This window comes from Brachybacterium sp. SW0106-09 (assembly GCF_001293905.1).
Taxonomy (GTDB): domain Bacteria; phylum Actinomycetota; class Actinomycetes; order Actinomycetales; family Dermabacteraceae; genus Brachybacterium; species Brachybacterium conglomeratum.
This window is the reverse complement of sequence record NZ_BCAK01000016.1, coordinates 1-98,425: the sequence shown is the minus strand read 5'-3', so window position 1 is coordinate 98,425 and position 98,425 is coordinate 1. Positions and strand designations below refer to the sequence as shown.

Annotated in this window: 96 protein-coding genes, 1 tRNA gene and 1 pseudogene; 41 read left to right on the top strand and 57 right to left on the bottom strand. The window is 73.1% G+C overall.

Going from position 1 to position 98,425, the window contains the following annotated elements; genetic code table 11:
• From Y09_RS08705 to Y09_RS08695, 3 genes are all read right to left on the bottom strand, one after another.
• On the bottom strand, nucleotides 1-3,060 hold a 3,060-nt coding region (locus Y09_RS08705; protein ID WP_255351671.1), incomplete at its 3' end, for an FtsK/SpoIIIE domain-containing protein.
• Nucleotides 3,061-3,207: 147 nt separating this feature from the next.
• Nucleotides 3,208-5,319, bottom strand: a complete 2,112-nt coding sequence (locus tag Y09_RS08700) for a S9 family peptidase (protein WP_053917357.1) — start codon at nucleotides 5,317-5,319, stop codon at nucleotides 3,208-3,210.
• Between the two features lie 13 nt (nucleotides 5,320-5,332).
• Nucleotides 5,333-7,459 (bottom strand): prolyl oligopeptidase family serine peptidase, encoded by a 2,127-nt coding sequence (locus Y09_RS08695; protein WP_053917356.1) that lies wholly within the window; start codon nucleotides 7,457-7,459, stop codon nucleotides 5,333-5,335.
• Between the two features lie 427 nt (nucleotides 7,460-7,886).
• Between Y09_RS08695 and Y09_RS08690 the strand changes: the two genes are divergently transcribed.
• The 3 genes from Y09_RS08690 (at nucleotide 7,887) to Y09_RS08680 (ending at nucleotide 9,907) form a co-directional block, all read left to right on the top strand.
• Nucleotides 7,887-8,816 (top strand): helix-turn-helix domain-containing protein, encoded by a 930-nt coding sequence (locus Y09_RS08690; protein ID WP_053917355.1) that lies wholly within the window; start codon nucleotides 7,887-7,889, stop codon nucleotides 8,814-8,816.
• Nucleotides 8,817-8,874: 58 nt separating this feature from the next.
• On the top strand, nucleotides 8,875-9,762 hold the full coding sequence (locus Y09_RS08685) for a universal stress protein (protein WP_053917354.1): 888 nt from the start codon (nucleotides 8,875-8,877) through the stop codon (nucleotides 9,760-9,762).
• A gap of 59 nt (nucleotides 9,763-9,821) precedes the next feature.
• A tRNA-Ser gene (locus Y09_RS08680) sits at nucleotides 9,822-9,907 on the top strand.
• A gap of 84 nt (nucleotides 9,908-9,991) precedes the next feature.
• On the opposite strand, the gene Y09_RS08675 is transcribed toward Y09_RS08680, so the two are convergent.
• Together Y09_RS08675 and Y09_RS08670 are read right to left on the bottom strand one after the other, a co-directional pair.
• A complete protein-coding gene (locus tag Y09_RS08675; RefSeq protein ID WP_029360494.1) occupies nucleotides 9,992-10,273 on the bottom strand; it encodes an HPr family phosphocarrier protein in 282 nt (93 codons plus the stop codon).
• Between the two features lie 227 nt (nucleotides 10,274-10,500).
• Nucleotides 10,501-11,388 (bottom strand): hypothetical protein, encoded by an 888-nt coding sequence (locus Y09_RS08670; RefSeq protein ID WP_053917353.1) that lies wholly within the window; start codon nucleotides 11,386-11,388, stop codon nucleotides 10,501-10,503.
• A gap of 76 nt (nucleotides 11,389-11,464) precedes the next feature.
• Here Y09_RS08670 and Y09_RS08665 point away from each other — a divergent pair, with 76 nt between their 5' ends.
• Nucleotides 11,465-12,157, top strand: coding sequence for a TetR/AcrR family transcriptional regulator (locus tag Y09_RS08665; protein WP_053917352.1), 693 nt, complete (start codon nucleotides 11,465-11,467; stop codon nucleotides 12,155-12,157).
• A gap of 19 nt (nucleotides 12,158-12,176) precedes the next feature.
• Here the strand turns inward: Y09_RS08665 and Y09_RS08660 are convergent, their stop codons facing one another.
• Both Y09_RS08660 and dps read right to left on the bottom strand, forming a co-directional pair.
• Nucleotides 12,177-13,535, bottom strand: coding sequence for a M20/M25/M40 family metallo-hydrolase (locus Y09_RS08660; RefSeq protein WP_053917351.1), 1,359 nt, complete (start codon nucleotides 13,533-13,535; stop codon nucleotides 12,177-12,179).
• 58 nt (nucleotides 13,536-13,593) lie between these two features.
• Nucleotides 13,594-14,085 carry a DNA starvation/stationary phase protection protein Dps gene (gene dps / locus Y09_RS08655; protein ID WP_010550777.1) on the bottom strand — a complete coding sequence of 164 codons (492 nt, stop codon included), beginning with the start codon at nucleotides 14,083-14,085 and terminating at the stop codon, nucleotides 13,594-13,596.
• 162 nt (nucleotides 14,086-14,247) lie between these two features.
• On the opposite strand from dps, the gene Y09_RS08650 reads away from it, so the two are divergent.
• Nucleotides 14,248-15,210 carry a hypothetical protein gene (locus tag Y09_RS08650; RefSeq protein WP_053917350.1) on the top strand — a complete coding sequence of 321 codons (963 nt, stop codon included), beginning with the start codon at nucleotides 14,248-14,250 and terminating at the stop codon, nucleotides 15,208-15,210.
• A 157-nt stretch (nucleotides 15,211-15,367) separates the two neighbouring features.
• On the opposite strand, the gene Y09_RS08645 is transcribed toward Y09_RS08650, so the two are convergent.
• Entirely contained in the window at nucleotides 15,368-15,841 is a 474-nt protein-coding gene (locus Y09_RS08645) for a SufE family protein (RefSeq protein WP_010550775.1), read from the bottom strand.
• The gene (locus Y09_RS08640; protein ID WP_053917349.1) at nucleotides 15,838-16,752 is read right to left on the bottom strand and encodes a sulfurtransferase; all 915 of its coding nucleotides are present in this window, start codon (nucleotides 16,750-16,752) and stop codon (nucleotides 15,838-15,840) included. Before Y09_RS08640 ends, Y09_RS08645 begins: the two co-directional genes overlap by 4 nt.
• Nucleotides 16,753-16,924: 172 nt before the next feature.
• Here Y09_RS08640 and Y09_RS08635 point away from each other — a divergent pair, with 172 nt between their 5' ends.
• From Y09_RS08635 to Y09_RS08625, 3 genes are all read left to right on the top strand, one after another.
• Complete coding sequence (locus Y09_RS08635) at nucleotides 16,925-17,347, top strand: VOC family protein (protein WP_010550773.1); 423 nt, start codon at nucleotides 16,925-16,927, stop codon at nucleotides 17,345-17,347.
• Between the two features lie 710 nt (nucleotides 17,348-18,057).
• On the top strand, nucleotides 18,058-19,839 hold the full coding sequence (locus Y09_RS08630) for an HNH endonuclease signature motif containing protein (RefSeq protein ID WP_234695676.1): 1,782 nt from the start codon (nucleotides 18,058-18,060) through the stop codon (nucleotides 19,837-19,839).
• 159 nt (nucleotides 19,840-19,998) lie between these two features.
• Complete coding sequence (locus tag Y09_RS08625; protein ID WP_053917348.1) at nucleotides 19,999-21,336, top strand: alkaline phosphatase family protein; 1,338 nt, start codon at nucleotides 19,999-20,001, stop codon at nucleotides 21,334-21,336.
• Here the strand turns inward: Y09_RS08625 and Y09_RS08620 are convergent.
• Genes Y09_RS08620 through rlmC form a run of 3 tightly spaced genes read right to left on the bottom strand, consistent with a single transcriptional unit; the run spans nucleotide 21,324 to nucleotide 24,156 of the window.
• Nucleotides 21,324-22,313, bottom strand: coding sequence for an asparaginase (locus tag Y09_RS08620; protein ID WP_053917347.1), 990 nt, complete (start codon nucleotides 22,311-22,313; stop codon nucleotides 21,324-21,326). The two genes, Y09_RS08625 and Y09_RS08620, sit on opposite strands and share 13 nt — an antisense overlap.
• Nucleotides 22,310-22,963, bottom strand: coding sequence for an SRPBCC domain-containing protein (locus Y09_RS08615; RefSeq protein WP_053917346.1), 654 nt, complete (start codon nucleotides 22,961-22,963; stop codon nucleotides 22,310-22,312). The genes Y09_RS08620 and Y09_RS08615 overlap by 4 nt, the downstream gene beginning before the upstream one ends.
• Nucleotides 22,960-24,156: a 23S rRNA (uracil(747)-C(5))-methyltransferase RlmC gene (rlmC, locus tag Y09_RS08610; RefSeq protein ID WP_053917345.1), complete on the bottom strand. Its 1,197-nt coding sequence runs from the start codon at nucleotides 24,154-24,156 to the stop codon at nucleotides 22,960-22,962. The genes Y09_RS08615 and rlmC overlap by 4 nt, the downstream gene beginning before the upstream one ends.
• Nucleotides 24,157-24,367: 211 nt before the next feature.
• On the opposite strand from rlmC, the gene Y09_RS17510 reads away from it, so the two are divergent.
• Nucleotides 24,368-25,369 carry a hypothetical protein gene (locus tag Y09_RS17510; protein WP_053917344.1) on the top strand — a complete coding sequence of 334 codons (1,002 nt, stop codon included), beginning with the start codon at nucleotides 24,368-24,370 and terminating at the stop codon, nucleotides 25,367-25,369.
• An 18-nt stretch (nucleotides 25,370-25,387) separates the two neighbouring features.
• Here Y09_RS17510 and Y09_RS08600 read toward each other — a convergent pair whose 3' ends face one another.
• A complete protein-coding gene (locus Y09_RS08600; RefSeq protein ID WP_053917343.1) occupies nucleotides 25,388-25,855 on the bottom strand; it encodes a DUF3817 domain-containing protein in 468 nt (155 codons plus the stop codon).
• 103 nt (nucleotides 25,856-25,958) lie between these two features.
• Here Y09_RS08600 and Y09_RS08595 point away from each other — a divergent pair, with 103 nt between their 5' ends.
• Nucleotides 25,959-26,612, top strand: a complete 654-nt coding sequence (locus tag Y09_RS08595) for a GPP34 family phosphoprotein (protein WP_053917342.1) — start codon at nucleotides 25,959-25,961, stop codon at nucleotides 26,610-26,612.
• On the opposite strand, the gene hrpB is transcribed toward Y09_RS08595, so the two are convergent.
• Together hrpB and Y09_RS08585 are read right to left on the bottom strand one after the other, a co-directional pair.
• Complete coding sequence (hrpB, locus tag Y09_RS08590) at nucleotides 26,599-29,097, bottom strand: ATP-dependent helicase HrpB (RefSeq protein ID WP_053917341.1); 2,499 nt, start codon at nucleotides 29,095-29,097, stop codon at nucleotides 26,599-26,601. The genes Y09_RS08595 and hrpB overlap by 14 nt on opposite strands.
• Before the next feature lie 32 nt (nucleotides 29,098-29,129).
• Complete coding sequence (locus Y09_RS08585) at nucleotides 29,130-29,675, bottom strand: hypothetical protein (protein ID WP_234695675.1); 546 nt, start codon at nucleotides 29,673-29,675, stop codon at nucleotides 29,130-29,132.
• Between the two features lie 106 nt (nucleotides 29,676-29,781).
• On the opposite strand from Y09_RS08585, the gene Y09_RS08580 reads away from it, so the two are divergent.
• Complete coding sequence (locus Y09_RS08580) at nucleotides 29,782-30,546, top strand: hypothetical protein (RefSeq protein ID WP_053917339.1); 765 nt, start codon at nucleotides 29,782-29,784, stop codon at nucleotides 30,544-30,546.
• 203 nt (nucleotides 30,547-30,749) lie between these two features.
• On the opposite strand, the gene Y09_RS08575 is transcribed toward Y09_RS08580, so the two are convergent.
• Complete coding sequence (locus Y09_RS08575) at nucleotides 30,750-31,490, bottom strand: MerR family transcriptional regulator (protein WP_053917338.1); 741 nt, start codon at nucleotides 31,488-31,490, stop codon at nucleotides 30,750-30,752.
• 83 nt (nucleotides 31,491-31,573) lie between these two features.
• Between Y09_RS08575 and Y09_RS08570 the strand changes: the two genes are divergently transcribed.
• Nucleotides 31,574-32,074 carry a DUF2306 domain-containing protein gene (locus tag Y09_RS08570; protein WP_053917337.1) on the top strand — a complete coding sequence of 167 codons (501 nt, stop codon included), beginning with the start codon at nucleotides 31,574-31,576 and terminating at the stop codon, nucleotides 32,072-32,074.
• Here Y09_RS08570 and Y09_RS08565 read toward each other — a convergent pair.
• Complete coding sequence (locus Y09_RS08565; RefSeq protein ID WP_053917336.1) at nucleotides 32,017-32,727, bottom strand: DUF4352 domain-containing protein; 711 nt, start codon at nucleotides 32,725-32,727, stop codon at nucleotides 32,017-32,019. The two genes, Y09_RS08570 and Y09_RS08565, sit on opposite strands and share 58 nt — an antisense overlap.
• Nucleotides 32,728-32,962: 235 nt before the next feature.
• On the opposite strand from Y09_RS08565, the gene Y09_RS08560 reads away from it, so the two are divergent.
• Nucleotides 32,963-34,762 (top strand): BCCT family transporter, encoded by a 1,800-nt coding sequence (locus Y09_RS08560; protein ID WP_053917335.1) that lies wholly within the window; start codon nucleotides 32,963-32,965, stop codon nucleotides 34,760-34,762.
• 21 nt (nucleotides 34,763-34,783) lie between these two features.
• Here the strand turns inward: Y09_RS08560 and Y09_RS08555 are convergent, their stop codons facing one another.
• The gene (locus tag Y09_RS08555) at nucleotides 34,784-35,773 is read right to left on the bottom strand and encodes a bile acid:sodium symporter family protein (protein ID WP_053917334.1); all 990 of its coding nucleotides are present in this window, start codon (nucleotides 35,771-35,773) and stop codon (nucleotides 34,784-34,786) included.
• Nucleotides 35,774-35,839: 66 nt separating this feature from the next.
• Entirely contained in the window at nucleotides 35,840-37,336 is a 1,497-nt protein-coding gene (locus tag Y09_RS08550) for a hypothetical protein (protein ID WP_053917333.1), read from the bottom strand.
• 163 nt (nucleotides 37,337-37,499) lie between these two features.
• On the opposite strand from Y09_RS08550, the gene Y09_RS16840 reads away from it, so the two are divergent.
• The 6 genes from Y09_RS16840 to Y09_RS08525 all read left to right on the top strand — a co-directional run bounded on the left by Y09_RS16840 (nucleotide 37,500) and on the right by Y09_RS08525 (nucleotide 42,570).
• Nucleotides 37,500-37,655 carry a hypothetical protein gene (locus tag Y09_RS16840; RefSeq protein ID WP_200716779.1) on the top strand — a complete coding sequence of 52 codons (156 nt, stop codon included), beginning with the start codon at nucleotides 37,500-37,502 and terminating at the stop codon, nucleotides 37,653-37,655.
• Between the two features lie 12 nt (nucleotides 37,656-37,667).
• The gene (locus Y09_RS08545; RefSeq protein ID WP_224765295.1) at nucleotides 37,668-38,444 is read left to right on the top strand and encodes a hypothetical protein; all 777 of its coding nucleotides are present in this window, start codon (nucleotides 37,668-37,670) and stop codon (nucleotides 38,442-38,444) included.
• A gap of 145 nt (nucleotides 38,445-38,589) precedes the next feature.
• The gene (locus tag Y09_RS08540; protein WP_053917332.1) at nucleotides 38,590-39,819 is read left to right on the top strand and encodes a DNA/RNA non-specific endonuclease; all 1,230 of its coding nucleotides are present in this window, start codon (nucleotides 38,590-38,592) and stop codon (nucleotides 39,817-39,819) included.
• Nucleotides 39,820-39,848: 29 nt separating this feature from the next.
• The gene (locus tag Y09_RS08535) at nucleotides 39,849-40,358 is read left to right on the top strand and encodes a hypothetical protein (protein WP_053917331.1); all 510 of its coding nucleotides are present in this window, start codon (nucleotides 39,849-39,851) and stop codon (nucleotides 40,356-40,358) included.
• Nucleotides 40,359-40,506: 148 nt separating this feature from the next.
• Entirely contained in the window at nucleotides 40,507-41,598 is a 1,092-nt protein-coding gene (locus tag Y09_RS08530; RefSeq protein ID WP_053917330.1) for a hypothetical protein, read from the top strand.
• 72 nt (nucleotides 41,599-41,670) lie between these two features.
• Entirely contained in the window at nucleotides 41,671-42,570 is a 900-nt protein-coding gene (locus Y09_RS08525; RefSeq protein WP_053917329.1) for an aminodeoxychorismate lyase, read from the top strand.
• On the opposite strand, the gene Y09_RS08520 is transcribed toward Y09_RS08525, so the two are convergent.
• Nucleotides 42,571-43,536 carry a sugar-binding transcriptional regulator gene (locus Y09_RS08520; RefSeq protein WP_053917328.1) on the bottom strand — a complete coding sequence of 322 codons (966 nt, stop codon included), beginning with the start codon at nucleotides 43,534-43,536 and terminating at the stop codon, nucleotides 42,571-42,573.
• 111 nt (nucleotides 43,537-43,647) lie between these two features.
• Between Y09_RS08520 and Y09_RS08515 the strand changes: the two genes are divergently transcribed.
• From Y09_RS08515 to Y09_RS08490, 6 genes are all read left to right on the top strand, one after another.
• A complete protein-coding gene (locus Y09_RS08515; RefSeq protein ID WP_053917327.1) occupies nucleotides 43,648-44,151 on the top strand; it encodes a PTS sugar transporter subunit IIA in 504 nt (167 codons plus the stop codon).
• Nucleotides 44,148-44,615, top strand: a complete 468-nt coding sequence (locus Y09_RS08510) for an NUDIX domain-containing protein (protein WP_053917326.1) — start codon at nucleotides 44,148-44,150, stop codon at nucleotides 44,613-44,615. Before Y09_RS08515 ends, Y09_RS08510 begins: the two co-directional genes overlap by 4 nt.
• Before the next feature lie 69 nt (nucleotides 44,616-44,684).
• On the top strand, nucleotides 44,685-45,533 hold the full coding sequence (locus tag Y09_RS08505; RefSeq protein WP_053917325.1) for an aldo/keto reductase: 849 nt from the start codon (nucleotides 44,685-44,687) through the stop codon (nucleotides 45,531-45,533).
• Nucleotides 45,534-45,825: 292 nt separating this feature from the next.
• Nucleotides 45,826-46,407, top strand: a complete 582-nt coding sequence (locus tag Y09_RS08500) for an RNA polymerase sigma factor (RefSeq protein WP_053917324.1) — start codon at nucleotides 45,826-45,828, stop codon at nucleotides 46,405-46,407.
• Nucleotides 46,404-47,240: a hypothetical protein gene (locus Y09_RS08495; protein ID WP_053917323.1), complete on the top strand. Its 837-nt coding sequence runs from the start codon at nucleotides 46,404-46,406 to the stop codon at nucleotides 47,238-47,240. The genes Y09_RS08500 and Y09_RS08495 overlap by 4 nt, the downstream gene beginning before the upstream one ends.
• 25 nt (nucleotides 47,241-47,265) lie before the next feature.
• Nucleotides 47,266-48,057 (top strand): serine hydrolase, encoded by a 792-nt coding sequence (locus Y09_RS08490; RefSeq protein ID WP_053917322.1) that lies wholly within the window; start codon nucleotides 47,266-47,268, stop codon nucleotides 48,055-48,057.
• 10 nt (nucleotides 48,058-48,067) lie between these two features.
• On the opposite strand, the gene Y09_RS08485 is transcribed toward Y09_RS08490, so the two are convergent.
• The 8 genes from Y09_RS08485 to Y09_RS08450 form a co-directional block, all read right to left on the bottom strand.
• Nucleotides 48,068-48,538 carry an SRPBCC family protein gene (locus Y09_RS08485; protein WP_053917321.1) on the bottom strand — a complete coding sequence of 157 codons (471 nt, stop codon included), beginning with the start codon at nucleotides 48,536-48,538 and terminating at the stop codon, nucleotides 48,068-48,070.
• 70 nt (nucleotides 48,539-48,608) lie between these two features.
• A complete protein-coding gene (locus tag Y09_RS08480) occupies nucleotides 48,609-49,697 on the bottom strand; it encodes a C40 family peptidase (protein WP_148639589.1) in 1,089 nt (362 codons plus the stop codon).
• 82 nt (nucleotides 49,698-49,779) lie between these two features.
• Nucleotides 49,780-50,922 (bottom strand): dipeptide epimerase, encoded by a 1,143-nt coding sequence (locus Y09_RS08475; RefSeq protein WP_082358715.1) that lies wholly within the window; start codon nucleotides 50,920-50,922, stop codon nucleotides 49,780-49,782.
• Nucleotides 50,919-52,070 carry a DUF819 domain-containing protein gene (locus Y09_RS08470; RefSeq protein ID WP_053917319.1) on the bottom strand — a complete coding sequence of 384 codons (1,152 nt, stop codon included), beginning with the start codon at nucleotides 52,068-52,070 and terminating at the stop codon, nucleotides 50,919-50,921. The genes Y09_RS08475 and Y09_RS08470 overlap by 4 nt, the downstream gene beginning before the upstream one ends.
• A gap of 167 nt (nucleotides 52,071-52,237) precedes the next feature.
• Nucleotides 52,238-52,564: a DUF3870 domain-containing protein gene (locus tag Y09_RS08465; protein ID WP_053917318.1), complete on the bottom strand. Its 327-nt coding sequence runs from the start codon at nucleotides 52,562-52,564 to the stop codon at nucleotides 52,238-52,240.
• Between the two features lie 104 nt (nucleotides 52,565-52,668).
• Nucleotides 52,669-53,652, bottom strand: coding sequence for a hypothetical protein (locus Y09_RS08460; RefSeq protein WP_053917317.1), 984 nt, complete (start codon nucleotides 53,650-53,652; stop codon nucleotides 52,669-52,671).
• Nucleotides 53,653-53,836: 184 nt separating this feature from the next.
• Complete coding sequence (locus tag Y09_RS08455; protein WP_200716778.1) at nucleotides 53,837-55,315, bottom strand: NAD-dependent succinate-semialdehyde dehydrogenase; 1,479 nt, start codon at nucleotides 55,313-55,315, stop codon at nucleotides 53,837-53,839.
• Nucleotides 55,316-55,400: 85 nt separating this feature from the next.
• Complete coding sequence (locus tag Y09_RS08450; protein WP_053917316.1) at nucleotides 55,401-57,236, bottom strand: glycoside hydrolase family 15 protein; 1,836 nt, start codon at nucleotides 57,234-57,236, stop codon at nucleotides 55,401-55,403.
• 92 nt (nucleotides 57,237-57,328) lie between these two features.
• Between Y09_RS08450 and Y09_RS08445 the strand changes: the two genes are divergently transcribed.
• Nucleotides 57,329-58,720: an FAD-dependent oxidoreductase gene (locus tag Y09_RS08445; RefSeq protein ID WP_200716777.1), complete on the top strand. Its 1,392-nt coding sequence runs from the start codon at nucleotides 57,329-57,331 to the stop codon at nucleotides 58,718-58,720.
• A 190-nt stretch (nucleotides 58,721-58,910) separates the two neighbouring features.
• A complete protein-coding gene (locus Y09_RS08440) occupies nucleotides 58,911-59,912 on the top strand; it encodes a hypothetical protein (RefSeq protein WP_053917315.1) in 1,002 nt (333 codons plus the stop codon).
• A 116-nt stretch (nucleotides 59,913-60,028) separates the two neighbouring features.
• Here the strand turns inward: Y09_RS08440 and Y09_RS08435 are convergent, their stop codons facing one another.
• The 3 genes from Y09_RS08435 to Y09_RS08425 form a co-directional block, all read right to left on the bottom strand.
• Entirely contained in the window at nucleotides 60,029-61,546 is a 1,518-nt protein-coding gene (locus tag Y09_RS08435) for a S10 family peptidase (protein ID WP_082358713.1), read from the bottom strand.
• 154 nt (nucleotides 61,547-61,700) lie between these two features.
• Nucleotides 61,701-62,024, bottom strand: coding sequence for a hypothetical protein (locus tag Y09_RS08430; protein ID WP_010550732.1), 324 nt, complete (start codon nucleotides 62,022-62,024; stop codon nucleotides 61,701-61,703).
• A 20-nt stretch (nucleotides 62,025-62,044) separates the two neighbouring features.
• Complete coding sequence (locus tag Y09_RS08425; RefSeq protein ID WP_053917313.1) at nucleotides 62,045-63,742, bottom strand: sodium:solute symporter family protein; 1,698 nt, start codon at nucleotides 63,740-63,742, stop codon at nucleotides 62,045-62,047.
• Between the two features lie 426 nt (nucleotides 63,743-64,168).
• Between Y09_RS08425 and Y09_RS08420 the strand changes: the two genes are divergently transcribed.
• The 8 genes and pseudogenes from Y09_RS08420 to Y09_RS08390 all read left to right on the top strand — a co-directional run bounded on the left by Y09_RS08420 (nucleotide 64,169) and on the right by Y09_RS08390 (nucleotide 71,155).
• Nucleotides 64,169-65,503, top strand: coding sequence for an ABC transporter substrate-binding protein (locus tag Y09_RS08420; RefSeq protein ID WP_053917312.1), 1,335 nt, complete (start codon nucleotides 64,169-64,171; stop codon nucleotides 65,501-65,503).
• Nucleotides 65,500-66,384 carry a carbohydrate ABC transporter permease gene (locus Y09_RS08415; protein WP_053917311.1) on the top strand — a complete coding sequence of 295 codons (885 nt, stop codon included), beginning with the start codon at nucleotides 65,500-65,502 and terminating at the stop codon, nucleotides 66,382-66,384. Before Y09_RS08420 ends, Y09_RS08415 begins: the two co-directional genes overlap by 4 nt.
• Nucleotides 66,381-67,322 (top strand): carbohydrate ABC transporter permease, encoded by a 942-nt coding sequence (locus Y09_RS08410; RefSeq protein ID WP_053917310.1) that lies wholly within the window; start codon nucleotides 66,381-66,383, stop codon nucleotides 67,320-67,322. The genes Y09_RS08415 and Y09_RS08410 overlap by 4 nt, the downstream gene beginning before the upstream one ends.
• 367 nt (nucleotides 67,323-67,689) lie before the next feature.
• Nucleotides 67,690-69,102 (top strand): serpin family protein, encoded by a 1,413-nt coding sequence (locus Y09_RS08405; RefSeq protein ID WP_053917309.1) that lies wholly within the window; start codon nucleotides 67,690-67,692, stop codon nucleotides 69,100-69,102.
• A gap of 43 nt (nucleotides 69,103-69,145) precedes the next feature.
• Nucleotides 69,146-69,541, top strand: a complete 396-nt coding sequence (locus tag Y09_RS08400; protein ID WP_053917308.1) for a hypothetical protein — start codon at nucleotides 69,146-69,148, stop codon at nucleotides 69,539-69,541.
• Nucleotides 69,542-69,603: 62 nt separating this feature from the next.
• Nucleotides 69,604-69,768 (top strand): annotated as a pseudogene (locus Y09_RS18220) (hypothetical protein); the annotation flags it as partial.
• Nucleotides 69,769-69,788: 20 nt separating this feature from the next.
• Entirely contained in the window at nucleotides 69,789-69,968 is a 180-nt protein-coding gene (locus Y09_RS17855; RefSeq protein ID WP_053917307.1) for a hypothetical protein, read from the top strand.
• Between the two features lie 5 nt (nucleotides 69,969-69,973).
• On the top strand, nucleotides 69,974-71,155 hold the full coding sequence (locus Y09_RS08390; RefSeq protein WP_082358710.1) for a Gfo/Idh/MocA family protein: 1,182 nt from the start codon (nucleotides 69,974-69,976) through the stop codon (nucleotides 71,153-71,155).
• A gap of 275 nt (nucleotides 71,156-71,430) precedes the next feature.
• Here the strand turns inward: Y09_RS08390 and ykgO are convergent, their stop codons facing one another.
• From ykgO to rpmB, 5 genes are read right to left on the bottom strand one after another with little or no spacing between them, the layout of a single operon-like run.
• The gene (ykgO, locus tag Y09_RS08385; RefSeq protein ID WP_053917306.1) at nucleotides 71,431-71,556 is read right to left on the bottom strand and encodes a type B 50S ribosomal protein L36; all 126 of its coding nucleotides are present in this window, start codon (nucleotides 71,554-71,556) and stop codon (nucleotides 71,431-71,433) included.
• The gene (locus tag Y09_RS08380) at nucleotides 71,553-71,804 is read right to left on the bottom strand and encodes a type B 50S ribosomal protein L31 (protein ID WP_053917305.1); all 252 of its coding nucleotides are present in this window, start codon (nucleotides 71,802-71,804) and stop codon (nucleotides 71,553-71,555) included. The genes ykgO and Y09_RS08380 overlap by 4 nt, the downstream gene beginning before the upstream one ends.
• Before the next feature lie 42 nt (nucleotides 71,805-71,846).
• The gene (gene rpsN, locus Y09_RS08375; protein ID WP_053917304.1) at nucleotides 71,847-72,152 is read right to left on the bottom strand and encodes a 30S ribosomal protein S14; all 306 of its coding nucleotides are present in this window, start codon (nucleotides 72,150-72,152) and stop codon (nucleotides 71,847-71,849) included.
• A complete protein-coding gene (gene rpmG, locus Y09_RS08370) occupies nucleotides 72,152-72,319 on the bottom strand; it encodes a 50S ribosomal protein L33 (RefSeq protein WP_010550717.1) in 168 nt (55 codons plus the stop codon). The genes rpsN and rpmG overlap by 1 nt, the downstream gene beginning before the upstream one ends.
• A 13-nt stretch (nucleotides 72,320-72,332) precedes the next feature.
• Nucleotides 72,333-72,569, bottom strand: coding sequence for a 50S ribosomal protein L28 (gene rpmB / locus Y09_RS08365; RefSeq protein WP_053917303.1), 237 nt, complete (start codon nucleotides 72,567-72,569; stop codon nucleotides 72,333-72,335).
• Nucleotides 72,570-72,624: 55 nt separating this feature from the next.
• Between rpmB and Y09_RS08360 the strand changes: the two genes are divergently transcribed.
• Entirely contained in the window at nucleotides 72,625-73,752 is a 1,128-nt protein-coding gene (locus tag Y09_RS08360; protein ID WP_053917302.1) for a GTP-binding protein, read from the top strand.
• A gap of 312 nt (nucleotides 73,753-74,064) precedes the next feature.
• On the opposite strand, the gene Y09_RS08355 is transcribed toward Y09_RS08360, so the two are convergent.
• The 3 genes from Y09_RS08355 to Y09_RS08345 all read right to left on the bottom strand — a co-directional run bounded on the left by Y09_RS08355 (nucleotide 74,065) and on the right by Y09_RS08345 (nucleotide 75,647).
• Complete coding sequence (locus tag Y09_RS08355; protein ID WP_010550714.1) at nucleotides 74,065-74,337, bottom strand: type B 50S ribosomal protein L31; 273 nt, start codon at nucleotides 74,335-74,337, stop codon at nucleotides 74,065-74,067.
• A 132-nt stretch (nucleotides 74,338-74,469) separates the two neighbouring features.
• Nucleotides 74,470-74,718, bottom strand: a complete 249-nt coding sequence (locus Y09_RS08350) for a hypothetical protein (protein WP_053917301.1) — start codon at nucleotides 74,716-74,718, stop codon at nucleotides 74,470-74,472.
• A gap of 350 nt (nucleotides 74,719-75,068) precedes the next feature.
• Nucleotides 75,069-75,647, bottom strand: a complete 579-nt coding sequence (locus tag Y09_RS08345; RefSeq protein ID WP_053917300.1) for a helix-turn-helix domain-containing protein — start codon at nucleotides 75,645-75,647, stop codon at nucleotides 75,069-75,071.
• A 91-nt stretch (nucleotides 75,648-75,738) separates the two neighbouring features.
• On the opposite strand from Y09_RS08345, the gene Y09_RS08340 reads away from it, so the two are divergent.
• On the top strand, nucleotides 75,739-76,797 hold the full coding sequence (locus Y09_RS08340) for an NAD(P)/FAD-dependent oxidoreductase (protein ID WP_148639587.1): 1,059 nt from the start codon (nucleotides 75,739-75,741) through the stop codon (nucleotides 76,795-76,797).
• A 115-nt stretch (nucleotides 76,798-76,912) separates the two neighbouring features.
• Here the strand turns inward: Y09_RS08340 and Y09_RS08335 are convergent, their stop codons facing one another.
• Entirely contained in the window at nucleotides 76,913-77,935 is a 1,023-nt protein-coding gene (locus Y09_RS08335) for a zinc-dependent alcohol dehydrogenase family protein (RefSeq protein ID WP_053917299.1), read from the bottom strand.
• A 137-nt stretch (nucleotides 77,936-78,072) separates the two neighbouring features.
• Between Y09_RS08335 and Y09_RS08330 the strand changes: the two genes are divergently transcribed.
• Nucleotides 78,073-78,975: a helix-turn-helix transcriptional regulator gene (locus tag Y09_RS08330; protein WP_053917298.1), complete on the top strand. Its 903-nt coding sequence runs from the start codon at nucleotides 78,073-78,075 to the stop codon at nucleotides 78,973-78,975.
• A gap of 57 nt (nucleotides 78,976-79,032) precedes the next feature.
• On the opposite strand, the gene Y09_RS08325 is transcribed toward Y09_RS08330, so the two are convergent.
• Genes Y09_RS08325 through Y09_RS08315 form a run of 3 tightly spaced genes read right to left on the bottom strand, consistent with a single transcriptional unit; the run spans nucleotide 79,033 to nucleotide 83,379 of the window.
• Nucleotides 79,033-80,562, bottom strand: coding sequence for an alanine racemase (locus Y09_RS08325; protein WP_053917297.1), 1,530 nt, complete (start codon nucleotides 80,560-80,562; stop codon nucleotides 79,033-79,035).
• Entirely contained in the window at nucleotides 80,559-82,319 is a 1,761-nt protein-coding gene (locus Y09_RS08320; protein ID WP_053917296.1) for an FAD/NAD(P)-binding protein, read from the bottom strand. Before Y09_RS08320 ends, Y09_RS08325 begins: the two co-directional genes overlap by 4 nt.
• A complete protein-coding gene (locus Y09_RS08315; protein ID WP_082358707.1) occupies nucleotides 82,312-83,379 on the bottom strand; it encodes a pyridoxal-phosphate dependent enzyme in 1,068 nt (355 codons plus the stop codon). Before Y09_RS08315 ends, Y09_RS08320 begins: the two co-directional genes overlap by 8 nt.
• A 269-nt stretch (nucleotides 83,380-83,648) precedes the next feature.
• Here Y09_RS08315 and Y09_RS08310 point away from each other — a divergent pair, with 269 nt between their 5' ends.
• Nucleotides 83,649-84,134, top strand: coding sequence for a pyridoxamine 5'-phosphate oxidase family protein (locus Y09_RS08310; RefSeq protein WP_010550703.1), 486 nt, complete (start codon nucleotides 83,649-83,651; stop codon nucleotides 84,132-84,134).
• A gap of 340 nt (nucleotides 84,135-84,474) precedes the next feature.
• Complete coding sequence (locus Y09_RS08305; RefSeq protein ID WP_053917295.1) at nucleotides 84,475-85,206, top strand: hypothetical protein; 732 nt, start codon at nucleotides 84,475-84,477, stop codon at nucleotides 85,204-85,206.
• Nucleotides 85,207-85,248: 42 nt separating this feature from the next.
• Here Y09_RS08305 and Y09_RS08300 read toward each other — a convergent pair whose 3' ends face one another.
• From Y09_RS08300 to Y09_RS08280, 5 genes are all read right to left on the bottom strand, one after another.
• Complete coding sequence (locus Y09_RS08300; protein ID WP_053917294.1) at nucleotides 85,249-86,202, bottom strand: permease prefix domain 1-containing protein; 954 nt, start codon at nucleotides 86,200-86,202, stop codon at nucleotides 85,249-85,251.
• A 1-nt stretch (nucleotide 86,203) separates the two neighbouring features.
• On the bottom strand, nucleotides 86,204-86,551 hold the full coding sequence (locus Y09_RS08295; protein WP_053917293.1) for a PadR family transcriptional regulator: 348 nt from the start codon (nucleotides 86,549-86,551) through the stop codon (nucleotides 86,204-86,206).
• Between the two features lie 79 nt (nucleotides 86,552-86,630).
• On the bottom strand, nucleotides 86,631-87,365 hold the full coding sequence (locus Y09_RS08290) for a class I SAM-dependent methyltransferase (protein WP_053917292.1): 735 nt from the start codon (nucleotides 87,363-87,365) through the stop codon (nucleotides 86,631-86,633).
• An 83-nt stretch (nucleotides 87,366-87,448) separates the two neighbouring features.
• Nucleotides 87,449-87,886, bottom strand: a complete 438-nt coding sequence (locus Y09_RS08285) for an ABC transporter ATP-binding protein (RefSeq protein WP_281872287.1) — start codon at nucleotides 87,884-87,886, stop codon at nucleotides 87,449-87,451.
• A gap of 266 nt (nucleotides 87,887-88,152) precedes the next feature.
• Nucleotides 88,153-88,617, bottom strand: a complete 465-nt coding sequence (locus tag Y09_RS08280; RefSeq protein WP_053917291.1) for a helix-turn-helix transcriptional regulator — start codon at nucleotides 88,615-88,617, stop codon at nucleotides 88,153-88,155.
• 79 nt (nucleotides 88,618-88,696) lie between these two features.
• Here Y09_RS08280 and Y09_RS08275 point away from each other — a divergent pair, with 79 nt between their 5' ends.
• Entirely contained in the window at nucleotides 88,697-90,151 is a 1,455-nt protein-coding gene (locus Y09_RS08275; protein ID WP_053917290.1) for a NupC/NupG family nucleoside CNT transporter, read from the top strand.
• Nucleotides 90,152-90,221: 70 nt separating this feature from the next.
• Here the strand turns inward: Y09_RS08275 and Y09_RS08270 are convergent, their stop codons facing one another.
• The 9 genes from Y09_RS08270 to idi are packed head-to-tail and all read right to left on the bottom strand — an operon-like array spanning nucleotide 90,222 to nucleotide 97,158.
• Nucleotides 90,222-91,109, bottom strand: a complete 888-nt coding sequence (locus Y09_RS08270; protein ID WP_053917289.1) for a prenyltransferase — start codon at nucleotides 91,107-91,109, stop codon at nucleotides 90,222-90,224.
• Complete coding sequence (locus Y09_RS08265; protein WP_053917288.1) at nucleotides 91,106-91,414, bottom strand: lycopene cyclase domain-containing protein; 309 nt, start codon at nucleotides 91,412-91,414, stop codon at nucleotides 91,106-91,108. Before Y09_RS08265 ends, Y09_RS08270 begins: the two co-directional genes overlap by 4 nt.
• Nucleotides 91,411-91,758, bottom strand: a complete 348-nt coding sequence (locus Y09_RS08260; protein ID WP_053917287.1) for a lycopene cyclase domain-containing protein — start codon at nucleotides 91,756-91,758, stop codon at nucleotides 91,411-91,413. The genes Y09_RS08265 and Y09_RS08260 overlap by 4 nt, the downstream gene beginning before the upstream one ends.
• A complete protein-coding gene (crtI, locus tag Y09_RS08255; protein WP_148639586.1) occupies nucleotides 91,755-93,470 on the bottom strand; it encodes a phytoene desaturase family protein in 1,716 nt (571 codons plus the stop codon). The genes Y09_RS08260 and crtI overlap by 4 nt, the downstream gene beginning before the upstream one ends.
• Nucleotides 93,467-94,345, bottom strand: coding sequence for a squalene/phytoene synthase family protein (locus Y09_RS08250; RefSeq protein WP_053917285.1), 879 nt, complete (start codon nucleotides 94,343-94,345; stop codon nucleotides 93,467-93,469). Before Y09_RS08250 ends, crtI begins: the two co-directional genes overlap by 4 nt.
• Nucleotides 94,342-95,226, bottom strand: a complete 885-nt coding sequence (locus Y09_RS08245) for a tryptophan-rich sensory protein (protein WP_082358705.1) — start codon at nucleotides 95,224-95,226, stop codon at nucleotides 94,342-94,344. The genes Y09_RS08250 and Y09_RS08245 overlap by 4 nt, the downstream gene beginning before the upstream one ends.
• Nucleotides 95,223-95,411, bottom strand: a complete 189-nt coding sequence (locus Y09_RS08240; RefSeq protein WP_053917284.1) for a hypothetical protein — start codon at nucleotides 95,409-95,411, stop codon at nucleotides 95,223-95,225. The genes Y09_RS08245 and Y09_RS08240 overlap by 4 nt, the downstream gene beginning before the upstream one ends.
• Complete coding sequence (locus Y09_RS08235; protein WP_053917283.1) at nucleotides 95,408-96,580, bottom strand: polyprenyl synthetase family protein; 1,173 nt, start codon at nucleotides 96,578-96,580, stop codon at nucleotides 95,408-95,410. The genes Y09_RS08240 and Y09_RS08235 overlap by 4 nt, the downstream gene beginning before the upstream one ends.
• On the bottom strand, nucleotides 96,577-97,158 hold the full coding sequence (idi, locus tag Y09_RS08230) for an isopentenyl-diphosphate Delta-isomerase (RefSeq protein WP_234695674.1): 582 nt from the start codon (nucleotides 97,156-97,158) through the stop codon (nucleotides 96,577-96,579). The genes Y09_RS08235 and idi overlap by 4 nt, the downstream gene beginning before the upstream one ends.
• Between the last annotated feature and the right edge of the window lie 1,267 nt (nucleotides 97,159-98,425).

Here is a 98,425-nt window from a genome sequence, read left to right as displayed (position 1 = left end):
GGGCGCCGCCGCCGCGGCTTGACACAACATAGAAGCATCCCAGGCGACGACGTGGACGCCGACCTCGGGGCCCTGCGCGAGGACAGTCTCGAGCGACTCGAGAGTTGTGGCCTCGGCGGGCTCGTCGAAGGAGAAGCCCTGGGCGGCGGTGGGGTCGAGATCACGTGCGCGGTGCAGACCGTGGAGGAGCAGGACGCTCGCGGCGTCCGAAGGTGAGGAGCCGTCCTGCTGTCGTCGTTCGACCAGCGCCACCAGCTCGGCGAGTGCGGCGGGCAGGCTGCGGCGGGACATCAGCCGGACCCTGTCGACGTCGGCCAGCGTCTCCAGGTAGGCGTCGAAGCCCTTCGTCTCCATCAACGGGATCAGCAGGATCTCGGCATTCTCAGAGCTGGTGAGGATGTCCTCGACCACGCCGCTCGTGAACGCCGCATCACCTTCGTCCCCGTCTCGCAGGATGGCCAGGAGGTTTCGTCCAGGCTCCCGGGACAAGGAGATCGCGGGCGGGGGCGAGAGGCTCACAGAGGCCCCAGGCGTGAGGACCGGTGCGTCGTCGCCCCGGTGCTCCCCGGAGATGGAGCGTCGCAGCTCGTCCCGGGAGACGACTCGATCCGAGGAGAACACCAGCGGCCGACGGGTGAAGCCGACGTTGTCGGCCCGCTCGCGCAGGACCTCGAGACGTGCCTCCCGGTCCGCGTCGGGCTCGTAGGCCACGCGGAAGGGGATCAGGGCGTCGGACGAGTTCGGCTCGTTGGTCATCACCCCCTCGCCGCGCGTGTTCAGTAGTCGGTGCGCGGTGGAGTTCTCCCCGAGGGCGAGCGCTGCATCGTCCGCCGAGCTGGGCAGCAGGATCCGGGTCGAGATCATCTGGAGTGCCTGGCGGTTGATCGCGACCATCCCGGAAAGGGACTGCGAGCCGAGCAGCACATGGATCCCGAAACCGCGCCCCTGGCGGATCACCTTCTCCAGGAGTTGCCCCGCCTCCAGGCCGATGCGGTCGTCCTGGGCGAAGAGCACCTGGAACTCGTCGAACACCAGGATCACCCGGGGGACGGTCTCCCCGGTGATGGCGCGGTAGGACTCGAGCCCGGTTGCCCCGCCTGCTCTCTTGAAGTCGATCGAGCGCTGCTTGATGCGGCTCTCGATCTCCTGGAGGACGCTGAGCCCGAACTCCCGTTCGCTCTCGATCGCGATGCAGGAGGCATGGGGCAGCCCGGCTCGTGCGTAGGCGGAGAACTCGACGCCCTCCTTGAAGTCGACCAGGAGGAGTTCGACCTCCTGAGGCGAGTACAGAGTGGTCAGCGTGCTCATCCAGGTGTGCAGCAGGGTCGACTTGCCGGAGCCTGGACGCCCGATCAGCAGGGCGGACGAGGTGCTCTCGGAGTCGAAGCCGAGCACCGCTGCTTCTCGAGCGCTGGACGGCCCGACCGGAGCGACCACGGAATGCGCGGAGCTGTTGCGCCACCAGGTGGTGACGTCCGCGAGGGAGGACGGTGTGGCATCACGGGGCACGTCTCGGCGTGACCCTGCGATGACGGCCTTCTCGTAGAGGGACAGCGCCCGGTCGAGCCCGGTCGTCACGCCGCTGCTCTGAGCGGACTTCCCGACGCCTTCGACGACCGCCGTGGTGAGCGCGAGCGCTGCGTCATCGCCCAGGGCGCTGCGCAGACCTTCGTTCACGAGGCGCTGGGAGTCGGCGTTCTCAGCGGTCGGGAACCAGCCTTCGTCGGACCCGAGATCGATCGTCTCGCCGAGGAGGAGGTCCGCGAAGCCGGGCTCGTGGTCCGCCGTCGCCTTGCCGTTCGCGGAGATCACGACGTGGATGCCACATCGGGGCCCGTTCTCGAGCACTCGCTGGAGCAGGTGGAGAGAGGTGCCGCGCTGGAACTGCTGGGGATAGTCATGGATCACGAGCAGGCGGTAGGGCTCCGCGATCTCCTCCGCCGCCTCGTTGTACTCGTCGATCGAGCTGTAGGTGCCTCGGAGATAGCGCTGAGTGATCCGCTCGATCGTCGCGACGAGCTCCTTGAGGAGATCCTCGATGTCCTCGTGCGAGGAGCGGACACGTCGGTGGACGAGGTCGGGATTGTGATCGCCCAGCGGGAGGAAGGGGGCGTCGGAGCGGCCCAGCCCCAGCGGATCGATGAAGGCCAGGCGCAGGGTCCCCGCCGGGAACGCCGCCAGAGCTCGGAGCACCAGGTTCCCCACGAAGCCCTCGGCGATCTCGCGGCCCTCCTCCGATGCCCAGGGGACGAGGATGTTGCCGACCGACCGCAGGTCCCTGATCCAGGGAAAGGAGATCTCGGCGAGGTGCTCGGGGACCTCGCGTGTTCCCACGGATGCACGCAGCCCTCCGAGCTCGAGCGGCTCGACCGCCTCGGCGGCACCGAGGAGCCCCTCGCCTTCGTCGACCCGCCACGCTGTCAACGGCAGTGCCGCGGGTCCTGTGGAGTCCCTGGTCGCCTCGTGCAGACGGCGGAATATCTCCTCGCGGGAGCTGTCCCGGGACTTTTCCAAGGACGACAGCCGCTTCTGCCGTGCTGCAGTGAACGCATCCCGCGTCCGCGCGTGGTCGGCGCGTGCCTCTTCGACGACTCGGCTGAGTCGGGAGGACTCTGCCCGACTGCCATGACGGACGCTTTCGAGATACGTCACGATCTCGACGAATCGTGCCTTGGTCGCGGATGGGGGCACATAGGGCAGATCGATCGCGGCACGCAGCTGCGGTACGTCCTGGAACGCCCTGTCCACAGTCCTCGTGTCGAGGGTGAAGTCGTGGGCGGGCAGCACCCCCGGAGTCGGCTGTTCCGCGTACACCTTCCTCTCCAGCAGTCTCCAGGCGCGGTCGGAGCCCGAGAGCTCGATCCTGATGAAGTCGTGGATCCTTTGCGCGAGGTCGTCGTGGCCGGCCCGGAGCCGGTCGAGGTTCCTGATGTGCTCCGCCTGTGTTCGGACGGTCTCGATCTCGGAGACGAGCTCGAGATCGAGCGCGGTTACCCGCTCGAGGTGTTCCCTCGCCCTCTGCTGAGCCAGCGCCTCGATCCCCGCCGTGCGCGGATCCACCGCCCGGCCCTCCCTCTGTGCCGATTCAGAGCGCACCGACGTCCCCCGTCCTCGTGAATGCTGGACATCAAGATCCTAGAGGAGCGGGAGCCCTCAAAGGTGTCTCCGGTCACGTGCCGGACGGGTCGACCGGTCCACCGCGGCCCGTCACAGCAGCTCCGTCGCCCCCAGCTGGTCCAGCAGCCAGGCCAGCTCGTCGGCCCGCTGCTCCCACCTGCGGTACCGGCCGGAGCGGCCTCCGTGCCCCGCGACCATCTCGCAGCGGAACACGATCGGGCGCTCGGCCTGGTCGGAGGTGACCGTCTCACGCAGGCGCGCGACCCACTTGGCGGGCTCGACGAAGAACACGCGCGTGTCGTTCAGCGAGGTCGCGGCGAAGATCGCCGGGTACTCCACCGCCTGCACGTTCTCGTAGGGCGTGTACTCCTTCATGTATTCGTACACGGCCGGGTCGTGCAGCGGGTCGCCCCACTCCTCCCACTCGCCGACGGTCAGCGGCAGCGAGGGATCCAGGATCGTGGTCAGCGCGTCCACGAAGGGCACCCCGGCGATGATCGCCCGGAACCGCCCCGGGGCGAGGTTCGCGACCGCGCCCATCAGCAGCCCGCCCGCGCTGCGGCCCTCCGCCCCGAGCCGGGCCGGGTCCACGAGGCCGCTCGCGCCGAGATGCTCCGCCGCGGCGACGAAGTCGCTGAAGGAGTTCTTCTTCTCCTGCAGCTTGCCGTGGTCGTACCAGTCCCGGCCCATCTCGCCCCCGCCGCGCACGTGCGCGATCGCGACGACCACGCCCCGGTCCAGCAGGGACAGGCGCGTGGGCACGAAGGACGGGTCGACCGAGACCTCGTAGGAGCCGTAGCCGTACAGGTAGCCCGGCGCGGTCCCGTCGGCCGCGACCTCCTTCCGCGCGACGACGCTGAGCGGTATCGCGGTCCCGTCGGCCGCCGTCGCCCACTCCCGACGCTCCACGTACAGCGAGGGGTCGTAGCGCGGCACCGGGGTGACGCGCAGGATCTCGGTCGCACCGGTGGCGACCTCCCGCTCGGCGACGGTGGGCGGGGTGAGCAGGCTGGTGAGCTCGTAGCGCACCGCCTGCTGGTCCCAGTTCGGGTTCGCGTCGAGCTCGACGGTGTCCAGCTCCCCGCCGTGGGTGAGGTCCTCCGCCTGATCGAGCCGCAGCGACCCGTCGGCCGCCCGCGGGATGATCCGCACCGAGGCGAGCCCGCCGGCGCGCAGCTCGAGCGCGACGAAGCCCGCGAAGGACTCCACCGCCAGCAGTCGCTCGCCCTCGCCGGCGACCAGCAGCTCCTCCCACTGCTCCGGGGCCGCCAGCGGTGCCTGCGCGAGCGCGAAGCCGGTGTGCCCGTCGTTGTGCACCACCAGCAGACGGTCCCCGGCGTGCTCGACCGCGTAGTCCACGCCGTCACGCCGCCCGCCGGCGGGCACCGGCGCGGACTCGGGCGCGGCGAGGTCCAGCAGCCACGCCTCCGCCGTCGTGGTGGAGGCGGACTGGATGACGAGGGTCGTCTCGTCGCGGGAGCGCTCGAAGCCGATCATGAACCGCTCGTCGCCCTCCTCGAGCACGAGCACGTCCTCGGCCGGATCGGCGCCGATCCGATGGCGCCAGACCTGGTGCTGCCGCCAGGCGTCGTCGACCCGCGCGTAGAACAGCCACTGCTGATCGGTGGAGAACGCGATGCCGTAACCGGTGCCGGCCACGGACTCGTCGAGCACCTCGCCGGCGGAGAGGTCCAGGACCCGCAGCGTGAACCGCTCGTCCCCGGCGGTGTCCACCGCATAGGCGAGCAGGTTGTGGTCGGGGGAGAGAGTCAGCCCGCCGAGGGAGTAGAACTCGTGCCCCGCGGCCTCGGCCTGGGCATCCAGCAGCACCTGCTCGCCCGCGAGCATCACCCCCGGCTCGACCTGCGGCATCGCGCCCGCATCGGCCACGCGGGTGAACCTCGGGTAGTCGTCTCCGGCGGTGGTGCGGGTGATGTACCACCAGTCCCCGCGACGCACCGGCACCGACAGGTCCGTCTCCTGCGTGTGACCGACGAACTCCTCGACCAGGCGCTGCCGCAGCGCGCCGAGGTGCGCGGTGCGGGCGTCGGCGTAGGCGTTCTCCGACTCGAGGTGCGCGATGACCTCGGGATCGGTCTTGTCGCGCATCCACTCGTACGGATCCACCACGACATCGCCGTGGTGGATCCGCTCGGTGGGGCGTCGCTCGGGGGAGGGGGCGTCCGGGTGCTGGCTCGTCATCCCTCGAGACTAGTCATCCTTCGAGTTCGGCGGCGCCCAGCTGGTCCAGGAGCCAGGCGACTCCCTCGACGCGGAGGTCCTCGCCGCCCTCCAGAGAGTCCGCGACCCGCAGCAGGACCGGCCGCTCGGCAGGATCGGAGGTCACCCGCTCTCGCAGCCGCGCCACCCAGATCGCGGCGCAGGCCGGCGGGATGTCCGTGCCCTCGAGCGCGGTGAACGCGTAGACGGCGGGGTACTCGGTCTCGCGGATGTTCTCCGCCGGGCTGCAGGCGCGCAGGGTCCGGTAGGCGGTCTCGTCCTCGGCCGGATCCCCGAACTCGGTCCACTCCTCGAGGGTGAGCATCACCTCCGGGGCCAGCAGCGTCTCCAGCGGGTCCACCAGCGGGGTCTCCGCCAGCACGGCCCGGAACAGCTCCGGCGCCCGGTTCGCGGCCGCGCCGACGACCATCGCACCCGCCCCGGTGGCCACGGCGCCGATCCGGTCCGGAGCCGCCCACCCGGAGGCGACCAGATGATCCGCGCAGGCGACGAGGTCGTCCACCGAGTGCATCCGGCGCTGGCGACGGCCGTCGTGGTGCCACTGCGGCCCGAGCTCGCCGCCGCCGCGCACGTGCGCGACGGCCACGACGACGCCGCGGTCCGCGAGCGCGAGCACCTCGGGCTGCAGCAGCGGGTCGAGGCACTGGCCGAACACGCCGTGGCCGTGCAGCAGCACCGGGGCGGTGCCGTCGGCGACCACGTCGGCCCGGGCGATCAGCGAGATCGGGACGCGGGTGCGGTCGGGCGAGGTCGCCCACAGCCGCTTCTCGACGTACCGCGAGGTGTCGAGGCCGGGCACCTCGACGCGCTGCAGCACGAACGGGTCGCCGCCGTCGAGGGACGCGCCGATCATCGTCGGCGGGGTGAGGAAGCTGTCCACCCTGCAGCGGATCGAGCGCTGGTCCCAGTCGGGGGTGTGCTCCAGCCGCACCGCGTCCAGCGGTCCGCCGGTGACGATTTCCCGCACGGCGCCGACGTCGAGGGAGCCGTCGGCCCGGCGCGGGATCATCCGCACCGCCGGCAGGGCGCCGACGCGCAGCTGCAGCGCGACGAAGCCGGCGAAGGCCTCCACGGACTCGAAGCTCTCGCCCTCCTGCGCGTGCAGCAGGGGGCTCGCGCTCCCGGGCAGCGTCCCCGACCCGAGCGGCGCCTCGGCGAGCACGCAGCGATGGGTGGCGGGGTCCGCGTGGAGCAGCAGCAGCCGGTCGCCGGCATGCTCCACGACCGTGGAGCTGCCGGGCAGGCGGTCGGTGACCTGGACGGGCGTCGCCGTCGGCGCGGCGAGGTCCAGCGTCCACACCTCGGCGGCGACCGGTGAGGTCGAGCGGATCATGAGGGCGGACCCGTCCCGGGAGCGGCTCAGGGTGAGCTCGGACCAGTGGTCGGGCTCCTCGAGCAGCACCGGGTCCGTGGAGGGGTCGCTGCCCAGCACGTGGCGGCGCACCTCGGCGCGGCGCCCGAGGTCGTCCAGACGGGTGTGGAGCAGCGCGGTCGAGTCCGCGGAGAACACGGCATCCGGCCCCGCGCCGTGCACGGAGTCGTCCACGACCACGCCGGTCTCGGCGTCGGTGACCACGAGGCGACAGCCGCCCGCGGCGGCCTCGGCCCGGGCGAGCAGGCGGTGGTCGGGGGAGAGGGCGATCCCCAGCACCCTCCGGCAGTCCTCCACCAGCACGCTCTCGCCGGGCAGCAGCTGCCCGGGAACGGGGACGGGCACGCCGGCCGGGCCGCGCACGGCCTCGCAGTCGCGGACGCGGGAGAAGGCGACGCCGTCCAGCGGGTGGGTGCGGTCGATGTACCACCAGCCGTCCAGCAGCACCGGCACCGACAGCTCCTGCGGGATCTCGCCCTCGAGGGCCCCGGCGAGACGGGCACGCAGCGGCGCGAGCGCGGAGGTGGCGCGGTCGGTGTGCGCGTTCTCGGCGGCGAGGTGCTGGCGCACCTCGGCGGAGCGGATGCTGCGCAGCCACTGGAAGGGCAGCTCGGCGGCGTCGCCGAAGAGGATGCGCTGCGCGGTGCGGGGCTCAGGGCGGGGGGCGAGGAGGGACTCCGCGGAGCGCAGCGGGGGACGCCGTGCGGCGGGGACGAGGTGATCGGTCATCGGAGCGGCTTTCCTCTCGGGGTGGCCGGTGGGGGGGATCCCGGTTCCGTGGCGTCTCGGCCGGAGGGGCCACGGCGGGGCACTGCGGGTGATCAGCTCTCCGGAGTCGGGACCCGATCGAGGAGGTCGGCGGTGACGGCGCCGCCGTGATCGGGACGCCCGCGCTCACGGGCACTGCCGCGGCGAGGGGGGACGTGAGGGAGGGCGCAGTATGCCTGGGATGCCGGGGTGTCGTTCATCGTCGGGCCCCTCCCCTTCCTCGGAGCTCGTGGACGGCCGCAGGGCCGTGCTGAAACATCGTTCTGTGATATGCGCCATGGACGCTACCCTCAGTGTTTTACAGGTATGTGGAAAGTCCTGAAAACGAGCGCGCGCACCCTCGGCGGGGGATGATCGATGGAGTGCGGCTGGAGGAGGGCGAGACGAGATGGCGACGGATGACCACGGAAGGTTCGCTCCCGAGCTGCGCGCGGCGATCAAGCGCAGCGGGCTGACCCTCACCGTGATCTCCCAGCGTCTGCGCGCGCGCAACCGTCCCGTGAGCGTCGCGACGCTCAGCAACTGGCAGTCGGGCCGGAGCCTGCCCGGCGGTGACCAGTCCCTCGGTGTCGTCGCCGCCCTCGAGGAGCTGCTCGGGCGGCCCCCGGACTCGCTCGCGGATCTCGTCGGCGGGCCGCGACTGCAGGGGCGCGCGGTGCAGGAGATGAGCTTCGTCGGGCGTCCGTCCAGCCGTGAGGTCTTCCAGGAGGCGCTCGAGGAGCTCGGCTTCGCGAGCGCGCAGCAGTACGCGCACGAGCGCGTTATCCACCAGCTCGCGATCATCGACTCGACCCAGTCGGTGCAGCGCTTCGAGCACCGCATGACCGTGCGTGCGCTGGAGTCGGGGACCTGCCGGCTCCCGGCGGTGCACGTGCTGGGGCAGAACGAGCCCAACATCGCTCCCCGCTACATCGCGACCGAGGGCTGCACCATCGGGAGGCGCGTGGCCTGGCCCCGCCGCCGCGCCTACGGGGTCGAGTTCCTGCTCGACGGGCGCCTCGACGCGGGCCAGGTCGCCACCTTCGCCTACCGGGTCGAGATGCACGCCAGCGCCATCGACGTCACGGGCAGCATGTACTCCGTCCCCCGCCCCGCGAACGACGTGCTGCTCGAGGTCGAGTTCCGCGGTCCGCGCCGCCCCCTGGACTGCGAGCGCTACCGGCGCACGGACGCCGGGAAGACGGTCTCCTCCCTGCGGCTCGACCACCGCGACCGCCTCCAGATCAGCGAGGCGCGCTTCGGGCCCGGCACCTTCGGCCTGCGCTGGTCCTGGGGCGCCGACGACGGCTTCGACGAGGAGCTCGACGACCTGTACTGACCGGGTGGCCACGGCGTATCCTGAGGTGACAGCACGGTCGCACGGGGAGGTGCGGGACATGGAGCCGTCCGCTCGGAGCATCCTGGTGGGATATGACGACACCAGCGCCGCGATGGCCGCCGTGCGCTGGGCCGCCGAGCTCGCCCACGACACCGGCGCCGGGATCCGCCTCCTGCACGCCTGGACCTGGCCGCTGCTCGGCCAGGGCCTGGCCGGCATCCCCGTGCTCGACCCCGCCGGTCCCCGCAACCAGGCCAGCCGCCTGCTGGACGACGCGGCCGAGCGCATCGCCGCCCGCCATCCCGACGTCCCGGTCACCGCCGAGCTCGTCGCCGGCATGCCGCGCGAGGTGCTCGAGGAGGCCTCCGCCGGTGTCGACCTGCTCGTCGTCGGTACCCGGGGGCTCGGCGCGGTGCTCGGGACGCTGCTGGGCTCCGTGAGCCGCGGGCTGCTCCATGACGCCGGCTGCCCCGTCGCGATCATCCGCTCGGACCAGCACCGGGCGGGCCCGGTGCTGGTCGCCTACGACGGCTCCGACACCGCTGGGGAGGCGGTCGACGTCGCCGCCGACCTCGCCGCGGCCTGGGGATCGACGCTGCGCGTGGTGCACGTGCGCACCGTCCCCCAGGCCCCCTACGGCAGCGGCGGGGAGGCCTGGGAGGCGGGGAAGGGCCACCGTGTCCTGCTCGACGAGGGCGTGGCCCGGGCGCGAGCCCGTCAGGTGAGGGTCGAGGTGCAGTCGCGGATGCTCGAGGCCCGCACCGCCGCGGAGGGGCTGCTGGACGCGGCGGCCGGTGCACGGATGCTGGTCCTCGGCCATCGCGGGCTGAGCCGGGGCCGCTTCGGCTCGACCGCCCATGCGACGGTGCTGCACGCCACCGGGAACGTCACCGTGGTCCGCCACGCCCCCGAGGGCTGGGCGGCGGCGCACGAGGACGTGACGTGACTCGCGTCCGACGCTCACCGGTTTGAACGCAGGGTGTCCGTGCGGTTATTCTGCTCGACGGTAGCGTGTCCGAGCGGCCGAAGGTGCATCACTCGAAATGATGTGTGGTTCATAGCCACCGCGGGTTCAAATCCCGCCGCTACCGCCCCTGACCTGGAGTTTCCTCCCGGTCGACGAAGGCCCTCGCCGATCCGGCGGGGGCCTTCGTGCATGCGGCGGGCGGGGGCGATCAGCTCTCCTGGAACTCCTCGTCGAGGTTCGTCTCGAGCAGCGCCGCGAGGGCGTCCAGCGACTCCTCGGCGCCCTCGCCCTCGGCGCGCAGCGTGACCTCGTCGTCGAAGGCGACGTCGAGGGTGAGGAGCATGAGGATGCTCGAGGCCTTCACGGGGCCGGCGTCCGCGGTCTCGATGGTGACGGCGGCAGGCTGCTCGGACGCGGCCTGCGAGAAGAGGGCCGCCGGGCGGGCATGGAGGCCGCTCGCGCTCGCGACCTTCACGGTTCGTGCTGACATCTGGCAGGCCTTTCTCGACATGGTCGCCCCAGGGTAGCGCCGCGGAGTGTCCTCGCGGGCGTTCATCCGTTGTTACCGCGCCGTTCACAGAGGTTTCCGACAGGTGGAGATCCCCCTTACATCCGTCCGAGAAGTGCGTTCGGGGTCGTCGGCGGGCGCTACGGTGGTGCGGCCGTCAGGGGTGACGGAGCGGCGACGCGCTCGGGGGAGCCGCGTCCCGGGCCGTCTCAGCGGAACGGCCCCACGACCCCGGGGGAGTCGTAGCCCGACATCCCCGGGGGCAGGGCCTCTGCACCGGAGGGTCCGAGCGCCGCCCGGCCCGCCTCCGTCAGCGCGAACCAGCCGATCATATCCGGGCCGGGCGTGCGTCCGCCGATCGCCTGCCAGGTGGTTCCCACGTGCTCCACCACCTCTGCGACCGGCATCGTCCACGGTCGGAAGCGGCCCTCCACCACGAAGCCCGCGGCCAGCTCGCCGCGCACCAGCATCCTCGCCAGCAGCACCGGTCCGCGCCGTGCGAACTCCTCGTCCTCGAGCGCGCCGGAGGCGGAGATCTCCTCGACCACGTCCCCGGGATGCAGGACCCGCCGCCGGGCCAGGCCCAGCAGGCGGCGCTCGATGCCCGAGGGGGAGGAGGCCGCATGTGCGGCGAGCGCCGCCTCGGTCGCATGGACGGGTGCCCCGGCCTGCTCCGCGCGGATCCCGCCCTCCTCGTCCGCGACGACGAGCGCGCCCCGCGGGCCCTCGAGCCGCCACGGCGCCGCGGTGTGGAGCGCTGTGGGGCCTTGCGCGCTCCGGAGGGCCAGGCGCACCGCGCCGTCCTCCTGCAGCTGCGCGTCGAGGACCTGCGCGCCGACGACGCGCGGATCCCGCAGGCCGACGGCCGGGTCGGTCCCGGGGGCGACGCCGCGTTCGAGGTCGTGCGCTCCCTCGAGCAGCTGGGCCCGGGAGGAGAGCACGCTGCCGCGGGCGGTCACGGTCCAGGTGCCGCGGGCGGCGACCCGGGTGTGCACGATCGTCTGCCCGATCAGGTCCGCGAGAGGGGCGGGGAGCCCGTGGGCCCTTCGGCCGTCGGGGCCGGGAGATCCGGCCAGGCCGGACAGGAAGGCGCGCATGCACCCATCCTGCCGCACGCTCCGGCCGCCGCGCGGCTCGCCGGTCGGTGCCCGGGTGCTGGACTACGATGACGCAATGACCTCATCGACGTCCTCCGGCGAACGCGCCCCGGATCCCCGTCCAGCCCGCACCCGCGCCGCGATCTTCGCCGCCGCCCGCGAGCTGAGCGCGGACGACGGCGAGGTCACCGTCAACGCCCTGGCCAAGCGTGCAGGCGTCAGCCGCGCGGCGTTCTACAGCCACTTCACCGGGCTCGACGACCTGATGGGCGCGATGCTCCAGGAGATGTTCGATGCCGCCTGGGAGCACGGACGCGCCAACGGCGCCGCCGGCTACACGATCGTGCAGCACGTGCAGCACGGCTACGCGATGATGGCCGCCTACATCGAGCGGCACCATGCCTTCCTCCGTGGCGCGCTGGACTGGAAGTCCAGCCACCGTACCTACATGATCCTCACCGGGACGATGGCCGCGCTGCACGTCGAGGCGCTCAAGCGCATGCCCGACAGGCTCCCGCCCCGTCCCGGCATCGAGGCCCTCGCCCGCAGCCTCACCGGCGGGGAGCTCGTCCACGCCGACCACTGGCTCGTCGCCACCGAGGAGGCGGCGAGGGCCGGGGAGGAGCTGGACGCGACCGAGCTGCTCGAGGTCATGCTCGCCACCGCGCCGTCCTGGTACGTCGGCCTCGGCCCCGACGAGCCGATCCCGGCCGCGGAGCTGCTGGCCTCGACCCGCACCTACGGCGAGGACGCGGCCGACCAGTACTGAGCGCCACCCAGGGGCGGGCTCAGCAGGTCGCGACGAGACGCAGCAGCACCCGCGCGCCGAAGCGCACCGCGTCCACCGGTACCCGCTCGTCCACGCCGTGGAACAGCGGGGCGAAGTCGAGGTCCGCGGGCAGCTGCAGCGGCGCGAAGCCGTAGCCGGCGATGCCGAGCAGGCTGAGCGGCTTGTTGTCGGTGCCGGCGCTGAGGCAGTAGGGCAGCACCTTCGAGCCCGGGTCCTCCGCCTCCACCGCCGCGGTCATCGCGTCCACCAGCGGGGACTCGCGCGGGGAGTCGACGGAGACGCCGATGTGGTCCACGACCACCTCGACGTGCTCGCCGGTCAGCTCGTCCAGCAATGACAGCAGCTCCTCCTGGTGCCCGGGCAGGAAGCGGCAGTCGAAGCCGGCCTCCGCGGTCTGGGGGATGACGTTGACCTTGTACCCGCTCTCGAGCATCGTCAGGTTCGCCGAGTCGCGCAGGGTCCCGGCGACGAAGTGGCGGGCCCCGCCGGTCAGGGGCAGGAAGCGGTCGATGTCCTGATCGTCCCAGCCCTGCCCGGTGATCTCGGTGATCCCGTCGAACAGCGCGCGGACGCTGGCGATGTACTCGATCGGGAACTCGTGCTCGTCGATCGCGGTGATCGCGCGGGCCAGGCGCACGATGGCGTTCTCGTCGTTGGGGACCGAGCCGTGCCCGGCGCGGCCGGTGGCGCGCAGCCGCCCCCAGGCCAGGCCCTTCTCGGCGGTCTGGACGAGATAGGCGCGCACGTCCTCGCCGGTGGACTCCTCGGGCAGGGTGATCGAGTAGCCGCCCACCTCGCTGATCGCCTCGGTCATGCCGTCGAACAGCTCGGGGTGGTTCTCCACCAGCCACTGGGCACCCCAGACGCTCGCATTCTCCTCATCGGCGAAGAAGGCGAACATGAGGTCGCGCGGCGGGGCCTGCCCGCTGCGGGCCAGGTGACGGGCGACGGCCAGGATCATCCCGACCACGTCCTTCATGTCCACGGCGCCGCGGCCGTGGATCATCCCGTCGATGATCTCGGCGCCGAAGGGGTCCACCGACCAGTCCTCGGCGCGAGCCGGGACCACGTCGAGGTGGCCGTGGAGGATCAGGCCGCCGCGCTCGCGGTCCTCGCCCGGAACGGTCACCAGCACGCTGGGACGGGCGGGGTGCGACTCGACCACCTGCGGCTCGAGGCCCACCTCGCGCAGCCGCTCGACGACGTACTCCGCCGCCTCGGTCTCGCCCTTCCCCCAGGTCTCGGGGTCGTTCCCGCCGAAGTTCGTGGTGTCGATCCGGATGAGCTCGCGGGTGAAGCGCACGGCCTCGTCCTGCAGCAGGGCGAGCTCGTCGGCGGTGGGGGCGGCGATCGGCATGCCGGGGTCCTCCTCGGGGTCGGGTCCGTTCACCGTACCCGGCCCCTACGGAAGAGGTTCAGGACTGTGAACGCTCGAGATGCGCGCGCACGAACCACTGGAACTTCTCCAGCTCGGCGGACTGCCCGATCAGGATGTCCTCGGTGATCGGGTCGAGCTCGCCGGCGAGGGTGATCGCCTTGCGGTGGGAGGCGATGACGCCGTCGTAGACCTGGTCGATCGCGGCGAGGTGCTCCTGGGTGCCGGCCCTGCCGAGCTCGTAGTCGCTCCAGCCGCGCTCGGCGACGAGGCGACCCGGGGTGCCGACGGGGGAGGCGCCCAGCTGCGCGATCCGCTCGGCGACCTCGTCGGCGTAGCCGCGCACGAGCTCCACCTGCGGGTCGAGCATCTCGTGCACCGCGATGAACTGCGGGCCCACCACGTTCCAGTGGGCATGCTTGAGGGTGAGGTGCAGGTCGTTCAGGGCGTGGAGGCGGTCCTGCAGCGCTTCCACGAGCCGGCGGGAGTCGTCGGTGCCGAGGCCGGGGACGGTGTAGCTGAGGTCGGTCATGAGTGCTCCTTGTCGTGATCGGGTCCCGGCGGCCGGGCGGCGGCGCCGGGGACGTGCGGATCCTTCCCCTCCATCCTCTCATCCGACCCCCTGCCGCCGACAGGGACCTCCCTCCTGCCCCGTACGATGGCCCCGTCAGCGTCCCCTGCGGAAGGAGCGCCCATGAGACCCGTCGACGAGCTGCGCGACCGGCTCCACGCCGCGCGCCGACGCGCCGAGATCGCGGGTGCCCGCGCCGACGTCCTCGCCCAGGCGCGGGCCGTGGTCCCCGAGCTGCCGCGCGACGCTGATGCGGGCCACCTCGAGCGGGCCGCCCGACGCCTGGTGCGGCGCGCCGCGCAGGACGACTTCGCCCGCGAGGGGATCACGAGGATCCCCGTCCCCGAGGCGACCGGACGGGCCGAGCTGCGCCGCGCCGACCTCGCCTCCGACGCGGCCTTCCACGCGGTCGTCGAGGACGTGCTCAGCGCCGTCGAGATCGTGCCGAGCCCGCTGGAGAGCGACGACGCGGTCGCGCTGCGCGACGCCCGTGCCTCGTCCGACGCCTACGGCCTCTCGCCCGAGGTCGCCTCCGATCTCGCGTCCTACCTGCTGGGCCGCGCCTTCCTGCTGCGCGACGAGGAGCGCGACCTCGACGCCTATCTCGACCGGCACGAGAGGCAGATCCGCGAGGACATGCGCAGCGCGCTGGTGCGCCTGGTGCGGGTGCCGCTCGAGCTGCGCAGCGCCCGTGAGCGCCACAACCGGATCGCGAGCGGCCTCGCCCCCGAGCCCGCGGGCTCCGCGCACCGAGCCGGGACAGGTGCTGGGACTGCCGGCGGGGCCGGCGGGACGGGGAGCGGCGCGAGCGGTGTCGGCGCCGCTGCCCGCGAGGCCCTCTCGCAGCGCGCCCGCTCGGCGATGGACCACGCCCGCGCCGAGGCCGGTCGTGCCGCCCTCGGCGCCCTGCGCAGCGGTGCCGGCCGCGCCTTCGAGCGCTACGGCCGAGGGGGCGACGGCGAGGATGTGCGGGGCGGGGAGGCGCGGAGCGCCGCGGACCGGGCCCGGGACCAGCGTTCGGGCGGGCGGCAGTCCGGCGAGCACCGCGCTGCCGAGCAGACCGTGCACGACCCGCGATCGGACTGATCGGGCGTCGGTCGGGCCCATCGGCCGGACCTGTCGGCCGGTCCACCGGCCGGACCCATCGGTCGAGCCCGTCGGCAAGCCGGCGCGCCGTCCCCCTCGACGCACTGCGGCGCCGCCCCCTCGGGGACGGCGCCGCAGTGCAGTGGGAGGGGCCGGCTCAGACCCCGGCCTTCTCGGAGAGCTGGCGCTTGATCCGCGCGAGCATCCCCGACATGCCGTTCAGTCGCAGCGGGCTGACCACCTCGGCCAGGCCCAGCTCCCCGGTGACCGTGTCCGGGGTGTCCAGCACCTCGCCCACGGAGCGACCGTCGAGGGCCTCGGCGAGGATCGCGGCGAAGCCGCGCGTCGTCGGCGCCTCCGGCGGGGCGGAGAAGAACAGGTGCGCGGTCGCTTCACGACCCTGCCCCTCCACCTCCGTGGCCAGGAAGATCGGGGACTGGCACTCGGGCACCGGCTCGAGCAGCTCCGGGTGCTCGGAGTAGCGCTCGGGCAGCTCGGGCAGGCCCTGCGAGAACTCCAGCAGCAGCTGCAGGCGATCCTTCCCGCCGAGCGCGTGGAAGTCGTCGGCGATCTCCGCGAAGCCCTCGGGCAGCGCGGAGGTCGCGGCGTCGGCGCTGTGCGTCGGGCTCATCGGGCGGGGACCCCGCCGGGCTCGGTGCCCTGCGCGATCGGCAGGCGCACGCCGTTGCCCCACTCGGTCCAGGAGCCGTCGTAGTTGCGCACCGAGTCGAAGCCGAGCAGGTGGGTGAGCACGAACCAGGTGTGCGCGGAGCGCTCGCCGATGCGGCAGTACACGACCGTCGGCGTCCCGGTCTCGAAGCCGAGCTCGCCGAGGTAGATCGCCTCGAGCTCCGCGCGGGGCTTGAAGCGGCCGTCCTCCGCGGCGGCGCGGGCCCACGGCACCGAGCGCGCGGTGGGGATATGGCCGCCGCGCACGGTGCCCTCCTGCGGGTAGTCGGGCATGTGGGTGCGCTCACCGGAGTACTCCTGCGGGGAGCGCACGTCGATCAGCGGCCCGCCGAGGAAGTCCAGCACATCCTCACGGTAGGCGCGGATCGGGGCGTCCTCGCGCTCGATGACGGGGTAGCCGCTGGTCGGAGCGGGGCGGCCCTCGGTCGAGGTCGTCATCTCGCGGCCCTCGGCCTCCCAGGCGGCGCGGCCGCCGTCGAGCAGGCGCACGTCCTCGTGGCCGAACAGACTGAACACCCACAGCGCGTAGGCGGCCCACCAGTTCGACTTGTCGCCGTAGATCACCACGGTGGTCTCGCGGGTGATGCCGGAGGCGTCCATGAGCTTCGCGAAGCCCTCGCCGTCGACGTAGTCGCGGGTGACCGGGTCGTTGAGGTCGAGGTGCCAGTCGATCTTCACCGCGCCGGGGATGTGCCCGGTCTCGTAGAGCAGCACGTCCTCGTCGGACTCGACGACCACGAGCCCCTCGGTCTCGCCCGCGGCGAGCCGGTCCGCGAGCCACTGCGTGGTCACGAGCCGCTCGGGGTGGGCGTAGTCCTGCAGGGAAGGAGCCGGATCGGCGGGAATGGTCATCAGTTCACCTTTCGACGGTCGATATCGCACGACGTATGCCCCCAGTCTGTCACCGTCGTGCGCGCAGTGGCGATCCGGCGATGACGCTGTGCGCGGACACGCGGGAGGAGACCGCGCGGACACGCGCGATGTGCTTCCCCTGCGGGGCCCGTGCTCCTACGGTGGCCCCATGATGGAAGACCTGGACACAGAGCCCGTCATCCCCACCCTCGACCTCACCGTCCTCGACTGCCCCGATGCCCTCCAGCTGGCCACCTTCTACGCGAAGCTGCTCGGCTGGCGGGTCGAGGAGGGCAGCGACTCCGACTGGGCGGAGCTGGTGCCGCCCCGCGGCCGTCGCAGCGAGGACGACCCCGACGGCGAGGCCTCCCTCGCCTTCCAGAAGGTGGCGGACTTCCGCCGCCCCACCTGGCCCGACGGCGACCACCCCCAGCAGTTCCACCTCGACCTCTCCGTCACCGACATCGACCGCGCCGAACCCCGGGCACTCGCCCTCGGCGCGACCGTCCACGAGCACCAGCCCTCCGCCTCCGGCAGCTTCCGCGTCTACCTCGACCCCGCGGGACACCCCTTCTGCCTGTGCCTGACGGCCTGAGGGCTGGGTCCGTATGACAACCGCTTGACTGACGAGCCGGCGTCGCCGGCGCTCGCCCCTGCGCCCCTCCGTGTGATCACGGAGGGGCGCTCTGCGTCGTGGAGGGGCTCGGCGCGGTGAGGCCGACGGGGATGCGCGGCCGACGACGATCCCCTGATGCCGGGAGCGGTCGACGCCGTGCTGCGCCGGCATGGGCGAGGGCCCTGTGTGCGTCGTCGGGAGTCGCCTTTCGTCACGACGTCAGGTGGAGGATGAGGGGAATTCGAAAATGCTGGTTCTCTGGATCGTTCGATATTTCGGTGTATTCGGTGAGAGTGTCGTCCATTCCTTCCGCCCGCCGCCTCTCGTGGCCTGTCGCCTGGCCTTCCGTGGTCGTGGCGCGTGGCGTCCAGTGCGTCTCGAGGGTCCGCCCTCGGCGCCGGATGCGTCGACGTGGAGTCGGGGGGAGAGTGCAGGTCGAGCGCCTAGCGGGAGGGTGCGACAAACAAGCATCGTCGTCCACGGCGGGGTGTGTTCCGGTGGATGAGTCCGCGCTCGATCCTCGCGCGGAGGGCTCGTCCACAGTGACTTCTCCTCCCCACGGGGTGGTTATCCACAAAACGATCCCCATTTCGCTCTGGGGGTTCTGACATGGGCGTGTGGTCGGTAGTGTCTAGGTATTCGAAGAAGGGCTCATCGGTGAGTGCCCGGACAGCAGGGAGGTGGCGGCAGTGGGGGAGTTCGACGACATCGAGGACGAGAACGCGCGCCGCGACGCATCATCGTCCGAGACCGCGCGACAGTCCTCGTCGAGCGATGCCTCCTCGGTGCCGGGTCCGTCGAGCCCCGGCTCCGCCGCTGACCCCGTCGCTGACCCCACCGCCGGTCCTGCGGCCGACCCGGACAACCGCCCCGCCGTCGACCCGGCCGCCGGCCCCGCCGCTCCCGCCCGCGAATGGCGCGTGCGCGCCCGTCGGGAGCTCACCGAGGAGCTGATCCTCGAGGAGGTCGGCGGCATCGAGGGGAAGAACGCCGGCCGCGTGCTCACGCTCCACTCCCTCATGCGAGAGCAGGCGCAGCTCCACGCCCGCCGTCTCCGCCATCTCGCGGACTTCTTCGCCGTCGACCCGGACAACGAGGGCTCGCTGATCGACGCGGACATGACCGCGATGAAGGTCGCCGTGGGACTGCGCTGCTCGATCACGCAGGCCACCTCGCAGATCCGCGACGCCCACCACGCCGTCGTCGACCTGCCCCGGATGTTCGCGCACCTCGAGGCCGGCGACCTGCCGGAGGACTACCACCGCTTCCTGCTGCGCCAGGTGCGACGGCTCGACGCCGACCAGATCCGCCTTGTCGACGAGCACCTGGCCGGCGTGGAGATCCCCTCGATCCCCCGCAGCACCTTCGAAGCCCAGGTGCGACTGGCCGTGGCCTCGGTCGGGAACGAGCTGAAGCCGCCCCGCGAGGCGCGCGAGGTGCGGATCGACGGTGTCGACTCCGAGCAGGGCGTCGCCTGGATCACGATCACCGGCCCGATCCCCGAGATCCGCAGCCTCGGCCTGCGGCTCGACGCGAGCGCCCGCGCCGTCCAGCGCGCCCAGCGCGTCGCGCTCGAGGCTGGGGAGGAGGAGCCGATCCCCTTCGACCTCGACGGCGACGTCCGCGACCGGGAGCGCCCCCTCAGCCTGTCGGCCCTGCGCTACGCGATCCTCACCCGCACCATGCTCGACCTCGACCTGGTCGAGGAGACCGCCCAGCCGTTCAAGATCCTCGTCACCGTGCCCGTGACGACCCTGCTCGGGATGGACGACTCCCCGGCGATGCTCGACGGGCTCACCCCCATCCCGGCCGACCTCGCCCGGGACCTCGCCGCGACCTCCTCCGTCTGGTACCGGATCCTCACCGACCCGATCTGCGGGACCCACCTCCCCGCCCGGATCGACACCTACCGGCCTGACGCGCAGCAGCGCATGCAGCTGCGGCTGCGCCACCCCGTCTGCGCCGCGCCCGGATGCACCCGCCCCACCGCGCTCGCCGCGGAGGACGACCACATCATCGAGTACGACCACCAGGATCCCGCCCGAGGCGGCCCGACCTCCCTCTGGAACCTCCACCGGCTGTGCCGCCACCACCACCAGCTCAAGACCGCCGGGCTGATCGACCCCGCCAGGGATCCCCAGGACGACCCCGACCGCGGGGACCGCAGCACCAGCGCCGAACCGCTGGTCACGACCTGGCAGCTCGAGCAGGACCTTCGGGTGCGCACCGCGGAGAACACCGATCTGCTCACCCCGCGCATGACCCGCCGTCTCGACCAGGCCGAGCGGACCCACCGTCGCGCCCGGGAGGCCAGGCAGCGCGGACCCGACGAGCCCCGCTGCCGAGCCCTCGACGAGGCCGAGGACCATCTCGCCGAGATCCAGCTCGAGGACGAGTTCACCAGAGTGCGGACGAAGCGCCGTATCATCCCGCCCGGGCCGCCGCTCGACGTGGACCACCCGCCGTTCTGACTGCCGTGTACTGATCCGGACGCCCCGCCGCGGCGCCAGGTCGACCATGAACGGCGCCGACCGTGCTGTTCGCCCGCGGTTCACCGCCGCGACCGGAGGCGGAGACGAGCGCCTCCTAGCGTGAGGGCGCCACGATCACTTGCCCGGAGGAGCCCCGCCATGACCGAGACCGCCCGCCCCCGACGACGCCTCCTGGTCATCTCCGTCGACGCGATGAGCGTCGTGGACGTGCCCTTCGCCCGCACCCTCCCGCACTTCGCCCGGATCCTCGAGGGCAGCTGGGGCAGCGCCGAGGCGATCTACCCGTCCGTCACCTACCCGAACCACACCTCGCAGACCACCGGCCGCACCGCCGACGGCCACGGCATCTACGCCAACGAGAAGGTCACCCCCGGGGAGCGGATCCCCGACTGGTTCTGGGACGCCCGCGACATCGCCTGCCCCACCCTCTTCGACCTCGCGAAGGAGCAGGGCCTGACCACCGCCGCCGTCGGCTGGCCCGCCACCGGCTGGTCGCCCTCGCTCGACATCGCCGTCCCCGAGATCTGGGACCGCGCCGGGCTCGAGCCCACCCTCGCCGTGCTGCGTGAGGCCTCCACCCTGCGCGGCCGCGAGTACGTCGACCGCCATGCGCACGAGATCGGCTGGGATCGCAAGCACCGCTTCGGCCGCTTCAACACCGCCGTCGCCGCCGACATCCTCCGCACCGACGCGCCCGACGTGCTCTTCCTCCACCTCGTCGACGTCGACTCCGCCCGCCACGCCACCGGCCGCTTCACCGCCGAGGTCAAGGAGGCGTTCGAGCGGGTCGACGGCTGGTTCGGCGAGCTCCTCGCCGCCCTCGAGGACGCCGGCACCGCCGCCGAGACCGACATCGCGATCGTCTCCGACCACGGCCACGTCGAGGTGGGGCGCGTGCTGCGCGCCAACGCGCTCCTGGCCCGGCAGGGCTTCGTGCGCCTCGACGCCGACGGCGAGGTCAGCAGCTGGGACGCCTGGGTGCACGGCTGCGGCCTCACCGGCCAGCTCCACCTGCACCCCGAGGCCGACGAGACCACTCGCGAGAAGGTGCTCGCCCTGGTCGAGGACTGGGTCGCCGACCCCGAGGTGCCCGTCCAGGCCTTCCACCCGCTGACCGACATGCACGAGGACTACGGCTGGTCAGGCCCCTTCCTCGGCATCCTCGAAGGGGTCAGCGGCACCGCCTTCCAGAACCTCTGGGACGGCCGCTGGCTGATCGACCGCTTCGACCCCGAGTACGAGTTCCTGCTCTCCCAGCACGGACACCTCCCCGAGCAGGACATCCAGGCCGTGTTCGCGATGACCGGGCCCAGCATCGAGCCCGGGCGCCGCATCACCCGCTGCACCGTCACCGACGAGGCCGTCACCTTCGCGCACCTGCTCGGCCTCGAGATCCCGGACGCCGACGGACGCGTGGTCGAGGAGATCCTGCGGCCGGCGCCTGTGCATCTGCAGGCGGTGCCTCAGGAGGCGTAGGCCTCGAAGGCCGCACGGATCCCGTCGGCCGACGCCCCGGAGGTCAGCAGCACCTGCAGCAGCAGGCGGGCCTTCGGGGCGGGCAGCAGCCCGGCCATCACGGCGCCCGCGTCCAGCAGGTCCACCTCGGAGCCGGGATAGCCGTAGTGGTGCGTGGAGGTGCCGCCGCCGAAGGGCCGCGCCGCGACCACGACAGGCACCCCCTCGCCCAGCAGACGGCGCAGACGCGGCATCGCGGCGGGAGAGACGTGCCCCATCCCGACCCCGTCGATCACCAGCCCCGCCAGTGCCTCGGCGGGGAGGTGGTCCAGCAGCGCGAGGTCCTCGTCGAGGCCCGCGGTGAGCAGCGGCACCGCCGGGAAGCGATCCGGCGGGAGTCCGCCGGAACGGGCCGGACGCGGCAGGGGGAGATGGAGGAGGCGGAGGTCCTCCGCGCCGATGATCGCGAGCGGCCCCGAGGGCTCCGAGGCGAAGGCCGAGACCCCGCGGGAGGAGGCCTTCACGACCCGGTCCGCGAGATGCGCGTGGGCGTCGAACACGACCAGCACGCCCAGGCCGCGGGCCGACGGGGCGGTCGCCGCGCGGACCGCGTCGCGGAGGTTCGCGGGCCCGTCGGCGCCGGGCGCGCTCGCCGGACGCATCGCCCCGGTCACCACCAGCGGCGCCTCCCGGTCCCAGAACCGGTCGAGCAGGAAGGCCGTCTCCTCGAGGGTGTCGGTGCCGTGGGTGAGCACCACGCCGGCCGCGCCGGCATCGACCGCGGCTCGCGCACTCTCCAGCACGGCGCGCAGGTGGTGGGGGCGCACATCGGAGGAGGAGATGTTCGCGAGCGCTCGGGGTCGCAGCTCGACGTCCCCGCCGACGGCGGCGAGCAGCCGCGCCCCCGCGTCGTCGTCCGGGCTGGCGCTCTCGCCGCGGGCGTCCTCGGTCATGAAGATGGTGCCGCCGAGGGAGAGCACCTCCACGAAGGCGCTCACTCGGTCTCGATCTCCTCGCCGAGATAGGCGGCGGCGGTGCGCACCGAGGCCTTGCGGGCAGGCTTGCGGTCCGCGCCCCCGGCGACGTGCGCCTCGTACCAGGCATCCGCCGTCGCGCGCGTGAACTCCGCGCCCTCGGGCGAGCCGGCGAAGCTGCCCAGGCGGCGCATCAGGTCCTTGCCCGGATCCTCGAGGTGCTGGGCCAGCGCGTACAGCGCCGCGTCCCAGCCGCAGCCGGTCGCGGCGGGTCCGAAGGTCGCCCAGTGCGCGTCGGCGGGGACGGTGTGACGGAGGGTGAGGATGCTGCCCCCGCCGTCGCCGTCCGCGCCCTCCTCGGCGGGGGTGAGCAGCAGCTCGACGTCGCTCGAGCTCTTCCCGTACTCCCAGGTCAGCAGTAGGCGGCGGGGCGGATCGACCTCGACCAGGCGGCCGCTGGTCTCCATCTCGGGCAGCTCGTAGCGCCCGCCGGGGACCACGTCGCCGCTGGCGGTGCCGAACCAGCGGGCGAGCCGCTCGGCCGTGGTCAGCGCCTCCCACAGCTGCTCCGGGGCGGCGTCGAAGGTCTGGGAGAGCGCGACCGTGTTCCCGTTCTTCGCAGGGCTGACGGTGCGGGTCACGGCGGTCAGCTGGGCGGTGGGGGTGTGAGTCATGAGAGGCCTTCCTCGCCGGGGGCGATGCGTCGCAGACGCACGATCACCTCGGCGTGCTCGGTGTGGGGGAACATGTCGACGTAGCGGCCGGCGACGATGCGCAGCGAGGGCATCGCGGCGAGATCGTCGGCCAGGCTCGCCGGATTGCAGCTGGAGTAGAGGACGTCGCGGACCCCGGAGCGCTCGAGCCAGCCGGCGAGCTCCGGCCCGAGGCCGCGGCGCGGCGGGTTCACCACGACGATATCGGGCGGGCCTGCGGGGCCGGCGGCCTCCTCGATCGCCCACGCGGTCGCGTCGGCCGCGAGGAAGCGGACGTCGGCGCCCGCGGCCTCCGCCCCCTCGCGCGCCCCGTCGATCGCCTGGGCGGAGACCTCCACCCCGGTGACCCGGGCGGCGGGGAGGGCGCGGGCGAGATGCAGGGCGAAGCCGCCGAGGCCGCAGTACAGGTCCCAGATCCGCAGGCCGGGGCCCGTCTCCTGGTCTTCCCGCGCCCCCGCGATCTCGCCCGCCCACTCCGCGCCCTGGCGGTAGAGCGCGCCGGCGACCTCGGTGTGGGTCTGCAGGAACGACTGCGGGCGGGAGAACAGCGTGACGTCCCCGGTGCGCACGGCGAGACGACCGGCCCCGGCCAGCGGGATCTCCTCCTCGCCCTCGACGCGCGTGGTGTGCTCGGGGTGGATGTTCGCGCTGACCGACACGACCGAGGGATGCGCCTCGAGCAGCCGCGGCAGGTGCTCCCGCAGCCGCTCCAGCGCCGCGGTGCTGCGCAGCACGAAGCGGAGCAGATGCTCCCCGTCCGGAGAGCTGGTGACCAGCACGTTCTTGATCTCGCCGCGGCGGCGGGCGACGTCATAGGGCGGGATCTGCGCCCGACGGATCAGGGCCTTCGCCCCCTCGAGCACCTCCTCGACCCCGTCCGGGTAGAGGGGGCAGTCGCACAGGTCGGTGCCCGCGGACTGCCCGGGCAGGGTCAGCAGAGGCGCCTGGGCGGTGCCGCCGACGGCCATCTTCCCGCGGGCGCGGAAGCCCTGCTCCGCGCCGACGATCGGCCCCGACCAGTTCGTGCCCGGCGCGAGATGCGGGGCGAGCAGCTGCTCGACGCGCTCACGGCCGCGGGCGAGCTGCCGCGGGCGGGGGAGGTCCAGCAGCGTGCAGGACCTGCACGCGCCGGAGTCGAAGTGGTGGCACCGCACCCCTGGAGTCTACGAGCCCGGCCGTCGGCTGTCGCACCCCCGCGCTACCGTCGCCGACGGGTCACGAGACGCGGCCGGACTCCCTCGACAGAGGCCGCGCGGCAACCGGAACCGAACCCGGTGCCCGTCGAGGAAGACCCGGCCGGGGGCGTCCGCCCATCCGGTCAGATGGCCCGGGGCCTCCGCGGGCCCTTCTCGGAAGGTGATTCGCATGCATCTCGACGACCACGCGGCGACCTGGCGCGACCAGCTCATCGAGCTGTCCCTGCCCGGGGTCGGGGCGGTGACGGCACGGGTGGACACGGGGCCGACGGACACCGCGCCCGCCGACGCGCCGGCCGAGGGATTCCGGCGCCGGGAGCCGACGGTGCCGCCGGCGCGGGAGACGGTGCGCCGCACGCTCGCCGCGCGTCCGCCGCTCATGCTCGAGCACGCCTGGCTCGTCGTACCGGCGCTCGGACCCGTGCTGCCGGTGGAGGAGGGCGTGGGGCTGGTCGGCGACCTGTCCGGCCTGCGGCCGCCCGTGGAGGTGCGGGGAGAGAGCGCCCTGCCGGCCCGTCCCAGTCGCGAGGGTGCGGAGGTGGTGGCGCCGATCGGTGAGAGGCGTCGGCGTCCGCTGTCCCCGCGGCACGGCTGGTACCGCGTCCCGGCCGTCGCGGCGGCGCTGCGGGCGAGGGGCGGGATCGTGGGGCGCGGAGCGCTCGTCGGCCCTCGCCGGGAGTGGTTCGAGCCGGCCGTCGCGACGCGCGAGGACCTGCTGGGCGCCCATCCCGACCAGGCGCTCGAGAGCGCGCTGGCGGCCGCGCGGGAGCTCGGACAGGTGGCGGTGCTGCGGATCGGGCCGGACGGGCTCGACGTCCACCCCACCGGCGCGGACCCGCGGGTCCCCGTGCTGGAGGAGCTCCCGCTGCAGGTCACGGACCGGCCCGCGCAGTGCCCTCTGCAGGGCGAGGACGCCTGCGGGCCCTGCCGGCCCGTCGGCGGCCCCTGGATCCGCGCCTCGCAGGAGGCGCAGCTCGACTGGGAGGCGCGGCGTGCGCAGGCCGTCGGAATGCTGGGCTGCGGGGTGTGCTTCGGGGAGGCGCTGCCGCCGGAGCCGGATCAGCCGCAGGTGCCGCGCCTGGCGGAGGCGACGCCCGTCACGCACCTGGACCGGCTGCACCTGCGCGGCGGCGGGAGCGTGCAGATCGACCCGCTGATCAGGCCGCGCTGACCCCGTTCGCCGCGCCGATCAGGCGAACCACTCCGTGGGCGGGCCCAGCTGCAGCAGCACCGAGAACACCACCGCGACCACGACGATCGCGATCAGGCCCGCGAGCAGCGGACGGCGCAGCGCGAGGGCGACCACCTTCTCCGGGAACGAGCGCGGGGCGTCCTCGCGCAGCCGCCAGGAGTCCCCGAGCATGCCCTTCCGGTGCGCCCAGCTCTCGAAGGGGACGGTGAGATAGGGGACCAGCGCGGAGCCCAGCCCCATCGCCAGGCGCCCGAGGCTCCAGCGCTGATCGACCGCGACCAGCACCGTCACCACCACGTAGGACAGGAACACGAAGCCGTGCAGGCTCCCGCCGATCCGCACCCCCACCTCGGTGACCTGCAGCGCGTACTTCAGCAGCATGCCGAGCAGCAGCAGGGTCCAGGTGACCATCTCGGCCAGGGCCAGCAGACGGTACAGGCGGGACGGGGTCCGGATCAGACGCATGGTCCTCATGGTGCCAGAGGCCCGCTGGATCCCACCCGGGAGCAGGGGCGGGGTGCGACGATCGTCGGATCCGGTGCGGCGGCGCGCCTGGAAGGGTGGGGCCATGACGACGCACACGATCCCCGGAGAGCTGTTCCTGCTGCTGACCGACGACGCCGGTCGGCAGGACTCGACCTCGTACCGCACCCAGGCCCTCGCAGCCGCCGCGATCGCCGAGCTCGCCCTGCGCGAGCGGATCGCGCTGACCGAGGAGCGCACTCCGAAGGTGCAGGTGCTCTCCACCGAGCCCACCGACCTGCCCGTCCTCGACCAGGCCCTGGGCGCGCTCGCCGAGCTCGAGGGGAAGTCGCTGAAGTCCGCGATCGGCCACCGCACGATGAACCTCACCGAGGTGATCGGCGAGGGCTACGCCGCCGTCGGCGCCGTGCAGCGCAAGGACGGCTGGTTCACCACCACCTGGCCCACCCACGACGACGAGCTCGAGACCGCGCTGCGCGCCCGTCTCGCCGCCGCCGTCGAGGACCCCTCCCGCGCCTCCCTGCAGGACGGGCTGCTGCTGGAGATCCTGCGCGCCCTCGGGATCGCGCACCGGATCCTCAAGGACGACCTGCCCGGCCTCTCCCGTCGTGAGCTCGATCAGCGGATCGAGGCCCTCGAGATCGACAGCCCCGCCGCGACGGCCGTGAAGCGGGTCGTGGACGACATGACCGCGGCGCTCGCCGCGGCCACCGTGGTCACGACGGTCAGCTCGACCTGAGCCGCGCCGTGGTCCGCGCGGTGGCCGGCGCCGTCCACGGATCCTCCGGCCAGGGGTGCTTCGGATAGCGGCCCCGCATCTCCTTGCGCACCTCCCGGTACGGCCCGTCCCAGAAGGAGCGCAGGTCGTCCGTGACGGCGAGCGGCCGACGGGCCGGGGAGAGCAGGTGGAAGAGCACCGGCACCCTGCCCCGCACCAGTCGCGGCGTCTCGGCGAGGCCGAACAGCTCCTGCAGCTTCACCGCGACGACTGGTCGGCCGTCCTCCTCGTCCGGCGCGGGATAGTCGATCCGGGCGGTGGATCCCGAGGGGACGGGGAGCCGTTCGGGGGCGAGGGCGTCGAGCTCGGACGCCTCCGGCCAGGGCAGCAGGGTGCGCAGCGCCGAGACCAGGTCGATGCCGTCCAGGCGGGTCCTCACGTGCGGGGCGAGCCAGGTCTCGAGGGTGGCCAGGAGTGCGTCCTCGTCCATCGCCGGCCATGGGTCACCGAGCTCGCGGTGGATCAGGGCGAGCCGGTGGCGGAGGCTGCGGGCGGTGTCGGACCAGGTCAGGGCGTCGAGGCCGCGCTCACGGACCGCAGCGAGGACGGCCGGGGCGGTGTCGTCGGCGGTCGCGGCGACCGGGGTGGAGGACAGCTCGATCGCGCCGAGTGCACGCCGGCGGCGGGCACGGACGGTGCCGTTCTCGAGCCTCGCCGTGCGCTCCTCGACGAGCAGACCGGCGCCGAGGTCGAGGGCCTCGTCCTCCGTGAGCGGGGCGGCGGCACGGATCACCGCGCCCGTACCGTCGGCGGCCCGCCCCTCCGCGCGCTGCACCTCCCAGACCGCGAGCCACTGCGCGCCGAGCAGGCCGCTGCCCTCGGGCAGGGCCGCCCGCGTGCCGGAGGCGAGGAGATAGGATCGCGAGCCGCCGCCCACCCGGCGGGCGATCCGCTCCGGGCGGGCGAGGGCGAGGACCGCGCCGGGGGAGGCGCTCCCGCCCGAGGAGCCGGCGAGGCGCGTCAGGCGGTCGCGCTCTCGGCGCCAGCGCTCGGCGCCGGGGGCTCGGCCGGCGCGGAGATCGGCGAGGAGGCGGGGGAGATCGGCGCCCGTGGGGCGGTGGTCGTCGGAGACCACGGCGACGACCTCGGCGGCCGACGGCCCGCCCGCGAGCAGGGCCCGCGCCTCGCGCACCCCGACCGGGAGCTTCGCGGTGCGGCGACCGGCCGGGGTGGGGCGGCCCTCCTCGTCGACCAGGCCCAGCGCCCGCAGCGTCTCCTCGGCGGCGCGGATCTCCGCGGCCGGCGGCGGGGTCAGCAGCGGCAGGCCCTGCCCGCGCGGCGTCCCCCAGCAGGCGAGCCAGAGCGCCGCATCGGTGAGGTCCGCGGCGGTGATCTCCGGCGGGGACTGGGCCGGCATCCCCGCGAGCTCCGCCTCGGAGAACACCCGCACCGCCCGGCCCGGGCCCTGACGGGCGGCACGGCCGGCGCGCTGCTCGATCGCGGCCCGCGAGGCGCTGACCGTGACCAGGCCCGACATGTCCCGCCCGCGATCCCGCCGCACCTCGCGGGACAGCCCCGCATCGACCACCAGATGCACCCCGGGCACCGTGAGGGACGACTCCGCGAGCGCCGTGGAGACCACGATCCGGGGCGGCTCCCCGGCGCGGCGTCCGCCGGTCGCGCGGTCCTGCTGGGCGGCGGGCAGCCGGCCGTGGAGGGGGAGGACCTCGACCCCGTCGACGAGTCCCTGCAGGCGCGCGACCGTCTGGTCGACCTCGCGCGCGCCGGGCACGAAGACCAGCGCGTCGCAGCCCTCCTCCCGCTGCGCGCGGGCCGCGGTGCGGGCGAGATGGTCGAGGAACTCGCGGGTGACGCCGCGGGCGTCCAGGCGCGGGGACGGGGAGGGGGCGTGCTCGGTGCGCAGAGGGTGCAGGGCGCTCGGCACCTCCACGATCGCCGCGCCGTCCAGCACCTCCGCGACCGCCCGCGCATCGAGCGTCGCCGACATCGCCCCGACCAGCAGGTCCTCCCGCAGCTGCCGCGTCTCGGCGAGCATCCCCAGCAGCAGGTCCGTCTCCAGGGAGCGCTCGTGGACCTCGTCGAGCACCACCGCCGAGACGCCCGGCAGCTCCGGATCGGCCAGCAGGCGCCGCAGCAGCACGCCCGGGGTGAGCATCTCGACGGCCGTGCCCTTCCCGACCGTCCGCTCGCCCCGCACCGTGAAGCCGACGGGGCCGCCGAGCGGGCTGCCGTCGAGGGAGGCGAGACGGCGGGCGGCCGCGCGCACCGCCACCCGGCGCGGCTGGGTGACCAGCGTCAGTCCGCCGACGAGGTTCGCGACCAGCGGCGGCACCAGTGTCGTCTTGCCCGTACCGGGCGGGGCGGTGACCACCATCGCGCCCGTCCGCGCCGCGGCCCCGAGCTCCTCCCGCGCCGCCGCGACGGGCAGCCCCGCCCCGACGACGTCCAGGTCGAAGCGGTACGGGGCAGGGGAGCGGTCCGTCATGCCCCCATCATCCCTGGCGCGGAGGTCGCGCCTCAGTCGATGAGGTCGAACTCGACCTGCTCGGTGTCGGCGCACACGCTCGTCACCGAGAGGGTCCACAGGTCCACGGCGACGGTCTCGCCCAGGGTGATCGGTCCGATCTCCCGGGCGGGGCTGTCGCCGACCTGCGCCATGAGCTGTGCGCTGTCGCCCTCGATGCTCTCGAGGGAGACGGTGAGGGGCTCCCCGCCGCGCTCGGGCAGGCCGGGGTTCGCCTCCCCTCCCAGCTCCGCGTAGAAGGCGCCCTCGCCCGTGCAGGGCTCCGGCGGGACGAAGCCCTCCGGAGCGGGCGTGACCTCGTAGGACTCCTGCGGCACGACGCCCGCGGTCTTCCCGCCCTCGCCGGAGGCACCCCCGGCGGAGCCGTCCCCGTCCGAGGCGGCGGGCTCCTCGGCGGTCGTGCCCTGGGCGGCGGGGGAGGAGCTCTGCTCCTCGGGGGAGCCGCTGCACCCGGCGGCGAGGAGCACGGCGGCCAGCACGGCGGCGAGGCGTGCGGAGCGGGAACGGCGGGCGACGGTGACGGCCACGGGGATCCTCACGGCAGGACGGGACGAGACGGGCGACACGCTAGCGGACCGGTGCCCTCGTGGCACCATCGGGGGAGCCAGGCCGGTGGGCGATGACGAGCATGCGGAGGAGGGACCGATGACGAGCAGGCCCGAGCGACCCGTCCCGAGCCCGAAGGCGCTTGCCGGACGCAAGGACCCCGCCCGCTCCGTGCGGCCCGTGGACTGGACCGCCGTGCCGGGGCGCCGACCCGAGCCGGCCGCGCGGCCCGAGCCGGCTGACTTGCCCTCCGCCCCGCTGCCGCGCCGACGGGCCCGGACGGTCCAGCTGCCCCGGGCCGCGTCGGCCGCTCCGAGTGATGCCGTGCACACGCTCGACGCGGACGATCCCCGACCCCTGCCCCGGCCCCTGCGGATCCGCGACGAGGACATCCGCGCCGTCGGCGTGACCAGGGCCGACGGCGAGCGGATCGTGCAGGCCGTCGCCGACCCCGAGGACGCCTGGAGCGCCGACGCCGGGACCAGCGACCACTTCCTCCGCGGCGATCTCGTCGTGCAGGTGCGCCGCGCGGACAACGCCGTGATCGGCCTGTTCTCCGCCCGCTACGCGCTCAGCGTGCGCCCTGACGAGTACGAGCCCGCCCTCGACATCGCCGAGGACGCCGCCGGCCCCTCCACCCGCGGCGGGCAGGGCACGCGCCACCCCACCTCGCGCCGCGAGCTGCTGGGCCGCATGCAGCAGGCGGGGTTCGTCATCACCCCCGGGGCGACGCACGGCCGCGTCACGCATCCCGACCATCCCGGGCTCGTGCTGCCCTTCGCCTCGACCCCCTCGGACCGCCGCTTCACCCGGCACGCCGTCGCGCAGATCCGACGCGTCTTCGGCATCGACCTGCGGCGCTGAGAGCGCCCCCGGCGAGGGCGACGCCGGAGCGGTAGGCCCCCGGACAGGAAAGTGCCCCGGCTCGTCCCCACGAGCCGGGGCCATCCCTTTCCCCCGCGTCCCGGATCAGCGGATCCCGCCTCCTCCTCAGTCAGCGGGTCCTCCGGTGACGCGTTGAGAACAGTGAACACGCGCTGCCGGAAAAAGCACTGTGCCGAGGCTGTTCATTCCCTGGTAATCGGGGGTCCGGGCGGCCCGGGGTCCTCGCTGACCTGCATCGCATCGAGGATCGAGAAGCTCGCGTGCCCCAGCAGACGCAGCAGTCGGACCAGTCGGTCGAAGGCGATCGCGCCCGCCACCGCGCGCATCACCGCCACATCCTGCGAGACGGACGGCCCGGCCCCCGCCGGCCCTGCCTCGACAGGCCCTGCCCCGGTGCTCATCCAGTCCACGTCCGAACGGGCGATCTGCGCCATCGGCTCCGCATAGCGCAGCAGCATCCCGAGATCCGTCGGCGCCTCCCACTCCTCCAGGGAGCGCAGCAGCCGGTCCAGCGCACGGCGCGGGGCGGAGTCGACGTCCGGCCAGCCGAGGTGGGCGAGCAGCGGGGCGATCGAGGGATGCTCGCCTCCCGCCGCCTTCGCCCCGTCCGCCCCGCCCGCTGCGCTCTCCTCGTCGGTCGGATCCTCGAGGCCCAGGGCGAGGGTCTGCGACTCGGCGAGCACCTCGATCAGCGGGACGTCGGGATCGTCGAGCAGGGCCGTCACCCGTGCGATCCGCGCGATCGGGGCGCCGGCGACCTCGCGCAGCACCTGGATCAGCTCGAGGCGCTCGACATGGGCGCGGCCGTAGTCCTGCCGGGTCGTCGTGATCCTCTCGCCCGGCGGCAGCAGCCCCTCGCGCCGGTAGTACTTGATCGAGGCGGCGGAGACCCCCGTCGCCTCCGCGAGCTCGTGCATGAGCATGACCCGTCCTCCCCTCGGATAGTGCGCCGACCAGCGACTATCTTGATGGCGCCGGTGTGGATAGCGGCACTATCGTCTCGTGCATGGACGCTCTCACGCCAGTGATCACCCTCCACGCCGTCTCCGCCCTCGTCGTCCTGCTGCTCGGGCCCTTCCAGATCCTCCGTCGGCGCCGCGACCGCGCCCACCGGATCCTCGGCGGCGTGTGGGCGGCGGCGATGGTGGTCACGTGCGTCTCGAGCTTCTGGATCCGCGACGGAGGGTTCAGCTGGCTGCACGGGCTGTCCATCTGGACCCTCGTCTGCCTCGTCGCGGCGATCGTCGGCATCCGCAGCGGGAGCGTCGAGATGCACCGCGGCTTCATGGTCGGCTCCTATCTCGGAACCCTCATCGCCTTCGCCTTCGCTGCGCTGGTGCCCGTGCGGCTCATCCCGCAGCTGCTGCGCAGCGAGCCGCTGATCGTGGCGGTGACGGTGCTCGCCGTCGCCGCGGCGCTCACGGTGCTGGTGGTGACGGTGGTGCGCTCTCAGCCGCCGACGGGGACGCGGAACTCGCTGCCGCCGGTGCCGACCTCGTCGGTGTAGCTGATCTCCGCGAGCACCGTGTCCTCGGGGACGTCGGCGTACAGCTGCGCCTCCGCCTCCTCGCCGGCCGGGATCTCCGGGCCGGTGGTCGTGAAGGCGCCGTAGCGGATGTCGATCTCCGCGCCGGAGTCGTCGTAGAGGCGGAAGCGGTCGGTGTCGAGCCCGATGGACGTCGAGCTGCTGTTCTCGATCGTCACCGCCACGCCGATGAACTTGTCGTTCTCCGGTGTCTTCGTCTCACCGCCCAGCTCGAGGGTGGTCCCCTCCTCGGGCTTCGAGACCGTCAGCGTGAAGATCTCGTCGCTCGGCGAGGTGGCATCGGCCGACGGGCCCTCGGTGGGCTTGTCCACCGGCTGGTCGGTCTCGATCTCGGTGGGCGCCTCCGAGGTGGGCGAGCTCGGGTCGTCGGTCGGATCGTCGGAGGGGTCCTCGCTCGGGGGAGGGTCCACGATCGAACTCGGGGGCGACGTCGGCTCCTCGCCGCCGTCCTGGCCGAGGAGATAGAAGCCGAGGCCGGCGCCGCCGAGGACGAGGAGCAGCACGAGCACGCAGCCGCAGGCCAGCGCGATGTACAGCGGGGTCCGGCTCTTCGCCGGCGGGAGCGGGGGCGCTCCGGTCGGAGGGGTCGGCGGCATGCCGTACGGGGTGCTCATGAAGGTCCTCCACCTCTCCGGGGAGCGTCGTGGACCACGCTATCCCGGGGTCGGGCAGGGCGCGATGGGGAGGACTCCCCGTCGGACCTGAGGCCGAGGATCCCGCGGGAGCGCGCCCCCCGAGGGCCGAGGCTCCGACATACTGGTGAGCGTCCGACGACCAGCCCACCCTGCGGCGGCACGACCGACGAGCGAGATCCGAGCGACGGTGCCGTCCGACGAGGAGACGAGCACAGTGCTGACGAGACTCCACGACGCGCTGCGACTGCGCACTTCCCCCGCGATCTTCTTCGGCTCGGCGGCGATCATCTTCGCCTTCGTGATCGCCACGATCGCCTTCACCGAGCCGATGGGGGCGGCGACCGACAGCGCCTCGCAATGGCTGATGACCAACCTCGGATGGTTCTACATCCTGGGCGTCACCGTGTTCCTGGCGTTCCTGATCTTCATCGCGGCCGGTCGCTTCGGCCGCGTCAAGCTCGGCCCCGACGATGAGCCGCCCGAGCACTCCGGCACGGCCTGGTTCGCGATGCTCTTCGCCGCCGGGATCGGCTCGATCCTGATGTTCTGGGGCGTCGCCGAGCCGATCAGCCACTTCGGCGACCCGCCGCGCGCCACCGAGCTCGGCCTCGAGGCCGGCACCTGGGCCGCCGCCCGGGACGCCATGAACTTCACGTACTACCACTTCACGCTGCACACCTGGGCGATCTTCACCCTGCCCGCCCTGTGCTTCGCCTACTTCATCCACAAGCGGAACCTGCCCCCGCGCGTGAGCTCGGTCTTCCAGCCGCTGCTCGGCGAGGGCATTCACGGGCCGATCGGCAAGATCATCGACATCATCGCGATCATCGGCACCGTCTTCGGCGTCGCGGTCTCGGTGGGCCTGGGCACCCTGCAGATCAACGGCGGCCTCAACCAGCTGTTCGGGGTCCCGGAGAACGCGGTCTGGAACCTCGTCATCATCGGCGTGGTCAGCGGGCTGGCGCTGATCTCCGTGTCCCTCGGCCTGGAGAAGGGGATCAAGGTCCTCTCCAACCTCAACATCGTCATGGCCGTGCTGCTGCTGCTGTTCGTGCTGGTCGCCGGCGGCTCGACCCTGTTCATCCTGAAGGGGACCCTGGAGTCCTTCGGCAACTATCTCGTCGCCCTGCCTGAGCTGGCGCTGTGGAACGACACCCAGGCCGACTCCGGCTGGCAGAACACCTGGACCGTCTTCTACTGGGCCTGGACCATCACCTGGTCGCCCTTCGTGGGCATCTTCATCGCCCGCATCTCCAGGGGCCGCACCATCCGCCAGTTCGTCTCCGGCGTGCTCGCGGTGCCGGCCGGTTTCTCCGTGATCTGGTTCGGGATCTTCGGCTACGCGAGCTTCGACATCGAGCTGCGCGGCGAGGGCGGGCTCGTGGACCGCGTCGTGGGCGACGGGGACATCCCCGGCGCGCTGTTCGCGTTCCTGGACAACTACCCGGCCGCGTTCTTCGTCTCGGTGATCGCGATCATCGTGGTGGTGATCTTCTTCGTCACCTCCGTGGACTCCGCGGCCCTGGTCACCGACTCGATGGCCAACGGCCACGAGGACTACAACCCGCTCGGCCAGCGCATCTTCTGGGGCGTCGCGATCGGGCTGATCACCGCGACGCTGCTGGTGTTCTCCGGCGAGGACGGGCTGACCGCACTGCAGTCCACGATCATCCTGGTCGGCCTGCCGTTCTTCGTCATGGGCTGGTTCCAGATGTACGCCCTGCTGCGCGCGCTGCGGGAGGACGCGGGCGAGCTGCCGCAGATCCGCACCCGCGAATGGGCGCAGGTGCTGCCGCCGGAGGAGTACGAGCGGCGCGAGGAGGACGACGAGTTCGACACCGACGACTACGTCGTCGAGCCGACGTACACCTCCGAGGTGCCGGTCATGAGCGACATCTACGAGGACGTCGAGGAGGTCGAGCTCGACACGGCGCCCGATGCCGGGACGCTGCCGGCCCGCACCGGCAGCGCACGGGCGACGCTGCCGAAGGACCTGCGGGACGAGTCGCGCTGAGACGCTCGACCCGCCCGTGGATCAGGCCGGGTCGACCTGGTGGCGATCGGCGCTGCGGCGGTAGTACATCGCCAGCACCGCGCCGGAGAGGTTGTGCCAGATCGAGAAGATCGCGGCCGGCAGCGCGGCGGCCGGGCTGAACGATGCGGCGGCGAGCGTCGCGGCGAGGCCCGAGTTCTGCATCCCGACCTCGACGGAGGTGGTGCGCGCGGCGCGCTCGCCCTGGCGCAGCAGGCGGGCGGCCCAGTAGCCCAGCAGGTAGCCGAGCCCGTTGTGCAGCACCACGGCCAGCAGCACGATCGCGCCGGCGGAGACGATCGCCTCGGTCGAGCCGGAGACCACGGAGACCACGACCAGCGAGATGCCGGCGACGGAGACCCACGGCAGGGCCGGCAGGACCCGGTCCACGAGCTTCCCGGCGATCAGACGGATCACGAGGCCGCCGACCACGGGGATCAGCACCATCTGCACGATCGACAGCGCCATCGAGCCCGCGTCCACGGGGAGGTACGAGCCGGCGAGCCACAGGGTCAGCAGCGGGGTGAACAGCGGGGCGAGCAGCGTCGAGATCGAGGTCATGGTCACCGACAGGGCGGTGTCCGCCTTGGCGAGATAGCAGATCACGTTCGAGCTGGTGCCGCCGGGGGCGCAGCCGACGAGGATCACGCCGACGGCCAGCTCGGGCGGCAGCTGCAGCAGCAGCGAGACCCCGAGCCCGATCAGCGGCATGATCACGTACTGGGCGACCACGCCGATGAGCACCGGCAGCGGGCGGCGCACGACCAGCCTGAAGTCCGGGAGGGTGAGTGTCAGCCCCATCGCGAACATGATGATGCCCAGGTAGATGCTCGTGAACGGCGCGAGGGCCTGGCCGACGGGCGGGGCGAAGAAGCCGATCGCCGCGGCGACGAGGATCAGGGCGGGGAAGATCGTCACCGCGATGCGCGCGGAGCGGTCCTCCGACGCGCGCGCGGTGCTCGCGGGCGCGGGGGACGGGGTCTGGGTGCTCATGGGAGCACTGTACTGCCCTGTGAGACGGGCGTCCGAGATGTGGACGCCTGGTGGTCGTCCCGGCCGTCAGCCCCGCTGTCGGGCCGGGACCTGCCAGGCGTGCACCGGCTCGCCCGAGTCGACGGCGGCGCGATAGCGGCGGGTCATCTCCGCGAGCGCCTGCTCGCGGGTGCCGCCGCGCAGCTCGAGCGAGGTGACGGTGTCGATCTGCCAGCGGGCGCCGTTGCGGCCCGTGCGGGCGCGCTCGGTGAGGATCTCCTGGTAGCGGGCGATCACCTGCGCGTCGGCGCCGAGCTCGCGCAGCCCCTGCATCGCCTGCGGGATCAGGTGCTCCTGGAGCAGGTCCGCGACCCGCACCCGGCCCACCTTCGGCCAGCGCACCCGTGCCTCCAGGCCCCAGCGCGCGCACTGCTGGAAGGACTCGTCGGCCTGCTCGAAGCTCATCCGCGACCACAGCGGCCGGCGCTCGTGCACCAGCGAGCGAACGATGCCGTAGAAGAACGCGGCGTTCGCGGCCATGTCCGCGGCGGTCGGGCCGGCCGGCAGCAGACGGTTCTCCAGTCGCAGGTGGGGCACGTCCGTGCCGGGATCGTAGATCGGCCGGTTCCAGCGCCACACCGTGCCGTTGTGGAGCATCAGCTCGTGCAGGCGGGGGGAGTGGCCCTCGGTCAGCAGCGGCTCCTCCGCCATCTCCCGCGACTCGGGGATCAGCGCCGGGAACAGCCGCACGTTCTCCTCGAAGAGGTCGAACATCGAGGTGATCCAGCGCTCCCCGAACCACACCCGCGGCCGCACCCCCTGCGCCGCGTACTCGGGCGGGCGTGTGTCCAGGGCCTGCACGAAGGTGGGGATGCGGGTCTCGTGCCACAGCCGCCTGCCCAGCAGGAACGGGGAGTTCGCGGCGAGCGCGACCTGCGGTCCGGCGATCGCCTGCGCCGCGTTCCAGGCGGCCGCGAACTGCTCCGGCGGCACCTGCAGGTGCAGCTGCATCGAGGTGCACGCGCTCTCCGGCGCGATCGAGTCGAAGGTGGTGTCCACACCCCGGCCCTCGCCCTCGATCCGCAGGGTGATCTCCTCGCCGCGGGCCTCCATCACGCTGGACTCCAGCGCCTCGTAGCGGGCACCCGGGGCGCGCCACGCCTCGTCGGCGAAGAGATCCTCGGAGATCGTGGGCAGATGGCCGACGGGCACCACGCGCGCCCCGCGGGCCTGCGCCGCCGCGTCGGCCCGGTCGACGGCGGCGCCGAGCGCCGTCTCCAGCTCGCGCAGCCCGGTCCCCTCCGGATGGGTCACCGGGAGGTTCGCCTCGAGGTTGAACCGTCCGATCTCGTGGACGTACTGCTCGTCGTCGAGGTCCTCCAGCAGGGTGTCCGCGATCAGCGCCGGGGCCATCGAGTCGCGGTCGGCGAGGTTCATCTCCAGCTCGACGCCCACCGTCCCCTCGTCCACGAACTCGGCCGTGTCCAGGAAGGTCTCGAAGAGGTCGAGATTCCGGCGCAGCTCCCGCCGATAGCGGGTGCGCTGGGAACGGGTGTACTCGGTGCTGCCGATCTCGCGTCCCATGGGGTGACCTCCGGTCCTGACGGGTGTGCCCGCTCATCCAAGCACGCGCGGGCGCGGTGCGGCAGGGCCCATCCGCCCCGCGGGAGATGGCGCACATCCGGGGACGGGCTTACCGTGGTGGACAGCGGGTCCCTCGCTGTGGGACGAGGAGCAACGGGCCGCGGTGGTCCACTACCTCGACGAGGGCGTGGTCGAGGGCGTGCTGTTGTGGAACACCTGGGACTCGGTGCCCGCCGCGCGGGAGCTGATCGCCCAGTCCCAGGCCGGTGACCTGTACATCGACGCGCTCGAGAGCAGGATCCGGCCCGGCGGCGCGTGACAGACTGGGCGGGTGAGCACGCCGATGAACACCTCCCTGCCCTGGCCCGACGGCGCCGAGGTGCTGCCGATCGCCCCGCTGCGCCCGGTCCTGGACCGCCTGGCCTCCCTCGTCACCGTCCACGAGCAGGACGTCGCCATGGTGCCCGGCCTCGCCGTCACCGAGGAGGAGGTCGCCGCCGATCCGCCGCCCGCCCTCGAGCAGCTCGTCGACGAGCTCGGCGGGATCACCCTGCGCGACCTGCCTGTGCTGACCCTGCTGGTCGAGAACCGCACCGACGTCGGCCCGTACACGCTGCTGGGCGAGGCGACCAGCTACTACCCCCTCTACGAGACCCCGGACACCGCCGTGGTGCTGACCCTCGACGAGAACGGGACCCCCGGTGCGGTCTACGGCATCGGCGAGGACCTCGCCCTGCAGCTCGCCGCCCCGGACCTGCCCACCTACCTGGGCCTCTTCACCGATGCGCTCGAGGCGACCCTTGCCGAGCTCTCCTCCCGCGGCCCCGCGGAGGACGACACGGAGACCGCGCGCACCGACGCCGCCGAGCAGCTCATGGACGCCCACCTCTTCGCCGCGATCCTCGGCATGGTCGAGGACGTGCCCGAGGCGGAGCTCGTCGCCCCCGCCGCGGGGGAGGCGGACGATGCGCTCGCGCTCGCCGACCTGCGCGGCGCCGCGCTCGGCACCCGCGTGGACCCGATGGAGGTCGAGACCGACGGGGACCCGCTCGAGATGCACCTGGGCTGGCGCGAGCACGGCCTCGTGCTCGCCGTCCACGGCGGCTGAGCCGGGCGCGCGATGACGCCCAGGTGACCGCAGGGCGAACATCTCGCCTCGCCGCGCACGATGGGGAGAACTCCCCATTCCCGCCCCCGACCCCCGTCCCTAGCGTGAGGGCGACCAGGGGAGCGGCGGGGGAGCGGGGAACGACATGGCGGGATTCCTGGGGGCCGACACCGAGGCGCTGCGCGCCCTCGGCCGCGCCGTCGGCGGCGGTGCGGGGCGGCTCGAACAGCTGACCGCGCAGCTCGACGGGATCGTCGGCGGCGCGCGCTGGCAGGGCCCGGACGCCGACGCCTTCCGCGCCGACTGGGCCGGTCACGTGCGCACCGGGCTGCACGCCCGCATCGGCGCGCTGCGCGGCGAGGCGGCGGAGCTCGCCGGGCAGGCCGAGGAGCAGGACGGGGCGTCGGGCGGCCCGGGTGGCCCGGGCGTCCCGGGCGGCGCAGGGGCGGCTCCGCCGCCGGGCCTGGCCGGGGGCCTCTCCGAGGGACCGCTGCCGGGGGCCGAGGGCGGGATCCGGCTGATGGCGGCGCATGCGCCGCTCGGCGCCGCCGACGCCTCCGCCGCCGTCGGGGAGAGCCCGCTCGCCTTCCCGGAGACGGGCATGGAGCTCGCCCCGCCCGAGACCGCGCACCGCATCGAGGTCGACGCGGACCACGCCCTCGCCCCCGACGGCGCGGACGAGCCCTTCGGCCTCGACGAGGACGGCACGCCGATCACGCTCGAGCCCGACACCCGCTACGACGTCGGCGAGCACGGCACCTACTACACCGACGACGAGGGACGGATCGAGTACGTCGAGGCCGAGGGCGGCGGCGAGACGATGAACCCGAACCTGCGCGAGACCCTGCCGGAGGCGACCTATCACGTCAACGAGCAGGCCTACTACCGCACCGACGAGCTGGGCCGCACCGAGCACCTGTACGTGCCCGACGTCGTCGTCGACCGCGAGATGGCCCGCTCCCAGGCGATCCAGTCCACGATCGCCGAGCGCTGGGACATGAGCGGGGACGGCACCTCCGAGCCGGTCGAGTTCAACGCCGGGCACGTCCTGGCCCGGCAGCTCGGCGGGATCCGCGAGGAGATCAACTACACCCGCCAGTGGGACGAGGTGAACCAGGCCCGCAGCGGCCAGGACACCATCTACACCTACGAGAGCCTGATGGCCGACGGGATCTCCGACGAGGACCGCTCCTACTCCTACGAGACCCGCATCCGGTGGGGCGAGGAGCAGCCGGCCGACGTCGGCCCCGAGCACGACAGCGCGCCCTGGGAGTACGTCCCCTCCGGCTACGACGTGCGCCTCCACGAGGACGGCGAGCAGATCGTCGAGGACCACCTGCCCAACTACCCTGAGGGCGCGACCTTCCCCCGCTGAGCGGGGACGTCGACGCGAGAAGGAGCACCATGAGCCAGCCGCCCACCCCGCAGGACCCGGCAGCGCAGCGCCCGTCGGCGCCCTCGCCGATGGAGCGCCAGGGCGCCCTGACCCGGGATCTCGCGACCGCGCTGCTGAGCTCGCTCGACCTCACCGAGCAGTGGCGGCACGTGGGCGCGGCCTTCCTCCCGCACGGCGAGGAGTGGGCCGGGCGCTTCGTCATCACCGACCGCGACGGGACCTCCCGCGGAGGGGACAGCGTCTTCGCCGTCGACTCGCAGATCACCCTGCTGCTGGACGCGCTCCAGCACTGCACCGCCGAGCAGCGCCAGGCCTTCGTGTCCCTGCGCCTGGACGCCACACGACCGCCCGAGGACCCCGACCGGATCGCGCTCGGCGTCGACCTCGTCTACGACCGGGACCCGGGCGACCTCGACGGGCTCGGCGGCATCGACGCGGACTACGCCCGCGCGCTCGTGGGGCGGGTGGGCGCGGACCGGGTCCCGGACTGGGTGCGGGAGCTCGCCGCCGGCGAGTGAGCCCGGGCGGCGACCCCGCTGGTCGCGGCCGGGATGGGGAGTCCTCCCCATGGCGGTGGGAGCCCCGGGCCGCATAGGTTCGGGGGCGTGCCCGGGGAGGCACGAGGCGGGGACTGCGACACGGGGACGGCGAGGGGAACGGGGAGGCATGAACGGATTCTGGGGGGCGGACGCCGAGGCCCTGCGGACGATGGGCGCGGTCTGCGCCCGGCGCGCGGAGCTGCTCGACGAGCTCGAGGGGCGGCTCTCCGCGGTGATCGACACCGTCGAGTGGGTGGGGGAGGACGCCGAGCGGTTCCGCGCCGACTGGTCCGGGAGCGTGCGCCCCGGTCTCCAGGACCGCGGCCTCGAGCTGCGCCAGCAGGCGCGACGCCTCGCCCAGCACGCCGAGGAGCAGGAGGCCGCCTCGAGCCCCGACAGCTTCGGCGGCCCCTGGTCGAGCCCCGGCGAGTTCCTCGCGGACATGGCGCGGATGGCGCAGGGGATGCTGCGGGACCTGCTCGGCGGCGGGAGCGGGCCCGCGGGCCGCTTCGCCGACTTGCTGCGCGAGGCGCTCGCCACCCCCGAGGGGCGGGCCGCGCTGCTCGGCGCCTTCCTCGGGAGCCTGCTCGGCGGGCTGCTCGCCGATCTCGTCCTGCGCGGACTCGCCCTCGGCATGCTCCTCGAGGAGCTGCTGGCCGGGCTCGGCGCCGGCGGCGGGCTCGGGAACCTGATCGGGGAGGAGGGGCGTCTGGGTGAGGGGTCCGGCGGCGGGGAGGCCGGCGGGGGTGCTGGTGCCGAGTCCGGCTCCGAGAGCGCCGGCGACTCCGGCGCGGGCTCCGAGAGCACTGGTGGTTCCGGCGGGGCCTCGAGCGGTGCGGGGGAGTCCGCGTCCGGTGGGGCCGAAGGTGAGTCCGGCGGCGGTGCCGGCGGCGGGTCGTCGTCGGGCGGCGGGTCCGGCGGTGGCGGCGCCGAGGGGGCCGGCGGTGCGGAGGCCTCGGGCGGCGGTGCCGGCGAGAGCGCCGGTGAGAGCGTCGCGGCCGGTGGTGCGTTGGGCCTGCAGGGCCTCGCGGACGGCCCGGCGCAGACCGCTGGAGCGCTGCCCGCGGGTCGGCTCGACGCCCCCGGCGCCGAGGAGCCCGGCACCCTGTTCGAGCGTCTCGTGGCGATGATCGGGGAGATTCTCGGCGGTGCCACCGGCGGCGACGCCCCGAGCCCGCGCGGCGCCTCGGCGATCGGCGACGGGATCGGCTGGGGCTGAGCCGTCGGCGCGGCAGGTCTACCCTGGTGAGACGGCTCCGCACCCCGGCGGGCCCCGTGAAGGAGCAGTGACATGACCGCGACCAGCCCCCGTACCCCCGCCCCGGTGCTCGTGCTCGTCCCCGGCGCGACCGGGGCACCGGCCGATGGCGGACCCGGCTACCGCCTCGCCGACCCCACGGTCCCGCAGCTCTCCGTCACCGACCTCGTCGCCACCCGCGGCGACGGCGTCTTCGAGACCATCGGCGCCTTCGACGGCAGCCCCGTCAACGTCGGCCCCCACCTCGCCCGCCTCGCCCGCAGCGCCGAGATGATCGACCTGCCCGCCCCCGACCAGGCGCTGCTCGCCGAGGCGGTCGACGCCGCGATCGCCGCCCACGAGAGCGTCGCCGAGCTCAGCGTGCGCGTCATGCTCACCCGCGGCATCGAGGGCGAGGGAACCCCCACCTGCTGGATCCACGCCCGCGTCTCCGACGACTGGGGCCCCTGCCGCGCCGGGATGCGCGTCGCGGTGCTGGACCGGGGCCTTCCCACCACCGCCCCCGCCACCAGCCCCTGGCTGCTGCCCGGCGCGAAGACCCTCAGCTACGCCGTGAACATGGCCGCGGTGCGCGAGGCGAAGCGCCGCGGCGCCGCCGACGTCCTCTTCGTCTCCAGCGACGGCTTCGCGCTCGAGGGCCCCACCTCCACCCTGCTCGTGCGCCGCGGCGACACCTTCCTCACCACCCCCGCGAGCGCCGGCGTGCTCGCCGGCACCGCCGTCGCGACCCTCTTCGCATGGCTGCGCGAGCAGCAGGGCCTCGTCACCGGCGAGGAGCTCATGACCATCGAGGACGTGAAGGGCTCCGACGGCGCCTGGCTGCTGTCCTCCACCCGCCTCGCCGCCCCGATCACCCACCTCGACGAGCACGAGCTGCCCGTCGACGCCGAGCTCACCGCCCGCTTCGAGCGGGTGCTCAAGGGCGGGATCTGATCAGGCGCGGGATCTGAGCGCGAGCACCTCGCGGGCGAGGTCGACATCCACCACCAGGGTGCCGATCGCGCCGCTGCGCAGCACCCCCACCACCCCGGGCGCCTTCTCCTCCCCGGCCGCGACGCCCAGGACCTCCGGGATCCGCAGCAGCTCCGAGAAGGTCACCGCGAGCACCCGCTGATCCGTCGGCGCCCCGAGCGGGATCCCCTCGGCGTCCACGAACCGGCCGCACACATCGCCCACCGGGCGCTGCGCCTCGAAGGCCGCGCGCTCCTCCTCGCCGAGCGCCATCAGGTCCAGCACGTGCGGGGAGGAGTGCACGCCGAGCGAGCCGATGCCCACCACCGCGAGCTCGACCTGCGCGGCCGCCTCCAGCACGGTGCGGATCGAGGACTCCGCCCGCAGCGTCGCGACCGCCGTCGCGGACTCCAGCACCGCCGGGGCGTAGAGCGTCCGCGGCGTCGCCCCGAGCCGGGAGGCGAGCACCCGCAGCACGGACTCGCCGGAGTCGAACTGGTCCAGGGCGCTGTGCCCGCCCACCAGCGGCAGCACCGTCGGCGTCGGTCGGGGGCGGAGGGAGTCCAGGGCGGCGACGACGCTCTGTACGGTCTGCCCCCAGGAGACGCCGAGGCTGCGCACCCGGCCCGCGCGCTCCGCGATCAGCGCCGCGCCCTGCCGCGCGACCGACTCCATCGCCGAGGCCCGTGGCGCGGAGACCACATGCACCTCCCGCAGCGAGAACGTCGCCCGCAGCGCCGCCTCGAGCGCCTCGTCGCGGCGCGGCGGGCCGTCGGGGTCGTGGATCGTGATCTCGACGATCCCGCGCTCCCGGGCCTGGGAGAGGATCCGCGAGACGTTCGAGCGGGAGAGTCCCAGCTCCTTCGCCACCTCCGTCTGCGAGCGGCCCTGCTCGTGATAGAGGCGCGCCGCGCGCACCACGAGGGCGGTGTCTCGAGGGGCGGGCATGGGCTCTCCTGGCGGGCGGCGGCGCGGGACGCGCCGGACGGAACGAGCCCAGCGTACGCAGGCGAGCGCCGACGGGTGCCAGAATCAGGGGGTCGCCGTCCGGGAGGAACCATGAGCACAGATCCGCGCACGCCCCGCGCACCGCTCGCGCTGAGCCTCGTCCTCGCCCGCCTCGAGGCGGCCGACGCGGCCGACGCGCTGCGCACCCTCGCCGGGCACCTGCTGGACGACGGCGCCGTCACCGAGGCCTTCCCCGAAGCGCTGCAGGCGCGCGAGCAGCGCTACCCGACGGGCCTGCCCACCCCGATCCCCACCGCGATCCCGCACGCCGACCCCGAGCACGTGCTCGTCCCGGGCCTGGCGCTCGCGACCCTCGCCCGCCCCGTCGCCTTCGGGGAGATGGGGGCCGGCGGCGGCCAGGTCCCGGTGCAGCTACTGGCCATGCCGCTGCTGACCGACGCGCGCGAGCACCTCGCCGCCCTGCAGCGCCTGATGGCCCTGCTGCAGGACGAGCAGGCGGTCGCCGCGCTGCTCGAGGCCGAGGACGCCGAGACGCTGAGGGCACGGGCCGAGGCGCTGCTGGGACGGGCCGAGGACGAGGAGGAGATCGCATGAGGAGCCCCAGGCTGGGAGTGAAGGCCCTGATCGTCCGCGAGGGGCAGGTGCTGATGAACCGCTACCTGGAACCGGACGGTCGGGAGGTGTTCGCCCTGCCCGGCGGCGGGCAGGAGCACGGCGAGGACCAGGCCGCGGCGATGGTCCGCGAGTGCCGCGAGGAGATCGGCGCCGAGGTCGAGGTGCACCAGCCCGCCTGCCTGTTCGAGATCATGATGGACCGACGCATGGTCGACGGCTCCCCGATCCCGCCGTTCCACCAGGTCAACGTCGCCTACTGGTGCGGACTGGCCGAGGGGCAGGAGCCCGGGGAGGGCACCGAGCCGGACCCCGGCCAGGCCGGCACCGCCTGGCTGGCGCTGGACCGGCTCGGCGAGCACGTCGTCCACCCGCCCGAGCTCGCCCGCTGGCTCGAGCAGGACCCCGGCTCCCGACCGTTCAGCCTCGGAGTGTGCCGCAGCTGAGCTGGCGATAGCCTGGTGGGAGTGTCCAGCGGCGGTCGAGTCCGCCGCGACCCGAGAGCAAGGAGCAGCATGACCACCTCGCCCCGCATCGACTTCCACGACGGCCGCTCCATCCCGCAGCTCGGCTACGGCGTGTGGCAGGTCGAGAACGAGGTCGCCGCCGACGTCGTCGTCAAGGCCCTCGAGGCCGGCTACCGCCACGTCGACACCGCCCGCGGCTACAACAACGAGGCCGGCGTGGGCCAGGCCCTGAAGGCCGCCGGCCTCCCGCGCGACGAGGTCTTCGCGACCTCTAAGGTCCCCAACCAGGACCAGGGCCGCGACGCGACCCTGCGCTCCTTCGACGCGACCATGGAGGACCTGGGCCTCGACGAGCTCGACCTCTACCTCATCCACTGGCCCGCCCCCTCCAAGGGCCTGGCCCTGGAGACCTGGAAGGCGCTCGTGGAGCTCAGGGAGCAGGGCCGGATCCGCTCCATCGGCGTCTCGAACTTCCGCCGCGAGGACATCGAGACGATCGAGGCCGAGACCGGCGTGCTGCCCGTCCTGAACCAGATCGAGGTCCACCCGTACCTCGGCAACGCCGAGCTGCGCGCCTTCCACGCCGAGAAGGGCATCGTCACCGAGGCCTGGTCGCCGCTGGGCCAGGGCGGCGGCGAGCTCGAGGACCCCGTGGTCACCGCCGTCGCCGAAGCGCACGGCGTGAGCGCCGCCCAGGTGCTGCTCGCCTGGAACCTCGCGCTCGGCAACGTGGTGATCTCGAAGTCCGTCACCCCCGAGCGGATCGCCGCGAACCTCGCCTCCCTCGAGGTCACGCTCACCGACGACGAGCTCGCGAAGATCGCCGCGCTCGACAAGGGCGCCGCCGGCCGCCAGGGCCCGGACCCCGACACCTTCGCCGGTCACCAGGGCGCCTGAGCTCGACCCGTACGGCCGCGGCCCCGCCGCACACCACGACGCGCCGCGTCTCCCTGAAGGGAGGCGCGGCGCGTCGTCGTGCCGGGCGAGCTCCGACGAGGTCGGCTCCGCCGCCGGGGTGACGCCGTCCGTCGGCCGGCCGTCGCTCTCGCCGCCCGGTCGCGGAGGGTTTTGCTGCCGTGGGGACTCATGCGCGCCCGGGCATGAGTCGTGGCGTCACAGAAGTTGCGGGCGGCGCAGCCTTAGGGTCGGGCTTCGACACACCGGTGCCGGTGCCGGACAGGAGAGGGATGTGAGCACACCGCAGAGTCCCGATCCCGAGCAGCGATTCACCGCCCTGTTCGACGGCACGTACGGCGACGTCCTCCGCTTCGTCCGCCGTCGACACGGGGGCGAGGGCGCGGAGGACGTCGTCGCCGAGGCCTTCTTGGTCGCCTGGCGCAGGCTCGAGGACCTGCCCGAGGATCCCGGCGACGCCCGGGCCTGGCTGTTCGGAATCGCCCGGGGGACGCTCGCCAACTCGCGGCGCAGCGATCGTCGCCGGGACGCGCTCGGGGTGCGGCTCGCGGGCCATGACGCCCGAGCCGGGCAGGTGAGCGACGACGCGGCGACGCTGCGGCTCGATGTCGGCCGCTCCTGGACGCACCTCACCCAGACGGAGCAGGAGGTCATCGCCCTCACCGTGCTCGACGGTCTCACCTCGACGCAGGCCGCCCGAGTTCTCGGCATCACTCCGGTCGCCTACCGGCTGCGGCTCTCCCGCGCCCGGCGACGGCTGCGTCGCCTGGTGGAGGGCGGCCCTCTGCCGAGCCCCCGTACCGCCGCCGACCGCACCGCACGCCCTGCCGACACCGCCTGGGAGGCGACCTCATGAAGACCACGACGCTCGAGAACACCTTGCGGACGCTCGATCCGGCTCCGCCGACAGGCGACGGACGCCCCGCACGGGCCGATGCGGATCTCCACCGGATCCTCGCCACCCCGCGCGACGGCGGCGACCGCTCCGATCACCGGTCTGTCGGCGACCGTCCTGCCGTCGGCGCCCGCCCGCTCGTCGGCCGTCCTCGACGCGCGCGATGGCGCGCCGGGCTCGTCGCCGTCGCCGCGGCGACGCTGATGGTGACGACGGGCGTGGTCGGAGTCGACATCCTGCGGCCCACGACGGCTTCCGCGACCTGGACACCGGTGGGGGAGGCAGTTCCCGCCGATGCTCCCGGGGTGCAGCAGTGCGAGCAGTGGTGGCAGGTCGAGTCCTCCGAGCTGCGACCGGTCCTGCAGGAGCGTCGCGGGGCGACCACCCTGGTCCTCGCCGCCGACGACCAGGGCCGCGAGCTGCTGTGCACCGCGACCCTCAGGGACGGGCAGGAGCCGATCGGCGGGATGACCTCGCTGGAGGAGCCTCCGATCGCCCGGCTCGCGCCGCACGAGGTCTCGACGACCTTCGTCGCCACGACGTTCGAGGAGGCCATGCCGCAGAACGGGTGGCAGGCCGAGGGATCCACGGCTGTCGCCGGCGACGTCGGGGAGGACGTGACACGGGTGGTGCTCGAGACCGGCGCAGGGCCGGTCGAGGCGAGTCTCGCCGAAGGTCGCTTCGCCGCCTGGTGGCCGATCGAGGACGACTCCGACCCCCACCCCGAGGTGCGTGCGCAGATCACCACCGCCGACGGGGAGACCCGGACCGTGACGCTGCGCGAGCGGGGCTGACCCGCCGACGTCATAGGGTCGGGGCATGTCGCTGCCCACCGCCGCCGCCCCGACCGAGGTGCGCCTCGCGCACTGCCTGCTCGACGCCGACGGCGCCGTGCTCTCGGCCTCGCGTGCCGACGAGCCGTTCTACGCCGCGAGCACGATCAAGCTGCACCTGCTGCTGGCCGTGCTGCGCGCCGCCGAGCAGGGCCGGCTCGACCTCGACGCGGAGCTGCCCGCGACGCGCACCTTCACCGGCGCCGACGGGGAGGAGTTCACCCTGTCCGGCGACCACCTCGATCCCACCCACCCCGAGCCCGGCACCGCGATCGCGCTCCGTGACCTCGCGACGAGGATGATCGACCGCTCCAGCAACGAGGCGACCGACCAGCTGCTCGAGCTCGTCGGCCTCGATGCCATCGCGGTGGTCGTCGGTGAGCTGGGGCTCGGGGCGACCCGGGTCGAGAGGCTGATCGGGGACGCCGCGGCGCTCGAGCGGGGCCTGACCAACGAGACCTCCGCCGCGGACCTCGCCCGCACCATGCACCACCTCGTCGCAGGCCCCGGCCTCTCAGGCGACTCCCACGAGCTCGCCCTCGCGGCGCTGTGCGCGCAGACGATCCCGATCATCGCCACGGTGCTGCGCGACGGCGTCCGATGGGGGTCGAAGTCCGGGTGGGTCGACGGGTACCGGCATGACGTCGCCTACGTCGAGGATCCCGCCGGGGCCGGGCGCCGGATCCTCGCGGTGATGACCGCGGGACTCGCGGAGGACGAGGCCGATGCGAGGATCACCGCACTCGCCACGGAGCTCCTGCCCGGGCTCACCGCCTGAGCGAGGAGCCTCAGCGCGCGCGACGGGCCGCGGCCGCGGCGATGTCCGCGAGATCCTGCGTCATCGTCGGCTTCGAGGCAGCGAGCCGGAAGCGGGCCGAGGCGCCGTCGACCAGGGCTCGCGGCCCGCGCCGCACCGGCAGCTCGGCGACGCTCTCGAGGCGCAGCTCGGTGTCCCCGCCCACGAGCTCCCGCAGCGTGAACACGGTGCGATAGCCGATCTCGCCCACCGCGGAGCGGATCACCGTGCGCTGGAGCGGCTCGGCCTCGACGACCTCGAGCTCCATCGTCCCGGTCATCCCCAGCATCGAGCGCGTCTCCCGCCAGCGGGTGCCCTCGGCGTAGGGGCCGCCCGTGAGGATCTCGACCTCCTCCACCCCGGTGAGCACCTGCGGGGTCCCGGCGATGTCGGTGAGCACCTCCCAGACGGCCGCGGGCGGGGCGTCGACGGGGTGGACGAGCAGGAAACGAGGGGCGGTCATGGCCCCGAGGGTAGGCCGCGCGCCGCCCGACGGGACGGAGCGCCCGACGGGCGGCGCGGCCGCACGCGGCTCAGGCGTCGATCACGCGACGCGCCCCGGCGTACTCCCCGGTCGGGTCGTACTCGGTCAGCGACATGATCTCCACGCTGCGCGCCGCGTTCGGGGCCTGCATGATCAGGTCGTCCCCGAGGTACAGGGCGACGTGGCGGATCGAGTCGCCGTCCGGCTCCGTCGCGAAGAACACCAGGTCGCCGCGGCGCAGGTCCTCCCGCGCCACCTCCGCGAGACCGGAGTGGTTCATCTGGTCCCCGGCGTCGCGGGCGATCGAGATGCCGTGGTGGTGGAAGAGCGTGTACGTGTACCCGGAGCAGTCGAAGCCCCAGGCGCTCACGCCCGCCCACAGATAGCGCAGGCCCAGGAAGCGCTCGCCGGTGGCGATCACGTCCTCGACCGTCGGCTCCGGCGGCTGCTCGCCCTGCGCCCGCACCACCACGTCGGCGGAGGGCAGATAGGCCGGACCGGCACCGGGCACGGCGACCTTCACGGCCTTCGCGGTGCGGCCCAGCACAGGCAGGATCGTGTCGAAGGAGACGTCGATCCCGGGGTGGTTCCCGGACGGCGTCCCGGTGAGGGTGCTGGTCAGCGCGGTGACGGTCGCGGTCTGGGAAGTCTCGGTGCGGCGGGCGAAGCCCTCGTCGACCACGAGATGGGAGACCGGGACCCAGCCCGGGTAGCCGCGCGGATCGCGCGGGGTGGACTGCGCGGTGACGACCACGTGGGCCCAGTCGCCGTCGATCTCGTCGACGATCACCTCGCTGCCGAGCACGGCCTGGCTCTCCAGCTCGCCCGTCAGCCAGCGCCGGGTCTCGGTGTCCTCCATGTTCGCGTTCCAGGCGTCGAGGTCGACGGGGGCCGACACCGCCGGATCGTCGATCCCGGGCCGGTTCGTGCGCGGATCGACCCACAGCGTCGTCGCGGAGACGGCGACATGGGCGCGATCGCCCGGGGCGGGCGCCCTGCCGGCGGCGGGCCGCGGCGAAGGAGCGGCGGAGGCGGGGCCGAGCGCGGCGAGGGAGGCGACGGCGAGGCCGGCGGTGCCGGTCGCGGCCAGGCGCAGCCCGTCGCGTCGGGTGAGGTCGGGGGTTCGGCGGATGGTCATGGCATCTCCTTCAAGGGGACGGCGCCGGGGCGCCGACGGGGGAGGGTCGTGAGGGATCGGGGGCGGTCGGACAGCTGGCTGCTCACCGATCACCTCCCTCGGCATCCTCGTCGGGGCGGAGCAGCTCGAGCCCGAGGCCGGGCCCGCCGGAAAGGCGCAGCACGCCGCGCTCCTGGACGATCCCGCCGCGGGGCAGCGCGGAGGCGAACCAGGCCGGCGGGTCCAGGTCGATCATCGTGATCGCCGGGTGCGCGAGCGCGAGGTGCGCGGCGGCCGTGATCGAGATGCGCGGCTCCATCATGGCCCCCAGCATGCAGTCGATCCCGGCCCGACGTGCCGCCTCGGCGACCTCGACCGCGCCGCGCAGCCCGCCGGTCTTGGCGAGCTTGATGTTCAGCAGGTCGCAGGCCCGCGCCTCGATGAGCCGGTGCGCATCGACCGCCGACCACACGGCCTCGTCGGCCATGATCGGCAGGGACACGGCGGCGGTGACGCGGGCGAGCCCCTCCACGTCGGCGGCCGCGACGGGCTGCTCGACGAGCTCGACGGGCAGGCCGTCCTTCTCGAAGCCGGTGATGATCTCGACCGCCTGGTCGGGCAGCCAGCCCTGGTTCGCATCCAGCCGCAGTCGCGCCGACGGGGCCGCCTCGACGACCGCGGCGAGCCGCTCGCGGTCCTCGGCGATGTCGTGGCCGAGCTTGATCTTCAGGATCTCGTGCCCGGCCGCGACGGCCTCCCGCGCCCGCTCCGCCATGGTCGCCGGCTCCTCGAGGGAGACGGTCATGTCGTTGCGCATCGTCGCCACCGCGCTGCCGCCCAGCAGCTCCACGAGCGGCCGCCCCGCCGCGCGGGCCCAGGCATCGTGGAGGGCCACCTCGAGCGCCGCCTTCGCGCTCGTCGCCCCGGGCATGGCCGCCGCGATCCGGGCGGAGAGCTCGCCGATCGTGCCCCGCGCGCCGCGCAGCGCGGCGCCGAGCGGCCCGTCGAGCGCGGCGAGGATGCTGGCGGCGTCCTCGCCGGTGACCGCGACGGTCTCCGCGGCCGAGCCCTGCCCGACCGCGCCGCCGGCGAGCTCCACCTCGGCGACCACGTACTCGACCGCCTCGGTGCGGCGGGCCGCGGTGACGAAGGGATGGCGCAGCGGCGCCCGATGGAGGTGGCGGCGCACCGCCGCCACCTCCAGCACCGCCTGCTCGGCGTCCTTCTCCATGGGACCGCCGCTCACAGCGCCGACATGATCTGCGCGGCGGCGAGGCCGAGGAAGGTGCCCAGGAACGAGCCCATGAGCGCCATCAGCACGCCGACCGGCACGAGCTGGCGGTTGAAGGCGCTGGCCACGACCGGCGCAGAGGCGATCCCGCCGATGTTCGCGGTCGAGGAGACCGCGATCGAGAACAGGTCGGTGCGGGTGAGCTTGGCGTAGACGACCATGATCGCCAGATGCAGCAGGACGACGAGCAGGCCGATCAGCAGGTACAGCGGCGCCTGCGTGAGCGCGGAGAAGTCGGAGCCCGCGGCGATCTGGCCGATCACGATGAACAGCATCAGCGTCGCGATCTCGGTGGAGCCGCCGATCCGTCCCAGCGGCGTCTGGGCGATCACGAGGCCGAGCACGGAGACGATGACGATGGTCCAGGTGGTCCCGTTGACGACGTCGCCCAACTCCGGGAGGAGGCCGCCGACCCAGATCGCGAGGGTCGAGACGAACAGCGAGCCGAAGACGACGGTCGCGAGGGACTGGACGGTGATCGGCGCCTCCTCCGTCTCGAAGTCGTCGCCGTGGTCGATCAGATGCGTCGAGCGGGCCTTCGTGAAGCGGTCGAAGCGGCCGGAGATCGCGACGGAGGAGAAGGCGACGGTGAGCCAGATCGAGTAGATGAGCGTGTCGGTGATCAGGGCGTAGCCGAAGATGTTCTCCGGCGCCTGGAGGATGTCCTGCACCGCGACCATGTTCGCGCTGCCGCCGGTCCAGGAGGCCAGCAGTGCGCCGAGCACCTTCCACGCCTCCGGGTGCAGGGCGCTCTGGAAGGCGAGGAACACGCCCACCATCGCCACGAACAGGGAGGCGGCGGAGACGGCGTAGGTCAGCAGCAGCCGCGGGCCGAGCTTGATGATGCGGCGCAGGTCGCAGCCGAACAGGAACAGTAGGATCATCGCCGGCAGGACGACGTCCTTCACGGCGGCGATGGGGGCGCGGGTCGCATCGTCCTGCCCGAACACCCCCGCGGAGTTCAGGGCGGCGCACAGCAGGTACATCAGCACCATGCCGGGCACGTACTTGAACAGCTTCCAGCCGGTGGTGCGCTCGAGCACGATCAGCGCGCACGAGAGCGCCAGCAGGACGCCGAGCATCAGCAGTCCGTCGGTGATCACGGGGTCTCCTCGGTGAGTGGGAAAGGGGCTGCGGCCGTGCCCCCGGCGGAAGCGGGGACAAAAAAATCGGAAGCACCGGGAACCGGCGCCTCGGGCGAGGCGCGGTGCGGTGCTTCCGACGGGATCCGGTTCGGTGAGGTTCCGGGCGGACGGCTGCGGGTATGCGGTTATGACTCCTGGTCGGGGAGGGCCGACAGGTCACGGTACTTCGCGGCGGCGCTGCGCACGGCGGCGGCGAGAGCCTTCTGCGAGGACCCGTGGTACCTGTCGGTGATCGACTCCACCAGGGCGTCCTCCTCGAGCAGGGATCGACCGACCACCAGCTCGCGGACGAACTCGACCGTGAGCGTCAGCGTGGCGGTGCAGTCGGCTGCCTGGATGACGTGGGTCTCAGTATCGACGACGAGGCCGACGAAGAACAATCCCCACTGCGTCGTGATCGGATTGTTGCTCGGGGACTTCGCCTCACCCGTGAGGTAGATCGTGCGGGTCATCCGGTGATCCTATGCGGGTCCTGGAGATGAGGCGCGGCCGACGACGGGAGCGGCCCCGGACCGGGCGGTGCCCGGCCCGGGGCCGCGTCGTAGGAGGGAGGAGGTCAGCGGAGGTTCGCCGGACCGGCCTGCTCCGCGGCCTTCTCGGCCTCGGCGCGACGCTCGTCGCGCTGGGTGTCGAGGCCCTGGGCGTGGTCCGCGGGGGCGGACTGCGCCTTCAGCGCACGCTGCTGGGCGGCGGGCTGGAGGTCGACGAACTGGCCGCCGAGCTCGCCGCGGACGCGGTTCTCGGCACCGGTGGGCGCGGGGTCGTTGCCCTCGCCGGTCAGGTCGCCGCGGATGATGGTGTCGGTGACGTCGACGCCGTCGGTGTTGTCCGAGGCGGTGACGTCGCCGCCGAAGTAGGTGGCGCCCTCGCAGGTGATCTTCTGGCCGCCGGAGCCGAGCTGCACGCCGGCGTTGCCGGTCAGCGACGCGTCCCCGTCGAGCTCGCCGGCGCAGAAAGTGGTCCCCTCGGTCGCGCCGGCGACGGTCAGGTCGCCGGCGAGGCTCGAGTCGAGGATGTCGGTGAACTCGGTGTTCTCGCTGGTCACGTTGCCGCCGATGGTGTTGCCGCTGAGGTGCACGAGGCCCTGGGCGACGTTCACGCGGCCGGAGATCGAGGAGTCGTAGGAGTACAGGAAGGGCGAGGCGCCCTCGGCCGCGCGGCCGTTGTAGTTCCCCTCCACCGCGGACTCGTCGAGGTAGACGCCGTAGCCGCCGTTGGAGACGACGTTGCCGGCGATCTCGGAGGTGGAGGCGTCGAAGTAGCCGTCGCCCTGGACGACGACGCGGCCGCCGACGGAGGAGTCGGTGATGAGGAGGTCGGCGCCGGCCTGGACGCGCACCTCGCCCTCGACGGTGACGTCTGTGAGGACGCAGGACGTGTCCTTCGCGACGACGAGGTCGCCGGGGACGGTGACCGAGGAGGCCTCGCCGTCGCAGCGGGTGGTGAGTGCGGCGCTCGCGGAGCCGGCGGTGGCGGCGATGCCGGCGGCGGCGAGAGCCGCGGCGGAGAGCAGGGTCACGGAACGGGAGAGGGTGCGCACTGGGGCTCCTTGGTCGCCGCGCCGGGCAGGGCGGGGCTGTGGGGTTCGATAGGGGTGCGTCACGACCGTAGCGACTCAGGTCACAACGAACAATCGGATCCGCGACATTCGTCGGAATTCATCGAGTGTTCCCCTGCTCGTGCCCCGGGCGACGAGCTCTCGTCCCCCTCGCCCCGGCCGCAGGTCAGAGCGGGAGTCGCACGTAGGTCGTCTCGAGGTACTCGGCGAGCCCCTCGTGGGAGCCCTCCCGGCCCAGCCCCGACTCCTTCACCCCGCCGAAGGGGGCCGAGGGGTCGGAGGCCACGCCCAGGTTCACCGCAACCATCCCCGACTCGAGCCGTCCGGTGACGGCCGTGATCTCGCCGAGGTCCTCGCCCATCACGTAGGCCATCAGCCCGAACTCGGTGGCGCCTGACGCCGCGATCATCTCCTCGACGTCGTCCAGCACCGTGATCGGCGCGAGCGGACCGAAGATCTCCTCGCGCTGCACGCGCGCGTCCCGCGGCACGTCGCCGAGCACCGTCGCCTCGTGGAAGAAGCCCCCGCCCTCGCCGGTGCCGCCGCCGGTGAGGACCTTCGCGCCGCGCTCGACCGCGTCGGCCATCAGCTCCTGGACGGAGTCGACGGCGGCCCGGTCGATCAGCGGGCCGAGGGTCGTGGCGGGATCCGCGCCGGGGCCGAGCACGAGCTGCTCGGTGCGCTCGACCAGCCGGTCGGTGAACTCCTGCGCGACAGAGGAGTGGACGTAGAACCGGTTCGCGGCGGTGCAGGCCTCGCCGTTGTTGCGGAACTTCGCGAGCATCGCCGCCTCGACCGCGGTCTCCACGTCGGCCGAGGGGAGGACCAGGAAGGGAGCATTGCCGCCGAGCTCCATCGAGGTGCGCAGCACGTGTTCGGCGGACTGCGCGATGAGGGTGCGGCCCACCGCGGTGGAGCCGGTGAAGGAGACCTTCCGCAGCCGCGGATCGGCCATCAGCGTCGAGGACAGGCCCTTCGAGTCGCTCGTGACCACGCAGTTCACCACCCCGTCGGGCACGCCGGCCTCGGCGAGGATCGCCATCAGCGCCAGCGAGGTCAGGGGCGTCTTCTGCGCGGGCTTGAGCACCACGGTGCAGCCGGCCGCGAGGGCCGGGCCGATCTTCCGCGTCCCCATCGACAGCGGGAAGTTCCACGGTGTGATCAGGAGGGTGGGGCCGACGGGCCGGACCGTGGTGAGCACGGCGTGGTCGGCCGCGGGGGCGTGGCGGAACCGGCCGGGCTCGCGCACCGCCTCCTCGCTGAACCAGCGCAGGAACTCCGCGCCGTAGGAGACCTCGCCGTACGCCTCGGCGAGCGGCTTGCCCATCTCCAGGGTCATCAGCGCCGCGAGGTCGTCGGCCCGCTCGTGGCACAGCTCGTAGGCGCGGCGCAGGATCTCCGAGCGCTCGCGCGGCGTGGTCGCTGCCCAGTCCGCCTGCGCGGCGCAGGCGGCGTCCAGGGCCTTCGCGCCGACGGAGGCGGCGTCGGCGTCGACCACGCGGGTCAGCGCCGCGCCGGTGGCGGGGTCGATCACCTCGAGCGCGGCGGTGCCGCCGAGGAAGCGGCCGCCGACGAAGGAGCTGGTCGGGGTGCGCTCGAGCACCTCCGCGATCCGGGTGGGGGTGAGGGCGGGCTGCTGGGGCATCGGAACCTCCTGCGTCGACGGGTGCTCCCTCCAGTCTGCACCCGCCCCGCCGTGCCCGGTCGTTCTCAGCCGTGCCCAGCCGGGCTCAGCCGGCGGCGGCGAGGGCGTCGACCGCGCCGATCAGGCCCAGGTGGCTGAATGCCTGGGGGAAGTTCCCGATCATGCGGCGGTGCGTCCCGTCGTACTCCTCGGCGAACAGGTGCAGGTCGTTCCCGCAGGCGAGCAGGGTCTCCATCAGCTGCTCGGCCTCGTCCCGTCGGCCGGTGGCGGCGTACTGCTGGACCAGCCAGAACCCGCAGACGAGGAAGGGGTGCTCGTCGCCGGGCAGGCCGTCCTGGCCGCGGGTGCGGTAGCGCAGCAGGAGGCCGTCCTCGGTGCGCAGGTCCTGCTCGATCCGGTCGACGGTCGCGAGCATCTGCGGGGCGTCGGCCGGGAGGAAGCCGGTGTGCGGGATCTGCAGCAGGGAGGCGTCCATCTCGGTGCTGCCGTAGGTCTGGGTGAAGGCGCCGTCGGGGCCGACGCCCTTCTCGAGGACCTCCGCGCGGACCCGGTCGCGCAGCCGGGTCCACTCCGCGAGCTCTTCCTCGGAGGCGGGCAGGCCGTGCTCGGTGACGGCGCGCACCGCCCGGTCGAAGGTCGCCCACACCATCACCCGGCCGTGGGTGAAGAAAGCCGGCTCCCCGCGCATCTCCCAGATGCCCTGGTCGGGGTCGTCGACGTGCGCGGTCGTGAAGCGCACCAGCGCCTTCTGCAGCGGCCAGGACCAGCGCGACTCCGCGACCCCGGCCTCCCGCATCGCCGACAGCGCGATCATCACCTCCCCGACCACGTCCGCCTGGTACTGGGTGGAGGCGCCGTTGCCGATCCGCACCGGGAGGGAGCTCTCGTAGCCGGGCAGGTGCACGAGCTCCCGCTCGGGGAGGTTCCGGTCCCCGGTGATCGTGTACATGATCTGGAGCCGCTCGGGGTCCCCGGCGATCGCGCGCAGCAGCCACTCCCGCCAGGACACCGCCGCGTCGACGTGCCCGTGCGCGAGCAGCGCCTCCAGCGACAGCGCCGCGTCCCGCAGCCAGCAGAAGCGGTAGTCCCAGTTGCGCACCCCGCCGAGGTCCTCGGGCAGGCTGGTCGTGGGCGCGGCGACGATCCCGCCGCTGCGGCGATGGGTCAGGGCGCGCAGCACCAGCAGGGAGCGGGCGACGGGCTCGGCGTACTCGTCCTCGACGCGGATGCTCCCCAGCCAGGAGGACCACTCCACGCTGGTCGCCGCGAGCGCGCCCTCGACGTCGGGCGCCGCGGGCACCTCCTGCCAGGACGGGAACCAGGTCAGCACCCAGTCGGCGCCCTCCCCGGCGCTCAGGCGGTGACGGCCGTGGTGGGAGCGGTGCCCGGCGCGGAGGGCCGGGCCGTGCAGCGAGACGGCGTCCCCGCCCGCGACGGCCAGCAGCACCCCCTGGCCGGCGGCGTCCTCGCTGCGACGCACCCACGGCACCGCCTCGCCGTACTCGAAGCGGAGCACGAGCTCCTGGACCACCTCGACCTCTCCCTCGGTGCACGAGACCGAGCGGATCAGGTCGGAGAGGTCCGCGTCGGCGCCGTCGGGGTGGGCGACGGGGTCCGGCGAGGGGATCGCGCGCTCGGCGCCGACCGGGAGGAGCTCGACCACGGTCGCGGCACCGGTGGGGGAGCGCCACTGAGTCTCCAGCACCATCGTGCCCGGCAGGTAGCGGCGGGAGACCACCTCCCCGTCCGCGATCCGCAGCGACCAGTGCCCGTGCCGGTCCTCGCCCAGCAGCGAGGTGAACAGGGCGTCGGAGTCGAAGCGCGGCATGCACAGCCAGTCGACGTCCCCCTCCCGCGTCACGAGCGCGGCGGTGCGCTGGTCGGAGAGCAGGGCGTGGTCCTCGATCGGTGCGGCGGTCATGGGACCAGTGCATCACGGACGGCGGGCCGACGGGCCGGAGCGGACCGGGAGAGGACGGGGACGGAGGTGGACCGGCGGACTACGGTGAGCCGATGACGAACTCCGAGACCAGCCTGTCCGTGGACGTGCTCGTGATCGGCTGGGGGAAGGGCGGCAAGACCCTCGCCGCGGCCCTCGCCGGCACCGGCCAGAAGGTCGCGATGATCGAGCAGTTCGCATCGATGCACGGCGGGACCTGCATCAACATCGGCTGCGTCCCCACCAAGACCCTCGTGCACGACGCCCAGGAGCGCCGCGAGGACGACGACGCCGCCTCCTGCTGGACCCGGGCCGTCCAGCGCTGCGACACCCTCATCGGGAAGCTCCGCGACGTCAACCACCACATGCTCGCCGACCTCGACACGGTCACCCTCGTCGACGGCCGTGCCCGCTTCGTGGGCGAGCGGACCTTGGAGGTGAGCGGCGGCGAGGACCGCCTCACCGTCACCGCGCCGACGGTCGTGGTGAACACCGGCGCCGTGCCCTCGCGACCGGACCTGCCCGGGATCGACTCCCCTCGGGTGCACGACTCCACCTCGCTGCAGCACGCCGATCCCTTCCCGCGGCGGCTCGCGGTGGTGGGCGCCGGGCCGATCGGGCTCGAGTTCGCCTCGATGTTCGCGGGCTTCGGCGCCGAGGTGACGGTGCTGAACCGTCGCCCCCGCCTGCTGCCCGCCGAGGACGAGGAGGTCGCCGCCGAGGTGCAGTCCGTGCTCGAGGGCGACGGGATCACCGTGCTGCACGAGGCGGGCCTCCGCGGCGTCGAGGACGGGGCGGAGGAGGCGCTGCTGCGCCTCGAGGTCGCGGGGCGGTCGCGCGAGCTCGCGGTCGATGCCGTGCTGCTGGCCACCGGGCGTCGCCCCGCCACCGACGACCTCGGGCTCGAGGCGGCGGGCATCGACGTGGACGAGCGCGGCGCGATCGTGGTCGACGAGCACCTGCGCACCAGCGCCCACGGCGTCTTCGCGCTCGGCGACGTGCACGGCGGCGCCCAGCAGACCTACCTCTCCCTCGACGACCACCGCATCGTCCTCTCCCAGCTCACCGGCGACGGCTCCCGCTCCACCTCCGACCGGGTCGCGGTGCCGACGACGACCTTCCTCACCCCGCCGCTCGCGGCCGTGGGCCTCACCGAGTCGGAGGCGCGGGAGCAGGGACGGGACGTGCTGGTCGCGACGCAGAAGGTCGCCGCGATCAAGGCGATGCCCCGCCCGAAGACCCTCGGCGACCCCCGCGGGCTGGTGAAGATCGTGGTCGACGCGGGCACCGACGAGATCCTCGGCGCACGGCTGTTCCACGTCGACGCCCAGGAGGTCATCAACCTGATCGCCCTCGCGGTGCGCACCGGCACCACGGCGACGCAGCTGCGGGACGGGATCTGGACCCACCCCTCCTCGACCGAGGCGCTCAACGAGACGCTCGGGAAGCTCGCGCCGGTCGAGTGAGCCGCGGGCGCGGCGGGACGGGGGCGGACGGCGTCCTCCCCGCCCCGCCGTGCCACCCGTCGGCACTGCCGGGGTGAGGCAGCTCATCGCGCCGCGAAGCCCCTGATCGCAGGCGCTTTCCCGCCGCTTTTCCAGGGTTCTCCGAGGGTTCCTCGACGGGAGTCCGAGGCACGGTGCGGAGCGTGGGTCCATGAGCTCCACCCCGCCCTCCTCCCCGGTGCCTCCTCACTCCCCGCAGGGCCCCGACGCCCCGCCCGTCGAGGACGCGTGGGGCGCCTCGGCATCGGAGGTCAAGAGCCTCTCCGTGCCCGGCCTGCTCGCCGGCGGCGCCGCCGCGGCGACCACCTCCGTGATCGGCGGCCAGCTCGGCATCAGCGGCACCGTGCTCGGTGCCGCGATCACCTCCGTGATCTCCGCGGCCGTGGTCGCCTTCTACACCGACTCCGTCAACGGCACCGCCCGCAGGCTCAAGCAGGTCAAGGCCAGGGCGGGGGAGAAGGCGCAGTCCCGCGTCCGGGGCGGGGAGGTGCACTCCTCGCGCACTCGCCGCGGTGCGGGCGAGGACGGCGCCGTCGGGACGGCCGCCGCCGGGTCGTCCGAGGACCGAGCCGGTGCGGACGGCGCCTCCAGGGAGACGCCGGGTCGCGGCCGACGGATCGCGAGGATCGCCCTGATGAGCGTGGTCATCGCCCTGATCGGCATGGCCGCCGTGTTCGGCGTCCAGCGTCTGACCGGCACGGAGCTCTCCCCGGGCACCGGCGAGATCCAGCGCTCCGTCACCGGAACCGAGCACGTGACCCCGCGCGAGGACTCCGGCGGCACGACCGAGGACGGGACGTCCGAGGACGGCACCGGCGGGGACGGCACGGAGCAGCAGGACGGGTCCGGGCAACAGGACGGGACCGGTGAGCAGGACGGGATCGGTGAGCAGGACGGCACCACCGTCGACCCGCGGCAGCAGGACGGCACGACCGGGGAGGGCGCCACCGGCGACGGATCCGCCGAGGAGGGCACCACCGGCGACGGCAGCTCCTCCGGCGGCAGCTCCTCCGGAAGCGGCGGCCAGGACGGCGGCGCCTCCGGGAGCGGCTCGTCCGAGAGCGGCGCCTCCGGGAGCGGCTCCTCGGGCAGTGCGAGCTCCGGCAGCGGTGCCTCGGGCAGCGGATCGGGCTCGACTGGCTCCGAGAGCTGACCCGTCGGCGGTGCCTCCGGCAGGTCCGGCGGCGGCGCGGGGTCGAGCGGTCCCGGGGCCCGGCCCGTCGGCCCTCGGCCGGTGCCAGCCGACCCTCAGCCTGCGACAGTCGTCGCTCAGGCCTCCCCGTCGTCCTCCGTGCCGTCGGCCCCGGCGACGAACTCGCGCAGGTGGGCGGAGAGCTCGAGGCGGCTCGGCTCGTGGCAGTACATCATGTGCCCCGCCTCGTAGTACTCCACCCGGATCCGCTCCGAGTAGTCCTCGCGCGGGATCGCGAGCTGCGCGAGCACGTGCTCGCTGGCGTGGAACGGGGTCGCCGCGTCGTGATAGCCGTGGGAGACCAGCACCCGGGTGTGCGGTGACTTGCGCAGCACGCGGGCGAGATCGGAGGCGACCTCCACCGAGCGGTTCTCGAAGTCCTTGTAGCTCCACGGGTGCACGCGCCCGGACATGATCTCGTAGACCACGTCGGCGGAGAACTCGAGCTCCCCGCGCAGGTAGTGGTTGATCGTCGCGGTGTAGCTCGGGGCGAGCTGGTCGATCGACGGATCGGTCTCCATCCGCGCCGCGTTGGCGTTCCCGGCGGGCGCCGTGAAGCGGCCGTCGATCCGGCCGGTCACCAGGCCCTCGTCCCGCAGCAGCTCGGCGAGGAAGGCCTGGTGCTCGACGCGCAGGTCCGCGCGCTCCACCCAGTCCGGGTCCACGCCGATCAGCGCCCCGATCCGGGCCGCGGCCTCCTGCTTCTGCGCGGGGTCCAACCGCAGCCCCGCCGCGAGCAGCGCCGGGTACTCCTGCTCGGCGAAGGCCTCGGCCTCGTCGACCACGTCCTGCAGCAGCCGGTCCTCGTGCTTGCCGTGGGCGTGCGCGATCGCGGCATAGGTGGGCAGGTAGTGGAGGTAGGGACGGTCGTTGCCGGGGGAGAACACGATCGTGCCGAAGTCCAGCACCGGCGAGATCAGCACGATCCCGGCGACGGCGAGGTAGTAGCGGTCCAGCAGCCGGGCCGCGACGGCGGAGGCGCGGGTGGTGCCATAGGACTCGCCGGCGAGATGGACCTCGGAGGTCCAGCGGTCGTTGCGGGCCAGCCAGTCGATGACGAACGCGGCGATCAGGTCGCGGTCCGCGCCGAGGCCGTGATGGCGGTCGGGCTTCTGCCCGGGTGCGGGGCGGGAGAAGCCCGTGGTCATCGCGTCGACCACGACGAGATCGGCATCGCGCAGGATCGTCTCGTGGTTGTCCAGCAGGCGGTGCGGGGGAGCGGCGGGCGCTCCCGCGTCCCCCGAGTCCACGCGGCGCGGGCCCAGCAGGCCCAGGTGCAGCCAGACGGTCGAGGCGCCGGGGCCGCCGTTGAAGGCGAACACCACCGGGCGGGGCTCCTCGCCCGGGGAGGTCGCGACGTAGGAGACGGAGAACAGCTCCGCGTAGGGCTTGCCGCGGCCGTACTCCTCGCCGTCCGGCTCCTCGCGCAGCACCACGGTGCCGGCGGTGGCCGTGTAGTTCAGCGGCCCGTCCGGCAGCGCGAGGCTGTGCAGGGTCGTGACCAGGCGGTCCTCGGGGGCGGTCCGGTCGGCGTCGGAACCCGGGCTGCTGCCGGTCGCGGGGGAGGTGCTGGGGGCGGCGGACTGGTCGTTCACACGAGCTCCTTCGTCGGATGCGGCATCGCGCTCGATGCTACGCGGGCCCGCTGCGCGGGGGCCTCCTGCAGGAAGGGGACGTGAGCGGCACGCCGCGGAGCTCAGCCGCGCAGCGTGTCGCTCACGTCCCCTTCGTGCGGACGCGGCGGCGGGATCAGTCCAGGGCCGAGATGTCGTGGGGCTCCTCGGCGCCGTCCTCGTTGTCCCGCACGACCATGCGGATCGGGTCCAGGCGCGTCCAGATCAGGAACGCGGCCGCGACGACGACCATGGCGATCCCGGCCCAGAGGTTCGCGTTCAGGCCGTCGGTCTTCGCGGCCTCCTCGGGGCCGAAGGCGAACAGCCCCATCACCACGAGCACCAGGCCGAACAGGCCCAGCAGCGTGCCGATGAAGTTGCGGATGTCGAAGGCGCCGGCGGTCTGCACGGTCGCGTCCGCGGGGAGGTCCTGCCCGGCGGATCCGGTGGGTGTGTTCATGGTGTCTCTCCTCCGTGCGCTCAGGCGAAGATGAAGTTCAGGGCGATGACCAGGACGAGGGCGATGCCCGCCATCGGCACCGGGCGGCGCCAGAAGGGCATGTCCTTCTCCTCGGGGTCGACCAGATCGGCCCTCGGCGTCTCCGAGTAGACCAGTCCCTTGAGCTCGTGGGCGGGCTTCGGGGCGGTGATCTGGGTGACCGCGACCGAGACCACGATGTCGACCACGAAGGCGGTCGCCGCGCTCATGAACGCGAGGCCCTGGCCGGGCAGGGAGAAGACCCCGAGGAAGGTCGAGGAGCCCCACAGGATCACGGCCGAGAGCGTGCCCGCGACCAGGCCCGTCCAGCCGGCCGTCGGCGTCATCCGCTTCCAGAACATGCCCAGGATGAACGTCGCGAACAGCGGCGCGTTGAAGAAGCCGAACAGGGTCTGGAGGTAGTCCATCAGGTTGGAGAACTGCGCGGCGATCAGCGCGGTGAAGATCGCGATGACGCAGGCCGCGGCCGTCGCGAGCCGGCCCACCTTCGTGTAGTGGTCGTCGGGCGCGTCCTTCTTCACGTACTGCTGGTAGAGGTCGTAGGAGACCACCGTGTTGAAGGCGGAGATGTTCGCGGCCATGCCGGCCATGAACGCGGCGAGCAGGCCCGCGATGGCGACGCCGAGCAGGCCGTTGGGGAGCACGTCCCGCATCAGCAGCAGCAGGGCGTCGTTGTAGTTCACGCCCGTCGCAGCAGCGCCCGAGGCGTCGCCCGCGTGGTCGAGCTGCTTGAACTCGGTGAGCTCCCCGACCAGCACCGCGGCGATCATGCCGGGGATGATCACGATGAAGGGGATGAACATCTTCGGGAAGGCGCCGATGATCGGGGTCATCCGCGCGGCGGTGATGGACTTCGACGCCATCGCACGCTGCACCTCGACGAAGTTCGTGGTCCAGTAGCCGAAGGAGAGCACGAAGCCCAGGCCGAACACGATGCCGATCACGGACAGCACGGGGGAGTCGAAGCCGGAGAGGGCCTGGCCGGGCCAGGAGTGCAGCTGCTCGGAGCCGAGCATCCCGTCCCCGGCGATGCGCTCCTTCATCCCGGACCAGCCGCCCACGCGGTGCAGGCCGATCAGCGTCAGCGGCAGCAGCGCCGCGACGATCACGAAGAACTGCAGCACCTCGTTGTAGATCGCGGCGGAGAGGCCGCCGACGGTGATGTAGAAGAGCACGAACGCGGCGGCGAGCATGAGGCCCACCCACATCGGCCAGCCCAGCAGGCGGTTGACGATCGTGGCCAGCAGCGAGAGGTTCACGCCCGCGATCAGCAGCTGCGCCACCGCGAAGGAGATCGCGTTGACGAGGTGCGCCCCCGTGCCGAAGCGCATGCGCATGAACTCGGGGACGCTGCGCACCTTCGAGCCGTAGTAGAAGGGCATCATCACCACGCCGAGGAACAGCATGGCGGGGATCGCGCCCACCCAGAAGTAGTGCATCGTCGGCATGCCGTACTGGGCGCCGGTGGCGGACATGCCCATGATCTCGACCGCGCCGAGGTTGGCGGAGACGAAGGCGAGGCCGGTGACCCAGGCGGGCAGCGAGCGGCCGGAGAGGAAGAACTCGATGGAGGTGGAGACGCCGCGCTTGGCGTACCAGCCCACACCGAGGACGAAGACGAAGTAGAGCGCGATGATCGCGTAGTCGATCCATTGCGCGTCGAGTCTGAGGTCGACCATGAAGGGTCTCCTTGCGACGGGGAGGCGTGCCGCGACGTCGAGGAGGAGGAGGTGGCGCGCGGGCGGGGAACGGCGCCGCCGTGGCGCCGACGGGGGACGCTACCACCGGGGTGCCGGGTGTTCCCGTCGACCGACGGGCTCCGCGGCGGGGGAGTGAGGTGGGACACGCTGGCGGTGGTGCGGCCAGGGCGCGCAGGTCGGCGTGCGCTCGCCCGTCGGGAGCGTCCTCGCAGTTCCCGCGAATGTTGACCAGCGGTAGACTATGCGGCATCTTCGCCGGGCGCGAGCTCGCCCGTGCGGCGGTCGCGCGCCGCTCGCGCCCCGGGGTGGACAAACGGGTCGTGAACGTTCACGATGTATCTGTGCCCCCGAGCACATCACGCCCGCGACCGCGGTGCACTCAAGGACGAGGAGTGATGACCTGCGATGAACCCCCGCTTGTCACGACGATCGGCGCTGGTCGGAGGTGGTGCGGCGCTCGCCGCCGGCCTCGCGGCCTGTGCGCCGCCCAACCCCGGCGAGGTCAACGCCGAACCGACCATCCCCGCCGCTGACGGCAAGGTCCATCTGACCTACTGGGCCTGGCTGAAGGACCTGCAGAAGGTCCTCGACGTCTTCAACGCCTCCCAGGACCGCATCCAGGTCGACGCCACCTGGATCCCCGGCGGCAACACCGGCGGCTACGCGAAGATCCTCTCCGCGGTCGCCGCGGGCGGAGGCCCTGACATCGCCCAGGTCGAGCTGCGCCAGATCCCCGAGTTCGCGCTCGCCGGCGCGCTGGTGAACCTCAGCCGCTACGGCTTCGACGAGGACGAGTCCGCTTTCGACCCCGGCGCGATCAGCCAGGCGAAGGTGGGCGAGAACATCTGGGGCGTCCCGCAGGACACCGGCCCCATGGCGAGCTTCTACAACCGCGAGGTGCTCGAGGGCGAGCTGGGCCTGACCTTCCCCTCCACCTGGGACGAGTTCCGCGAGACCGCCGGCATCGTCTCCGAGGCCGGCAAGCAGATCATCAGCCTCGACCCCTCCGACGGCTCCCACCCCATCGGCTGGGTCATGCAGTCCGGCGCCGTGTGGTTCCGGCCCGAGGGCGACGGCTGGATCGTCGACATGACGGACGAGGCCTCGATGCGCGTGGCCGAGTTCTGGGACGGCATCTTCGACGAGGGCCTGGTCGGCACCGGCTACGGCTCCTACACCACCCCCTGGTACGCCGCGGCGGCCGACGGGAAGGTGCTCGCCTCGATCAGCGGCTCGTGGTCCGACGCGCTGAACGAGACCGTGCCCGGCGGCTCCGGCAAGTGGGCCGTCGCGCCCATGCCCACCTGGCCCGACGGCTACGCCTCCGGCGGCCACGGCGGCTCCGCCGCCGCGATCCTCGCCAACTCGAAGCACCCGGCCGAGGCGCTCGAGTTCCTCACCTGGATGTGCACCGACCCCGCCGGCATCGACGCGATGATCGAGTACTCCGGCATCGGCTGGTCGCCCGCCGCCGACTACATCGGCGAGAAGCGGCAGCAGCCCAGCGATTTCTTCTCCGGCCAGAACTACAACGAGGAGGTCATCGTCCCGATGGCCGCCGGGCAGAACCTCGACTGGACCTGGGCGCCGCTCATGCAGCGCGTCCAGGCGCTGATCGGCGACGGCATGACCACCGCCGTCACCGGCGAGGTCCCGCTCGCGGACATGTTCGCCACTGCGCAGAAGGAGATCGTCGAGATCATGCGCACCATCGGTCTGAACGCGGAGGAGGCACGATGAAGGGCAAGAGCGCCCCCTGGCTGCTGCTGGCACCGTTCCTGGTGCTGTTCATCGGGACCATGATCGTCCCGATCATCATGGCGATCGGCTACAGCTTCACGCGCGTCGAGCGCCTGGGCCTGCTCGGCGAAGCCGGTGTGGACAGCGTCTTCGCCGGCCTGGAGAACTACGTCGCCGCGCTGACGAACGCGAACTTCATCGCCTCGATCGGGCGGATGGTCCTGTTCGGCGTCGTGCAGGTGACGGTGATGATCGTGGCCGCCACGATCCTCGCCCTGTTGCTCGAGAGCGCCTCGGCGAAGTGGCCCGGCTTCTTCCGCGCCACCTATTTCCTGCCCTACGGCATCCCCGGCGTGATCGCCACGATCCTGTGGTCCTTCCTCTACATCCCGGGGCTGTCCCCGATCGTGGACGTGCTCGGCGCCGTCGGCATCACCGTCGAATTCCTCGGCCCGAACATGGTGCTGTGGTCCATCGCGAACATCGTGACCTGGACCTACACCGGCTACAACATGCTGATCATCGTCGCGCAGCTCAAGGCCATCCCCGGCGAGCTGTACGAGGCCGCGAAGATCGACGGGGCGAGCTCCTTCCGGGTGGCCCGCTCGATCCAGATCCCGCTGATCCGCCCCGCCCTGATGCTCACGATCATCTTCTCGATCATCGGCACCCTGCAGCTGTTCGCCGAGCCGCGCCTGCTGCAGACCATGAGCGCGGGGATCACCTCGGAGTACACCCCGAACATGTCCGCCTATGCCTTCGCGTTCCAGTACAACGACATCGGCATGGCCGCGGCGCAGTCCGTGATCATCGCGGTCGCCGCCTTCCTGTTCTCGGCCCTCGCGCTGGGGATCTCGAACTGGATGGAGAAGCGCCGATGAGCACCACCGACAACGCACCCACCCACCGCGCGAAGCCGCTCGGCAACGCGGCCAGGGCCGCCCGCGGCGACGGCCGCGCGGGCAGCCGCGACGCGGGCCGCAAGCCCACCACCACGATCATCGTCACCGCGATCCTCGCGATCGTCGCCGTGTACTTCCTGGTGCCGGTGTACTGGGTGGTCATCAACGCCACCAAGTCCACCGAGGACCTCTTCGGCACCAGCGGGTTCTGGTTCGGCGAGAACTTCCAGCTGTGGGAGAACCTCCAGTCCGTGCTCACGGCCAACGGCGGGATCTTCCCCCGCTGGGCCCTGAACTCGATCCTGTACTCCGGGGTCGGCTCCGTGCTCGCGACCTACTTCGCGGTCGCCGCCGGATACGCCCTGGCCAAGTACCGCTTCCGCGGCCGTGGCCTCGTCTACGGGCTCGTCCTCGGCGGCGTGCTCGTGCCGGGCACGGCCGTGGCGCTGCCGCTGTTCTTCCTGTTCAGCTCGATCGGGATCACCAACACCTACTGGGCGGTGCTGATCCCCTCGCTGGTGAGCCCCTTCGGGCTCTTCCTCGCCTCGATCTACGCAGGCGCCGCGGTGCCCGACGAGATGCTCGAGGCGGGTCGTCTGGACGGCGTGAACGAGATCGGACTCTTCCACCGCCTGGCCCTGCCGCAGCTGACCCCCGCGATCGTGACGATCCTGCTGTTCCAGTTCATCGCGATCTGGAACAACTACATGCTCCCGCTGGTCATGCTGGCCGACGAGAAGCTGTACCCGATCACCCTGGGTCTGGACAACTGGCGGGCCCAGACCGATCGCCTGCCGGAGTTCTACCAGCTCACCACCGGCGGCGCGCTGCTGTCGGTGATCCCGCTGGCGATCCTCATCCTGGTGCTGCAGCGCTTCTGGCGCGGCGGCCTCACCGAGGGCTCCGTCAAGGGCTGATCCACCGGACAGTCCCGCAGCGAGGGCGGCACGCACCGGCAGATGCGCCGGCGCGTGCCGCCCTTCTCGTGCCAGAGCTCTCCCGTCGGGCATCGCCGCCCGCACCCCTTTGCCGCCCTGCACTGCGCGGCCCCGGGGGTGACCGCGCGGGCTCCTGGCAGCACGACGTGCCATATATGCCACGTCGTGCTGCCGAGCGCCCGTCCGCCCCTGCGGCGGCCGCCACGTGGCGCGGCTGTGCCCCTCCGCGGCCCCGCCCGGCCCTGTGGCACGGCGGTGTCGGTGCGCGACCCGTCCGCCACTCTTCCGGCACGCCGGTTTCCCGCACCCGGTGGCGGGACGGCTCCGGGTGCTCTTGGATGGAGGGATGAGCTCCTCCCGCGGCCCCGCCCCCGTCCCCGCCCGACGCCCCGCGCCGGCCGCCGACCGGCTCCCTTCCCCGCCGCGGCGGCGCTTCGTCCACGCCCCGCCCCGACGCTCCGTCCTCGCCGCGGCGGCGGCGCTGCCCCTGGCCGGGGCCGGGCTGTCGGGCTGCGGCGCGCTCGAGGGGATCGTCGGCGACGACATGGAGCCCGACCTCGTGGCCGAGCTGCCCCGTCGTAAGCCCGGCGAGACGGACGGGCTCGGCCGGCGCGTCGTCCCCTTCGCCGCCCACCTGCTCGCCGGCATCGACCGCGAGCCGGTCAACGCCGTCTGCTCCCCGCTCTCGGCGCAGACCGTGCTGACCATGGCCGCGCTGGGCGCCGCGGGGGACACTCTCGCCCAGATGGAGGAGGTGCTCGGCGGCACCGTCGACGAGCTCGCCACCACCGCCAACACGCTCTCCTCGGTGCTCGCCGCCGTGGGGGACGCGGCCCGGGAGGAGGATGATCCCGAGGGGCCGGAGCCTGCGGTCGCCTCCCTCGTCAGCAGCACCTGGCTGCAGGAGAGCATGACGGTCGAGCAGGGCTTCCTCGACGGCCTCGCCGAATGGTTCGGCAGCGGCGTGTTCCAGATCGACTTCCTCGACGAGGCGGCGCGCGAGAAGGGCCGTGAGCGGATCAACGACTGGGTGGCCGAGCAGACGGACGACCTCATCGAGGACCTCGTGCCCGAGCAGGCACTCTCCGACCGCACCCGCGCCGTGCTCGTGAACGCCCTGCATCTGAAGGCCGCCTGGCCCAGCCCTCTCGAGCGCCGCGGCGGCACCTTCACCACGGACGAGGGCGAGGAGCTCTCCGTCGAGCTGCTCCACGGCAGCAGCTCCGCCTGGTTCGAGGACTCGGTGTGCCGCGCCACCGCGCTCGCGGCCGCCGGCGGCGAGCTCGCCCTCGCGCTGATCCAGCCGGCCGGGAGCGTCGGGGAGACGATGGACGCCTGGGCCGAGGTCGCGGGCACACCCGCGGCGGGCCTCGGCGGGCTGCTCGACGGGCTCGAGGACTCCTCCGAGCAGGTCGACCTCGCCGTGCCGCCCTTCGACATCGCCTGGGACTCCTCCCTGGTGGCGGTGCTGCAGGGCCTCGGGATGACCGACGTCTTCTCCGAGGCGGCGGACCTCTCCGGCATCACCGCCGAGGAGGACCTGGTGATCACCGAGATCCTGCAGAAGGCGGTGATCACGGTCGACGAGGAGGGCATGGAGGCCGCGGCCGCGACCGCAGCGATGGCCGGCACGACCGCGGCCCCGGCCGAGCCGAAGGAGCTCGTCCTGGACCGGCCGTTCCTCTTCGTGGCCTATGAGCGCACGACCCGCGCGCCGCTGGTGGCCGGCTGGGTCGGGGATCCGCGGCAGACGAGATGAGGGCGGGCCGGCGTTCTCCTCCCTGTCTGCGAGGATGTCGTCCATGAACGGCCTGGTGGTGCCCCTTGTCGTCGGCCTGGCGGGCCTGCTGATGATCGCGCTCTCGCTGTGGTTTCGGGTGGGCAGGCCGGTGCTGATGAGCCGCTGGATGGATCCCTGGTCGGAGGACTGGCAGGCCGAGCGCAGTGTGCTCCTCGGCCTGCCGACGGCCGGTGCGATGCTGCTCTGCGTCGCTGCGGTCGGAGCGATCCCCGAGTGGAACGCCCTGCGCCTCCTCGTCGTCGGCGCGATGGGGCTCTTGGTCGTACCGATGCTCTATCGCCTGACCGCCCCGCTGCCGCTGCCGGGTTTCCTCTACCCCGCCTGGGCCCGCGCGCTGCGCGACACCCGTGAGGAGCGCATGGAGGCGCTCCTGTCAGAACTGTCCGATGGGGACTGAGCCCGACCGGGGCTGATTCCGGCCGGGTCCGGGCCCGAAGCAGCGGGCCGACGGGAGGGCTGATGCGCCGGAGCGGTTCGCGCCCACGCGCGTCGGCTGACAGACTGGCGAAAACCGATTCACCGCCGAGAGGATCGACGAGGATGCCCGCCGCGCTCACCCCCACCTCCGAGGGCTTGCTCCGTCACGGGGAGCCGCACATGATCGTCTCCGGCGCGCTGCACTACTTCCGCGTCCACCCCGCGCAGTGGCGGCACCGCCTGCGCCGCCCCAGCAGACGCTCTACGTCCCCGCCCCGCTCCTGCGCGCCGGACGCAACGAGGTGCTGCTGCTGGACCTCGAACGTCGGCCGACGCGCTTCGTGCTCGCCGAGTCGCACCATTTCGGACGTGCCGCCCACGCCCACCCCACCACCGAGGAGAGCTGATCACCGTGACCCCGACCCCTGACCTGCGCATCGGCGTGATCGGCATGGGCGCCCGCTCCGAGCTCGCCTCCCATGCCCACCGCCCCGGCGAGGGCTCCCGCGTCACCGTCGTCGCCGACCCCGCCGAGCGCGGCCGGGCCCTCGCCCGCGAGCGCTTCGGCGAGGACGTGGCGACCGCCCGCTCCGTCGAGGAGATGCTGGAGGCGCACGAGGTCGACGCGGTGATGATCCTCGCCCCCGACTACGCGCACGCCGGCATCGCGCGGCAGACCCTCGCCGCCGGGATCCCCACCTTCTGCGAGAAGCCGATGGCGATCTCCCTCGAGGACGCCGACGCGATGCTCGAGCTCGCGAAGGAGAAGCGGGCGCGACTGTACATCGGCCACAACATGCGGCACATGCCCGTGGTGCGGCAGATGAAGGCGATCGTCGACTCCGGCCGGATCGGGAGGGTCCGCGCGATCTGGTGCCGCCACTTCGTGGGCACCGGCGGCGACTTCTACTTCAAGGACTGGCACGTCGAGCGGGAGAAGGCCATGAGCCTGCTGCTGCAGAAGGGCGCCCACGACATCGACGTGATCCACTGGCTCGCCGGCGGCTCCACCCGTCGCGTCTCCGGCATCGGTGACCTCGCGGTCTACGGCGGCATCACCGACCGCCGCGACAACTCGGACCGCCGCATGGGGGAGTGGTACGACGAGGACATCTGGCCGCCCACCGCGCAGAAGGAGCTGAACCCCGTCGTCGACGTCGAGGACATCTCGATGCTGCAGATGACGCTGGACAACGGCGTGCTCGCCTCCTACCAGCAGTGCCATTTCACCCCCGACTACTGGCGGAACTACACCGTGATCGGGGACGCCGGACGGATCGAGAACATGGGCGACGGCGCCGGCGACCAGATCCACCTGTGGACCTCGCGCCGCTCCGGACCGGGCCGGCCCGACGACGTCGAGGTGATCGCCCGCGCCGAGGGCGGCCACGGCGGCGCCGATCCGAGCCTCGTCGCCGAGTTCCTGCGCTTCGCCCGCAGCGGCGGCCGCACCGAGGTCTCCGTGATCGCGGCGCGCGAGGCGGTGGCGACCGGGGTGCGCGGCGCGGAGTCGATCCGCTCCGGTGGCGTGCCGCTCGAGGTGCCGCCGGTGGCGGACGAGATCAGGGAGTACTTCGACGGCGGGCAGGTCTGAGGTCGCGCGGTCCCGGTGCAAGCCGCCTCCGGGGGATCGTCCCTCGGGGCGCGGAACTGTTCCCGGCCGAGGACCCGCTGCTCACGGCCGTCGACGGGACCGAGATCATCACCGCCGAGGAGGTGCACCTGCTCGGCGACCAGCTGCACCCCACGCCCGAGGGCTACCGGGTGATGGCGGGGCGGCTCGCGCCCCGGACGACCGAGGCGCTCGCCGAAGCACCTTCCCCTTCCTGATCGCTGTTCTCCTGCCGCTCGTTCCTCGCAGCACGTCGATCAGCCTTTCTGCCGGCCCTTGAAGCGGGGCTCCTTCTTGTTGATGACGTAGAGGCGGCCGCGGCGGCGCACCACCTGGGCGCCGGGGCGGGCGGCGAGGGAGCGGAGCGAGGAGCGGACCTTCATCGCGTCGCCTGCCCGTAGCGGCGGCGGAAGCGCTCCACGCGACCGGCGGTGTCCAGCACCTTGGACTGCCCCGTGTAGAAGGGGTGCGAGGCGGAGGAGACCTCCACGTCGATGACCGGGTACTCCTGGCCATCGGTCCAGGTGATGGTGCGCTCCGAGGTGGCTGTGGAGCGGGTGAGGAAGGAGAAGTCGGCGCTCGCGTCGCGGAAGACGACGGGCCGGTAGTCGGGATGGATGGACGGCTTCATGGGATGTCCTCCTTCAGAGGATGGGGTGGGGCGAGCCGGAGCTCACCAGCTGGACTTCGTCACGCCCGGCAGCTCGCCGCGGTGGGCGGCCTCGCGGAAGCGCACCCGGGAGAGCCCGAAGGTGCGCAGGAACCCGCGCGGGCGGCCGTCGATCGCATCGCGGTTCCGCAGTCGGGTGGGGCTCGCATCGCGCGGCAGGCGCTGCAGGGCGCGGCGGGCGATCACCTTCTCCGAGGTGGTCGCCTGCTTGTCCTTGATCGTCCGCTTCAGGGCCGCACGCTGCTCGGCGTATCGGGCCACGGTCTCGCGGCGCCGTGCGTCGGCGGCGATCTTCGAGGTCTTCGCCATCAGCGCTCCTCGCGGAACTCGACGACCTCGCGCACGCGGGGGTCGAACTTCCGCGCGACAAGCCGGTCGGGGGTGTTCCGTCGGTTCTTGGTGGTCATGTACGTGTATCCGGTGCCGGCGGTGGAGCGCATCTTGATCACGCCTCGGATGTCGTTCTTCCTGGCCATAAGGGGTTTCCTCTCAGATCTTCTCTCCGCGGGCGCGGATCTCGGCGACGACCGCCTCGATCCCGCGGCGGTCGATGGTGCGCAGCCCCCGGGCGGAGACGCGCAGGCGCACGGTCCGACCGAGCGAGGGGACGAAGAACCTCTTCGTCTGCACGTTGGGGTCGAAGCGTCGCGAGGTGCGGCGGTGCGAATGGGACACGGACTTCCCGAAGCGGGGGACCGCTCCGGTGACTTGACAGCGCTGGGACATGAGCAGTGATACTAGTAATGAGAATGATTATCGTCAAGCAGGAAGTGCAGGACCCATGCCCGAGAGCCGCTCCTCGATGCCCGTCTCCCCCGAACCCCTCCCGGGGGCTCGGCATTCCCGCCCTGTCGCCGTCGTCACGGCGCTCGACGAGGTGCTGCGCGACGCCCTGGTGGCGAGCCTCCTCCTGGACGGCGAGGGGCTCCTCGCCCTGCGCTACGAGGTCGTCGAGGACTCCTCCGCCCTGCGTCGCCTCGTCGTCGCGGCCGACGGGGTGCGCGAGGACGAGCTGGTCGACCTCGCCCACCCCTGCGTCTCCTGCGCCATGCGCGAGGACGCTGTGCCGACCCTCGCCCGCCTCGCCGGGCTCCCCGGGGCGGCCGGCATCCTGCTCGCCCCGCCGCTGAGCGCCGACCCGTCGATCGTGGCGGGCACGCTGCGTCCCCACGAGGACGCCTGGCACCTCGCCTCCGCGGTCGCGCTCGCCGCGGCCGGCACCGCCTCCGAGGACCTCCTGGGCGACGCGACGCTCGCCGAGCGCGGGCTGCGCTGGGCCGACGGCGACGCCCGCTCCGTCGGCGAGGCGCTCGCCGCCCAGCTCGAGTACTCCGACCTGCTCGTGCTCTCCGGCGACGCGGACGGCGCCGGGGCCGAGCTCGCCGAGCACCTGCGCGCCCCCGAGCAGCGGCTCCTCCACGACCCCTTCGTCGCGACCGTGCAGGACGTGCTCGGCGGCCGGCTCGACCACACTGCCGGTCTGCGTCGCCGCGACGCGCGGTACGTCGAGCCCTACGGCGGCCCCACCGACCACGGCACCTGGACCCTCGACCTGCTCTGCGAGCGGCCCTTCCATCCGGGCCGGCTGCTCGAGAACATCGAAGCGCTCGGCGGCGGGCGCCTGCGCGGGCGCGGCCGCTTCTGGGTGCCGGACCGCCCGGACAGCATCTGCCAGTGGGACGGCGCGGGCGGCCAGGTCTCCATCGGCGCCGTCTGGCGGACCGACTCCGAGCTGCCCACCACGCGGCTCGTCGTCACCGGTCAGGACCCCGAGGACCTGCCGCGGGTGCGGGACGCCTTCGCCCGCAGCTTGCTCACCCCGCAGGAATGGGCGCGAGGCCTCGCACCGTGGCTCGGCGCCGAGGACCCCCTCGCACCCTGGCTCGGGGAGCGGGACGCCAGGGTGTGAGCGGGTCCATGGGCGTGCTCAGGCTGCCGGGACGGCGCGTCGGGCGCGGCCGCGGTGGGTGAGGACCACGAGGGTGAGCAGCGTGCCCACGCTCACCGCCGCCACCACGATCCGCAGCGCGGTGCACACCGCACCCGTCCAGGCCACGTGCCTGGCCGGGACCAGCACCCCGCGCTGCTGGCGGCGAGTCCGGTCGCACGGTCCCGCCGACGACGAGAGCCGCGACCCGGGCCGGACGAGCTTGCTCGTCGGCGCCGGGTCACGGCTCTCAGCATGTGCGGGTGCGCCGCCCGTCACGGCGGTGTGGGGCCCTCAGGCGGTCGCGGTCCTCGCCGGGAGCACCTTGTCGGCGTAGCGGCGGCGGAAGCGCTCGACGCGCCCGGCGGTGTCCAGCACCGTGCCGCGACCGGTCCAGAACGGATGCGAGGCCGAGGAGACCTCGACGTCGATCACCGGGTACTCCCGGCCGTCCTCCCAGGTCACGGACTTGTCCGAGGTGCGGGTCGAGTTGGTCAGGAAGGATTCCCCGGCGCTCCGGTCCCGGAACACGACGGGTCGGTACTGAGGGTGGATGTTCTTCTGCATGGCGATCTCCTCACCGCGTCGATGACTGAAGGGTCAACGACGCAGGGCGTTCGCGTATTCCCGCGTGGACCGGCCTGATGTCGCTGCTGGTCGCGGCGCCCGTCGCCGCGAGGCGACGGGCGCCGCGGAGCGTCAGGCCGAGGTGCCGACGAGTGTGCGTCGGGCCTGCTCCTCCTTCACGGCACGGCCTCCGTTGCGCTCCAGATGTGCGGCGGAGGAGAGGTCCACCTCGATGACGGGATAGATGTTCCCGTCCTCCCAGGTGGTCGAGTGCTCCGAGGTGCGGGTGGAGCGGGAGAGGTAGCGCAGCCCGGCGCTCTGGTCGCGGAAGACGACGAGATGGGGCTGAGGTCGATGGTGCTGGCGTCGAGTGTTCGTCATGGTGCTTCTCCTTCGATGTCGGCGCACGGCCGACGTGATGTCTGTGTCCGGCACGGTGCCGGGTGGGTGTGCATGCGGCAGCTCCGCCGGGGCGGAGCGAGGCATCCGTGTCCCGCCGCGCAGGGCTGTCGATGCCGCTGCGATGTGACGGGGTGCTCGCGGCGCCCGCTGGGGCGGGCTGCTCGCGCTGCACGCGGTGCGAGGGCCGGGGCGTCGCCGTCGTGGCGGGTCCGGCCGGGAGGCTCGCACATCCGACGACGGCTGGGGCCATCATCCGGAGCTCTGCACGCTACGGGGTCATCAACGGAGATGTCCAGGGGTTTATTCCCGGGGGTGCGTCACCCAGTGCGTCACGACCTGCCGTCGGCCCGCGCCTCGTCGTGGTGGCCGCGGCCGGCGGCCCGGTCCACGATCAGCAGCACGTCGGCCGGACCGCCCTCGGCGCCGAAGGCGTGGGGGACCAGGGTGTCGAACTCCGCGCACTGGTCGCTCGTGATGCGATGGCGCTGAGCGCCGAGCTGCAGGATCAGCGTCCCCGAGAGCACCACCAGCCACTCCTGGCCGATGTGGGCGCGCATCCGCGCGGGATCCGGGGGCGGGTCCACGACCCGTCGGCGCAGGATCACGGTGTCGGGGGAGCGGCGCATCTGCCAGCGCAGCGCGTCCATGCCGTGGTCCTTCACCGGGTTCGAGACCACCTGCTCGCCCTGCACTGCCACGAGCTCGTCGAGGCTCGTGTCCAGGGCGCGCGAGAGGCCCACCAGCTGGTCCAGGGCCAGGCGCCGCCCGCCGCTCTCGATCCGCGAGAGCGTCGAGGCGCTGAGGTGGGTGCGGCCGGCGAGATCGTCGAGCGTGAGCCCCTGGGCGAGGCGCAGCGCACGCAGCCTCTTGCGCACCAGGTCGTCGAGCTCCGTCGTTCCTTGCGACATGAGCAAGAGTGTATGCAGACAGGGCAAGTCGGTCCAGGGTGGAGCCATCGCCCCGCCGAGGGGCGCAGCACCCGACCGAGAGGACCCCGCCATGACCGGCCATGACCAGCACGCCGCCCCGTCCCTGCCCGGGACGACGCAGACCAGCCCGCTCGCCGCCGACCCGGCGCACTCCGACCCGCTGCCCGAGACGCTCGTCGACGCCGTCGTGATCGGTGGCGGCGCCGCCGGGCTGAACGGCGCGCTCATGCTCGCCCGCTCCCGCCGCAGCGTCGTCGTCCTCGACGCAGGCCACCCGCGCAACGCCCCCGCCGAGGGGATCCACGGCCTGCTCGGCAACGAGGGCACGGCGCCCGGGGAGTTCCTCGCCCGGGGCCGGGCCGAGGTGCGGCAGTACGGAGGGCTCGTCGTCCGCGGCGAGGTCGCCTCCGCCCGCGCCGTCGACCCGTCGGCCGACGGGGACCTGCGCTTCGAGATCACCCTGGCCGACGGGCGCGCCCTCACCGCGCGCCGGGCCCTGGTCGCCACCGGCATCCGCGACGAGCTGCCGGAGATCGCCGGCCTCGCCGAGCACTGGGGTCACAACCTCGTCCACTGCCCCTTCTGCCACGGCTACGAGGTGCGCGACCGGGCGATCGGCGTGATCGCGAGCCTGCCCTTCCATGCCCATCTCGCCCTCATGTTCCGCGCGCTGAGCGAGGACGTCGAGGTCTTCGCCGCAGGCGTCGAGTTCGACCCCGCCGCCCGCGAGCGCTTCGCCGCGCTCGGCGTCACCGTGCACGAGACCGAGATCCAGGAGGTCCTCGCCGGGCCCGACGGCGGGATCACCGGTGTCCGCCTCGCGAGCGGCGAGGTGGTCGCGCGCTCCGTGCTCGCCGCCGGCACCCGGATGACCCCGCGCCTGGACGGGCTGGACGGCCTCGGGCTCGCCCTCGAGGAGCTGCCCGCCGGGATGGGGCAGAAGGTCGCCACCGGCCAGGCCGGCACCACCGAGGTGCCCGGCGTGTGGGTCGCCGGGAACGCCGCGGACCCCACCGCGCAGGTCGGGGCGTCCGCCGCGGCCGGGGCGCTCGCCGGCGCGCACCTGCACGGCGCGCTCGTCATGGCCGACGCCGACGCGGCGGTCGCCGCGCTCGCCCCGCAGGGCTGAGCGAGGCCCGGGGCGGAGGAGGCCCAGGGGCGATGGCCGTGCGATGGCCGGGGCCGCACGACGGCCGGGAGCGGCGACGGGAGGCCGTCCCGTCGCCGCGCCTGGCCCCTGCCGTTCAGAGCGTGAGCAGCACCTTCGTCGCCCGCCGCTCGTCCATCGCGGCGTAGCCCTCGGCTGCGTCCTCCAGCGGGAGCGTGAGGTCGAAGACCTTCCCCGGATCGATCTCGCGACGCCAGATCAGGTCGATCAGCTCGGGCAGGTAGCGGCGCACCGGGGCGGGCCCGCCGTGGAGATGGACCGCGGAGAAGAACAGCTCGTCCCCGGGGATCTGCACGTCGTGGGAGACGCCCACGAAGCCCACCGCGCCGCCGGGGCGTGTGGCGTGGATCGCCTGCATCATCGACTCCTGGGTGCCGACGGCCTCGATCGTGGAGTGCGCGCCGAGCCCGCCGGTGAGCTCCTTCAGCGCCGCGACGCCCTCGTCGCCGCGGGCCTCGATGATGTCGGTGGCCCCGTACTCGCGGGCCAGGGCCTGCCGCTCGGGGTGGCGGCTGAAGACGATGATCCGCTCGGCGCCCATCTGCCGGGCGGCCAGCACGCCCATCAGGCCCACCGCGCCGTCGCCGACCACGGCGACGGTCCGGCCCGGTCCGGCGCCGGCGGCGTCGGCCGCGAACCAGCCGGTGCCCAGCACGTCGGAGGCGGCCAGCAGCGAGGGGATCAGGTCCGGGTCGGGCATGCCGGGGGTCTTCACCAGGGTGCCGTCGGCGAACGGGATCCGGGCCCTCTCGGCCTGGGTGCCGATCTGCCCGTCGACGAAGATCGCGTGCACGCAGCGGGAAGGATGGCCCTCGCGGCAGATCTCGCACTTCCCGCAGGAGATCACGAAGGAGCCGACCACGAAGTCGCCCACCTCGAGGGTGCTCACCTCGTCTCCGACCTCCTCGACGACGCCCACGTACTCGTGGCCCATGTGCTGGTGGTCGGGGGCGTCGGCGCCGCGGTACGGCCACAGGTCGGAGCCGCAGATGCAGGTGGCGGCGAGGCGGATGACGGCGTCGGTCGGCTCGATGATCCGCGGGTCCTCGCGGTCCTCGACGCGGACGTCGCCGGGGGCGTGCATGATGACTGCGCGCATGGGGGTTCTCCTTCGGTTCGGGTACGTGGACCAGTCCACTCCCGTCGCGAGAGGCGGGGGAGTCCCTGCGGAGGGGCGTACCGACAGGGCACCTCACGGGCGGCGCGGCGCCACCGGGCGCGGCCTATCGTGTCGCCATGGACAACCGAGCCGAGGTCCGCGAGTTCCTCATGTCGCGCCGCGCAAAGGTCACCCCGCAGGAGGTGGGCCTGCCCACCGGCGGTGCCCGACGCGTGCCGGGGCTGCGCCGCAGCGAGGCCGCCGAGCTCGCCGGGGTCAGCGTCGAGTACTACGCCAAGCTCGAGCGCGGCGCGATCGCCGGCGCCTCTGCCGCGGTGCTCGACGCCCTCGCCACCGCCCTGCGCATGGACGAGACCGAGCGTCGCCACCTGCTCGATCTCGCCCGCGCGGCCGACGGGATCCCGACCTCGGGCCGGACCCGCCGGCCCCGCAGCTGCGGGGCCGCGCCGGTGCGGGAGAGCACCCGCTGGATGATGGACTCGCTGACCGGTGCGATCGCCTTCGTGCGCGACCAGCACCAGAACATGGTCGCGGTCAACGCGCTGGGCCGTGCCTTCTACTCGCCGCTGCTGGGCGAGGAGGGGGCCGGAGGAAGGGTGCCGAACCTCGCCCGCTTCCAGTTCCTCGATCCCGCCTCGCGCGACTTCTACCCGGACTGGGAGTGGTTCGCCGAGATGTGCGTGGGGATCATGCGGGCCGAGGCCGGGCGCGACCCTCACGACCCCGTGATGCAGGAGCTGGTGGGAGAGCTGTCCACCTGCTCGGAGACCTTCCGGCGGCTCTGGGGCGCGCACGACGTGCGCACCCACGGCGCGGGCACCAAGCGCTTCGTCCACCCCGTGGTGGGAGAGGTCGCGCTCGCCTACGAGGAGCTGGCGGTGACCGCCGAGCCCGGCCGGGTCATGCTCGTCTACACCGCCGAGCCCGGCTCGACCAGCGCCGAGCGGCTGCGCCTGCTCGCCAGCTGGGCGGCGTCGCAGCAGGTCCCGCAGCCTGCGCGGGACGAGCAGGAGGCGTAGTCCGCCAGGTGGGCTGCTCGAGCGTCCTTGCGTCAGCGTCGCGCTCACCTGCGAGAGTCAGATGGCCGCGGCGGATCCGGATGCCCGCTCGGCCGCTGGGGCGGACTCCTGCGCCCATGGCCGCAGTGGGGAGACGGCGTCGATGGCGTCGCGGCGGGGGCCCTGAGGACCGAGGACGACGTTCGAGGCCAGCGGGATCTGGTGGGACGCGCTCTCGAGGATGTGCATCAGGTACCCGGCAGTGTTCGGGAAGGCGAGAAGGTCACCGATCGCGACACCCTGCGGGAAGTCGAGCCGTCGACGCAGGATCAGCTCCGCCTCGATGCAGTACGCCCCGACGAGGAACGCGTGCAGCGGCGCAGAGCGTGGACCGTCGCCGGGGACCAGCAGCGGATCGACGAGGAAGTCGTCCGACGTGGATCGGCACTGGGTCCGATTCATCTCGAGCCCGACGAGCGGCACCCCATCGCTCGTCGTGGTGCGCTGCACGACGCGGGACAGCGTCATGCCGCATCCGTCGAGCAGCGCTCTGCCGGGTTCGCAGCGCAGCTCCAGACCTCGCTCCCTCAGCGCGACGGCTGCGGTCTCCCCGGTGGGGAGCCGTGTGCCCAGCACCTGGTCGAGCCACTCCCCGCGCACCGGTTCCTGGTGATACGGATAGACCTGGCGCAGGGGCTCCCCGCGCCACGTGACCGCGTCGGCGCCGTCGCTCGTCGACGCATCGTGCGCTGTCCAGAACGCATCCCACTGACCGCCGTCGTCGAGATAGGACATCGGGACGCCCCCGCCGATGTCGATGAACCGAAGGTCGTGCCCGAGGTCGCGCAGCGCATCGCCGAGACGGAGCGCCTCGTCGAGGGCCAGGGCGCGGTGCTGCGCGGCATAGCCGTGGAGATGGAAATGGACTCCGTCGATCCTGAGGCCGGCGGCGGAGGTCCGGGCGTGATCGGCCCAGTGCTGCCAGGTCGCCGCGGACTCCCCGAATCGTGTGGGGGCGACGCCGCTGGCCGGGGTCGGTGCGAGGCGGAGCGCGACGGGCTGCGGCCCACCGGTCGTGTTCTCCGCTGCGACCTGCAGGAAAGCCTCGGCCTCGTCGAGGTTGTCGAGCACCAGCACGACACCGGTGTCGCGGGCGAGGCGCAGCAGCTCCGGTGGCTTCACAGCGGCGGTCACCACGACGTCCTCGGGCGCGTACCCCTGGTCGAGCACCTGGGACAGCTCCCGGTGGCTCCCGACGTCCACCCCGTGACCGGCGCGTCTGGCGGACTCGACCAGGCCCAGGGTCTTGTTCGCCTTGCGCGCGACGAAGATCCTCAGCGGCACGCCGTGACGGGCGGCCGCGGACTCCAGCTCGGAGGCGTTGCGGGCCAGGGCCGAGAACTCGTGGACGTTCACCGGGCTGCCGTACTCCTCGATCAGTGCGGAGCAGGCTCGACGATCCGCCAGCAGCTCTCGCATCCACGGCTCGAGACGGGCGCTGAGCGGGGGGAGCCCGCCGCAGCGGCGTCGCAGGGCCTCGGTGTCTCCGGGCGGATGATCGGCGGTGGGGTCCGCCGCGGTCGAGGAAGAGGGGGCAGGTCTGGTCATCGCGAACCGATTCTCCGCTCGGGGGTGGTGGTCGTGGTCGGTCGGGGAGGGGCCGAGGGCTCGGCGTCGGTGCGGCGCAGTCTCGAGGTGATCCGCGCCGCCCAGAGACGGGGCTCGTCGTGGAGGTGCCGGTTCAGGGTGTCGTGTCCGATGACGTGGTCCTCCGTCGGGCGCCCGAGCAGGGCGACGCCCTCCTGCCGCAGGCTCCGGCCGCCGGGACGGTCCCCGGCGAGCGCAGTGCCGTCGTGATCCACGGCCGCGCCGCGGCGTGCCGGTCGCACCTCCACCAGCCCCTGGTCCACCAATGCTCGCGAGAGCGGGTCGAGGATCCCCACGATCCCCGGCGGCGCCAGCACGGCATCGACCACGACGTCCGGAGGGGCGTGACCGGGCGGGGCGCCCTCGATGCCCGACGCGGTGATCCGGGTCCCGGCGTCCACCCAGGAGAGGTCCAGCGCCCCGGACCCGATCATGGCCAGCAGCATCTCCGCGACCTCGAGGGGAGGGCCGAACGCGAACCTCTCGAGCACCTGGGAGGCCCGACGGAAGCGAGCCCATTCCTCGGCGGGGGCCGCGGAACCGCGGACCGCGAGCGTGAGGGGGCGGTAGAGCCCTGCCCAGACGCGTCCGAGGATCCATGCGGGGCCGGGGGCCCGTCCGCCTCGGCCGATCTCCACGCTCCGTCGCAGGGCGTCCTCGGCGTGGCCCGGTCCGCGGTGCAGATCCGGGTCGGATCCCGAGGCCAGTGCGCTTTCGACCGCCTCTCGCCCGAGGTGGGGATCCGTCCCCGTCGCAGCGAGGGCGGCCGTGGCGACGCCCAGGACGAGGTCGATCACGGCGTCGGGGCCGACGTCGGTCCGTTCGGTGGGGCCCAGTCGTCGAGATCCCTCGGCGACGGCACGGCTCACCCCGGCCGGCAGGGGGAGCCGAGGGTCGGGCTTCGCGTCCAGGAGGCGGCCGTGGCGCGCCGTGGGCAGGAGGACCAGCGGCTCCTCGGAGCCGCGCCGGTGGAGGAGGCCGGGGACGCCGTCGGCGCGCGGGGTGAAGCGCCCGCCGCGCTCGAGGGTGAGCACGAGGGCGGCGTCGATGAACGTCAGGGCGCTGCCGCGCAGCGCCACCCGCGCGCCGGGCGGGACGTCATGAGAACCCAGCATCTCCGCGGCGGGCAGCACCGCCGGACGCAGCGGGATGGTCGAGGACCAGGTGCGGGCCAGGGCACCGGAGTGTTCCGCGGCATGTCCGGTGGCGAGCAGGATCTCCTCCACCGGCGGGAGCGCGCCGTGGCTCTCGGTCACGATCTCCCAAGCCCCGGCCGTGCGCCGGAGCGACACCGCCCGATCGCTCACGGTCCTCGCCGTCACCCCGGTCCGGGCCATGTCCGCCAGCACCCGGCGCCACCGCGCATGGAGGTACTCGCCGACCACGGCGCGCGGCGGGTAGGTCGCGGAGACGAGGGTGGGATGAGCTGCGGCGACCCAGTCGCGGAACGACGGGCTCGTCCCGGTCGCCGGGACGTCCAGCAGAGCGGCGTCGACGTTGAGTCGCAGGGAGTGCGGTTGGGTGACGTCGTAGGCGGCGCCGGTCCCCTCGACCGGCCCCGGGGCGACCATGGTGATCTCGAGGGCTCGGAGGGAGTCGTGGCATGCGGCGTCGCTGAGCTGGGCGCACAGCTCCTCGAGCGCGAACAGCGCCTTGGGGCCGTCGCCGACGACGGCCAGGGAGAGCGGCTGATCGCTCGTCGGAGCGCCCTCAACCACGGCGGGCGAGGGTCCGCAGGGCCGTGGTCGCGGTGGCGACGTCGGAGGGACCGGCGTGCAGCGTCGTGCGCACCCAGCTGTCGTCGTAGACGGTGCCGAGGTAGGGGACGCCGCTGTCGTGGACGATCAGGGCGACCCGGCTCCCAGGGGCGAGGTCCGACACGAGGGTTCCCAGCGCGTGCACGATGCCTCCCGTCGAGGCGCCGGCGAGGATGCCCTCGCGCTCGGCGAGAAGGCGCGCGCCGACCACGCAGTCGAGCCCGCTGACGCGGACGACCCGGTCCGGGTCGACCGTGCGGGAGATGTCCGTGACCACTCCGGCGCCGAGGCCGGGCAGAGGGCGAGGGGCTGCGGTCCCTCCGAACAGCACGCTCCCTTCCGCGTCCACGGCGACCGTGGTCGTGTCCATCGAGGTGCGTCGGAGGTAGGCGCTGCATCCGGCGAGGGTGCCGGTGGTGCTCACCGCGACCATCAGCACGTCGAGCCGGTGGCCGGTGGCTTCGGCGATCTCCCGCATGGTCCCGTCCTCATGGGCGGCCGGGTTCGCAGGGTTGCCGTACTGGTGGAGGTTCACGGCCCCCGGGATCTCCGAGAGGAGTCGTTCGACGCGACGCAGTCGAGCTGTGAGGAGGTCGCCGGTCTCCGGATCGGGGTCCGTCACCATCTCGATGCGTCCTCCGAGGGCCCGGATCGCCGCGACGGCGGTCCCGTTCGTGCGCGAGTCCACCACGCAGACGAAGCGCACAGAGTGCTCGAGGCACACTCGCGCCAGAGCCACACCGAGATTCCCCGAGCTGGACTCGACGACCGTGCCGCCTGGGCGCAGTCTGCCCGAGGCCATGGCATCGCGCACCATCGCCAGCGCAGGCCGGTCCTTGGTGCTGCCTCCCGGATTGGCGGATTCCAGCTTTGCGAGGATCTCGATGCCGGACTCCGGGAAGAGCCGGTCCAGGCGGACCAGCGGCGTGCGGCCGATCGCGGCGGAGACCCCGACCGCGATCGACTCGCGGCCCGTCGTCCGAGGGCGCCACGCGCCGGAGCCTTCGAGAGTGGTGCTCATTCGCTGCACGTTACGGCACCTCGTGCTGTCCGAGCGCTCTTTCGGTCAGCTGCGCTTCGCCGGAGCGGTCGCGACACCCCGGACGCTGCATCGACCCAGCTCGAAGCGGTGGCGGTTCGCACGATGAACCGGTATCGCGAGGAGTCGGCGAGGAACCGAACGGTCGGCAGCCCTCCTCCCGCAGCGGAGATGGGTACGTTGCAGGGGTCGCGAGTCGTCACGCGGTGAAAGGCCACGATGGCGCAACCACCACGACAGGGAGGAACATCATGAACGGTATCGAGGAATTCGGACAGAGCGACGTCGTACGCATCCTGCGAGGGACAGAGCTGGTCATGCTGACCACCGCGCTCCGGGACGGTGCGCTGGTCTCCCATCCGATGACGATCCAGGAGGTGAGCGACGACGTGGACGTGCTGTTCTTCGTGGGCCTCGACAGCGGGCATGCCGAGGCGCTGAGGCAGGGATCGGCCGTGAACCTCGCGGTGGCAGAGGGAGGGACCTGGCTCTCGGTGGCCGGGAAGGCCGTTTTCGAGGACGACCGCGCTCGGATCCGGGCTCTCTGGACCGATGCGGCCGAGGCCTACTTCCCGGAAGGGCCAGAGGACGAGAACCTGGGCCTGCTGCGGTTCTCCGGGGACTCCGCGCAGTACTGGGGCGTGCCGGGTGGGAAGGTCGCCGCGGTCGCACAGATCGTGAGGGCGCGCCTGACCGGGGACCGACCTGCCGGCGGCACCGCGACCACAGATCTCTGAGCGCTGAGAGTCCGAGCCGTGGCGTCCTGGGAGCGGGAGGTGTCGACACGGGCAGCGGGGTGTTCGACCCGGGCGGCCCCACCCCGAGCCATCGGGCGGTCCGCGCTCGACCGACGGGAGCCCGAGCGGTGAACGCCCCGCCGGTCCGACCGGTCGGATCCCTGCTCTCGTCCCCGGGGTCGGACATAGCATGCGGGCCTTCAGACTCGACGACGAGGGAGGCGCCATGGCTGATGGCTCGGACGGCAAGGCGTCGACGCATGGCCCGGCGAGTCCCGGCCATGAGGCGCGACACCCGGTCCCCTCGTCCCGGGTTCCGGGCCGAGGCTCCCGGCTCCGGGTGCTCGACGTCGAGACCGGCCGCGCCACCGTCGTCCACGAGTCCTCCGAGCTGCTCCTCGAGTCCGTGAGCTGGCCAGACGGGGGAGAGACGCTGATCGTGAGCGCAGGCGGCGCGCAGTGGGGCATCCCCGTCGGGGGAGGGGAGCCGCAGCGGCTCGGCCCGGCCCCGGCCCCGGCGGACCCCGTCGACGGAGCGACCGGGGCCGCAGGGGGCGGGCTCGACGAGGTCGTCCTCACCCGCGTCGGCGCGTGTCGGCTCGTGGACGGCACCTGGATCCCCCCGCGGGTCGTCCGCGTCCCCGGCGCCGGAGGGGGTCCGGCCGCTCCGGCCGACCGCGGTCGCGATCCCGGAGCGGCCCCTGATCCGCCGGGCGCCGCGCACGGCGGCTGGGCCGTCTTCGATGCGGAGAGCGACCCCGCCGCGCCGGGACATTCGCAGCTGTTCCGCATGCGACCCGACGGCACCGGGATCGAGCAGCTCACCCACGACGAGCGCGTGAACCGCTTCCCGCAGGTCTCCCCGGACGGTCGGCTGGTCGCCTACGTCAGCCGACCGCCCGGGGAGGAGGGTGCAGGCGGTGCCGACCCGCTCCTGCGGCTGTGTGCGGTGGACGGGTCGGGAGGGCGCGATCTCGCCCGTCTCCACGGCGTGCCGGGGACCGCGGGCGGGCACTGCTGGTCCCCGGACTCCCTCCACGTGGTCTGCCTCGATCGTCCGCAGGCGGACTGATCCCCGGCGGGCGGAGCGGGCCGGCGACGGCCGGCGCGCCGCTCAGCGGCGCCGGTCGCGGAGCGTCTTGAGCCACCCGTCGACCACGTCCCAGGCGGCGACCGCGAGGATCGAGACCACCAGGATCACGCCGAGGGTGTGCATGGACTGCGCGTCGATGTCGCCGGAAGTGTGGGCCAGCTGGAGCAGCTCCGGGCTCAGCAGCAGGTCGTTCGCGAAAAGGGCCAGCGCCCAGCCCGCGAAGAGGAGCGCGAGGACGGTGTTCGCCACGGCGAGACCCGTGCTCCAGCGGCCCCTTGCGTGCAGCACGATCGCGTGGACCATCTCGGCCAGGACGATCGCGACCAGCAGCAGCGTCCACAGCGGCCACAACCCCGGGTGCAGGGCCGGCAGCCAGTCGCCCTCGACGCGGACCAGCCCGATCAGCCGGTCCCAGCCGAGCGCGGCGAGCACGAGCCCGAGGAACACGAGGGAGGCGATCAGGTCGGCGCGGCCGGTGCCGGACTCCTTCGGCTCGGGCAGGTCCTCCACGCTCCACGTCTCGGCGGCGTCCGCGCCGGTGCGCTCGAGGATCACGAACACGAGCGTGGTCCAGAAGGCCACGTGCACGGCCGCGGTGAGCGCGGTCGAGATCGCCTGGCCGATGATGGTCCCGCCGTCGGCGCCGATCAGCGCCTGGGACAGGCCCACGCCGACGAAGGCGCAGGCCGGGACGATCCACAGCAGCAGGATCAGCAGGCGTCGCCAGGTGAGATAGTGGCGCGGCCCCAGCAGGTGCAGGGGTCGGTCGGCGTAGCCGGCGGCGAGCACCGCGGGGTCGCCGAGGCCGGTGAGGACCTCGCGCTCGGCGGCCTCGGGGTCCTCGCCCTGTTCGGTGCGGGCCTCGACGGCATCCGCGATGGAGGCGGCGAGCTCGGCGCGCACGTCCTCCTGGGACTCGGCGGGGAGGGAGCGGATGGTGGCGCTGATGTAGCGCTCGGTCAGGGTGGCGGACATGTCAGGACTCCTCGTGCGCGGGGTCGGGCTCTGTGAGGGAGGAGAGCGACTCGGTCAGAGCGCGCCACTCCTGCTGGAGGGTCTCGGCCAGGCGGATCCCGTCGGCTGAGGTGGAGTAGAACTTCCGCGGCCGGGACTCCTCGGTGTTCCACTCGCTGGTGAGGAAGCCCTGCTTCTCGAGGCGCCGCAGCAGCGGGTAGAGGGTGTTCGCATCGGTGGGCAGGCCGTGGGAGTCCAGCCGTTCGAGCAGCGCGTAGCCGTAGCCGGGCTCGCGCAGCAGCTGCAGGCAGGCGAGCACGACCGTGCCGCGTCGCAGCTCCTGCAGGTGGGTGCCGACAGCATCGCTCATGCCCCACACTATAGTGTGTGAGACACAGTGTTGGCTAGGGGATAATGTCGTCCGAGGTCCGGAAGGGCGTGAGCGGTGCTCAGCCTGCGCGGCGCGCGGAGAAGCGATGCAGCAGCTGCGGGGAGTGTCCCGGGGCGACGCCGTGGACGCGGTCGAGCTCGAGCAGCTCCGGCAGCGGGTCGGCGCGCACGTCGACGAAGCCCGCCTCCTCCCAGGCCGCGCAGATCCGCTCCACCCCGGCGCGGGCGAAGGCGAGCTGGTCCACGGCCTGCGCGTCGTAGGCCTCGGCGAAATGCTCCTGGCGCGGGGTCGCGGGCGGCGCACCCCCGTCGTCCTCGGGCTCGAACCACTGCCCGTCGATCGCGACCAGCGCGCCGCCCGGGCGCAGCAGCTCGTGCCAGCGCCGCAGCGCCGTCGGGGCGTCCCGCAGCGTCCACAGCAGATAGCGGGAGACGATCGCGTCCATGCTGCGGTGCGGGAACGGCGGATCCGCGGCGTCGGCCTCCAGGAAGGTCGGAGGGTGCGGATGGCTCTCGAGCTTCGCCCGCGCCTGCGCGAGCATGCCGGGGGAGAGGTCGATGCCGGTGACGTCGTAGCCGTCGGCCGCGAGGAGGAGGGCGACGTTGCCGCTGCCCGTGCCGAGGTCGAGCACCTCGCGCGAGCCGGGCGGCAGCGCGGCGCCGAAGGCCCGCGACCAGGCCTCGCGCTCGCCGGGCAGGGAGAGCCGCGAGAGCTGGTGCTCGTCGTACTCGGCGGCCCAGCGGGTCCAGTAGCGGTTCCAGGCCTGTTGGTCCTCGGCGGCGGTGCGGGTCATCGGGGCGGCTCCAGGGATGGTCGGGGCAGTTGCGGCACCGGGGGCGCCAGGGCGGTGGTCGTCGGGTCGACGGGGCCGACGGGTCAGCCGTGGCCGTCGTCCGCGGCGTCGTCCGGGCCGTGGAAGAGGAACTGGGTGGTGCCGTCGGCGGCGAGGGCGCGCTCGGCGGCGACGGCGTAGGTCGCGCCGACGAGTCCCACCTCGAGCGCCTCGACGGGCGAGCCCTCGGCGCGCACCCGGCCCCCGTCCAGCACGATCACGCGATCGCAGTAGCGGGAGGCGAGGTTCAGGTCGTGCAGCACCACCACGGTCGCCAGCCCCCGCGCGCCCACCACCTCGAGCACATGGTGCTGGGAGCCGATGTCGAGGTGGTTCGTCGGCTCGTCCATCAGGAGCACACGGGGCTGCTGGGCGAGGGCGCGGGCGATCAGCACCCGCCGCTTCTCGCCGCCGGAGAGCAGGCCGAACTCCCGTCGTGCCAGATGCAGGGCGCCGGCGCTCTCCAGGGCATCGGTCGCGATCTCGAGGTCCTCGCCGCCGGTCCCGCCGAAGGCGCCGGAGTTACGGCGAGGAGCAGCGCGGAGCGTCGGGCGCGCGAGCGGACCCCGAGCGCGTCGGGGGAGGGGCCGGTCGCGGGGTGGGCGGCCGGCAAGGCGCCGGCCTGGGCGTTCGCCGGGGTCGCCGAGGCAGGGGCTGAGGACGTCACTTGCACGAACCTACAAGTATCGCCGTTTGGCCGGGCGGGCCGTGCCCGCGGTTGCCCGGGCTCGCCGAGCGGTGTGCGGTGTCAGGCGTTGGGGCGCCGACCGGAGCCCTCGTCCGCGCTCGGTCCGCCGTGCGCGTGGTGCCCGTCGTGTGCGTGGTGGTGCGGGTGGTCGACGTCGTCGAGGTGCCCGGAGCCGAGCTCGTGCAGCAGGTCGTGGGCGAAGCCGCTCGCCAGCTCGTAGCGCACCACGCGCCCGGTCCGCACGGCGTGCACCCACCCGGCCTCCCGCAGCAGTGCGAGGGCGTGGGAGGTGGTGGACTCGTGCGCCCCGATCGCCCGGGCGAGGTCCGAGCTGCGGATCAGGGGATGGGCGTGCAGGCAGAACAGGATCCGCAGGCGACGCTCGTCGGCCAGCAGCGCCATGCGCGCGGCGAGCTCGCCGAAGCAGTCCTCCTCGGCGAGCAGGCTGCGCAGCTCCTCGACCAGCTGCTCATCGTCGAGGACCTCGGAGGAGGTCCTCACGTGGGCGGGGCGGCCGGGGCTCATGGCGCACACGGTACCGGTCGCCCCCTACACTGTCGCCGTCGACCGCGCCCCTGTCCCCGACTCTCTGCGAGGTGCTGCGATGCTCGACGTCCTCTGGGGCATCGGAGGGATGGCAGGCCTCCTGCTCATCGCCTTCGCCCTGTCCGGCAACCGCCGTGCCATCCGCCCGCGCACCGTCGTGGGAGCCTTCGCGCTGCAGCTCGTGCTGGGGGTGATCGTCCTGTACTGGGGCCCCGGCCGATGGGCGCTGCAGCAGGTGAGCGCGGGATTCCAGGCAGTCATCGACACCTCCTCCGAGGGGATCTCCTTCCTCTTCGGCGGGCTGCTGCCGGCCGAGGGCGAAGGGACGATCTTCGCGCTGCAGGTGCTGCCGGTGATCATCTTCTTCGCCTCGCTCACCGCGGTGCTCTACCACTGGCGGATCCTGCCGTGGATCGTCCAGCTGCTCGGCGGCGCCCTCGGCAAGCTGCTCGGCACCGGCTACGGCGAGTCCGTGAACACGGCCGCGAACATCTTCCTGGGGCAGACCGAGGCGCCCCTGGTCATCCGCCCCTATCTCAGCAGACTCTCCCGCTCGGGCCTGTTCGCGGTGATGGTGGGCGGTCTCTCCACCGTCGCTGGCTCCGTGCTGGTGGGCTACTCCCTGCTCGGCGCCCCGCTCGAGTACCTGATCGCCGCGAGCTTCATGGCCGCTCCCGGCGCCCTGCTCATGGCCAAGATCCTCCTGCCCGAGGACGATCCCGAGGCCGTCGCCCGCGAGGCCGAGCTGGTGGCCGCGACCACCCGCAGGAAGGGCAAGGGCATGGCGCCGGCGGCCGACGGGACCGCCGCAGCCGACGACACCGCTGCGGGGGCCGGCACTGCCGCGGCCGACGGGACCGCGCCGATCTCCGCGACCGCCGTCGACTCCGCCGCGCGCTCCGACGCCGCCGCGACGTCCGATGCGCCCGCCCCCACCGGGGGCAGCTCGTCGGCCGCGACGTCGGCGGAGGACGACGAGGAGGAGGACACCCTCTCCTACAGCAACGTCATCGACGCCGCCGCCGGCGGAGCGGCCGACGGGCTGCGGCTCGCCCTGACCGTGGGCGCGATGCTGCTCGCCTTCATCTCCCTGATCGCGCTGATCAACCTGCTGATCGGCACGGTCGGCGGCTGGTTCGGCGCCGACGACCTCACATTCCAGCAGATCCTGGGCTGGGTGTTCGCGCCGATCATGGTGATGATCGGGGTGCCGCTGGACGAGGCCGTCGCCTCGGGCAGCTTCGTGGGGCAGAAGATCGTGGTCAACGAGTTCGTGGCCTTCGCCGGCTTCGGTCCCGAGATCGACACCTTCAGCCCCAAGACCGCCGCGATCACGAGCTTCGCGCTCACCGGCTTCGCGAACCTCTCCTCGCTGGGGATCCTGCTGGGCGGGCTCGGCGGACTCGCCCCCGAGCGTCGCCCCGAGATCGCGCAGCTCGGCCTGAAGGCGATCCTCGCGGGCACGCTCGCGAACCTGATGAGCGCCACGATCGCGGGGATCATGCTCGGCTGATCGCCGTCGGCCGTCGGCGTCGATGCTGTTCCGACGCCGACGCCGACGCCGACGCCGTCCCCGCCTCGGCTCAGCCGGTCAGCGCGATCACGAGCAGGAGCTGCGTGAGCAGGAAGCCGCTGAGCAGGTTCAGGCGCAGGAAGCGGCGCCAGGCGGCGTGGGCGCGCTCCGAGTCGGCATCGGACAGGGAGCGGAAGGGCCAGGCGCTCGCGAGATACGGCAGCACCAGCAGCCCCGCGAGCGCTGCTGGCCACCCCGTGACCATCATCAGCACGCCGGCCGCAGCGTAGAGGCACAGCACCAGGCGCACCGTGCGCGTCGCACCCAGGACGGTCGCGATCGAGCCGATCCCCGCCTCGCGATCCGGGCGGATGTCCTGCACCGCGCCGAGGGCGTGCGAGGCCATGCCCCACAGCAGGAACGCCGACAGCGCGGCGACGGCTGTCGCGCCCACCGGGCCATCGGCCAGCACCAGGCCGAACGCCGCCGGTCCCACGAAGTGGACCGCCGAGGTCAGCGAGTCCAGGCCGGGACGCTCCTTGAGCCGGAGCCCGGGCGCGGAGTACCCGACCACCCCGGCGAGCACGACCAGCAGCACCGTCCCGGAGGCGAGACCGCCCAGCACCAGCAGCGCGACGACGAAGGGCAGCGACCCGAGCCCGGCCGCCCACAGCGTCGTGCGGTGGACGCGCCGGTCCAGCACGATCCCCTCCACCCCGCCCTTGCGGGGGTTGCGCAGGTCCGACTCGTGGTCGAAGACGTCGTTCACCCCGTACATCAACAGGTTGTACGGGACGAGGAAGAACACCGTGCCCACCAGCAGCGCCGCGTCGACGCCCCCGCCGGCCAGCAGGTAGGCGGCGGCGAAGGGGTAGGCGGTGTTGATCCAGCTCAGCGGGCGCGAGGTGCCCAGAAGCTGGGGCAGCGTGCCCGGTCTCGGGCCGGACAGGACGCTCATCGCTCCTCCTCGGGGGTCAGCAGCAGCCACAGCGAGGGCAGCAGCAGCCCAGCCGCGAGCGGCCAGGCGAGGTCCTCGAGCGGGGCGAGGAGGAGCCGCACGCCCAGCAGGTCCTCCTCGGCGTAGCGGAACAGGTCCGCCGCGATCATCAGCGAGTCGAACACGACCGTGAGCACCAGCAGCACCGCGATCGTCACAGCGGTGGTCAGCCACCAGCGCGGTCCGGGCCGGCGCCGCACGGCGGCCAGCACCGTCACCAGCAGCACGGGAAGCAGGAAGAGCCCGGCCAGGGCGGCGTAGCTCATGATTCCTCCCGTCGGGCCGGGGACTGCCGTCCTCGACCGAGCAGCAGATCCACGAGCCCCCACACCACGAGCGTGACATAGCAGAGGAAGGTGAGGAACACGAGCTCCTCGAGCGGCAGCTCGGGACCCAGGAGGATCCCGCTCATCAGCGGACTGCCGCCCATCCGGTAGTGGCCCGCCGCGATCGCCGCGAGGTCCCAGGCCAGGAACAATGCGACCCCGGCGAGGAGCACCGTCGCCGCGCGGCGCGGGGCCTGCCACAGGGCGAGGCGGAAGCGCCGGTCCAGCAGCACCATGCAGGCCAGCGCGGTCAGCAGGCACAGCAGGTACACGATCCCGCTCATTCTCGCGCCCCCACGACGCGCTCGGATTCCGGCAGCGGGGACGAGGAGCGGTCGCCGCGCAGTCGCTTCGCGACCAGCTCGGCGCTGATCAGGCACATCGGCAGTCCGATCCCGGGCAGCGTGCTCGAGCCCGCGTACAGCAGCCCCTCCACCCGCCGCGAGGCGTTGCGGGCCCGGAAGAAGGCGCTCTGGCGCAGGGTGTGGGCGGGCCCGAGCATGCTCCCGGACCAGGCGCCGAGGTCCTCCGCGAACTCCCCAGGGCCGATCGTGCGGCGCACCACGATCCGCTCGGCGAGATCGGGGATCCCGGCCTCCGCGGCCAGGCGTGCGATCGCCTCCTCCGCGATCTCCTCGATCGCGGGATCACCGCTGCCGTCCACGCCACCGCGTCCCAGCGACGCGTCGGCCGGGACGGGGACCAGCACGAAGAGGTTCTCGTGACCGGGCGGGGCGACCGACGGATCGGTCGCGGAGGGACGGCACACGTAGCTCGAGGCGGGCGAGGGGACCCGCCCCTCCCGCAGAGCCCCGAAGTTCTCGTCCCAGTCCCGGGTGAACAGCAGCGTGTGATGGGCGAGCTCGGGCAGGGCCCCGCGCACACCAAGCAGCACCAGTACCGCGCCGGGGCCGGGAGTGCGGCGGCTCCACCAGGAGGCGGGATAGGTCTGAAGGCGCCGCGGCAGCAGTTCGGTCTCGACGTGGTGGAGGTCGGCGGTCGCGACGACCACGTCGGCGCGCAGCTCGCGCACCTCCCCCTCGGCCGTGCGGATCTCGACCCCGCGGGCCGCGGCGCGGCGGCCCGGCCCTCCGCCGAGGTGCGCACTGCGCTGGCGCCCGCCGCGGTGGTCCTCGGTGAGGACCCAGGTGGCTCGGGTGCCGGTGTGCAGGCGTGCGCCGTGACGGACCGCGAGCCGCGCGATGACGTCGACGAGCTCGGTGAAGCCGCCCTGGGGGTACTGCACCCCGCCGGTGAGGTCCAGGGCGCTCATCAGGTGGTACATGCTCGGAGTGCGGTCCGGGGAGGAGCCGAGGAAGACAGCCGGGTAGCCGAGCACCTGTCGCAGGCGGGGGTCGCGGAACCGGCGCGCGACGAAGCGGTCCAGCGGCTCGGCCAGCAGGCGCAGCAGCTGCGGGCCGCGGGCGAGCACGGCGGGGTGGAGCAGCGACCGCGGCGAGGTGAACGAGGTGTACAGGAAGCGCTCGAGAGCCATGTCGTAGGTGCTCGCGGCGGAGTCGAGATAGCGGGCCAGGCCCAGCCCCGCCCCGGGCTCGATCCGCTCGAAAAGGTCGGCATTGCGGGCGGCGGAGGCGCTCAGGTCCAACGGCTCCTCGTACCCCTCGCACAGGACGCGATACGCCGGGTCGAGAGGGCGCAGGTCCAGCTCCTCGGCCGCCGAGGTGCCCAGCAGGCGCAGGAAGTGATCGAACACCTCGGGCATGAGGTACCAGGAGGGGCCGGTGTCGAAACGGAACCCGTCGCGCTCCCAGCTGCCGGCGCGGCCGCCGAGCTCTTCCCGCGCCTCGATCAGGTCCACTTCGTGGCCGTCCCGGGCGAGCAGCGCCGCGGTGGCCAGGCCCGAGATGCCGCCGCCGATGATCACGGCCGACGGGCGGGACCCGTCGGGCGCTCGGCGGGATCCGTCCGCCGGCGACCCGGAGGCGGCGGCTCGGGGTGGTGACCCGGTGCCGGGATTCGTCGTCCGCCGGTTCATCGGGCCGCTCCACGGCGCGCCGCGAGCAGGGCGCGGGCGATGACGAGGGCCTTCTCCGGCTCCGGCACCCGCACGCGGGTGCGGCGGATCCGGGCCGCGGGGGTGCGGCGCAGTCGACGGGAGAGCGCCGAGTAGAGGCCGTGCGCGGCGGTGACAGCGGCGCGGCTCGAGGAGGGGAGATGGGGCAGCGCGGTCGCGGCGCGGGCGAGGTCGGCGTCGATGTCGTCGAGCAGCAGGTCCCGCTGCGCGTCGTCGAGGCGGTCCACGTCCACCCCGGGGACGTAGTCGCGGCCCAGGCCGTCGTGATCCTCGGCGAGGTCGCGCAGGAAGTTCACCTTCTGGAAGGCGGCGCCGAGCGCGATCGCCGCGGGGGCCAGGCGCGCAGCTGCCGCCTCGTCACCGTCGACGAAGACTCGCAGGCACATGAGGCCCACCACCTCGGCCGACCCGTGCACGTACTGCGCGAGGCTCTCAGGGTCGTGGGCGGTGACGGTGAGGTCCGCGCGCATCGAGCCGAAGAAGGGGTCGATGAGCTCCGGGCCGATGCCGTGGCGGCGTGCGGTGATGGCGAAGGCCTGCACGACGAGGTTGGTGGAGCGGGTGCCGCCGACCGCGCGAGCGGTCTCGGCGGCGAGCTCCTCGAGGGCGCGTGCCCTGGCGGCCGGGTCGAGGCCCGAGTCGGGGTCGTCGACGATCTCGTCGGCCAGGCGGACCAGGGCGTACAGGCTGCGAACATGGGTGCGCACGGGTTCCTCGAGCAGGCGCGTCGCCCAGCCGAAAGAGGTCGAGTAGCCGGCGATCACGCAGCCGGCGCTGCGCTGCGCGACCCGGTCGTAGAGGGTCAGCGCGTCCGGGGCGAGGCGCTGCGCGCTCATCGCGCACCACCGTCGGAGGGCCGCACCCCGGCGGGACCGTGCCCGTCCTCGAGGCGCCGGGGCGGCCGCAGCACGGCGAACAGGGTCGCCAGGACGATCACCGCGGCGACAGTCGCCGCGGCGGTCGCGACCACCGGCGACGAGGGCGCCTCGGTCGCGCGGCCGACCGCGATCCAGAGCAGACCCCAGACCACCGCCGCGGGCGCGGCGACCGGGCGGCGACCGGCCCGGGTCAGCGCCACGCCGACCACGGCCACCGCGAGCAGCACCATCACGGCGAGGACCTCGGGAGCCCCGAAGCCCGAGAAGCCCGCGCCTTTGAGCGCCGCCGCGATGTTCGCACAGGTCGCGACGCTCACCCAGCCCAGATACAGCCCGAAGGTGCCGTCGACGACGACCCGCTCGACCGCCCCGGCAGGAGGGCTGGCCGTGAGACGACGGAACAGAGCGCCGAGCACGATCAGCAGCACCAGGATCACCAGCACGCTCAGCGCGACCGCTCCGGCCTGGACAACGAGGATCCAGGCGGCGTTCAGCAGCAGCGAGGCGATCGTGAGGCCGGCGATCCCGCGGTGGTCGTGCCGGTCCCACCACTGCCACAGCGTGTACGCGCCGAGCCCCAGGTAGATCACCGACCAGATCCGGAAGGCGGGGGGCGCGGGAGCGAGGTGGGTCGCGTCGGCGGAGAGCAGGCCGCCAGCGGCCTCGTCGATCGGTGCTCCGCCGAAGGCGCCGACACCCACGGCCGTGCCCGCCATCGCGAGTAGGAAGGCCAGGGTCACCGCGAGGTGCCGGCCCAGCGGGCGGGGGCCGGTGCGCCGTCGGCCCTCCCGGCGGCGATGCGCGGCGGCCGAATGGTCGGGGGTGCTCGCGGCGGTCATGCGGACTCCTCGTCGTCGACGGTGGGTGAAACGGCGCCGGGCCCTGCGCGGTAGGGCGCGGGGGCCCCGGTCCCGGCTGACACCGCGGTGGCTTCAGTCGCCGCCGGCACGAGTCGGCCGACGATGTACCCGCTCGCGCCGGTGACGAGCACCAGCGGGGCGTCGGGACCGGCGGAGCCGTTCATGCGCTGGCTCGCTGCGAGGCGGCGTCACGCTGTGCGGCGGCGCTCTGCGAGCAGGCGGCCGCGACGGGATCGGGCCCGGTCGGCTCTCCTCCCGACACGTCCGACGGCAGCAGCAGCTCGAGGCCGGCGTGGATCTCCGCGATGGTGGCGGCGAGAGCCTCGCTGAACGCGGGCGGGAGGTCGTGGCGTGCAGCGGCGTCGACTGCGCTGGACAGATGCCATAGGGCGAGCTCTTCGACCCAGACGCGCGATCCGCTCGCGGCGAGCAGGTCACGGGCGCTGCGCGCCTCCTCGTCGGTGAGGTCCTCGCGCCCCAGCAGCGTTCTCAGCTGCGACCAGTGAGCGGTGGTCGCGGCGTGGGCGACGAGGGCGGTCCGCTTGCCCTCCCGCAGGTCCCCCAGCGCGCTCTTGCCGGTGCGCTCCTCGTCGCCGAAGACGCCGAGGAGATCGTCGACCAGCTGGAAGCCGATGCCGAGCAGAGCACCGATCGCGTCGAGCGCCTCGAGACGGTCCGGCGACGCGTCGGCGAGCAGTCCGGCGGCGTGGAGGGGGAGCTGGAAGGAGTACACCGCCGTCTTCAGCTCGGCGACCGTCAGCGCCTCCTGCAGCGTCTCCGGCCGCTCGGCGGGCCGGAGCGGCAGCTGCACATCGGCGATCTCCCCGGCGGCCGAGGCGTGCAGCGAGCTCTCCATCAGGTCCAGGAGAGCGGCGACCACGGGGGCAGGCGCCGAGCATCCGGCCACCGCGCGCAGGGCCGTGATCAGGCCGAGGTCGCCTGCGAGGATCCCGGCAGCATCGCCGACCCGGCGTGCGGTGTGCGCGGTGGCACCCCCGCCGCGCACTTGCGCGGCCACGGAGGCGGGGAGGCTCGGGGCGCCGCGCCGCATCTGGTCGCCGTCGATCACGTCGTCCTGGACCACGAAAGCCGTGTGCAGGATCTCGACCGCCGCCGCGACCTGGATCGCGGCCTCGTGCCGCGAGCCTCCCAGGGAGTCGTGGGTGGCCAGCAGGAGGGCGGGCCGGAATCTCCTTCCGCCCTCGGTGGCCTCGCCGAGCGCGTTCCACAGCAGATGGTGGTCCGCGGAGGCCACTGCGCCCCCGAGCGCGGTGCCGCGACGCAGGAGACGTCTGATCTCGTGGTCGACGCCAGGAGGGCAGGGGATGCTCATGAGGTTTCTGCCGGAAGACGTCCGAGCCGGTCGCCCAGCTGCTCGAGCTGCGCGACGGCCCAGGGGCTGAGCGTCCACGGCGCCAGGCGTGCGAGCGCGGCGAGCTCGTCCGCTGTCACCCACCGCAGATCCATGACCTCCTCGGGTGAGGGCACGGGCTCGCCCTGGGGGATCGCGGTGAAGACGGGGCATATCTCGTTCTCGACGATGCCGGAGGCGTCGACGGCGCGATACCGGAAGTCGGGCAGGGCCGGCCGCACCTCCCGCACCTGGAGACCGAGTTCACCGGCGGCATGGCGGGAGATCGCCTCCTCGAGGGACTCACCCTGGCGTGGGTGGCCGCAGAACGCGTTCGTCCACACTCCGGGCCAGGTGCGCTTCGAGAGCGCCCGGCGCGTCAGCAGCACGGCCCCGTCCTCGCGCACCAGGTGGCAGGAGAAGGCCAGATGGAGCGGTGTGTCGATGGAGTGGACGGTGGCGCGGGGGGCCAGCCCGCGGGGGGAGCCGTCGGAGTCCAGCAGGATCACATGGTCCTCGTCAGCCGTCCCGGCCGTTCGTGTCGCAGCGGTGCCGATCACGGCGACCTCCCGTTGTCCGTGGTGACGTACGTAGCCAGGCTATCGACTTCGACCCTAGCATCCGCCCAGAGCATAGTGCGGCAATGTCACCGACCCGAAGAGCATGCGGGCGAACCTGCTGATGAAGTACAGGAAGCCCAGCATCCCCTCGCCGGCTCGCGGGGCGGCGCCCTCGGGGCGGGCGAGGATCGTTCCGGTGTCGGTGGAGACCGAGCCCGGGATGGGGCCGCAGCCTGAGCCGGGGAGGCCGACGCCCTCGTCCAGAGGTGTGCGGCCGATGGTGTCTCCTCTCGCGACCTGCCGTGCGGCGGGGCTGAACTGCGTTGTTCGAGATCCTGCGGAGGAGAGGAGTCACCGTGCCGCGAGTGCTGCGCGGCATGCGGAGCAGGGATGTGCGGGTGGTGCCGGGCCCTGCGTTGCGGGGCTCCCCGTGGGGGCCTCGGTGACCGCGCCGCCCGCCGTGCGGGGCCGCCACAGTGCGTAAAGGGGGAACCCCGCGGGAACCAGCTGACAGTTGCTGCAGCAGGGGATGCGGGCAACGATGACGTCGCAGCGGGGGTGAAGAGTGCGGGGTCGCGTGATCTGGCCATGTCAAAGGGGTGACTCACGGGTGGGTCACGATCCGCTCCGATGCGGGACGGTCATGGACCGCAGCCCGTGCGGGCACGGAGACCGACGATGACTCCTCCCTTCGGAGAGCTGGTGCCCCGTACGGGGACACTCGCCACGGAGGAGCTGATCGCACGGGCCGACGAGCAGAGGGAGGGGCGCGCGGTTCGCGCACCCCGGCCCGTAGCAGCATGACATGGGCGCAGAGCGACACGTTCGTCATGCCGACCCGAGGGCCGTGAGAGAGGACGAGGATCGAGAGCATCCGGCGAGCAGGGGAGCGAAGCGGTCGGCAGTCGCAGGATGCGATGCGGGGTCACGGGGCGGTGGGCTGTCAGGCATCTGGGGGGAGCGCAACGGCATCGAGACCCTGGCCGAGCACCGAGCCGGAAGGGCGCTGGCTCGTTCCAGGACGAACGCCGGAGCGGGACGACGCCGGGGATCAGGAGGCTGGCGCAGCGGTACGAGCGGACGGGCAACGTGGACGCCAACGGTCCGAGGGGCGCCGGCACCGGGGATGCCCTGCGCAGCATTCACGAAGATCTCCTGGGAGCACCGGGGCCGCCTCGGAGGCCGCGACCGAGGCACAGGAGGAGACTTCCGCAGGGCGTAATGGGCAATGTGGTCGAGGCCACCTCGAAAAGGGCCGTTCTGGCTT

What these genes read in the sequence shown, in the direction of transcription:
- Y09_RS08700 (WP_053917357.1), bottom strand. Translation starts at nt 5,319, where the DNA reads ATGACGAGCCAGCACCCGGACGCCCCCTCCCCCGAGCGACGCCCCACC.
- Y09_RS08695 (WP_053917356.1), bottom strand. Translation starts at nt 7,459, where the DNA reads ATGACCGATCACCTCGTCCCCGCCGCACGGCGTCCCCCGCTGCGCTCC.
- Y09_RS08690 (WP_053917355.1), top strand. Translation starts at nt 7,887, where the DNA reads ATGGCGACGGATGACCACGGAAGGTTCGCTCCCGAGCTGCGCGCGGCG.
- Y09_RS08685 (WP_053917354.1), top strand. Translation starts at nt 8,875, where the DNA reads ATGGAGCCGTCCGCTCGGAGCATCCTGGTGGGATATGACGACACCAGC.
- Y09_RS08675 (WP_029360494.1), bottom strand. Translation starts at nt 10,273, where the DNA reads ATGTCAGCACGAACCGTGAAGGTCGCGAGCGCGAGCGGCCTCCATGCC.
- Y09_RS08670 (WP_053917353.1), bottom strand. Translation starts at nt 11,388, where the DNA reads ATGCGCGCCTTCCTGTCCGGCCTGGCCGGATCTCCCGGCCCCGACGGC.
- Y09_RS08665 (WP_053917352.1), top strand. Translation starts at nt 11,465, where the DNA reads ATGACCTCATCGACGTCCTCCGGCGAACGCGCCCCGGATCCCCGTCCA.
- Y09_RS08660 (WP_053917351.1), bottom strand. Translation starts at nt 13,535, where the DNA reads ATGCCGATCGCCGCCCCCACCGCCGACGAGCTCGCCCTGCTGCAGGAC.
- dps (WP_010550777.1), bottom strand. Translation starts at nt 14,085, where the DNA reads ATGACCGACCTCAGCTACACCGTCCCCGGCCTCGGCACCGACGACTCC.
- Y09_RS08650 (WP_053917350.1), top strand. Translation starts at nt 14,248, where the DNA reads ATGAGACCCGTCGACGAGCTGCGCGACCGGCTCCACGCCGCGCGCCGA.
- Y09_RS08645 (WP_010550775.1), bottom strand. Translation starts at nt 15,841, where the DNA reads ATGAGCCCGACGCACAGCGCCGACGCCGCGACCTCCGCGCTGCCCGAG.
- Y09_RS08640 (WP_053917349.1), bottom strand. Translation starts at nt 16,752, where the DNA reads ATGACCATTCCCGCCGATCCGGCTCCTTCCCTGCAGGACTACGCCCAC.
- Y09_RS08635 (WP_010550773.1), top strand. Translation starts at nt 16,925, where the DNA reads ATGGAAGACCTGGACACAGAGCCCGTCATCCCCACCCTCGACCTCACC.
- Y09_RS08625 (WP_053917348.1), top strand. Translation starts at nt 19,999, where the DNA reads ATGACCGAGACCGCCCGCCCCCGACGACGCCTCCTGGTCATCTCCGTC.
- Y09_RS08615 (WP_053917346.1), bottom strand. Translation starts at nt 22,963, where the DNA reads ATGACTCACACCCCCACCGCCCAGCTGACCGCCGTGACCCGCACCGTC.
- Y09_RS17510 (WP_053917344.1), top strand. Translation starts at nt 24,368, where the DNA reads ATGCATCTCGACGACCACGCGGCGACCTGGCGCGACCAGCTCATCGAG.
- Y09_RS08600 (WP_053917343.1), bottom strand. Translation starts at nt 25,855, where the DNA reads ATGCGTCTGATCCGGACCCCGTCCCGCCTGTACCGTCTGCTGGCCCTG.
- Y09_RS08595 (WP_053917342.1), top strand. Translation starts at nt 25,959, where the DNA reads ATGACGACGCACACGATCCCCGGAGAGCTGTTCCTGCTGCTGACCGAC.
- hrpB (WP_053917341.1), bottom strand. Translation starts at nt 29,097, where the DNA reads ATGACGGACCGCTCCCCTGCCCCGTACCGCTTCGACCTGGACGTCGTC.
- Y09_RS08580 (WP_053917339.1), top strand. Translation starts at nt 29,782, where the DNA reads ATGACGAGCAGGCCCGAGCGACCCGTCCCGAGCCCGAAGGCGCTTGCC.
- Y09_RS08575 (WP_053917338.1), bottom strand. Translation starts at nt 31,490, where the DNA reads ATGCTCATGCACGAGCTCGCGGAGGCGACGGGGGTCTCCGCCGCCTCG.
- Y09_RS08570 (WP_053917337.1), top strand. Translation starts at nt 31,574, where the DNA reads ATGGACGCTCTCACGCCAGTGATCACCCTCCACGCCGTCTCCGCCCTC.
- Y09_RS08565 (WP_053917336.1), bottom strand. Translation starts at nt 32,727, where the DNA reads ATGAGCACCCCGTACGGCATGCCGCCGACCCCTCCGACCGGAGCGCCC.
- Y09_RS08555 (WP_053917334.1), bottom strand. Translation starts at nt 35,773, where the DNA reads ATGAGCACCCAGACCCCGTCCCCCGCGCCCGCGAGCACCGCGCGCGCG.
- Y09_RS08550 (WP_053917333.1), bottom strand. Translation starts at nt 37,336, where the DNA reads ATGGGACGCGAGATCGGCAGCACCGAGTACACCCGTTCCCAGCGCACC.
- Y09_RS08540 (WP_053917332.1), top strand. Translation starts at nt 38,590, where the DNA reads ATGGCGGGATTCCTGGGGGCCGACACCGAGGCGCTGCGCGCCCTCGGC.
- Y09_RS08535 (WP_053917331.1), top strand. Translation starts at nt 39,849, where the DNA reads ATGAGCCAGCCGCCCACCCCGCAGGACCCGGCAGCGCAGCGCCCGTCG.
- Y09_RS08530 (WP_053917330.1), top strand. Translation starts at nt 40,507, where the DNA reads ATGAACGGATTCTGGGGGGCGGACGCCGAGGCCCTGCGGACGATGGGC.
- Y09_RS08525 (WP_053917329.1), top strand. Translation starts at nt 41,671, where the DNA reads ATGACCGCGACCAGCCCCCGTACCCCCGCCCCGGTGCTCGTGCTCGTC.
- Y09_RS08520 (WP_053917328.1), bottom strand. Translation starts at nt 43,536, where the DNA reads ATGCCCGCCCCTCGAGACACCGCCCTCGTGGTGCGCGCGGCGCGCCTC.
- Y09_RS08515 (WP_053917327.1), top strand. Translation starts at nt 43,648, where the DNA reads ATGAGCACAGATCCGCGCACGCCCCGCGCACCGCTCGCGCTGAGCCTC.
- Y09_RS08510 (WP_053917326.1), top strand. Translation starts at nt 44,148, where the DNA reads ATGAGGAGCCCCAGGCTGGGAGTGAAGGCCCTGATCGTCCGCGAGGGG.
- Y09_RS08505 (WP_053917325.1), top strand. Translation starts at nt 44,685, where the DNA reads ATGACCACCTCGCCCCGCATCGACTTCCACGACGGCCGCTCCATCCCG.
- Y09_RS08495 (WP_053917323.1), top strand. Translation starts at nt 46,404, where the DNA reads ATGAAGACCACGACGCTCGAGAACACCTTGCGGACGCTCGATCCGGCT.
- Y09_RS08490 (WP_053917322.1), top strand. Translation starts at nt 47,266, where the DNA reads ATGTCGCTGCCCACCGCCGCCGCCCCGACCGAGGTGCGCCTCGCGCAC.
- Y09_RS08485 (WP_053917321.1), bottom strand. Translation starts at nt 48,538, where the DNA reads ATGACCGCCCCTCGTTTCCTGCTCGTCCACCCCGTCGACGCCCCGCCC.
- Y09_RS08480 (WP_148639589.1), bottom strand. Translation starts at nt 49,697, where the DNA reads ATGACCATCCGCCGAACCCCCGACCTCACCCGACGCGACGGGCTGCGC.
- Y09_RS08465 (WP_053917318.1), bottom strand. Translation starts at nt 52,564, where the DNA reads ATGACCCGCACGATCTACCTCACGGGTGAGGCGAAGTCCCCGAGCAAC.
- Y09_RS08455 (WP_200716778.1), bottom strand. Translation starts at nt 55,315, where the DNA reads ATGCCCCAGCAGCCCGCCCTCACCCCCACCCGGATCGCGGAGGTGCTC.
- Y09_RS08450 (WP_053917316.1), bottom strand. Translation starts at nt 57,236, where the DNA reads ATGACCGCCGCACCGATCGAGGACCACGCCCTGCTCTCCGACCAGCGC.
- Y09_RS08445 (WP_200716777.1), top strand. Translation starts at nt 57,329, where the DNA reads ATGACGAACTCCGAGACCAGCCTGTCCGTGGACGTGCTCGTGATCGGC.
- Y09_RS08440 (WP_053917315.1), top strand. Translation starts at nt 58,911, where the DNA reads ATGAGCTCCACCCCGCCCTCCTCCCCGGTGCCTCCTCACTCCCCGCAG.
- Y09_RS08430 (WP_010550732.1), bottom strand. Translation starts at nt 62,024, where the DNA reads ATGAACACACCCACCGGATCCGCCGGGCAGGACCTCCCCGCGGACGCG.
- Y09_RS08425 (WP_053917313.1), bottom strand. Translation starts at nt 63,742, where the DNA reads ATGGTCGACCTCAGACTCGACGCGCAATGGATCGACTACGCGATCATC.
- Y09_RS08420 (WP_053917312.1), top strand. Translation starts at nt 64,169, where the DNA reads ATGAACCCCCGCTTGTCACGACGATCGGCGCTGGTCGGAGGTGGTGCG.
- Y09_RS08415 (WP_053917311.1), top strand. Translation starts at nt 65,500, where the DNA reads ATGAAGGGCAAGAGCGCCCCCTGGCTGCTGCTGGCACCGTTCCTGGTG.
- Y09_RS08410 (WP_053917310.1), top strand. Translation starts at nt 66,381, where the DNA reads ATGAGCACCACCGACAACGCACCCACCCACCGCGCGAAGCCGCTCGGC.
- Y09_RS08405 (WP_053917309.1), top strand. Translation starts at nt 67,690, where the DNA reads ATGAGCTCCTCCCGCGGCCCCGCCCCCGTCCCCGCCCGACGCCCCGCG.
- Y09_RS08400 (WP_053917308.1), top strand. Translation starts at nt 69,146, where the DNA reads ATGAACGGCCTGGTGGTGCCCCTTGTCGTCGGCCTGGCGGGCCTGCTG.
- ykgO (WP_053917306.1), bottom strand. Translation starts at nt 71,556, where the DNA reads ATGAAGGTCCGCTCCTCGCTCCGCTCCCTCGCCGCCCGCCCCGGCGCC.
- Y09_RS08380 (WP_053917305.1), bottom strand. Translation starts at nt 71,804, where the DNA reads ATGAAGCCGTCCATCCATCCCGACTACCGGCCCGTCGTCTTCCGCGAC.
- rpsN (WP_053917304.1), bottom strand. Translation starts at nt 72,152, where the DNA reads ATGGCGAAGACCTCGAAGATCGCCGCCGACGCACGGCGCCGCGAGACC.
- rpmG (WP_010550717.1), bottom strand. Translation starts at nt 72,319, where the DNA reads ATGGCCAGGAAGAACGACATCCGAGGCGTGATCAAGATGCGCTCCACC.
- rpmB (WP_053917303.1), bottom strand. Translation starts at nt 72,569, where the DNA reads ATGTCCCAGCGCTGTCAAGTCACCGGAGCGGTCCCCCGCTTCGGGAAG.
- Y09_RS08360 (WP_053917302.1), top strand. Translation starts at nt 72,625, where the DNA reads ATGCCCGAGAGCCGCTCCTCGATGCCCGTCTCCCCCGAACCCCTCCCG.
- Y09_RS08355 (WP_010550714.1), bottom strand. Translation starts at nt 74,337, where the DNA reads ATGCAGAAGAACATCCACCCTCAGTACCGACCCGTCGTGTTCCGGGAC.
- Y09_RS08350 (WP_053917301.1), bottom strand. Translation starts at nt 74,718, where the DNA reads ATGACGAACACTCGACGCCAGCACCATCGACCTCAGCCCCATCTCGTC.
- Y09_RS08345 (WP_053917300.1), bottom strand. Translation starts at nt 75,647, where the DNA reads ATGTCGCAAGGAACGACGGAGCTCGACGACCTGGTGCGCAAGAGGCTG.
- Y09_RS08340 (WP_148639587.1), top strand. Translation starts at nt 75,739, where the DNA reads ATGACCGGCCATGACCAGCACGCCGCCCCGTCCCTGCCCGGGACGACG.
- Y09_RS08335 (WP_053917299.1), bottom strand. Translation starts at nt 77,935, where the DNA reads ATGCGCGCAGTCATCATGCACGCCCCCGGCGACGTCCGCGTCGAGGAC.
- Y09_RS08330 (WP_053917298.1), top strand. Translation starts at nt 78,073, where the DNA reads ATGGACAACCGAGCCGAGGTCCGCGAGTTCCTCATGTCGCGCCGCGCA.
- Y09_RS08325 (WP_053917297.1), bottom strand. Translation starts at nt 80,562, where the DNA reads ATGACCAGACCTGCCCCCTCTTCCTCGACCGCGGCGGACCCCACCGCC.
- Y09_RS08315 (WP_082358707.1), bottom strand. Translation starts at nt 83,379, where the DNA reads ATGAGCACCACTCTCGAAGGCTCCGGCGCGTGGCGCCCTCGGACGACG.
- Y09_RS08310 (WP_010550703.1), top strand. Translation starts at nt 83,649, where the DNA reads ATGAACGGTATCGAGGAATTCGGACAGAGCGACGTCGTACGCATCCTG.
- Y09_RS08300 (WP_053917294.1), bottom strand. Translation starts at nt 86,202, where the DNA reads ATGTCCGCCACCCTGACCGAGCGCTACATCAGCGCCACCATCCGCTCC.
- Y09_RS08295 (WP_053917293.1), bottom strand. Translation starts at nt 86,551, where the DNA reads ATGAGCGATGCTGTCGGCACCCACCTGCAGGAGCTGCGACGCGGCACG.
- Y09_RS08290 (WP_053917292.1), bottom strand. Translation starts at nt 87,365, where the DNA reads ATGACCCGCACCGCCGCCGAGGACCAACAGGCCTGGAACCGCTACTGG.
- Y09_RS08280 (WP_053917291.1), bottom strand. Translation starts at nt 88,617, where the DNA reads ATGAGCCCCGGCCGCCCCGCCCACGTGAGGACCTCCTCCGAGGTCCTC.
- Y09_RS08275 (WP_053917290.1), top strand. Translation starts at nt 88,697, where the DNA reads ATGCTCGACGTCCTCTGGGGCATCGGAGGGATGGCAGGCCTCCTGCTC.
- Y09_RS08270 (WP_053917289.1), bottom strand. Translation starts at nt 91,109, where the DNA reads ATGAGCGTCCTGTCCGGCCCGAGACCGGGCACGCTGCCCCAGCTTCTG.
- Y09_RS08265 (WP_053917288.1), bottom strand. Translation starts at nt 91,414, where the DNA reads ATGAGCTACGCCGCCCTGGCCGGGCTCTTCCTGCTTCCCGTGCTGCTG.
- Y09_RS08260 (WP_053917287.1), bottom strand. Translation starts at nt 91,758, where the DNA reads ATGAGCGGGATCGTGTACCTGCTGTGCCTGCTGACCGCGCTGGCCTGC.
- crtI (WP_148639586.1), bottom strand. Translation starts at nt 93,470, where the DNA reads ATGAACCGGCGGACGACGAATCCCGGCACCGGGTCACCACCCCGAGCC.
- Y09_RS08250 (WP_053917285.1), bottom strand. Translation starts at nt 94,345, where the DNA reads ATGAGCGCGCAGCGCCTCGCCCCGGACGCGCTGACCCTCTACGACCGG.
- Y09_RS08245 (WP_082358705.1), bottom strand. Translation starts at nt 95,226, where the DNA reads ATGACCGCCGCGAGCACCCCCGACCATTCGGCCGCCGCGCATCGCCGC.
- Y09_RS08240 (WP_053917284.1), bottom strand. Translation starts at nt 95,411, where the DNA reads ATGAACGGCTCCGCCGGTCCCGACGCCCCGCTGGTGCTCGTCACCGGC.
- Y09_RS08235 (WP_053917283.1), bottom strand. Translation starts at nt 96,580, where the DNA reads ATGAGCATCCCCTGCCCTCCTGGCGTCGACCACGAGATCAGACGTCTC.